At 72.1% G+C, this 81,972-nt stretch carries 74 protein-coding genes and 1 pseudogene; 44 read left to right on the top strand and 31 right to left on the bottom strand.

Going from position 1 to position 81,972, the window contains the following annotated elements:
- The 3 genes and pseudogenes from ACHFIV_RS18075 to ACHFIV_RS18065 all read left to right on the top strand — a co-directional run.
- Positions 1-320 (top strand): annotated as a pseudogene (locus ACHFIV_RS18075) (hypothetical protein); the annotation flags it as partial.
- Positions 321-440: 120 nt separating this feature from the next.
- Entirely contained in the window at positions 441-1,130 is a 690-nt protein-coding gene (locus ACHFIV_RS18070) for a class F sortase (RefSeq protein WP_398969679.1), read from the top strand.
- A gap of 246 nt (positions 1,131-1,376) precedes the next feature.
- Positions 1,377-5,867 (top strand): HEAT repeat domain-containing protein, encoded by a 4,491-nt coding sequence (locus ACHFIV_RS18065; RefSeq protein ID WP_398969676.1) that lies wholly within the window; start codon positions 1,377-1,379, stop codon positions 5,865-5,867.
- Between the two features lie 4 nt (positions 5,868-5,871).
- On the opposite strand, the gene ACHFIV_RS18060 is transcribed toward ACHFIV_RS18065, so the two are convergent.
- Entirely contained in the window at positions 5,872-6,537 is a 666-nt protein-coding gene (locus tag ACHFIV_RS18060; protein ID WP_398969673.1) for a DNA polymerase ligase N-terminal domain-containing protein, read from the bottom strand.
- Between the two features lie 36 nt (positions 6,538-6,573).
- Positions 6,574-7,101 (bottom strand): DUF4232 domain-containing protein, encoded by a 528-nt coding sequence (locus tag ACHFIV_RS18055; protein ID WP_398969671.1) that lies wholly within the window; start codon positions 7,099-7,101, stop codon positions 6,574-6,576.
- 190 nt (positions 7,102-7,291) lie between these two features.
- Here ACHFIV_RS18055 and ACHFIV_RS18050 point away from each other — a divergent pair, with 190 nt between their 5' ends.
- Positions 7,292-8,209, top strand: coding sequence for a glycoside hydrolase family 16 protein (locus ACHFIV_RS18050; protein WP_398969668.1), 918 nt, complete (start codon positions 7,292-7,294; stop codon positions 8,207-8,209).
- A gap of 56 nt (positions 8,210-8,265) precedes the next feature.
- Positions 8,266-9,258: an aldo/keto reductase gene (locus ACHFIV_RS18045; RefSeq protein ID WP_398969665.1), complete on the top strand. Its 993-nt coding sequence runs from the start codon at positions 8,266-8,268 to the stop codon at positions 9,256-9,258.
- A 10-nt stretch (positions 9,259-9,268) separates the two neighbouring features.
- On the opposite strand, the gene ACHFIV_RS18040 is transcribed toward ACHFIV_RS18045, so the two are convergent.
- The 3 genes from ACHFIV_RS18040 to ACHFIV_RS18030 form a co-directional block, all read right to left on the bottom strand.
- A complete protein-coding gene (locus tag ACHFIV_RS18040) occupies positions 9,269-10,441 on the bottom strand; it encodes a serine/threonine-protein kinase (protein WP_398969742.1) in 1,173 nt (390 codons plus the stop codon).
- 242 nt (positions 10,442-10,683) lie between these two features.
- The gene (locus ACHFIV_RS18035; protein ID WP_398969662.1) at positions 10,684-11,373 is read right to left on the bottom strand and encodes an HAD family hydrolase; all 690 of its coding nucleotides are present in this window, start codon (positions 11,371-11,373) and stop codon (positions 10,684-10,686) included.
- A 24-nt stretch (positions 11,374-11,397) separates the two neighbouring features.
- Positions 11,398-11,877, bottom strand: a complete 480-nt coding sequence (locus tag ACHFIV_RS18030) for an Lrp/AsnC family transcriptional regulator (RefSeq protein ID WP_398969659.1) — start codon at positions 11,875-11,877, stop codon at positions 11,398-11,400.
- 261 nt (positions 11,878-12,138) lie between these two features.
- On the opposite strand from ACHFIV_RS18030, the gene ACHFIV_RS18025 reads away from it, so the two are divergent.
- Positions 12,139-13,224 carry an amidinotransferase gene (locus ACHFIV_RS18025; RefSeq protein WP_398969656.1) on the top strand — a complete coding sequence of 362 codons (1,086 nt, stop codon included), beginning with the start codon at positions 12,139-12,141 and terminating at the stop codon, positions 13,222-13,224.
- A gap of 59 nt (positions 13,225-13,283) precedes the next feature.
- Here the strand turns inward: ACHFIV_RS18025 and ACHFIV_RS18020 are convergent, their stop codons facing one another.
- The 3 genes from ACHFIV_RS18020 to ACHFIV_RS18010 form a co-directional block, all read right to left on the bottom strand.
- Entirely contained in the window at positions 13,284-14,951 is a 1,668-nt protein-coding gene (locus tag ACHFIV_RS18020) for a hypothetical protein (protein ID WP_398969655.1), read from the bottom strand.
- 5 nt (positions 14,952-14,956) lie between these two features.
- A complete protein-coding gene (locus ACHFIV_RS18015; protein ID WP_398969652.1) occupies positions 14,957-16,783 on the bottom strand; it encodes a flavin-containing monooxygenase in 1,827 nt (608 codons plus the stop codon).
- A 431-nt stretch (positions 16,784-17,214) separates the two neighbouring features.
- Positions 17,215-17,982, bottom strand: coding sequence for an SDR family NAD(P)-dependent oxidoreductase (locus ACHFIV_RS18010; RefSeq protein WP_398969649.1), 768 nt, complete (start codon positions 17,980-17,982; stop codon positions 17,215-17,217).
- Between the two features lie 181 nt (positions 17,983-18,163).
- On the opposite strand from ACHFIV_RS18010, the gene ACHFIV_RS18005 reads away from it, so the two are divergent.
- Together ACHFIV_RS18005 and ACHFIV_RS18000 are read left to right on the top strand one after the other, a co-directional pair.
- Entirely contained in the window at positions 18,164-18,790 is a 627-nt protein-coding gene (locus ACHFIV_RS18005; protein WP_398969740.1) for an acyl-CoA-like ligand-binding transcription factor, read from the top strand.
- Between the two features lie 83 nt (positions 18,791-18,873).
- Entirely contained in the window at positions 18,874-19,329 is a 456-nt protein-coding gene (locus tag ACHFIV_RS18000) for a hypothetical protein (protein WP_398969646.1), read from the top strand.
- Between the two features lie 19 nt (positions 19,330-19,348).
- Here ACHFIV_RS18000 and ACHFIV_RS17995 read toward each other — a convergent pair whose 3' ends face one another.
- On the bottom strand, positions 19,349-20,188 hold the full coding sequence (locus ACHFIV_RS17995) for a TioE family transcriptional regulator (protein ID WP_398969644.1): 840 nt from the start codon (positions 20,186-20,188) through the stop codon (positions 19,349-19,351).
- 68 nt (positions 20,189-20,256) lie between these two features.
- Between ACHFIV_RS17995 and ACHFIV_RS17990 the strand changes: the two genes are divergently transcribed.
- The 5 genes from ACHFIV_RS17990 (at position 20,257) to ACHFIV_RS17970 (ending at position 26,781) form a co-directional block, all read left to right on the top strand.
- Positions 20,257-21,474, top strand: coding sequence for an erythromycin esterase family protein (locus ACHFIV_RS17990; protein ID WP_398969641.1), 1,218 nt, complete (start codon positions 20,257-20,259; stop codon positions 21,472-21,474).
- An 85-nt stretch (positions 21,475-21,559) separates the two neighbouring features.
- Positions 21,560-21,943 carry a VOC family protein gene (locus ACHFIV_RS17985; RefSeq protein WP_398969639.1) on the top strand — a complete coding sequence of 128 codons (384 nt, stop codon included), beginning with the start codon at positions 21,560-21,562 and terminating at the stop codon, positions 21,941-21,943.
- Between the two features lie 388 nt (positions 21,944-22,331).
- Positions 22,332-23,777 (top strand): Gfo/Idh/MocA family protein, encoded by a 1,446-nt coding sequence (locus tag ACHFIV_RS17980; protein WP_398969636.1) that lies wholly within the window; start codon positions 22,332-22,334, stop codon positions 23,775-23,777.
- A gap of 323 nt (positions 23,778-24,100) precedes the next feature.
- Positions 24,101-25,615 (top strand): FUSC family protein, encoded by a 1,515-nt coding sequence (locus ACHFIV_RS17975; RefSeq protein ID WP_398969633.1) that lies wholly within the window; start codon positions 24,101-24,103, stop codon positions 25,613-25,615.
- Positions 25,616-25,710: 95 nt separating this feature from the next.
- Positions 25,711-26,781, top strand: coding sequence for a lactonase family protein (locus ACHFIV_RS17970; protein WP_398969737.1), 1,071 nt, complete (start codon positions 25,711-25,713; stop codon positions 26,779-26,781).
- A gap of 110 nt (positions 26,782-26,891) precedes the next feature.
- On the opposite strand, the gene ACHFIV_RS17965 is transcribed toward ACHFIV_RS17970, so the two are convergent.
- Both ACHFIV_RS17965 and ACHFIV_RS17960 read right to left on the bottom strand, forming a co-directional pair.
- Entirely contained in the window at positions 26,892-27,815 is a 924-nt protein-coding gene (locus ACHFIV_RS17965; RefSeq protein ID WP_398969631.1) for a sirohydrochlorin chelatase, read from the bottom strand.
- Between the two features lie 140 nt (positions 27,816-27,955).
- The gene (locus ACHFIV_RS17960) at positions 27,956-28,948 is read right to left on the bottom strand and encodes an N-acetylglucosamine kinase (protein ID WP_398969628.1); all 993 of its coding nucleotides are present in this window, start codon (positions 28,946-28,948) and stop codon (positions 27,956-27,958) included.
- A 200-nt stretch (positions 28,949-29,148) separates the two neighbouring features.
- Here ACHFIV_RS17960 and ACHFIV_RS17955 point away from each other — a divergent pair, with 200 nt between their 5' ends.
- The 4 genes from ACHFIV_RS17955 (at position 29,149) to ACHFIV_RS17940 (ending at position 32,538) form a co-directional block, all read left to right on the top strand.
- Positions 29,149-29,826 (top strand): uracil-DNA glycosylase, encoded by a 678-nt coding sequence (locus tag ACHFIV_RS17955; protein ID WP_398969625.1) that lies wholly within the window; start codon positions 29,149-29,151, stop codon positions 29,824-29,826.
- Positions 29,827-29,960: 134 nt separating this feature from the next.
- Entirely contained in the window at positions 29,961-30,374 is a 414-nt protein-coding gene (locus ACHFIV_RS17950) for a hypothetical protein (RefSeq protein ID WP_398969622.1), read from the top strand.
- A gap of 237 nt (positions 30,375-30,611) precedes the next feature.
- A complete protein-coding gene (locus tag ACHFIV_RS17945) occupies positions 30,612-32,105 on the top strand; it encodes an APC family permease (protein ID WP_398969620.1) in 1,494 nt (497 codons plus the stop codon).
- A gap of 1 nt (position 32,106) precedes the next feature.
- Positions 32,107-32,538, top strand: a complete 432-nt coding sequence (locus ACHFIV_RS17940; protein ID WP_398969618.1) for a universal stress protein — start codon at positions 32,107-32,109, stop codon at positions 32,536-32,538.
- A gap of 156 nt (positions 32,539-32,694) precedes the next feature.
- Here ACHFIV_RS17940 and ACHFIV_RS17935 read toward each other — a convergent pair whose 3' ends face one another.
- Together ACHFIV_RS17935 and ACHFIV_RS17930 are read right to left on the bottom strand one after the other, a co-directional pair.
- A complete protein-coding gene (locus tag ACHFIV_RS17935; protein ID WP_398969615.1) occupies positions 32,695-33,780 on the bottom strand; it encodes a WD40/YVTN/BNR-like repeat-containing protein in 1,086 nt (361 codons plus the stop codon).
- 248 nt (positions 33,781-34,028) lie between these two features.
- Positions 34,029-35,087 carry a LacI family DNA-binding transcriptional regulator gene (locus tag ACHFIV_RS17930; protein WP_398969612.1) on the bottom strand — a complete coding sequence of 353 codons (1,059 nt, stop codon included), beginning with the start codon at positions 35,085-35,087 and terminating at the stop codon, positions 34,029-34,031.
- Between the two features lie 214 nt (positions 35,088-35,301).
- Between ACHFIV_RS17930 and ACHFIV_RS17925 the strand changes: the two genes are divergently transcribed.
- The 10 genes from ACHFIV_RS17925 (at position 35,302) to ACHFIV_RS17880 (ending at position 48,845) form a co-directional block, all read left to right on the top strand.
- Positions 35,302-36,546: an extracellular solute-binding protein gene (locus ACHFIV_RS17925; RefSeq protein WP_398969609.1), complete on the top strand. Its 1,245-nt coding sequence runs from the start codon at positions 35,302-35,304 to the stop codon at positions 36,544-36,546.
- Between the two features lie 2 nt (positions 36,547-36,548).
- Entirely contained in the window at positions 36,549-37,478 is a 930-nt protein-coding gene (locus tag ACHFIV_RS17920) for a carbohydrate ABC transporter permease (protein WP_398969606.1), read from the top strand.
- 4 nt (positions 37,479-37,482) lie between these two features.
- Positions 37,483-38,382 (top strand): carbohydrate ABC transporter permease, encoded by a 900-nt coding sequence (locus ACHFIV_RS17915; RefSeq protein ID WP_398969603.1) that lies wholly within the window; start codon positions 37,483-37,485, stop codon positions 38,380-38,382.
- Between the two features lie 52 nt (positions 38,383-38,434).
- On the top strand, positions 38,435-40,837 hold the full coding sequence (locus ACHFIV_RS17910; RefSeq protein WP_398969600.1) for a beta-xylosidase/alpha-l-arabinosidase: 2,403 nt from the start codon (positions 38,435-38,437) through the stop codon (positions 40,835-40,837).
- 142 nt (positions 40,838-40,979) lie between these two features.
- Positions 40,980-42,083, top strand: a complete 1,104-nt coding sequence (locus ACHFIV_RS17905; protein ID WP_398969597.1) for an endo-1,4-beta-xylanase — start codon at positions 40,980-40,982, stop codon at positions 42,081-42,083.
- 84 nt (positions 42,084-42,167) lie between these two features.
- Entirely contained in the window at positions 42,168-46,001 is a 3,834-nt protein-coding gene (locus ACHFIV_RS17900) for a glycosyl hydrolase 115 family protein (protein WP_398969594.1), read from the top strand.
- 26 nt (positions 46,002-46,027) lie between these two features.
- The gene (locus ACHFIV_RS17895) at positions 46,028-46,432 is read left to right on the top strand and encodes a hypothetical protein (RefSeq protein WP_398969591.1); all 405 of its coding nucleotides are present in this window, start codon (positions 46,028-46,030) and stop codon (positions 46,430-46,432) included.
- A gap of 137 nt (positions 46,433-46,569) precedes the next feature.
- On the top strand, positions 46,570-47,670 hold the full coding sequence (locus ACHFIV_RS17890; RefSeq protein ID WP_398969588.1) for an NADH:flavin oxidoreductase/NADH oxidase: 1,101 nt from the start codon (positions 46,570-46,572) through the stop codon (positions 47,668-47,670).
- A gap of 29 nt (positions 47,671-47,699) precedes the next feature.
- A complete protein-coding gene (locus tag ACHFIV_RS17885) occupies positions 47,700-48,446 on the top strand; it encodes a class I SAM-dependent methyltransferase (protein ID WP_398969585.1) in 747 nt (248 codons plus the stop codon).
- A gap of 21 nt (positions 48,447-48,467) precedes the next feature.
- On the top strand, positions 48,468-48,845 hold the full coding sequence (locus ACHFIV_RS17880) for an ArsR/SmtB family transcription factor (RefSeq protein WP_398969582.1): 378 nt from the start codon (positions 48,468-48,470) through the stop codon (positions 48,843-48,845).
- A gap of 15 nt (positions 48,846-48,860) precedes the next feature.
- Here the strand turns inward: ACHFIV_RS17880 and ACHFIV_RS17875 are convergent, their stop codons facing one another.
- Positions 48,861-50,237: an FAD-dependent oxidoreductase gene (locus ACHFIV_RS17875; protein WP_398969579.1), complete on the bottom strand. Its 1,377-nt coding sequence runs from the start codon at positions 50,235-50,237 to the stop codon at positions 48,861-48,863.
- A 90-nt stretch (positions 50,238-50,327) separates the two neighbouring features.
- Positions 50,328-50,981, bottom strand: coding sequence for a DUF305 domain-containing protein (locus tag ACHFIV_RS17870; RefSeq protein ID WP_398969576.1), 654 nt, complete (start codon positions 50,979-50,981; stop codon positions 50,328-50,330).
- Positions 50,982-51,162: 181 nt separating this feature from the next.
- Between ACHFIV_RS17870 and ACHFIV_RS17865 the strand changes: the two genes are divergently transcribed.
- Complete coding sequence (locus ACHFIV_RS17865) at positions 51,163-52,653, top strand: LVIVD repeat-containing protein (RefSeq protein WP_398969573.1); 1,491 nt, start codon at positions 51,163-51,165, stop codon at positions 52,651-52,653.
- A gap of 173 nt (positions 52,654-52,826) precedes the next feature.
- On the opposite strand, the gene ACHFIV_RS17860 is transcribed toward ACHFIV_RS17865, so the two are convergent.
- The 5 genes from ACHFIV_RS17860 to ACHFIV_RS17840 form a co-directional block, all read right to left on the bottom strand.
- Positions 52,827-53,006: a hypothetical protein gene (locus tag ACHFIV_RS17860; protein WP_398969570.1), complete on the bottom strand. Its 180-nt coding sequence runs from the start codon at positions 53,004-53,006 to the stop codon at positions 52,827-52,829.
- Positions 53,007-53,086: 80 nt separating this feature from the next.
- Positions 53,087-53,506, bottom strand: coding sequence for an HAD family hydrolase (locus ACHFIV_RS17855; RefSeq protein WP_398969568.1), 420 nt, complete (start codon positions 53,504-53,506; stop codon positions 53,087-53,089).
- Positions 53,507-53,604: 98 nt separating this feature from the next.
- Positions 53,605-54,300 carry a phosphatase PAP2 family protein gene (locus tag ACHFIV_RS17850; protein ID WP_398969565.1) on the bottom strand — a complete coding sequence of 232 codons (696 nt, stop codon included), beginning with the start codon at positions 54,298-54,300 and terminating at the stop codon, positions 53,605-53,607.
- Between the two features lie 34 nt (positions 54,301-54,334).
- Positions 54,335-55,270 (bottom strand): M56 family metallopeptidase, encoded by a 936-nt coding sequence (locus tag ACHFIV_RS17845; protein ID WP_398969563.1) that lies wholly within the window; start codon positions 55,268-55,270, stop codon positions 54,335-54,337.
- 87 nt (positions 55,271-55,357) lie between these two features.
- Positions 55,358-55,975, bottom strand: coding sequence for a DUF5134 domain-containing protein (locus tag ACHFIV_RS17840; RefSeq protein ID WP_398969560.1), 618 nt, complete (start codon positions 55,973-55,975; stop codon positions 55,358-55,360).
- Between the two features lie 180 nt (positions 55,976-56,155).
- Between ACHFIV_RS17840 and ACHFIV_RS17835 the strand changes: the two genes are divergently transcribed.
- On the top strand, positions 56,156-56,704 hold the full coding sequence (locus tag ACHFIV_RS17835; RefSeq protein WP_398969557.1) for a GNAT family N-acetyltransferase: 549 nt from the start codon (positions 56,156-56,158) through the stop codon (positions 56,702-56,704).
- A gap of 41 nt (positions 56,705-56,745) precedes the next feature.
- Here ACHFIV_RS17835 and ACHFIV_RS17830 read toward each other — a convergent pair whose 3' ends face one another.
- On the bottom strand, positions 56,746-57,396 hold the full coding sequence (locus ACHFIV_RS17830; protein WP_398969735.1) for a glycerophosphodiester phosphodiesterase: 651 nt from the start codon (positions 57,394-57,396) through the stop codon (positions 56,746-56,748).
- A gap of 281 nt (positions 57,397-57,677) precedes the next feature.
- Between ACHFIV_RS17830 and ACHFIV_RS17825 the strand changes: the two genes are divergently transcribed.
- The 4 genes from ACHFIV_RS17825 (at position 57,678) to ACHFIV_RS17810 (ending at position 61,597) form a co-directional block, all read left to right on the top strand.
- Entirely contained in the window at positions 57,678-59,075 is a 1,398-nt protein-coding gene (locus tag ACHFIV_RS17825; protein WP_398969554.1) for a DUF6421 family protein, read from the top strand.
- A 26-nt stretch (positions 59,076-59,101) separates the two neighbouring features.
- Positions 59,102-59,866, top strand: coding sequence for an SDR family NAD(P)-dependent oxidoreductase (locus ACHFIV_RS17820; protein WP_398969551.1), 765 nt, complete (start codon positions 59,102-59,104; stop codon positions 59,864-59,866).
- Positions 59,845-60,927: a threonine aldolase family protein gene (locus ACHFIV_RS17815; RefSeq protein WP_398969548.1), complete on the top strand. Its 1,083-nt coding sequence runs from the start codon at positions 59,845-59,847 to the stop codon at positions 60,925-60,927. Before ACHFIV_RS17820 ends, ACHFIV_RS17815 begins: the two co-directional genes overlap by 22 nt.
- A gap of 70 nt (positions 60,928-60,997) precedes the next feature.
- The gene (locus ACHFIV_RS17810; protein ID WP_398969546.1) at positions 60,998-61,597 is read left to right on the top strand and encodes a transglutaminase family protein; all 600 of its coding nucleotides are present in this window, start codon (positions 60,998-61,000) and stop codon (positions 61,595-61,597) included.
- Positions 61,598-61,764: 167 nt separating this feature from the next.
- On the opposite strand, the gene ACHFIV_RS17805 is transcribed toward ACHFIV_RS17810, so the two are convergent.
- Complete coding sequence (locus tag ACHFIV_RS17805; protein ID WP_205023815.1) at positions 61,765-62,487, bottom strand: lysophospholipid acyltransferase family protein; 723 nt, start codon at positions 62,485-62,487, stop codon at positions 61,765-61,767.
- 219 nt (positions 62,488-62,706) lie between these two features.
- On the opposite strand from ACHFIV_RS17805, the gene ACHFIV_RS17800 reads away from it, so the two are divergent.
- From ACHFIV_RS17800 to ACHFIV_RS17780, 5 genes are all read left to right on the top strand, one after another.
- On the top strand, positions 62,707-63,033 hold the full coding sequence (locus ACHFIV_RS17800; protein WP_398969543.1) for a TlpA family protein disulfide reductase: 327 nt from the start codon (positions 62,707-62,709) through the stop codon (positions 63,031-63,033).
- 196 nt (positions 63,034-63,229) lie between these two features.
- Complete coding sequence (locus ACHFIV_RS17795; protein ID WP_398969540.1) at positions 63,230-63,736, top strand: flavin reductase family protein; 507 nt, start codon at positions 63,230-63,232, stop codon at positions 63,734-63,736.
- A gap of 201 nt (positions 63,737-63,937) precedes the next feature.
- On the top strand, positions 63,938-64,723 hold the full coding sequence (locus ACHFIV_RS17790; RefSeq protein ID WP_398969538.1) for an electron transfer flavoprotein subunit beta/FixA family protein: 786 nt from the start codon (positions 63,938-63,940) through the stop codon (positions 64,721-64,723).
- A gap of 57 nt (positions 64,724-64,780) precedes the next feature.
- Entirely contained in the window at positions 64,781-65,743 is a 963-nt protein-coding gene (locus tag ACHFIV_RS17785) for an electron transfer flavoprotein subunit alpha/FixB family protein (protein ID WP_398969536.1), read from the top strand.
- 170 nt (positions 65,744-65,913) lie between these two features.
- On the top strand, positions 65,914-67,212 hold the full coding sequence (locus ACHFIV_RS17780) for a DUF6986 family protein (protein ID WP_398969533.1): 1,299 nt from the start codon (positions 65,914-65,916) through the stop codon (positions 67,210-67,212).
- Positions 67,213-67,215: 3 nt separating this feature from the next.
- On the opposite strand, the gene ACHFIV_RS17775 is transcribed toward ACHFIV_RS17780, so the two are convergent.
- Positions 67,216-68,244 (bottom strand): LacI family DNA-binding transcriptional regulator, encoded by a 1,029-nt coding sequence (locus ACHFIV_RS17775; RefSeq protein WP_398969530.1) that lies wholly within the window; start codon positions 68,242-68,244, stop codon positions 67,216-67,218.
- Positions 68,245-68,427: 183 nt separating this feature from the next.
- Between ACHFIV_RS17775 and ACHFIV_RS17770 the strand changes: the two genes are divergently transcribed.
- Both ACHFIV_RS17770 and ACHFIV_RS17765 read left to right on the top strand, forming a co-directional pair.
- Complete coding sequence (locus ACHFIV_RS17770; protein ID WP_398969527.1) at positions 68,428-69,396, top strand: ROK family protein; 969 nt, start codon at positions 68,428-68,430, stop codon at positions 69,394-69,396.
- A gap of 395 nt (positions 69,397-69,791) precedes the next feature.
- On the top strand, positions 69,792-70,835 hold the full coding sequence (locus tag ACHFIV_RS17765; protein ID WP_398969525.1) for an NUDIX domain-containing protein: 1,044 nt from the start codon (positions 69,792-69,794) through the stop codon (positions 70,833-70,835).
- Positions 70,836-70,981: 146 nt separating this feature from the next.
- Here ACHFIV_RS17765 and ACHFIV_RS17760 read toward each other — a convergent pair whose 3' ends face one another.
- Together ACHFIV_RS17760 and ACHFIV_RS17755 are read right to left on the bottom strand one after the other, a co-directional pair.
- On the bottom strand, positions 70,982-71,704 hold the full coding sequence (locus ACHFIV_RS17760) for an MBL fold metallo-hydrolase (protein ID WP_398969522.1): 723 nt from the start codon (positions 71,702-71,704) through the stop codon (positions 70,982-70,984).
- Positions 71,705-71,896: 192 nt separating this feature from the next.
- Entirely contained in the window at positions 71,897-73,261 is a 1,365-nt protein-coding gene (locus ACHFIV_RS17755; RefSeq protein ID WP_398969519.1) for a dipeptidase, read from the bottom strand.
- A gap of 195 nt (positions 73,262-73,456) precedes the next feature.
- On the opposite strand from ACHFIV_RS17755, the gene ACHFIV_RS17750 reads away from it, so the two are divergent.
- Complete coding sequence (locus ACHFIV_RS17750; RefSeq protein ID WP_398969517.1) at positions 73,457-74,722, top strand: geranylgeranyl reductase family protein; 1,266 nt, start codon at positions 73,457-73,459, stop codon at positions 74,720-74,722.
- Here ACHFIV_RS17750 and ACHFIV_RS17745 read toward each other — a convergent pair.
- A complete protein-coding gene (locus tag ACHFIV_RS17745; RefSeq protein WP_398969515.1) occupies positions 74,706-75,161 on the bottom strand; it encodes a nitroreductase family deazaflavin-dependent oxidoreductase in 456 nt (151 codons plus the stop codon). The genes ACHFIV_RS17750 and ACHFIV_RS17745 overlap by 17 nt on opposite strands.
- Positions 75,162-75,287: 126 nt before the next feature.
- On the opposite strand from ACHFIV_RS17745, the gene ACHFIV_RS17740 reads away from it, so the two are divergent.
- Positions 75,288-76,016, top strand: coding sequence for a TetR/AcrR family transcriptional regulator (locus tag ACHFIV_RS17740; RefSeq protein ID WP_398969512.1), 729 nt, complete (start codon positions 75,288-75,290; stop codon positions 76,014-76,016).
- 259 nt (positions 76,017-76,275) lie between these two features.
- Here ACHFIV_RS17740 and ACHFIV_RS17735 read toward each other — a convergent pair whose 3' ends face one another.
- Positions 76,276-76,572, bottom strand: a complete 297-nt coding sequence (locus ACHFIV_RS17735) for a DUF6332 family protein (RefSeq protein ID WP_398969509.1) — start codon at positions 76,570-76,572, stop codon at positions 76,276-76,278.
- Positions 76,573-76,698: 126 nt separating this feature from the next.
- On the opposite strand from ACHFIV_RS17735, the gene ACHFIV_RS17730 reads away from it, so the two are divergent.
- Positions 76,699-77,097, top strand: a complete 399-nt coding sequence (locus ACHFIV_RS17730; protein WP_398969507.1) for a MarR family transcriptional regulator — start codon at positions 76,699-76,701, stop codon at positions 77,095-77,097.
- Positions 77,098-77,259: 162 nt separating this feature from the next.
- Here ACHFIV_RS17730 and ACHFIV_RS17725 read toward each other — a convergent pair whose 3' ends face one another.
- From ACHFIV_RS17725 to ACHFIV_RS17715, 3 genes are all read right to left on the bottom strand, one after another.
- Positions 77,260-78,015: a maleylpyruvate isomerase family mycothiol-dependent enzyme gene (locus ACHFIV_RS17725; protein ID WP_398969504.1), complete on the bottom strand. Its 756-nt coding sequence runs from the start codon at positions 78,013-78,015 to the stop codon at positions 77,260-77,262.
- A gap of 24 nt (positions 78,016-78,039) precedes the next feature.
- Positions 78,040-78,405, bottom strand: coding sequence for an SCO4225 family membrane protein (locus ACHFIV_RS17720; RefSeq protein WP_398969502.1), 366 nt, complete (start codon positions 78,403-78,405; stop codon positions 78,040-78,042).
- Between the two features lie 80 nt (positions 78,406-78,485).
- Entirely contained in the window at positions 78,486-79,703 is a 1,218-nt protein-coding gene (locus tag ACHFIV_RS17715) for an MFS transporter (protein WP_398969499.1), read from the bottom strand.
- Between the two features lie 122 nt (positions 79,704-79,825).
- On the opposite strand from ACHFIV_RS17715, the gene ACHFIV_RS17710 reads away from it, so the two are divergent.
- Positions 79,826-81,040, top strand: coding sequence for an ROK family protein (locus ACHFIV_RS17710; protein ID WP_398969497.1), 1,215 nt, complete (start codon positions 79,826-79,828; stop codon positions 81,038-81,040).
- A gap of 353 nt (positions 81,041-81,393) precedes the next feature.
- On the opposite strand, the gene ACHFIV_RS17705 is transcribed toward ACHFIV_RS17710, so the two are convergent.
- Positions 81,394-81,915, bottom strand: a complete 522-nt coding sequence (locus ACHFIV_RS17705; RefSeq protein ID WP_398969494.1) for an ATP-binding protein — start codon at positions 81,913-81,915, stop codon at positions 81,394-81,396.
- Positions 81,916-81,972 lie beyond the last annotated feature (57 nt).

The raw sequence follows: 81,972 nt of genomic DNA, 5'->3' as shown, positions 1-81,972 counted from the left end.
GCAGCAACGACGACCGTGAGAAGCCGGACTCGTGGAAGCACGAGAAGCCCGAGGGCGGTGTGCACGCCGGTGGCGGTGCGCTGGCCGGTGTGTCGGCCGACGACTGGCAGAAGGACAAGGAGTCCGGTTCCGGCAGCGACACGGACAGCGGGAAGACCTGGAAGCACGAGAAGCCCGAGGGCGGCGTCCACACCGGTGGTGGAGCGATGGCGCTCTCCGGCAGCAGCCTGGCCGCCGGCTCGGCCCTGATGCTCGGAGGCATGGGCGTCGCCGCGTACAAGCTGCGCCGCCGCAACGCCTCGGGTGCCGCGGCCGCCTGACCGGCGTCCGCACCTCTGCGTGAGACCTGTCGTGGCCGCCGCCCCACCCCCGGGGCGGTGGCCACGCCGATTCCCCTGCTCATCCGCCCGTCCCTCTCGCACACGAAAGGCAGCATGCGCATGGCCGCCCCGCAGCCGTCCGACCCCGACCCCGCCTCCCCTGCTCTTGGCCGTTCCCTGCTGTGGCCCGTCGTGGCAGTGGGCCTGGGCTTCCTCCTCGTCTACAACTCCTTCGACGCGTCGGCGGGAGTCCCGTCCGCACCCGCCGTCGTGTCCTTGCCGGCGGCCTCCTCGCCCGCGTCCCCCGACACGCCGGCCTCGGCGTCCGCCGTGCCCCCGGGGCTGCCCCGGTCCGAACCCGAGCGCATCTCGATCAGGTCGATCGCGGTAGACGCCCCCTTCACGCCCCTGGCGGTCGGCCCCTCCGGGCAGCTGGAAGCGCCGCCCGCGAACGACGCGAATCTGGTCGGCTGGTTCAAGGACGGTGCCACCCCCGGGGAGCGTGGCACCTCGGTGGTCGCCGGGCACGTCGACACCAGAACCGGACCAGCCGTGTTCCTGCTGCTCAGGACGCTCAAGGCCGGCAACACGGTGGACATCACCCGTGAGGACGGCGCCGTCGCCACGTTCGAGGTCGATTCGGTCGAGACGTTCAGCAAGGCCGACTTCCCGAGCAAGCGGGTCTACTCCGACAACGGCACCGCCCAGCTCCGGCTGATCACGTGCGGTGGCGCCTACGACAAGAAGAAGAAGGACTACGAGGACAACGTGGTGGTGTTCGCCCACCTGGCCTCCGTCAGGAGCACCTGACACCCCCCGTCCCCCTTCCCGTTCCCGGCACCCGGACAGGGCTCCGCGTCCGTGCGCCCGGCCCGGTCGCGCCCGGCACGCGCGGACGCCGGGACCGCGCGCGGACGGTGGGCCGGCCCGGTGGATGGCGCCGGTAACCGGTGGCCGAGGTGTCCCGCACGCACCTAACATCCGACGGTGACCAGGACTCCCGCGGGCGCGCGGACACATGAGCGACACCTTCCGAGCCGTCAGGAACGGGATGTGTTGGCGGAGCTGCGCCCGGTCTCCGAGCTCGGGCCGCTCATCGGGCACGCGGACCGCCGTGAGAGGTACCGGGCGCTCACCCTTCTGCACGAGCGGGCGGCCGGGCCCGCTCTGCCGGCCGGCGAGGCGGCGGAGCTGGCGGGACTGCTGCCCCGGGACGTGCCGGCGTCGCCGGAGGAGTCGCTCCTCCTGGCCGGTCTCCACGCGCGCCTCGCGCTCCACCTCCCGCGCCGGAAGCTGCCCGCGTGGCGGAGGAAGGGGCTTCCCGAACGGGTGCGGATCGCCTGGCTGCGCGCCGAACTCCTCACCGACCCCTCGGCGCTGCGCGACGAGCGGTTCGGTGAGCCGCTGTACCAGGCTGTTCGTGGCGTGGACGCGGGGGACACGCACCGCCCGGACCGGCTCGTGGCCCAACTCCTGGCTACCCGCGACCGCGTCCTGTGCGCGGAGGCGGTCCGGCTGATCCGCCAGGGCCTGCACGCCGGCCTGCTGGCCCCCGGCCCCGCCCGGGCTCATCTGGCCGGGCTGCTCGGCGGGGACACGGACGGCACGGCGGCCGCGGCCGCGGCCCTGGCGGAACTGGCCGAACCCTGGGCGGTGGTGGACCCGCTGCCCGAGGCCTGCTTCGCCCCGTATCTCGACGCGGCCCGCGCGGCCCCGGTGGCGTCCTACGCGCTCACGGCCGCCGCCCGGCACGGGCACGGTTCCGTCCTGCCGCGGGCGGCCGCGGATCCCGCCGTGCCCCCGGCCGTCCGGCAGTCGGCCATGGAACTCCTCGGTGACCTGGCTGAACGCGGTGACATCGCTGCGGTCCTGGACATCGCCGCCCAGGACCCGCTGCTCCTCGGCGGCCCCGCGGTGAGCTGCCTGCAAGGGCTCCACAGGCGCGGCCACTTCCCCGACGCGTGCCATGCCCCGGCCGTCGTAGCTCTGGCGCTGGCCGATCACTCGATCGACGCCCGCACGGTCGCGACGGTCCTCTACACCTGCCGTCGGGCGGTGCTGGACGTGCTCGTCGACGCGCCGGCGGACGACCCGGGCTGGCCGCGCCGGCTCGCCCTGCTCGTCGCCCTGGCCGGACAGGGGACGGGAGACCTCCCGATCGGTGCGGCCGTCACCCGCCTGCTGCCCTCGGCGCGCGTCCCCGGACCGTTTCTCGAAGCGATCCGTGAGCTGCGCCATGAGGACGCCGAGGAGGCCGTGCTCGCCGTGCTGCCCGAAGCTCCGGAGGCGGCGCTCGAAACGCTCGAAGCCATCGGTGGTCACCGTACGGCCGCGACGCTGACCGAAGCGCTCGGGCCGGACGTGGGCGGCCGTAGGATCGCTCCCTTCCTCCGCCCGGTACGGCACCGGGCACTCGAGCTCCTGTGGCAGCTGAGCACCGACCCGGCCGTCCGGCGCCACCTGCTGGCACGCGTCGATCCCACCGCGCTGCCCCCGGTTGTCGCGGCCGGCCTCGGAGCCCCGGACGAGCGCGAACCGGCCCTGTTGGCCGCCGGCCCCGCGCCCCGCGATCCGGTCGCCGCGCTGTGTTCGCTCGCGGCCCACGGCAGCGCGGCCACCCTGCCCGCCGTCACCGCGCTGCTGCTGCGGGTCGTACGCGAGCTGGCGGAGTCCTGGGAGACGGTGGAGACGGGCCCGCGCCCGGAACCGGCCAGGGCCGCCGAACCCGTCGTCCCGCAGGAGATCGTCGACGCCGTACGGGGCCTCGGCGGCCGTCTGCACGAGCGGCGCAGGATCAGGCCGTCCTGTCTGCTCGGTGCCCGGGACGCCGGGGAGGCGGGTGACGCGCTGGTGGCCGGGGTCGTGCTGGACCTGCTGGACACGCCGGGCCTGCCGGCCCGTCAGCTGTCCATCCTGCTCGAACTCCTGCGGCGCGTACCCTGCGCGCGGGCCCGCCCCCGGGTGCACCGGTTGCTGCGCCACCGTGACCCCCATGTGCGCAAGCAGGTGATCGCGCTCCTGGCCGCCGGCGCGGCGGGCGAGGACGCCCAGGCCCTGTCGGCCACGCTGATCGCCCTGACCCGGGCCGACGACATCCAGACCGTACGGCAGGCGCTGCTGGCCCTCGGTCAGGCGGAGGCCCGGTGGGCCTGCCCGGCGATCACCGCACTCCTCGAGCACCCCACCATGAACATCAGGAAGACCGCCGCGTCGGCGCTGGTGCACGCCGGGACCCCGGCCGCCGTGCCCGGCCTCGTTCGCGCCCTCGGCCGCGCCGACAATCCGGGGCTGCGCACGGGGCTCGTCGCCGCACTGCGCGCGGTGCTGGGCGGCGCCTGCACGGCCACGGTCCTCGCAGCCGCCGGGAGCACACGGGACGACCGTGAGAGGACGCTGCTGCTGCGGGCACTCGACGGGGTGCTCGCCTCCCGCACGGTCCTCGCCCTGGCCGAACAGGGTTCCCCCGTGGTGCCGGACCTGCTCGTCGCGGTGGCGGACGGCCGGATCCGTCTCGGTGCGGGGAGCGCCGCCGATCTCGTCGAGTTGTGGGCCGTGCACGGGATCACGGTGGCCGGCTCGCCTCCGGGCGAGGGCGCGGAGTCCCGTGCCGCCGCACTCATCGACCACGGCTGGAGCACCCGGGCCGCCCTGCGTCTCGCCGACGCTCCGGACGCCCCGCCGGCACGGTGCCTGCGGGAGCTGCGGCCGATGCTCGCGGACTGGCTGCGCCTGGCCGGGGACGTGCGGGGGGCGGGCACCCGGGACCGGGTCCTGCGCACGGTCCTCCGGCTGTGCCCCGCGCGGTGGTCGCCCGACGAGCTGGCGACGTTCGCCGGTTCGGCGCAGGTGCTCGTGGCGGGTCTCGCGGGCGAACGGGAGAACCGGCCCGGACTCCTCGCCGTGCTCCACGCGGTGGCGCCCCGCCTCTCCGGCATCGAGCGCCTGGTGACCGCTGACGCCGTGCGCGCCATGTCGCCCCCCGAGCCCGTGTGGGCGCTGCGGCTCCTCCGTGCCTGCGACGCGGTGGTGGGCCGGGGCGATCTGGACCGGTCCCTGGCCGCGGCCCGCTTCGCCCCGGACATCCGGGAGGCCGAAACCACCGTCCTGCGCGAGGTGTTCGGCACACCGGCCGCCCTCACGGCCGAGGACGGGGCGGAGGCCTGGTGGTCCGCGCTGCGCGCGGCCCTCCGCACACGCTCCGCGCTGGAGGAGTTCCGCCGCGGTGACAGGCACCCGCCGGGCTCCCGGTACAGGCTCTCGGCCCTCATGGCTGTCTACCCCGATGCCGGCGACGACGGGGTGCGCTCCTTCCTCGTCGACTGGATGACCGTCCTCCAGCCCCTCGACGTGCCCCCGTGGACGCTCGCCGAGACAGCCGGTACGGCTCCGGAAGCCGTACGCGTCGACGACCTCGACCAGCCGCGTTCGGCCGCGCGGCGCATCCGGCTGCTGGAGATGCTGGACGGGCCCGACGCCACCCGCAGGGCCGACGCCGCCCGGCAGTTGCTGGGCTGGCCGGAGCCGGGGACGGCAGCCACGGTCCTCGACGCGTACCTGCGAGGACGCATTCCCCTGCCGTCCGGTGACCGCCTGGCCCGCGCGCTGGCCACCGTCGACCCGGCGGTGCTGAACGCCGGGGGCCTCGTGCACGCGAGGGTGGCCCGACTCGCCCGGCAGCTCCCGCCCCGGGACCTCGTCCCCCTGATCCCGCTGCTGCTCGGCTGGTGGGAGCACGGCTCCGCCGACCTCCGGACGGAAAGCGGCCACGCCCTGCGGGCGGCACCCGCGGATGTGCTGGCGGACCACCTCGGGACCCGCCTCGAGGCCGGGGCCTGGGGTCTCCTCGACCTGCTGGTGGGCCGGCGGCTGCTCGGGACGCCGGCCATGACACGGGTCCGGGACCGGCTGCGCGCGGAGGGGCGCGATGACCTGGCCGAGGGGATCCTCCTGGACGAGGGCCCGCCTCCGGGTCCCTGTACGCCGGACTCCACCGCGACGGACCGGCACCCGGCCCCGACCGCCGGGCCCGGCCACCGGCCGGAGCGCGCGGAACTGCTGCACCTGGCCCGCACGGGCGGCCCCGAGCAGATACGCAGGGCTCTCGCCCGGCTCGCGGAGGAGCACGGCGGCCGGGCCCCGGATCCCGACCCCGCCCTGAGCGAGGTCATCGCCGAACTGCTGAACCACCCCCTGCCCCGGGTCAGGCTGCGTGCCCACCGGACCTCGCGCGCCATGCTGGAACGGTCCGCCCACCTGCTCAACACCGTCGTCCTGCTGGACGACCCGCAGCCGGACATCAGCCGCTCGGCGATCAGGACGCTCTGCCGCGCCGGCTGGGAGCCCGCCCTTCCCACGCTGGTCGGCCTGCTCGACCACTCCCGTCCGGCCGTGCGCGCGGAAGCGGCCCAGGGGCTGCTGCTGATGGGAGCCAGCGCGGTCCCGGCTCTGCGGCACGCCGTCGCCCACGCCCGCCCCGACAGACGCCCGCGCTACGCGGGCCTTCTGGAGCGTCTCACCGGGACCGGCGGCGAGCCGCTCCGGCCGTGAGCCGTCAGCGGGCGCTCTCCCACTCCGCCACGGCGACCTGGTGCAAGGTGCGGCCGGTGCGTGCCGACCGGGCGTGGTACGGGTCGGGGGTGCCCGGCCGGTCGTGGACCGCCTGGCGGTCGTTCGCCTTGATCAGCAGCCAGGCCTCCGGCCCCCGGGTCCCGTCCTCGTCGTCGATCCGGAAGCGGGTGAGCGCGAACTCGCCGTGCAGTTTGGTGCCGTCGAGCCAGAACGTCGCGTGCCCGCGCTCCAGGGACTCGGCGAACGGGACGGGGTCGCCCGCGAGGTCGTGGCTGGTCGGGCGGTAGGTGCCCTGGTCCCAGACGATCACGGTGCCGCTGCCCTGCTCCTCACGCGGAATGACGCCCTCGAACTCGCGGTATTCCAGAGGGTGGTCGTCCGTCGGCACGGCCAGCCGCTTGTCGCTCGGATTGTCCGACGGGCCACGCGGCACGGCCCACGACTTCAGGACGCCGTCGACCTCGAGACGGAAATCGAAGTGCATACGCCTGGCGTCGTGGATCTGCACCACGAAACGCCGTGTGCTCTCGCTGTCCACGCCTGTTCCCTCCGCCGGGATGCGGTCGGACGATGCGCGCCTGCCCGGTCGGAGCCGCGCGCTCCGCACAGTCCATGTCTCCACTCTGCCGCGCACGGCCGCACGCCGCATGGCGGCGGCCGTGCGCGGCGGAGTGGAGAGGCCGGGTCAGCCGGCGTGGCGTTCGAGCGCCGCGTCGGCCGCCGCGCCCGAACGGTGCCACCAGGTGGTCACCGGCTCCCAGACGCGCATCCCGTCCGGTGCTCCGAGCGAGGCCGCGTCGAAGATCCGACCGCGGTGGCCGGGGTCAGCGGCGACCGTCAGCCGGTCCACCACGCGCAGTTCCGTGGCCGCGGGGTCCAGCGTGCGCACCGCGGCGTGGGCGGAACTCCCGGCCGGCAGGCGGTACGGGGCGCTCCCACCTTCGGGCACCGGCAGGGCGGGCCCGTCCAGGTCGCCGAAGACGACCGTCGGGACACGGTCGACGGCGCAGGCCTGGCGCCCGCGGTTGGTGACGCCGATCCGTACCGTCCCGGGCTGGTCCGAGGCCACGGCGGCGACTTCCAGGCTGGTTCCACGGCACGTGGGGAGAGGGGGCACGGCGGACGAGGAGGCCGACGCGGCACCTGCCGGAGCAAGCAGGGCGAAGGCGAGGGCGACAGCCAGGGGGAGGGCGGCTTCGGTACGGATGCGCATGGGTTGTCCGTTCCCCACGGCGGCGTCTTCCACCCGTACCCGCCCGGTCCGGACCAGATCCTTGACGGGTCTCGGAGGACTGCCTTAAATCAAGTGTTGAAAGATACGCCTGGGGCACACGAGACACGTGCTCACTTCTCGGCGTAGTTATGTCATGCGCATGACCGTCCCCCCACCACGGAATGATGTGATGACCGTGCCTTCCCCCCACCACACTCCGCGCCGCCCGTCGAGGCGGCGCCGCGCGACGCTGTACACCGCGCTCTCCCTGCTCTGCTGCTCCGTGGCCATGACCGCACTTCCCGCCGGAGCCTCGGCCGCGCCCGGCCCCCACACGGCTGCGTCCTCCACGGCTTCCCGGACGGCTGCGGTGGCCTTCGCCGACGAGTTCGACGGCCCCGCCGGTTCCGCCGTCGACGGCGGCAAATGGCTGACCGAGACCGGCGACAACGTCAACAACCACGAGCGGCAGTACTACACGGCGGGCAACAGCAACGCCGCCCTCGACGGCCAGGGCAACCTCGTCATCACCGCCCGCAAGGAGAACCCCGGCAACTACCAGTGCTGGTACGGGACCTGCGAGTACACCTCCTCCCGCCTCAACACCTCGGGCAAGTTCACCGCGACCTACGGGCACGTCGAGAGCAGGATGAAGATCCCGCGGGGGCAGGGCATATGGCCCGCGTTCTGGATGCTCGGCGCCGACATCGGCAGCGTCGGCTGGCCCAACAGCGGTGAGATCGACATCATGGAGAACGTCGGGTTCGAACCCGGCACCGTCCACGGGACCCTGCACGGCCCGGGTTACTCGGGGTCGGGCGGAATCGGCGCCGGCTACACCCTCCCGGGCGGGGCCGCGTTCGCCGACGACTTCCACACCTTCTCCGTGGACTGGGCCCCCGACTCCATCACCTGGTCCGTGGACGGCACCGTCTACCAGCGGAGGACACCGGCAGACCTCAACGGCAACGCCTGGGTGTTCGACAAGCCGTTCTTCCTCATCCTGAACCTCGCCGTCGGCGGCTACTGGCCCGGTGACCCGGACGGCAGCACCAGTTTCCCGCAGCAACTCGTCGTCGACTACGTCCGCGTGACCACCGGCGACTGAGGACGGGCGCGGGACCGCCGGCGCCACCCGCCGCCGGTCCCGCGTACCGACGTAGCATGATCCGTATGGAGCAGCGCACACTCGGCAGGACCGGCCGTCACGTATCGGTCGTAGGACAGGGCACCTGGCAGCTGGGCGGGGACTGGGGCGAGGTGAGGGAGGCCGACGCCTTCGACGTCCTCGACGCCGCGGTCGAGTCGGGAGTCACCTTCTTCGACACCGCCGACGTCTACGGCGACGGCCGCAGCGAACAGCTCATCGGCCGCTACCTGAAGGACCGACCGGACGCGGACGTCCTCGTAGCCACCAAGATGGGCCGCCGGGCGGAACAGGTCCCGGCGAACTACGTCCTGGACAACTTCCGCACCTGGAACGACCGCTCACGCGCCAACCTCGGCGTCGACACCCTGGACCTCGTGCAGCTGCACTGTCCGCCCACGGCCGTCTACTCCTCGGAAGCCGTGTACGACGCCCTCGACACGCTGGTCGCCGAGCAGCGGATTGCCGCCTACGCGGTGAGCGTCGAAACGTGCGCCGAGGCACTCACGGCCATCGCCAGGCCCGGCGTGGCCAGTGTCCAGATCATCCTCAACCCGTTCCGCCTCAAGCCGCTCGACGAGGTCCTCCCGGCCGCCGTCGAGGCAGGGGTCGGGATCATCGCGCGCGTCCCGCTCGCCTCCGGGCTGCTGTCCGGCCGGTACACCGCCGACACGGTCTTCGCCCCGGAGGACCACCGTACGTACAACCGCCACGGCGAGGCGTTCGACCAGGGCGAGACCTTCTCCGGCATCGACTACGCAACCGGCGTGGCCGCCGCCGCCGAGTTCGCACGGCTCGCTCCCGACGGGGCCACCCCCGCGCAGACGGCGCTGCGCTGGATCATCCAGCAGCCCGGCGTCACCAGCGTCATCCCGGGTGCGCGCTCGGTGGAGCAGGCCCGCGCCAACGCCTCGGCCGCCGGCCTTCCGGCACTTCCGCACACCACTCTGGACGCGGTGCGCGACCTCTACGACCGCCGGATCCGCGCGGAGGTGCACCCGCGCTGGTGAGCCCAGGCGCTCAGTCCTCCCCGTCGCCGTCCCGGGCGGAGCCCGCCGGCTCGGGCGTTCCGAGCCCGGCGGTCGGGGAGGGGCCGGGATCCGGGGTGTCCGCCGTGCTGGTGTCCGGAGCGAAGAGGATCGTGCCCAGGTACACCGCCGCCAGGAAGGCGACCGTCCCGGCCACGGCGCTCGCCACGCGCGGGCGCCGACGGATGGCCTCCCCGGTTCTGATCCGGCGCGTCGTGGCCGGTCCGGCCGCCGGTCTGGACGCGCGCGGCGCGGGAGCCGCCCGCCTGCGGCCGGTGGCCTGGGGCAGCCGGTACGTCGCGGCGCCACCGGCGGCGGGGGCCTTCGGCGCGGGAACCGGCGAGGGGGCGGCCGGGGCCACGCGCCTCGGGGCGGGGGCCGCGTGCTGCGGCAGTGGTTCGGGACGCCCGCGCCAGGCATCCGTACGGAACCAGTCGGACACCTGCTGCGCGCTCGGCCGGTCCTCGGGCTGCTTCGCCAGCAGGCCCAGCAGATACGAGTCGAAGGCGGGGGAGACGTCCACCCCACGCTGCCTGACCGGCACCGGAGGACTGTCCACGTGCTGGTAGAGCGTGGCGGTGGCGGTGTCCGAGCGGAACGGCGGCTGTCCGACCAGCAGTTGGTAGATGAGGCAGCCCAGCGAGTACATGTCCGACGCGGAGTCCGCCGTGCGGCCGAGAGCACGCTCGGGCGCCAGGTACAGGCTCGTGCCCACGATGTGGCCCGCCGTGGTCAGCGCCGTGGAGGGATCGTCGACGAACTGGGCGATACCGAAGTCCCCGATCTTCACGGACCCGTCCGCGTCGAGCATCAGGTTGCCGGGCTTGATGTCACGGTGGACGATGCCCTGCCGGTGCGCCGCGGCCAGTCCGGCGGCGGCCTGCTCGGCGATACGGGCGACCTGCTCGGGATGGACCGTCTCCTGAGCCGCCAGCAGATCACCGAGACTCCTGCCCTCGACCAGCTCCATCACCAGGTAGAAGCGGTCCTCCCAGGCGCCGAAGTCGAACACGGCCACCAGGTGGGGGTGGCTCAGCCGCGCCGCCGTCTGCGCCTCCAGGCGGAAGCGTGCGGTCGCCGAGGCGTCGGCCTGGTCCCCCAGCAGCAGTTTCACTGCCACGGCCCGCCCCAGCACCTCGTCCGTGGCGCGCCACACCTCGCCCATACCGCCACGGCCGATGGGGGATATCAGCCGGTACCGTCCAGCAACCAGCACCTTGTGCACACCAATCTCGCATTGTGGCCCGCTCCGACTGCCGCGGCGGCGACCTCGTCGGGCTCATCGCCTCTGTACGGTGCGTCGGGGTGCGCGGCATGATCAGGATATCCGCCCCCCGGACCTCCGCTCGCCCGGCCGGAGCCAGGGATGCGGAATCCGGCCAACCGGCGGTCCGTACCGGCCCGTCGTCACTCGGCGGCGAGCCAGTCGAGCACGGCCGCAGCGGTGAACTCCGCCTGGCCGCCCGGGAACAGGAGCTCGGCCGTCCCGAACGCGGCCCCGTCCCCGCTCGCTTCGGTGTCGGGAACCGCCACACACCGCATGCCCGCCGCGTGGGCCGCGCGGACACCCGGGACGGCGTCCTCCAGGACCACACAGGTGTCCGGCGCCACGCCGAGGCGCCCGGCCGCCTCCAGGAACACGTCGGGCTCCGGCTTCCCGTGCGCCACCTCCTCCGCGGACACGTACACAGGGAGGTAGGCGTCCAGCCCTGTGACGGCCAGCGTCGCCTCGATCGCCGCCCGGGACGAGCCCGACGCGACGGCCATGGGCACCCCCTCGTCGAACAGCCGCCGGACGAGGACGCGCATCTCGGGGAAGGCCGTGGTGGAAGCTCCGGCCAGTTCCAGGTAGAGGGCGTTCTTGCGCGCCAGCAGTTCGTCGACCGGCGCCTCGATCCCGTACTCCTCACGCAGGACGGTGAGCGTCTCGCGGGTACCGATCCCGATGAAGCGTGTGTGGTTCTCCCAGCTGAAGTCCCGCACGCCGTACCGGGCGAGGAGCCGGCGCCCCGCCTCGTAGTAGTTCGGCTCACTGTCGACGAGGGTGCCGTCGAGATCGAAGAGGACGGAGGGTGACGAGAGGCGCGGCGTCTTCATGGCCTCCAGCATGCCCGACGGTGCTCAGCCCGGGCCCGCTGCCCGCCCCACCGCTTCGACCAGCGGCAGGACCCGGTGCGCCACCCGCTCCCGGAGAGCCACCTCGGTCCGGGTCCGTACCACGCCGGGGAGCTGGATCAGCCGCTGGATGACGTCCTCCAGATGCCCGTTGTCGCGGGCCACGACACGGGTGAGGAGATCCCCGCCCCCCGTGGTCGAGAACGCCTCGATGATCTCCGGTACGGCCGCGAGCGCGTCACCGACCTCGTCCAGATGTCCCTGGGTGACCTCCAGGTGGACGAAGGCGAGCACCGGGTGGCCGAGGGCCGCGGGGGAGAGTACCGGGCCCGTGCCCGTGACCACGCCGTCCCGCTCCAGACGGTCCAGACGGGCCTGAAGGGTGCCGCGGGCCACGCCGAGGATGCGCGCGTACTCCCGCACGCTGGTGCGCGGCTGCTCGATGAGCAGCCGCAGGATGCGGGTGTCGAGGTCGTCCACCGCCATGTCCGGCTGCGCTCCTCCCGGCTCGGTGATCGGTCGCCCGACTGTACCCAGGGCACGACGACGGCGTGCACGGCACACGGCGTACGGCGTCCGAGCCGGCAGCGGCCGGTGAGGGGCCGTCGCGGCACCTGGCGGGCTCCTGCCGGGCCGCCCACCCCACGCCGTACGTCTCGTTTGACGGGACCGTGTGCGCGTGGTTGCTTTGAGTGGTGAGTGACAAGCGTCGGGTTACTGCCGTTCTGTGACCGAAAGCAGTGGAACATGGCTCTCGCCTCGCCGGTGAATTCACACAACGAGTGGGACCCACTGGAAGAGATCATCGTCGGGAGACTCGACGGTGCGGCCATCCCCTCCAGCCATCCGGTCGTGGCGTGCAACATCCCGCCCTGGGCGGCACGGCTGCAGGGCCTCGCTTCGGGCTTCAGCTACCCGCGCCTCCTGGTCGAGCGGGCGCAGACCGAACTCGACCAGTTCGTCGCCCTGCTCCAGTCCCTGGGTGTCACGGTCACGCGCCCGGACGCAGTCGACCACAGGCAGCGTTTCAGCACCCCCGACTGGCAGTCGCGCGGATTCTGCAACACCTGTCCCCGTGACAGCATGCTCGTCGTCGGCGACGAGATCATCGAGACCCCGATGGCCTGGCCGTGCCGGTACTTCGAGACCCACTCCTACCGCGCGCTCCTCAAGGACTACTTCCGGCGGGGGGCGCGTTGGACGGCGGCGCCGAAACCGCAGCTCACCGACGAGCTGTTCGACGCGGACTTCCGCGCCCCCGGCGCCGGTGAGCCGATGCGCTACATCCTCACCGAATTCGAGCCGGTGTTCGACGCGGCGGATTTCGTACGGGCGGGCCGCGACCTGTTCGTCACGCGCAGCAACGTCACCAACCTGATGGGCATCGACTGGCTGCGCCGCCACCTCGGGCCCGGCTATCGCATCCACCAGATCGAGAGCCGCTGCCGCACCCCCATGCACATCGACACGACGTTCCTCGTGCTCGCTCCGGGCAAGGTGCTGGTCAACCCCGAATACGTCGATGTCGACCACCTGCCCGAGGTGCTGAGATCGTGGGACATCCTGATCGCCCCCGAGCCCGACCCGATCGACGACCGCCTGCTCAGGATCACCTCGCTGTGCGGCAAATGGCTCAGCATGAACGTCCTCATGATCGACGAGAAGCGGGTGATCGCTGAACGGCGTCACACGGGCATGCTGCGCGCGCTGGAGAAGTGGGGGTTCGAACCCATCCCCTGTGACCTGTTGAACTACGCGCCGTTCGGAGGCTCGTTCCACTGCGCCACGCTCGACGTCCGCCGTCGCGGCACGCTCGAGTCGTATGTCGACTGACCGTGGCCGCTCCGCCGGTGCGCGCGTGCGCACCGGCGGAGCGGCCACGCCGTGCGCCGTCAGCGGGGTCCTGACGGGGTCAGCCGCAGGACGGTGCCCTCACCGTCGGCCGACAGGACGAGCGAACCGTCCGGTGCGGCCGCGATCCCGGCGAAACGGCGGGCGAGGCCGGGCAGGCCGTGGGTGAAGAGCGCGGGCTCCGCGCCCGGCGGGAGAGGGGCGGCGTGCGGTGAAGAGCCGACCGGGAGGTTCTCGGCCTCGATCCGGCTCGCCCCGGTGGTGAGGGACACCGCGTGGACCCTGCGCTTCCCGGTCTCCACCGTGTACAGCTCGTCACCCAGGACCGTCAGCCCCTGCGGTGCGTCGAGCCCGTCGGCGACGACGGCCGTCCCGCCGTCCTGTTCGAGCCTGAGCACCGTGCCCGCCCGCTCGTCGGTGACGTAACACCTCCCCGCTGTGTCGAAAGCGACGTCGACCGGGCGGTCCAGCCCCTCGGCGAGCACGCTGACGACGTCGTCCTGGCCGACCGCCAGCACCCGTCCGCCGCCCGTCTCGGCGACCACCAGCGATCCGGCCGGGCTCACGGCGATACCCATCGGCCGGTTCAGGCCTCCCACGCGGGTGCGCATCGACCCCTGTCCGGGATCGTAGGTCCGGATCTCCCCGAACTGTGAGGTGAGATGCAGGAGTCCGCCCTCCGCCGCGATGCCGTGGACGAACGGCGCCAGGACGTGGGTGACGGGCTCGCCCGCGTCCCCAGGCTTGGCGGCGTCGTCCCCACGGGGGACCGAGGGGCTCGCCACCCGGTAGTGGTCGGCGGCGTACACCGAGCCGCCCGGGCCGACCGCGACGCCGTAGGGGCCGTCGAAGCCCCGGGGCACGATCACCCGGGTCCGCCCGTCGGGATGCATCTCGGTGATGCCGCCGCTGGCGTAGCTGGACACGAACATCCGGTTCTCCGCGTCGAACGCCGCGTTGTCCAGGCCTGTCACGCCACTGGTGACCAGGGTCCTGGACCCGGTGCCGTGGAGGTCGACGCGGGTCACTCCGCCCTCCGGCCCGAGCGACAGGACGTGCAGCACACCGCCTCGGTCGAAGCGCACCGCGACCGGCCGGTCGACCTGGTCGGCGACCATCTCGGGCTCACCGCCGTCCGGAGGGACGCGCCAGACCTGCCCGCTCATCATGTGCGGGTAGTAGAGGTACCCGTCCGGCCCGCGCTGCATCGCGTTGCCCATGGCCAGCCCCTCGGCGAGCACGACCGGCTCACCGCCGTCCGGGAAGAGTTCCAGCAGCCGGCCGTCGGGCTTCATCTCGTTGACGAACAGCCGGTCACCGACGCAGGTGATGCCGTTGGGGTTCTTGACCTCCTCGCTGACCAGCGCGTACTCGCCCTGGACGCTGCGCCGCCAGACCCGGCCCGGCACCAGGTCGGCGATGTACATCGAGCCGTCCGCTCCGAACGCGAGGTCGTCCGGCGACCGGACAGGCCCGCCCGCCGGTACGACGACGTCGAGTTCGCCCGCCGCGAGGTCGACCGCGCTGATCCTGCCTCCCAGGAACTCGGCCACGTACAGCCGCCCGTCCGGGCCGAAAGCGATGCCGTTGGACCCCCAGAGCGGATTGGCCGGGTTGAGCCTCTCGGCGGTCCGGCGGCCGCTGACCGGCGGCCCGCCCCCGTCGTACCGGCTGGGACGGGCGGACGCCTGCTCGTCGTTCTCGCGCATGCCCGTCACTCCGCCTCGGCCAGGACATCGTTCATCCCGTCGCCCTCGCGCCAGGTCCTGAGCAGTTCGTGGAAGGCGACCGGCCCGTCCCCGAAGGACTCGCTGCGCGCACGCGGCCTGCCCTCGTTGTTGTAGTAGCCGGGGGTGCACTCGGCTTGGAAGGCGTGGAGGCCGGGTGCCTTCCGGCGGATCGTGGCCACCCACTCCTCCTGCGCCTCGACGGTGGGCTCGACGTGCCGGGCGCGGCGCTTGTACGACTCGGCGACCACGGCGGCGACGTGCGAGGCCTGCTCGTCGAGGATGTGGACGTAGTTGACGGCGCTGGCGTTCTGCAGCGGGCCGAGCTGGAAGAAGTTGGGGAAGCCGTGGCTGTAGAAGCCGTGGAGCGTCTTCGGGCCTGCGGCCCAGGACTCCAGGAGGGACACTCCGCCCCGCCCGTGGACAGGGAGCTTCCCGGACATCACGCCGGAGACGCCGACCTCGAACCCGGTCGCGAAGATGATGCAGTCCACCTCGTACTCGACGCCGCCGACCACCACGGCGTTGCCGGTGATGCGCTCGACACCGTGGCTGTCCGCGGTGTCGACGAGAGTGACGTCGGGGCGGTTGAAGGTCTGGAGGTAGTGGTCGCTGAACGTGGGCCGCTTGCACATGTAGCGGTACCAGGGCTTGAGCTTCTCGGCGGTGTCCCTGTCCTCCACGAGGGCGTCCACACGGGCGCGGATCTCGTTCATCTTCTGGAAGTCGGCGATCTCGTAAGCCCGTTCGCGTTCCTCGGCCGGGACATCGGCGTACGCGTCGGTCGGGATGAGCTTCTCCTGCAGGCGGGCCGTGCTCGTCCAGGCGTCGTCCACCAGGTCCTCGTCGACCGGGCGGCCGGTGACGACCTGGAGGAAGTTCTCCATCCGCCGCCGCTGCCACCCGGGCCGGAGGGACTTGGCCCATTCCGGATCCGTGGGCCGGTTGGCGCGGACGTCGACCGAGGAGGGGGTGCGCTGGAACACGTAGACGTGGGCCGCGTCGGCTGCGAGGTGCGGAACGACCTGGACGGCCGTGGCGCCGGTGCCGATGAGTGCCACGCGCTTGTCGGCGAGGCCCACCAGACCGCCGTGCTGATCGCCCCCGGTGTACGCGTAGTCCCAGCGGCTGGTGTGGAAGGTGTGGCCCTCGAAGCTCTCGATGCCCGGGATTCCGGGGAGCTTCGCCTGGCTGAGCGTCCCGCTGGACACCACCACGTAACGGGCCCGGATGCTGTCCCCGCGGTCCGTGGTGACCGTCCACTCCGACGCGTCGTCGTCCCAGCGCAGTTCGGTGACCACGGTCTGGAAGCAGGCGTCGCGGTAGAGGTCGAAGTGCCGTGCGATCGCCTGTGAGTGCTCGCGGATCTCCTCGCCCGGGGCGTACTTCCACTGGGGGACGTAGCCGACCTCTTCGAGCAGGGGCATGTAGGTGTAGGAGTCGATGTCGCAGTGGATGCCCGGGTACCGGTTCCAGTACCAGGTGCCCCCGAAGTCCCCGCCCTTCTCGATGACCCGGATCGACTCGACGCCCGCCTGACGCAGCCGGGCCGCGGCGAGGAGGCCGCCGAACCCGCCGCCGACGATCACCGCGTCGACCCGGTCGCTCAGGGGTTCCCGGGTGAAGTGCGGATCGGCGTGGGGGTCTGCGTCGTAGTAGCCGAACTCACCGGCGGCCCGCCGGTACTGGGCACTGCCGTCGGGCCGGATCCGCCGGTCACGCTCCGCGCGGTACTTCAGGCGCAACTCCTCGAGGTCGAAGCCCAGGTCGTGACCAGGGCCGGCGGGCGGAGGGGAGGTGTGGGGGGAGGGCATACGGGCCTCGTTCCTCTTGGGTGCGGGGAGCCGGTGCGTCGGCGTTCGCGCGGCGGTGGTGGAAGGGTTCGGGGCGTGCGGTGAGGATCCGTGCCGGCCGTGGGAGCACGGCTCGGAGAGGAGGGAAAGCGGCGTACCGGGCGGATGAGCCGGCCTCCCGCCGACCTCGAAGTGCATAGTACACATTGTGTGGTTGATGCACATTGGAGGCCTGAGGGGGGAGCGGACAATGGCCGGAAACGTCCGCCGTCCGTGCTGTCGCGGCCGTGCGCGCACGGCCGAAGGGGAAGGGGTCCACGTCTGTGCGAGTGTTCCGGTGGGCGGGCCGCGAGCGGCTGAAGGGGCGGCCTGTGGTCCTCGGACCGGCGGTGCGTGGGTTTTCGGTCAGGGGGTCACGCCTGCTCGCAGGCGCGCCCGCGGGGCCGGGGTACTCAGACCGCGGACCAGCCGTTGTCGACGGGAAGGATCGCCCCGTTGATGTTGCTCGCCGCGTCCGACGCGAGGAAGACGATCGCCGCCGCCTGTTCCTCCGCGCGGGAGGGTGACCCCACGGCGCCCATGTAGGGGGCGAGGGCCGCCGGTCCGTGGGCGCCCCGGTCGGCGTCGACCCGGATGTTGGTGACGGTGCCGCCGGGTGCGACGGCGTTGGAGCGGATGCCCTTGTCGCGGTACATGACCGCCAGCGACTTGGTCAGCCCCGCGATGCCGTGCTTGGACGCCGTGTACGCGGCGCCTGCGGCGCTGCCCCTCAGTGAGGCCTCGGAGGCGGTGAAGACGACGGCGCCCTTCCCCGCGTCGAGCATGTACGGCAGTACGGCGCGCGTGAGGCGGAACGGGGCCGTGAGGTTGATGCCGATGACGCGCTCCCACTCGTCGTCCCCGGTGTCGGCCGCCGCCGACATGCTGTCCATGACCCCGGCGTTGTTGACCAGGACGTCTATCCCGCCGAACTCCTCGGCCGCCGTGGCCGCGACCCGGTCGACGACGGCTTGCTCCCGCAGGTCCCCGATCACGGTCACCGCGGTCCCGCCCGCCTGCTCGACCTCCTCGGCGACGGCCCGGGCCGCCGTCCCGTCGACGTCGGCGATCAGGACGCCGGCGCCCTCCCGCGCGAACAGCAGGGCAGTGGCCCGGCCGATCCCTGATCCGCCGCCGGTGACGACGACGCCGCGGCCCGGGCCGCTGGTGGAAACGCTCACGTGATGCTCCTCGTGTCCGGTGACTGTGCCTGCACGCTACCTTTTCTGGCACAGTGCGCCAAGATGGCGACCCATGCCGGAAAAGGTGCCGATACGATGGGCGGAGCCGGAAGGAAGGTGGCCGAGAACCGTGGAACCCGTGCACGCCGCAGTGGCACAGGAGGCTGCCTCGGCCGCCGGAGTGACCGCGGCCGGGGGCGGGGCCCGGCTCGGCCGCCCTCCACTGACCGAGCGCCGCAAAGCCGCGACCCGGCTGGAGATCGCCCGAGAAGCCGTACGTCTCTTCACCGAGCGGGGCGTCGCCGCCACGACCGCCGACGACATCGCCGCCGCGGCGGGGATCTCGCAGCGGACCCTGTGGCGCTACACCTCGTCGAAGGAACTCTGCGTCAGCCCCCTCCTGACGTACGCGCTCGACTTCGTCACCGCACTGATGAGGGCCTGGCCACGGGACCGGCCGCTGGTGGAGGCCGTCGTCGGCGCGCCGTCCCCCCTCCCGGACCCGGCGGCCGACGCGGACGCGGAAGCGCTGCGCGGTCTGGTCCTCCTCACCCGTACCGAGCCCGGGCTGCGCGCCGTGTGGCTCCAGGTCCACCACGACGCGGAACTGGTCTTCGCCGAGGTCATCGCCGAGCGGACGGGCCGCGGGCCGGACGACCTCGAACCACGGGTACAGGCGACCGCCCTCAACGGCGCGCTGCGCGTCGCGGTCGAGCAGTGGGCGTCGGGCTCGGATCCGCGGCGGGCCTCACTGTCCCGCACCATCCACCGTGCGCTGGGCGTCGCCCGGTCCGGCCTGACCGACTGATCGGCGGCCGTCCGTCCGGGACCGGCACTCCGACGTGTCCGGTCGGGCGGCTCGTCGTTGACCAGGTCATGAATCTGCGGTCCATGTCGCTCGTGCTCGTCGCCGTGCTCAGCACGGCCGGCTGCGTCTCCGTCCAGGGCTCGGCGGGGCGGCCCGCGTCCGTAGCCTCCCCGCGTCCCGGCAACGCCCCCGCCGCGCAGGCGTCGACGGCACCCACCGCACCGCCGGCGGTCCATGACGCCCTGGGCAGGACCGAGGCGCGGCCGGAGGGGGCGAGCGGCAAGAAGCGGAAGAGCCAGGGCGAGAAGGTGCGCGCACCCGCCGGGGGCGCGGGCGTGGCCGCGCCCCCGGCTCGCCAGGACGCGGGGGACCGGCCTGGACGCGTGGCCCCCGCCCGTCCCGGGCCGCCCCGGCGCGTGGGAACGCCCCGCCGGGCCCAGCCACGGCCGACGTACGACATGCGCACCGTCTGCGCGAGAGGGCAGGGGGTCGCGTCCGCCGACATCGTCGACCTCTGCCGCACCACGTACGGGCGTTGAGCGCTGCTCCCGCCCGGGTTCAGGTGGCCCGGGAGGTCGCGGCGGCCGTGGGGGCCCGGCCCGCCCCGGCCGGTACGGCTCCCGGGTGGCCTCCCGGATCGGCGCCGCTCCCCGGCCCCCCGGTGCTGCTGCTGCGGACGCGCAGGTACGCGTCGAGCTCCGCGGCCCCGCTCAGCATCGCCCGCCCCCGGGTGGACAGCCGGCCTTGCCAGTCGCGCAACGCGACCTCCACAGGCTCCGGTCCGCCGGCCGCACGCACCTGGGCGATCAGCGGCGCGATCTGTTCCAGCAGGTAACCGCCGCGCCTGAGCTGGTGCGTCAACCGGGCGTCCCTCACGTCGGCTCCGTGGTAGACGCGGTACCCGGTGCGCCGATCGCGGAGCGGGCGTACCAGCCCGGCGCGCTCCCACGCGCGCAGGGTCGCGGGCCGGACTCCCAGGCTGCCGGCCAGCTGCCCGATGAACATGCCGCCGGGGGAGGGCACCTCGGCCGGCTCAGGTGCCGTGACGGGCTCGAGGCCACGGAGTGCGTTCTCCACCGCCTGGAGGGTCCGCCGGTCGTCGAGCAGCTGGGCGTGGCTCTCGTCGATGTGGCGGAGCGCGGCGTCGACCGATCCCTCGTTCACGGCCCGCATGACCGACGCCGCCGCCCGGTGGCCGTGGCCGGGGACAAGGGCGAGGAACGCGCCGAGGGCCATGGCGTGCAGCGAGGTGTACGTGCGGTAGCCGTGAGGGGTGCGGTCGGCGGCCGGAAGGATGCCGGCCCCCTCGTAGTTCCTGACCGCTTGCGTGGACAGACCGTGCGCGCGCGCCAGGTCCACCGGTCTGAGCCGATCACCGGATTGAAGGTTTCGCCCCATGAGGCCGACCATATCGCGGGCGAATCGAGAAAAGTTCACACCGTGTGTTCAACGATAGCGTTCAACGCATGATTTCCGACATCGAATCCGCGGCCCACACCGTCGAGGCAGCCGCCCTCATGAGGCTCCTGCCGACGCGGCCCCGGCTGCTCGCCCTGGGAGAGCCCACGCACGGCGAGGACGCTCTGCTCGACCTGCGCAACGAACTCTTCCGGCAGCTCGTCGAGCAGGACGGCTACCGGACGATCGCGATCGAGAGCGACTGCCTGAGGGGTCTGGTCGTGGACGACCACATCGCATCGGGCGCCGGCACGCTCGACGAGGTCATGGAAAACGGGTTCAGCCACGGCTGGGGCGCGTCCCCGGCCAATCGTGAGCTCGTGGGATGGATGCGCGCGTACAACGACGGCCGGCCAGCCTCCGAGCGGCTTCGCTTCGCAGGGTTCGACGGCCCGATGGAGATCACCGCCGCCGAGAGCCCCCGACAGGCCCTCGCCGCACTCCACGGCTATCTCGCGGCCCGGATCGGGGCCGAACTGCTGCCCTGCACCGCCGAAACGCTCGACCGGCTGCTCGGCACCGACGACCGGTGGACCGAACCCGCCGCGATGCTGGACCCGGCCCGGTCGGTGGGGCGGTCGGCCGAGGCCGGCCGGCTTCGGCTGCTCGCCGACGACATGGCCGCCCTGCTCGACGCGCAGGCGCCGCACCTGATCGAGGAGTCCTCGCCCGACGAGTGGGACCGGGCCCGGCTGTACGGGCGCACCGCGACCGGCCTGCTGCGCTACCACCACTGGATGGCCGACGCCTCACCGGCGCGCATGACCCGGCTGGTGGCTCTGCGGGACCAGATGATGGCCCGCAGCCTTCTCGCTGCCGCGGCCCGGGGTCCGGTGTTCGTCCACGCCCACAACTCCCATCTCCAGCGGGAGAAGAGCTCCATGCGGATGGGTGGCGACCTGCTGGAGTGGTGGAGCGCCGGAGCGCTGGTGAGCGCACGGCTCGGCGCGGAGTACGCCTTCGTGGCCACGGCCGTCGGCACGATCCGGCACCGGGGAGTGGACACTCCGTCCCCGGACACCGTCGAGGGACTCCTGTACGGGCTCCCGGCGGACCGCTGTGTCATCGACCCCCAGCGCCTGGCCGCCGCCCTCGGCGGTATGCGGCCCGCGGCGCGCGTGTCCCCCTGGTTCGGTTACTCGGCGTTCGATCCGGCCCACCTGGCGGACAGTGACGGGATCGTCTTCGTCAAGGACCTTCCGGAGCGCGGACGGAAGCACGGCTGAACCGGGTCCGTGTCACCCGATGGCCACGCGACGGGCCCCGGCGTCGCCCCCGGCGCGGCTCCGGAGGCCCGCGTACACTGCCGCCATGGCATGCCGCATCAGCGAGCTGGTCATCGACGCCGCCGACCCCGAGCGGCTCGCCGCGTTCTGGAGCGAGGTCCTCGGCTACGTCGAACTCGGCCGTGAGGACGACGGAAGCATCGAGATCGGGCCGCCCGACGTCGGCTTCGGCGGCCCGCAGCCCACCCTCGTCCTCAGCGCGGGCGGCAGCCCCCGGGCAGGGAAGCTGCCCCTGCACATCGACGTCAACGCCACCGACCGCGACCAGGACGCGGAGCTGGAACGCCTGCTCGCTCTCGGCGCCGAGCCCGCCGACGTCGGCCAGACCGGCGGCGAGAGCTGGTACGTCCTTGCCGACCCCGAAGGCAACGAGTTCTGCCTCCTTCGCACCCGGCTCAAGCCGCTCTGAACGTCGGTGGCGGGCCTCGGGCCGTAGGAGGGTGCCTTCCGCCTCTCCGTGACCGCCGCTCACGGGCCGGTCTCGCGCCCCGGCTCCTTCGCCCCGAGTGCCGCCCGCGCCGCCGGTGCCGGCCGCTCACGCCGGCCGCTCCCCCTCGCCGTGAAGCCCATGCCCGGCGGGGAGCCGGCCCCGGCCGCCCTCTCCGTCCCCGGGCGCACACCGGGAGCGGAAACCGGCCGTCCCCGCAACGCCGAGCCGGGGTGCGCACTTCCGCCCGCTGGATGCTTGATTTTGTTCGTAACGCGGTTCTTTCGAGCATCTATTGACACGTGCATGGCGCCACGGCCAGAGTCGTCCCCGCCAGTGCTGCCGGTCACGCATCGAGGAGTGTCTCGCCATGCCCGAAATCCCCGCCGTCCCGCGCCGCTTGCTACTCGGAGGAACGCTGGCCACAGGAGCCGTCGTGGCCGGTCTCGGATCGGCCGCCGGCGCGGCGGCGGCCACGTCGTCGTCGGCGGAGACGGCCGCCGCCGCGGTCCCGGGCCGCCGTCCCGGCCAGAAGTCGATGATCAACGTGCCGTTCGAGCCGTACAGGACCGTCCGGGTCGGCGTGATCGGACTCGGCAACCGGGGCTCGGGCATGACCACGGGCTGGTCGGCCGTCCCCGGTTGCGTGGTCACGGCCGTCTGCGACATCCGTACCGACCGCGCCGAGCGTACGGCTGACGGCCTGGTGGCCGACGGCAAGCCCCGCCCGGCGGTGTACGGCGGATCGGCGGACGCGTACGCCAGGATGCTGCGACGCGACGACATCGACCTCGTCTACGTCGCCACTCCCTGGGAGTTCCACTACGAACAGGGCAAGGCCGCGCTCCTGTCCGGGAAGCACGCCGTCGTGGAACTCCCCGTCGCCACCGAGCTGCGCGAGCTGTGGGACCTCGTGGACACCTCGGAGCGCACGCGCAGGAACCTGATGCTGTCGGAGAACTGCAGCTACGGCCGCAACGAGCTGGCCATGCTGAGGATGGCGCACGAGGGCCTGTTCGGTGAGCTCACCAACGGTCACGGCGGCTACCTCCACGACCTGCGTGAGCTGCTCTTCTCCGACACGTACTACACCGACGCGTGGCGCCGGCGCTGGCACACCCGGAGCACCGCCTCCTTCTACGCCATGCACGGCCTCGCGCCGATCGCCGCCGCCATGGACATCAACCGCGGCGACCGCATGACGACCCTGAAGGCCACCGCGACCGCGCCGAAGGGTCTCGCCGACTACCGGGAGCGCTTCGTGCCCAGGTCGCACCCCTCGTGGCGCGAGACGTACGTCAACGGTGACCTGGTGAGCTGCGCGATCGAGACGGCCAAGGGCAGGACCATCAGGGCCGAGCACGACGTCAGTTCACCCCGCCCGTACAGCCGCATCAACACGCTCGCGGGCAGCCGGGGCATCTTCGAGGACTACGCGGGTACGTCGGCGACCGGCGGGCGGATCTACGTCGAGCCGGACCACAGCGGTCACTCGTGGCGGGACTTCGACGCCTACCGCAAGGAGTTCGACCACTGGCTGTGGAAGAAGATCGGGGACGACGCGGAGAACAACGGCGGTCACGGGGGCATGGACTACGTCCTCCAGTGGCGCACGGTGCAGCTGATGCGTGCGGGGCTGGTGCCGGACATCGACGTGTACGACTCGGCCTCCTGGTGCGCTCCGGTTCCTCTGAGTGTCATGTCTCTGGCAAACAAGGGCCGTCCGGTCGCCTTCCCGGACTTCACCCGGGGCAGCTGGGTCAACCTCCGCTCCGGCCTCGACTCGCGTAGTACGGAGATGCCGCCGGTCTCCTGATCCCACCGCGACGCCCCGGTCGCCCGAGCGGAAGGGCGGCCGGGGCTCAGCCGCCTCAGGGGGAGGCGCGCCCTCGGGCAGCCGATGCCTCGAAGGGGCCGCCCGGGGCCCGCCCCTCTGCGATCCTCCGCGATCCTCGGCGATCCGGGCGGAAAGCCCGGCCAATGGCCGATCGGTGGTACGTGATGTGGAGGAATCGCTGGGCCAATGGCTCAGTCCGTCCGGCCGCTGTTGAGCCAGCAGCCGAGAGCGTGGTCTGATGTACGCGTCGATGGCGCTGCGGATTCCGTGGCGCCCTTTTTCATGAGAAGGGGCGGGAAGCTGTGCTGAAGAGGGCGTTCATGGCACCGGATCCGGGGCGGCTGCGGCTGCGCCACGCGACCAGGGCCGTCCTCGGGATCGGGCTGGCCGTCGTGGTCTGCGGCCTGGCCGGGCACTCACTCGTCGGTGCCATCACCGGCGGACTCGCGGCCCTGCTGGCCCTCTTCACGGTGACCGACCCCACCGTGCGCGGGCAGGCGGTCACGACGGCGCTCCTGCCGGCGGCCGGACTTCCCGTCCTCGCCCTCGCCGCAGTGCTGCACGACCTGCCGGTGGCGCGTGACCTGGCCTTCCTCGCGGTCATGGGTGTGGGCGTCTACGCCCGGCGCTGGGGGCCGCGCGGTCACTCGCTCGGGGTCTTCGCGTTCATGGCCTTCTTCATCACCCAGTTCCTCCACGCCTTGCCGGAACAGCTTCCGGAGCTCTACTCCGCCGTCCTGCTCTCGCTGCTCGTCTCCTCGGCCGTCCGCTTCGGTCTCTGGTGCTACGAGCGAGGGCGGCCCGTCGCCGCAGCCGTCGCGCCGGCCGCCGGACGGGGGCTGGCCCGGGCGACCACACGCCAGGCGGTCCAGGCGACGGTGGGCGGAGCACTCGCCCTGCTGGCGGGACAGTTCCTCTCGGGCGAGCGCTGGTACTGGGCCGTGGGGGCCACCTGGTGGGTCTTCGTCAATACGGCGTCCCGTGGCGAGACGCTGGTCCGCGGCTTCCGCCGCGTCCTGGGAACGCTCGCGGGCATCCCCGTCGGTCTGGCCGTCATCGCGCCGCTGCACGGTGCGACGCTGCCCTCCGCCGCCCTCGTGGCCCTCGGTGTCTTCGGCATCTTCTACACCGCCGCCGTCTCCTACACCTGGATGATGTTCTCGGTGACGGTCCTGGCGGGAACTCTCTACGGGCTGCTCGGCGTCCTCGACCCCGCCCTCCTGGGGCTGCGCCTCGTGGAGACCGGCGTCGGGGCACTCGGCGCGATGGTGGCGGTGCTCCTCGTGCTGCCGGTCACCACCCACGCCACCACCGACGCCTGGATCCAGCGAGCCCTGCGCTGCGTGCACGCCTGCACCGCGGAGGCCGCCGCACGGCTCGCGGGCTCGGCGACCGCCGACCCCGGCCCCCGCGTCGCCGAACTGGAGGCACTCCTCGGACGGGTACGCCTGTCCCTCGGCCCGCTCGTCCATCCGCTGAGCCCGTTCCGCGCCCGTAAGGCACGCGCCGCTCAGGTGCTGGCGCTCCTCGACGTGTGCGCACGCGAGGTGCGCGGTCTGGCGTCGGTCGCGGCGGACCCGGAGGCGTCCCACGACGCCCGGCTGGCCGCCGCCTGCTGGCGCGTGGAAGCCTCGGTGGAGGCCCTGACGGCGCCCGTGCGAAGGCAGGGTCCCGCGACGGCCTCCGCTGTCGGCGCGCTGCCGCCCGCAGGTGTCGTCGAACCTGCGCTGGCCCACCTGCACAGCCTGGAGAGGGCGCTCGCCGAACTCGCCGCGCCGCTGCACAGCTCCCCTCGCGCTCCGCTGATCGGCGCCTGACCCGGCCACCGCGCCCCGTTCTGGTCCGGACCGGAAAACGCTGCCTGCTACCGTCGGCCGGGAAGATCGTGACGGACGTGAAGAGGGGCAGCGTGATGGGCGCCGACAGCGCACAGCGGGCATTCATAGGGTCGTTCACCTCGGCGGGAGGCCGCGGCATCAGCGTCGCCGCTGTCGACCGGGACACCGGGGCACTGTCCGTGCTCGACTCCACGGACGTCGTGACCGATCCGTCCTTCCTCGCGGTGGGCCATGCTCCGGCGGCGGGCGGGACCGTGCTGTACGCGGTCAGTGAGACCTCCGACGGCGCCGCGGCGGCATTCGGCATCGACGACGACGGCACGCCGAGGCTGATCGGGGAGGCCCGGCCGGTCGACGGGAGCAGTCCCACCCATCTGGCGCTCACGGCGGGTCATCTGCTCACGGCCAACTACGGCTCCGGCAGCGTCACCGCGCTGCCCCTGCGCGACGACGCCTCGCCCGGCCCGGCGTCCGGCGTGCTGCGGCACGAGGGCCGTGGTCCTGACGACGACCGCCAGACCGGCCCGCACGCGCACCAGGTGCTGGCCGATCCGACCGGCAGCTGGGTGCTGAGCGTGGACCTCGGTACGGATTCCGTGCGTGTCTGCGCCCTCGACCCCGGGACCGGCTCCCTGCGCCTGCACGCCGAGACGGCACTGCGACCGGGAGCAGGGCCGCGTCATCTGGCCTTTCACCCGTCCGGGGGACACGTATACGTCCTGAACGAGCTGGAGCCGACAGTCACGGTGTGCCGTTGGGACGCGGCCGAGGGCACCCTCGAACCGCTGGGGGAGACGCAGGTGCTGCCGCAGGACCACGACGAGGGTGAGGGCGTGCGCACGTATCCGTCGGAGGTCGTGGTCTCGCGCGACGGCCGGTTCCTGTGGACCGCCAATCGCGGGCACGACAGCATCTCGGTGCTCACCTTGGACGAGACGGCGGAGAAGCCCGTCCTGGTGGCCGCCGTGGGCTGCGGCGGGCGCTGGCCGCGCGATCTCACCCTCGACCCCACCGGACAGTGGCTGTACGTCGCCAACGAGCACTCCGGGAACGTCAGCTGGTTCGCGGTGGACGCGGAGACCGGCATCCCGGCGCACGCGGGCTCCATCGAGGTCCCGGCCGCCTCCTGCGTCGTCTTCGCCTGACGCCCTGTCCCGTCGGCGACGCGTCCGCGCGAGGGACGAGGGGCGCGCCCGGCGCGGACCGGAGAGGACCGGTCCGCGCCGGGGCCGTACGGCCGGCGGGAGGGCGCCGATCAGTGCACCTGGGCGCCCTGGGGCGTCGCGGGGGTGATGCCCAGCGTCGTCGCGTACAGCGAGAGGACCAGCTTGCCGATGGCCGGGTACGCCCCGAGCGGCTCGGCGGTCGCGCAGCCGGCCTCCTTGGCGGCGGCGTCCAGCAGTCCCGCGTCGATCTCCGGGCCCACCAGGTACGGCGCGAGCGCGAGCTGCGCGGAGCCGGAGTTCTGCAGCTGCGCCGCGATCGAGGCGACCGAGCCCTCCACGTCCAGTGCGGCGGCCATCACCGGCACGGCGAGACGGGCGGCCAGCAGCATGCCGGTGATCCCGGCGGCCTGCACGGCTTCCTCGCCCCCGACCGTCGCGAGCACGATGCCGTCGGCCGCGGTCGCCACGGTGAACAGCCTCGCGCGGTCGGCGCGCGCCAGACCCGCCTCCGAGAGACGCACGTGCAGCGCCTCGGCGAGCAGCGGGTGCGGACCCAGTACGTCGGTCAGCTCGGCCTGTGTGCCGCTGTCCATGACGGCCTGCCGTATGCGCCGGATCAGGGCGCTGTCGGGCCCCGCGAGCAGCGGCACCACGACGGCCGACGGCCCCGTGGGCTCGGCGACCTCGCGGCCCGCGGCGATGGCCTGCTCGTAACGCGCGGTGCGTTCGACGGCGGCATGGGTGAGGACGGAGGCGAGTGCGGGAAATTCGGTGTCGTCGCCGTCGAGGTAGCCGATGCGGGCGTTCAGACCGGGCAACTCGGAACGGGCGATGCTGATCACTTCCTCGGCCAGGCTGCGCGAGGCCGGGGAAGGGGTACCGGGAACGGCAAGAACGAGCGCGGCAGCGCCCTCAGGTGCGACCACGGGCTCCGGGCGGCGGTGCCGTCCGGACTGGCGAGGTCGCGGCATTCGTACAGGCAGGCCGGAAGCGGGCCCAGTGGGGGTGCTCATGGCGCCGCATGCTACTGGTTTTGGGTGCCCCTCCGTTCGGGGAGGGGGCGGCCGGACGTCATCTGTCCATTTATGTCTGTTGAGTGGCATAGCTGAGTGACTGACCCGCTCTGTACCGGACGGCCGACCGCTCGGATCGTCTAGGTTACTCCCGGTATGAAGAGCAGGGCCGGGTGGGGTGGCAGCCGCAGTCCCGGGCCCGCGAGGGCCCGTGCGATCTTCAGCGCACCGTGCAGCGGGTCGCCTTCCGCCGGGACCACACGCGCCTGCGGGACCTGTCGGGCGAGTTCTCCGCGCAGCGGCTCCAGAAGAGGCTCGCCCATGCGGAACAGCCCGCCGGTCAGAGCGACCTCGCAGCCGTCGCGGCCGGGGGCGCGGGGGCACACCGCGGCCGCCGCTTCGGCGATGTGCGCCGCCGCCTCCCGGAGGATCCCTGCCGCGATCCCGTCTCCGGCGGCGCAGGCCGCGACCTCGGGGGCGAACGAAGCGAGCAGTGCGGGACGGTCCGTACGCGGATAGAGCAGGCCCGGAAGACCGGTGGCCGGCCCGAAGAGCGCCTCCAGCCGGGCCAGCAGTGCCGGCGAACCACCGCGCCGCCCGTCGTGCGCCCGCATCGCGGCATCGAGCCCCGCCCGGCCGATCCAGGCACCGCCCCCGCTGTCACCCAGCAGATGCCCCCAGCCGTCCGCCCTGCGCCAGGCCATGAGATCGGTGCCGAGCGCGATCATGCCCGTACCGCCCGCGACGACCGCGCCGGGCCGCTGTCCCAGCGCCCCGGCGTACGCGGTCACCGCGTCGGCGGCCAGCGCCACCCTCCGTACACCCAGCGCGCCTTCGAGGGCGTCCGGCAGCTGAGCGCGCAACTGTCCGCCGAGGGTCGCCATTCCCGCGGCACCGATCGCCGCAGCGGTGACGGCCGCCCCGGGGCCCGCCCGCCCCAGCAGTCGGCGGGCGGTGGGAAGGAGCTGCTCCAGCAGATGGCCGGCGTCGATGCCGTCCGTGCCCGTCCGTACGGGTTCGGCGCAGAGGGCGGTGTACGGCGGGTGCTCCTCACCCACCGGGCCGAGCGCCACACGCAGCCCCGAACCGCCGGAGTCCACGGCGAGGGCGAAATCCCCGGGTGCGGGGTTCACCTGAGCGGACCGGTGGCCGGGAGACCGGTCCGCCCGGTCATCGGGAGCCACCGGCACCGCTGTCTGCGGACGAACGCCTGCGCGACCTCATGGACGGACTCCGGGGGTGGAGGACTGACGACGAGCGGCACCCTACCGCCCGGCCCGGGGCCGTGGGGAGCGCGTGATCATCCGACCGATAGGCCGGTAGAGTGACGGCTGTGGCAGCGCGACCGTTGAGTGAACTTGTGGAGCCCGGCTGGGCCGAGGTGCTGGCGCCGGTGGCCGACCGGATCGCGGCGATGGGGGACTTCCTCCGTGCCGAGATCGGCGCCGGGCGCACGTATGTGCCGGCGGGGCAGAACGTGCTCCGCGCCTTCCAGCAGCCCTTCGACGACGTGCGCGTCCTGATAGTGGGTCAGGATCCGTACCCCACACCCGGTATGGCCATCGGTCTCAGTTTCGCGGTGGCACCCGACGTACGGCGACTGCCGGGCAGCCTGGAGAACATCTTCAGGGAACTGCACAGCGATCTGGGTCTTCCCAGGCCCTCCAACGGAGACCTGACGCCCTGGACGCGGCAGGGTGTGCTGCTCCTCAACCGCGCCCTCACGACAGCACCCGGCAAACCCGCCGCCCACCGCGGCAAGGGCTGGGAGGAAGTGACCGAGCAGGCCATCCGCGCCCTGGCCGCCCGGGGCAAACCGATGGTCTCCGTGCTGTGGGGGCGCGACGCCCGCAATGTGCGGCCGCTCCTCGGCGCACTGCCCGCGGTCGAATCCGCTCATCCCTCACCGATGTCGGCGGACCGCGGCTTCTTCGGCTCGCGGCCCTTCAGCCGCACCAACGAGTATCTGGTGAACGCGGGGGAGCAACCGGTGAACTGGCGTCTGCCGTGAGCGGGTCCGCGGGCCCGCTCACGGCGGGCCGTGCGCCTGCGGCGCGGCCGACGGGCGGGCGACGTCCTGCTACGGAATGACAACAGCCGTGCGGAACGCCGCCGTCCGGCCTCGGTGACGGTGATGCTCATGGCATGAAGCGCATCATTCGTACCGCCGTCCTCATCGCTGCCGGAGCGGTCACCCTGCTCACGGGCTGCACCGCCGATGACGGAACGGATGAGAGCCGTGCCCCCGCCACGGCCGGCCCCACCGCCACGACCACGCTCGCGCCCGGTGCCGCCGCGCGGGTGGCGGAGCGCTACCGGGCCGGGGGCGGGGACCAGAGGGTGTACGGCATCCGGAGGAGTGCCGGGCCCGGCGGTGTCCCCCTGCTCGTCGTGTGGACACGCGACCCGGACGAGAGCGCCCGGACCTTCGACGAACTGAAGGACTCGGTCACCGGTTTCCTCCGAAGCGAGGAGGGACTGTCGCTGGACAAGGGCTATCTGCTCGACGTCTTCGGCCCGGACGGTTCGCTCCAGCACCGGCTGGACGCCCGTCCGTAGCCTCACACGGCGGACGTCCCGGCCCCGGACAGCCCCGTGCCGAGGCCGTGCCACCGCGACCGTCCCCCGACGTGCTGACCGTTGCGTGCCACCTGGGCCAGGCGCGAGCGGCTACGTGGGGTGAGGCGTCCCTGTTCACCCGGAACCCTCGCCGGACGTGCGCCCCCGGGAGTACGTCCATAGCATCGGACCGACGTATTCCGCCTACTCCTCTAGCCTGTGACCGGAGCGAGGGACATGACAGCGGACCCCGCCGGGCCGGCACCCACCGCACGTCTGAAGCCGAACGCGATCGGCTTCGTCGACGCGCTGGTCATCGGACTGAACGCCACGTCACCGGCCTACTCGGTGGCCGCCGTCATCGGCCCGATCGTCGCCCTGGTCGGCGTCTACGCGCCGGGTGCGCTCTTCGCCTCCTTCGTACCGATGCTGCTCATCGCCTCGGCCTTCTACTATCTGAACAAGGCCGACCAGGACTGCGGGACGACGTTCTCCTGGGTGACCCGCGCGCTGGGCCCGTGGACCGGATGGCTCGGGGGATGGGCCATCGCGATGACCGGTGTGCTCGTGGTCGGGTCGCTCGCGGACGTCGCCGTCAGTTTCGGTCTGCTGGCCGTGGGACTCGACAGCTGGGCCGAGAACGCGTTCGTACGCCAACTGCTCACCGTGCTCCTGATCATCGTGATGACAGCGGTGTGCGTCATCGGTACCGAGCTGTCGGCCAGGGTGCAGAACGTGCTGATCCTGGCGCAGGTCGCGTTCCTCATCGTCTTCGTGGTCGTGGCGCTCTACCGCGTCTACGCGGGAACGACCTCCTTCGACTCCGTCGAACCCTCGGCGGAGTGGCTCAACCCCTTCGGAGCGGGCGGCGCGGCGCTCACGGGTGGGCTGCTGCTCGGCGTCTTCATCTACTGGGGCTGGGAATCCGCCGTCAACCTCACCGAGGAGGTCGAGGACTCGGCGACCGCCCCCGGGAAAGCGGGTGTGTGGTCGACCGTCATCCTCTTGGTGACCTACCTGTCCGTCGGCTTCGCGGTCGTCGCGTTCGCCGGGACGGAATACCTGGCCGACAACGCCGAGGAGGAAGAGTTCGTCTTCGCGCTGCTCGCCGGCGAGGTGATGGGGGGCTGGGACTGGGTCGTCCTGCTCGCCGTCGCGACCTCCGCGCTCGCCTCGACGCAGACCACCATCATTCCCGCGTCGCGCACAGCGTTGTCGATGGCCCGCCGCCAGGCCCTGCCCGCCCACTTCGCACGCATCCACCCACGGTTCCGTACCCCCGACGTGAGCACGTGGTGGGTGGCTGCCATCGCCATCGCCTGGTACCTCGTGGTCAACCGGATCAGTGAGAACGCGCTCTTCGACTCGCTGACGGCACTCTCCTTGCTGATCGCCTTCTACTACGCGCTCACGGGAGTGGCCTGCGCGGTCTACTACCGCCGCCACCTCACCGAGAGCACGCGCAACCTCCTCCTGATCGGAATCGGACCGCTGGTCGGAGCCGGACTGCTGACCTGGCTGCTCGTCCGGTCGGTCATCGACATGGCGGACCCGGCGAACTCCTACAGCGGGACCTCGTGGTTCGGACTCGGCCCGCCGCTCGTCATCGGCATCTGCATCGTCCTCGCCGGAGTGGTGATCATGGTGGCACTGCGACTTGGCCGGTCGCCCTTCTGGGCGGAGCGCCGCGGTGTGGTCGACCCCCGCCTCGTCCACGGCAAGGAGCGCTGAGATGTCCGTGGTCCTCGGATACGACGAGTCGCCCGGTGCCGCACGCGCCCTGCGGGCGGCGGTCGAGGTGGCCGCCGCCTTCGGCGAGCGGCTCGTCCTGGTCTACGGGGCGGCACCGCCCGGCCCCACCGGCGAGGAGTACCGCGCCCACTACGAGGCCATCCGCCAAGCCGGGCGCACGGGGCTGGAACACGCGGTCGCCGCGGCCGAGGAGGCCGGCGTACCGGCCGTCGTCGAGGTCATCGACCTGAGTCCGGCGCAGGCGCTGATCGAGGCCGCCGCACGGCACGCGGCGAGAGTCATCGTCGTGGGCAGCTGGGGCGAGAGTCCGATGCGCGGGGCACTGCTCGGCTCCACCCCGCACAAGCTCCTGCACCTGTCGACCGTCCCGGTGCTCTGTGTACCGACCGAGGCGGAGCCGGCCGAAGGCTGAGCCGGCCGGGGGGTGCCCCGGCGGGCACCCCGCCCGCACCGCAGCGGGTCGCCCGCCGGCAGTGCCGGTGCCCGCCCGGCGCGTGTCCGGGGCCCGGCGGACCGCCGGGGAGGCGCACGCGCCGGCCGCCGGTCCACCGGATGACGGCCCGAGCGGTCAGCCGAGAACCGCCGCCCTCACGCACAACACGTCGGGCAGGTGCGAGAGCAGCTGCTGCCAGCTGTCACCGTCGTCCGCACTCGCGTACACCTCGCCGTTGCGATTGCCGAAGTAGATGCCTGCCGGGTCGGCGTCGTCCGTGCAGAGCGCGTCACGCAGCACCGTGCCGTAGTGGTCGCCGTCCGGAAGGCCCTGGGTGAGAGGCTCCCAGGTCTCTCCCGCGTCCTGCGTCCGGAACACCCGGCATCGGCGCCCGGCGGGGACGCGGTCCGCGTCGGCGTTGATCGGGAACACGTAGAACGTGTCGGCGCGATGCGGGTGCGCGGCGGCGGCGAAACCGAAGTCGGAGGGCAGGCCCGCGCCGATGTCCTTCCAGTTCCCCCCGGAGTCGTCACTGCGGAACACTCCCCAGTGGTTCTGCAGATAGAGCCGGTCGGGGTCGGCCGCGTCCCGGGTCACCTTGTGCACGCACTGGCCGAACTCAGGATCCGGGTCCGGCAGGAAGACGGCGGAGACGCCCTTGTTGGACGGTGTCCACCGCTCGCCGCCGTCCTCGGTGCGGAACACTCCCGCGGTGGACACGGCGACGGTCACCGCGCCGGCGTCCCTCGGGTCGGTCAGGATGGTGTGCAGCCCTTCCCCACCCCCGCCGGGAACCCATGCGGACCGGGTCGGGTGCTCCCACAGCGGGCGGACCAGCTCGAACGACTCGCCGCGGTCGTCCGACCGGAACAGCGCCGCGGGTTCGGTGCCCGCGTACACCACGCCAGGGGCCTCGGGGCCGGCGGGATGCAGCTGCCACACCCTCTCCAACGACGCCTCCGTGAACTGCGGGAACCGCACGGCCGGCTGCTTCGGCTCCACCCAGGTCGCACCCAGGTCGTCGGAGTGGAAGACGGACGGGCCCCAGTGCGCGCTGTCGCCTCCGACCAGCAGCCGGGGCGTGTCCCCACGGGAGTCGATCCCGATCGAGTAGATCGCCTGGGCGTTGAAATGAGGATCGCCGAACTCCCACGAGCCGCCGTGTCTGCGGCCGATGAAGAGTCCTTTGCGCGTGCCCACGGTGAGCAGAACATCGGTCATGAGAGGACCTCCCGAAACGCCGTTGTGCCGGATGAGGCCAGTCTGCACCCGGGCACTGACACCGGCGGGGAAATGCGGTGTCGGCCCAGGTCGCAGCGGTCGCGGCAGGCCGGAGCGGCAGCCCGGGGCCGGAGCCGGGCCGGCGTCCGTGAGGGGAGACGGCACGAACGCTCACCGCGCCGGGCCTCCCCGAACCCACCGAGGCGCCCGGGCACCCGGCACGGCCGGCAGTGGGGCACGAGCCCTTCTCAGCTCGCCGGCGGAGCCGTGCTGCTGCGGACCACCAGGCTCGTGGCCAGGTCGACCCGGGTCGTCGCGGGCTGCCTGCCGCGTCCCAGGTCCAGGACGAGACGGGCAGCGGTCTCGGCCATCTCTATCAGGGGCTGGCGCACCGTGGTGAGCGGCGGCCCGATCCAGCGGGTGAGGGGCAGGTCGTCGAAGCCCACCACGCTGAGGTCCTCGGGAATCCGCAGCCCCAGCTCGCGCGCGGCCTCGTAGACGCCGAGGGCCTGCAGGTCGTTCCCGGCGAAGATTGCCGTGGGCGGTTCTGGCAGGCGCAGCAGTTCCAGGGCCGCGGTGTAGCCGTCCTCGTGGTTGAACTCGCCCTCGCGGACCAGCTCGGGGTCCATCGGCACACCGGAGGTCTCCAGGGCGGCTCGGTAGCCGTCAAGGCGGGCGCGGCTGCACATCATGCGCGTGGGCCCGCCGATGACGCCGATCCGCCGGTGGCCCAGACCCGTCAGATGGCGGGTCGCAGCCAGGCCGCCCTGCCAGTTGGCCGCCCCCACCGAGGGGATGTCGTCCCCGGGGTCGCCCGCCGGATCGACGACGACGAACGGGATGGAGCGGCTGGTCAGTTGGGCGCGCTGCGCCGCGTCGAGGTCGGAGAGCACCAGGATCACTCCGGCCGGGCGGCGCGCCAGCACGCCGTCCACCCAGGTCTGGCCGGGGGTGAGCCGGCCGGCGCTCTCCGAGAGGACCAGGCTCAGCCCCTCCTCCCTCGCGACGTTCTCGACCCCCCGGACGACCTCCATCGCCCAGGCGCTGTCCAGCTCGTGGAAGACCAGGTCGATCAGCTGGGACTGCTGGGAGGCGCCGCGCCTGCGGCGGTAACCGTGCTTCAGCAGCAGCTCCTCCACCCTCGTGCGCGTACCGGGGGCGACGTCGGCGCGGCCGTTCAGCACTTTCGAAACTGTCGGAGCCGAGACTCCGGCCGCTCGGGCGATCTCTGCCAGCGTGGCGGTGCTCTCCGACGACTCGTCGGCGGACGCCTTCTCCTGTTGGGGCTGGACCTTTGCAGGGCTCATGCATGAATCGTAGCTCCCTCGCCGTCCCGCATACGCGTCCGGGCGAGGTTCGTAAATCCTTGCTCCCGCCCTCTTGACTGGCCCGAAACGCGACCGTACGGTTCCGGCAACATTCGAAAGGCAAGCCGAAACATTCGACAGAGGTGCGGTCATGCGGTCGGGGATATTCGCTCAGGGCACACGTACGACGAGATGGGCCGCAGCAGGTGCGGCGATGGCCATGGCGGGGCTGCTGGCCGGCTGCGGATCCGGAGGCGGTGGCAGTGACAGCGGAACCATCACCGCCTATGTCTACGGCGACGACGCCGTCAAGGTTCAGCAGGCCGCGGTCGACACGTTCAACAAGACCTCGAAGGTCAAGGTGAAGCTGGTGTCGGTGCCCGGCACCGACTACGTGAACAAGCTGCGCAGCGCCATGGGTTCGCCCAGCGCTCCGGACGTCTTCTTCAACTGGGGCGGCGGCTCCATCAAGCCGTACGTCGACTCCAAGGACCTGGTCGACCTGACGTCCACGGTCAAGAACGACGCGACCCTCAAGGACGGCTTCCTCCCCTCGGTGATGACGGCCGGCAGCCTCGAGGGGAAGATCTACGGGGTGCCGATGCGCGGCATGCAGCCCGTGATGCTCTTCTACAACAAGACGCTGTTCGCCGAGCACAAGATCGAGCCGCCGAAGACCTGGGAAGACCTCCAGGCCGCCATCAAGACCTTCAAGGCCGCCGGCATCACCCCCTTCGCGCTCGGCGGCGCCGACAAGTGGCCCGAGCTGATGTGGATGGAGTACCTGCTGGACCGGATCGGCGGCCCCGAGGTCTTCAAGAAGATCCAGGACGGCGACACCGCGGGCTGGGGCGACCCCGCCGTGCTCAAGACGGCCCAGACCGTCAAGGAGCTGATCGACGACGGAGCCTTCGGCAAGAACTTCAACTCGGTCGACTACGGCAACGGCGGCGCGCCGACCCTGCTCAACAAGGGCAAGGCTGCGATGCACCTCATGGGCTCGTGGGAGTACTCGACGCAGCTCGGCAAGGCCCCCGAGTTCGCCGAGAAGCACCTCGGCTGGACGGGCTTCCCGACGGTCGCCGGCGGCGTCGGTGACCCGGCCAACGTGGTGGGCAACCCCACCAACTACTGGTCGGTCAACGCCCGGACCAAGCACAAGGAGGCCGCCATCGACTTCCTGAAGGCGATGGCCTCCAAGAGCTACGCACAGGCCCTCGTCGACAACGGCGACGTCCCCACCACGTCCAACGCCGCAGCCATGCTGAGCGGTTCACCCAACCCGGAGTTCGCCACCGACCAGTACGAAATGGTGCAGAAGGCCCCGAGCTTCACCCTCTCGTGGGACCAGGCACTCGAAGCCCAGTACGCCACCCCGCTGCTCACGGAGATCAGCAAGCTGTTCGCCGGCAAGACCACTCCTGAGCAGTTCGTCGCAGCAATGAAGGCCGCAAAGTAACGATGTCCCACCACACTCCGGTCGCGAAGAGGCACGGAGACAGGAAGGCGGCCGTCGGAAACGTCGGCCGCCCCCCGGTCGCCTGGGCGGTCCCCGGCATCCTCTTCTTCGCCGTCTTCGCGATCGTCCCCCTGGCGATCGCCGTCTACCTCTCCTTCTGTGAATGGGACGGGCTCGACTCCCCGACCCTGACCGGCCTGGACAACTGGTCCAGGCTCTTCAAGGACTCGGAGTTCGGCCAGGCCGCCTGGCTCAGCCTCCTGCTCACCACGATCAGCTGGGTCTTCCAGACCCCGGTGGCACTGCTGCTGGGTGTCTGGGCGGCCGGGCGGCAGCGCAGCCGCGCGTTCCTGTCGGCGATCTTCTTCATCCCGCTGCTGCTCTCCACCACCGCGATCGCGATGCTCTTCCACGCCCTGCTGGACCCCAACTTCGGTGTCATCCAGACGATCGGGCCCTGGCTCGGCATCGATCCCAACGTCATGGGCTCGTCCACCGGCGCCCTGCTGGTGGTGGCCTTCGTCGGCGGCTGGCAGTTCATGCCCTTCCACACACTGATCTACCAGGGCGGTGCCCGGCAGATCCCGGAGGTCCTCTACCAGGCCGCCTCCATCGACGGCGCGGGCATGCTGCGGCAGTTCTTCCACATCACCCTGCCGCAGCTGCGGCACACGATGACGACCTCGTCGGTCCTGATGATCGTCGGCTCGCTGACGTACTTCGACACCGTGCTCATCATGACCAAGGGCGGTCCCGGAACGGACACGACGATCCTGCCCTACCTGATGTACCGCACCGGTTTCCAGACGTACGACCTCGGCTACGCGGCCGCCATCGCCACCGCACTCGTCGTCGTGGCCACCAGTATCTCGCTGATCATGGTCCGCCTCAGTGGCTTCGGGTCCATGCGGTCAACCCGGGAAGGTATGTGACGAGATGTCGACCGACACCCGCCCCGCTGCCCCGCAGCACCGCGCGGCACCCGCTCCACCGCGTCCCGGCCGTACGGCCCGCCGGCGCAGGCCCCTGGGCAACCCGGTGGCCGGCATCGGCTCGCTGATCTGGCTCCTCATCGTCCTGGTCCCGCTCTACACGCTGGTCTCCGCCTCGCTGATGCGCCAGGACGAGGCGCTGAACGGGGACCCGCTGGCCGTCCCCACGGACCCCACACTCGACAACTACAACACCGTGCTGGACAGCGGGTTCCTCACGCTGATCGGGAACACCGCCATCGTCGCCGTGGCCACGGTCGCCCTCGTGCTGGTGCTCTCCGTGCCGGTGGCGTACGTGGCGGTACGCACCCGCAGCCGCCTCTCGTCACTCGCCTTCCGTACCTTCCTGCTCGGCGTGGCGATACCGGCGCAGGCGGTGATCGTCCCCCTCTACCTGATGATCGGCAAGATGGGGCTGTACGACACCCTCTGGGCGATCATCCTGCCGACCGCCGCCTTCGCCATGCCCGTCGCCGTCCTCGTCCTCAGCGGGACGATGCGCGACGTCTCGGAGGAGATGTACGAGGCGATGTCCCTCGACGGCGCCTCGCCCATCCGCATGCTGTGGCAGCTGGCGGTGCCGCTGTCCAGGGCCGGGATCAGCACGGTGGCGATCTTCTCCGCCCTGCAGGCGTGGAACGGCTTCCTCTTCCCGCTGATCCTGACCCAGTCGGAGGAACAGCGGGTACTGACGCTGGGGCTGTTCAACTTCATGAGCCAGTTCGGAGTGAACATCCCCGCGGTACTGGCAGCGATCGTCCTCTCCGTCATACCCATCTTCGCCGTGTACCTCGTGGCCCGGCGGGCGCTGATCAACGGACTGATGGGGGTGGGCGGCAAATAGCACACCGACGCCGCCCCGGACCACCGCACTCATGAGAGGAACCCCTGCCCCCATGGCAATCCACCCTGCTCCGCAGGCCCGCCAGGCCGACCCGCCCCACCCCGTCGACGGCCCGTGGCGCGACCCTTCGCTCAGCCCCGAGGTGAGGGTGGCCGACCTGGCGGCCCGGATGACGCTCGAGGAGAAGACCGCCCAGCTGTACGGGATCTGGGTGGGCGCCGACGCGGAGGGCGACGGAGTCGCACCGCACCAGAACGACATGGTCGACCCGGTCGACTTCGAGGACATCACCACGCGCGGACTGGGCCAGCTCACCCGGCCGTTCGGCACCGCGCCGGTCGATCCGGGCGTCGGCGCGGTCTCGCTGGCGACGGCCCAGGCCAGGATCGCCGAGGCGAGCCGGTTCGGGATTCCGGCGCTCGCCCACGAGGAGTGCCTGGCCGGCTTCACCGCCTGGGGGGCGACCGCCTATCCGGTGCCGCTCGCCTGGGGCGCGGCCTGGGACCCCGAGCTGGTCGCCGAGATGGCGCACCGGATAGGCAGCGACATGCGGTCCGTCGGTGTCCACCAGGGTCTCGCCCCGGTCCTGGACGTGGTGCGGGACCTTCGCTGGGGCCGTGTCGAGGAGACCATCGGCGAGGACCCCTACCTGGTCGCGACCATCGGCACGGCATACGTCCGGGGGCTGGAGTCCTCCGGCATCGTCGCCACGCTCAAGCACTTCGCGGGCTACTCCGCGTCGGCCGGCGCCCGCAACCTCGCACCGGTCCGGGCCGGTGCCCGGGAGATGGCCGACGTGATCCTGCCGCCGTTCGAGATGGCGGTCCGTGAGGGCGGGGCCCGCTCGGTGATGCACTCGTACGCCGAGATCGACGGTGTCCCGACCGCCGCGGACCCGGAGCTGCTCACCGAACTCCTCAGGGACACCTGGGGATTCACCGGCACGGTCGTCGCCGACTACTTCGGCATCGGCTTCCTGGAGACCCTGCACAGGGTGGCGGCGGGCCGCGGGGACGCCGCCCGCCTCGCCCTCACGGCGGGTGTGGACGTGGAGCTGCCCACCGTGCGCAGCTACGGCGACGCGCTCGTGGCCGCCGTCCGCGACGGACTCGTCGCCGAGGAACTGGTGGACCGCGCCCTCCGCCGCGTGCTGCTGCAGAAGTGCGAGCTCGGTCTGCTCGACCCGGACCGGCAGGCCCTGCCCGCCGTACTCACGGGGACGGACCCCGAGCAGGCGCGCGGCACGGTGGACCTCGATCCGCCGCGGAACCGGGCCCTGGCCCGGCTGCTCGCCGAGCGGTCCTGTGTCCTGCTGGCCAATCCAGAGGCCGCGCTCCCCCTGAGCGGTACGGGACGGATCGCGGTCGTGGGACCCCGCGCCGACGACCCGCTGGCCATGCTCGGCTGCTACTCCTTCCCGAGTCACGTCGGGGTCCAGCACCCCGAGGCGCCGATGGGCATCGCCGTGCCGACACTGCTGGAGTCGCTGCGCGAGGAGTTCCCCCACGCCGCGATCGACCACGCGCAGGGCTGCGACGTGGACGGTACGGACGCCGCCGGGATCGAGGAGGCCGCCCGCCTGGCCTCAGGGGCGGAGGTCTGTGTCGCCGTCCTGGGCGACCGGGCCGGGCTGTTCGGCCGGGGCACCTCCGGCGAGGGCTGCGACGCGGCGGACCTGGCTCTGCCCGGACTCCAGGGAGAGCTCCTGGACGCGCTGCTCGCGACCGGCACCCCGGTCGTCCTGGTGCTGCTGACGGGACGCGCGTACGCGCTCGGCGGGCGGGCGGACCGGCTGGCCGGCTGTGTGCAGGCGTTCTTCCCCGGAGAGGAGGGCGGTCCGGCGCTCGCCGGGGTGCTCTCGGGGCGGGTCAACCCCTCCGGACGCCTGCCCCTCGGCGTGCCCGGCGAACCCGGCGGCCAGCCGTGGACCTATCTGCAGCCGCCGCTGGGCCGGGCCAACGGGGTCAGCAACCTGGACCCGACCCCCCTCTACCCCTTCGGCCACGGACTGTCCTACACCTCGTTCGCCTGGGAGGCCGGTGCCGAGGTGCCGGCCGAGCTCTCCACCGACCAGGAGACCGACCTCTCGGTCACGGTCCGCAACACCGGCGACCGCGAGGGGGCCGAAGTGGTCCAGCTCTACGTCCACGACCCGGTCGCCCAGACCACACGCCCCGAGGCGCGGCTGATCGGCTACGCCCGGGTGCCGCTCGCCGCGGGGGAGTCCCGGAGGGTCAGTTTCCGGTTCCATCCGGACCTGGTGTCGTTCACGGGCGTCGGCGGGCACCGGATCGTCGAGCCCGGCGACCTGGAGCTGCGTTTCGCCACCTCCAGCGACCCGGACGACGTCAAGCACGCCGTACGGCTGCGTCTCACCGGTCCCCAGCGCACCGTCGATCACCGGCGCCGTCTCGTCTGCGCCACGTCGGTGGACTCGCTGATCGCACAGAAGTGACGTGCGGGGGCGTCAGCCCCCGCACACCTGCCCCGCCCCGCACCCCATGGGGTGCGGGGCGGATCCGAAAGTTTCGACGGTCACTCCGGCGCGCCCGGCCGACGGTCAGCCGGCCACGCGCCCCTTCGGAAAGGTACCTGTCATGCTCAAGGCAACTCGATCGATCGCGGTCGGCTCCGCGGCCGCCGTGCTCCTGGTCTCCGCCTTCACCCTCTCCAGCGCTTCCGCCGCCACCGACGACACCGGCCGGCACGGCGGACCGGGCCACAGTGCGAACCGGCAGACGCTCGGCGCCCTCGGCCAGAAGGCCGGACTGCGCATCGGGACGGCCGTGAACGCCACCGCCCTGACCGAGGACGCCCCCTACCGGGCCAAGGTCGCGGGAGAGTTCTCCTCCGTCACCGCGGAGAACGCCATGAAGTGGGAAGCGGTCGAGCCGCAGCGCGGCACGTACGACTGGGCCGCCGCCGACGAACTCGTCGACTTCGCCGAGGAGAACAGGCAGCTGGTCCGCGGGCACACGCTGGTATGGCACAGCCAGCTGCCCGCCTGGCTCAACGACGGCGACTTCACCGCCGAGGAGCTGAGGGACATTCTGCGCCGGCACATCACGGAGCAGGTCACGCACTTCAAGGGCGAGATCTGGCAGTGGGACGTCGTGAACGAGGCCTTCAACGAGGACGGCACGCTCAGGGACAGCATCTGGCTCCGGAAGCTCGGCCCCGGCTACATCGCGGACGCCTTCCGCTGGGCCCACCGGGCAGACCCCAAGGCCCGCCTGTTCATCAACGACTACAACATCGAAGGCGTCAACGCGAAGAGCACGGCCCTGTACGAGCTGGTCACACAGCTGCGCAAGCAGCGTGTGCCGGTCCACGGCGTTGGCATCCAGGGCCACCTGGGCGTCCAGTACAGCGCACCGCACGACATCGCCGACAACATGCTGCGCTTCGACCGTCTCGGCCTGGAGACCGCGATCACCGAGGCCGACGTCCGCATCCCCATGCCGGCCGACAGCACCGAGCTGGAGGCGCAGGCGGAGGGCTACGGCGTCCTGCTGCGCGGCTGTCTCCTCACCCCTGGCTGCAACGACTTCACGGTGTGGGGCTTCACCGACACCTACTCCTGGGTCCCGGACACCTTCCCCGGCCAGGGCGCGGCCAACATCTTCGACGAGAGCTACGCGCCCAAGCCCGCCTACAGCACCCTGCGCCAGACCCTGGCGCTCGCCGCGGGCAGGCGCTGACTTCCGTCGCCACCCCCGGTGCGGAAGAGGTGAGGGAATGACGGCGGACCTCCGGACCGTCACCGGAGTGCGCATCACTCCGCGATGGCCGGGGCCGCGCGCGAGACGCCCGTGCCGCTCGCCACCGACACGCGCGTCGTCGCCTTCGGCCACCTGGCGCCCGCCGTCGAGCGCGCTGCGGTCCAGGTCGTGCCGTCGGACCACCACCACCGGGGCGGCCCGCACCGATCCAGGCTCCTTTCCGGAATCTGCGACAGCTTCGGCATGGGGCTGTCGACGCACTCCGACGCGCACCCGGGCGTCAGCCTCGCGGCGGTGACCCACCTGGCGGCCGCCACGCCGAACCTCGCCTACGCGTGCGACACCCGCCGGCCGTGGAAGACCGAGGGGATCGTGGTCCCCGGCGCGCTCACCTTCGCCGACGGTGCGGTGCGGGTTCCCCGCGGCCCCGGGCCCGGGGCCGAACTGGACCGGGACGCCCTCGCCGCCTGCACGAGCAGTACATCGCGCGTGCGGGCGGCGCAACCGGGACGACACCGGCCACATGAAGCGGATCGATCCCTCCTCCGAGAAGAAGCCCCACTGGTGACGACCGGAGCGGGCCGGAACCCCACCGGCCGTCCCGGTCACGAACGCACACCGAGGACAGAGACCGCAGGGCCGGTCCCCGGCCACTGCCAGGGGCTCACGCCCGTCCCATGTGACATGTGTCTGAACAGATGGAGCGACATGGACAAGCACACCAGCCGCAGGTCGGTCCTCGGGGCCGGTCTCGGGATCACGGCACTGGCGGCGACGCCTCTCGGATCGCTGACGGGGCTGGCGGGAGGGGCCGCCGCCGCGCAGGCAGGCCCAGGAGGCCCCCCGGCGGCCCGGCCCACCGATCCCGGCGCCTACATCTCCTTCAGCTCCCGGCCCGGCGCCTTCCCTCTCGTCAGGGCCGGCCGGGCGGCTCCGATCGTGGTCAGCGACAAGGACCACGACGGAGTCGTCCGGGTGGCCGGTGACCTCCAGGCCGACATCGAACGCGTCACCGGCGTCCGCCCCCCGCTCGCCCGGAACTCGGCACCCCCCGGCCGCGCGATCGTCCTGATCGGCACCATCGGCCGCAGTCCGCTGATCGACGGCCTGATCGCCGCCGGCCGGCTCGAGGTCACGGACGTCGAGGGAAGGTGGGAGACCAGCCTGCAGACCGTGGTCGAGGACCCGCTGCCCGGCGTCGACCGCGCCTTCGTCATCGCCGGCAGCGACCAGCGCGGCACGATATTCGGCGCGTACGACGTCTCCCGGGGCATCGGTGTCTCGCCCTGGTACTGGTGGGACGACGTCGCCCCCGTCCACCGCGACGCGCTGTACGTCCTGCCCGGCCGGCACAGCCAGGGCACCCCCGCCGTGAAGTACCGCGGGTTCTTCGTCAACGACGAGAACCCGGCGCTCGGCACCTGGGCGCCCGCCTTCTTCGGTCCCGGCAAGGCACCCGGCTTCGAGGGCGGGTTCAACGCCGCCTTCTACTCCAGGATCTTCGAGGTGATGCTGCGCCTCAAGGCGAACTACCTCTGGCCGGCGGTCTGGGGGCGTGCGTTCGCCGAGGACGACCCGGAGAACCACGCCACCGCGAAGGCGTACGGCGTGGTCATGGGCACCTCGCACGAGGCGCCCATGATGCGGGGCATCGAGGAGTGGAACAGGCACGCCGTCCCCGCGGTGCGCGACAGCGCGGGAAACATCACCGAACCGGGCCACGACCCCTACGGCGGTACAGGTGAGTGGTCCTTCCGCCGCAACGCCGACGCGATCAAGGCGTACTGGCGCGAGGGCATCCGCCGCATGGCGGACGAGGAGTTCGAGGGAGTCGTCACCCTCGGCATGCGCGGCAACGGCGACGTCAGCCTGCCCGACGGTGACGGCATCGAGCTGATGACCGAGATCATCGCCACCCAGCGCGAGATCCTGGCCGACGAACTGGGTGCCGCGGACGGCGTCCCGCAGGTGTGGACCCTCTACAAGGAGGTCCAGCACTACTGGGACCGGGGACTGCGCGTGCCGGACGACATCACCGTCGTGCTCACCGACGACAACTGGGCCAACGTGCGCAAACTGCCGGACCTGGACAAGGACGCCCGGAGCGGCGGGTACGGCCTCTACTACCACTTCGACTACGTCGGGGTGGGACGGAACTACAAGTGGGTCGACACCGCCTCCCTCCCCAACCTGTGGGACCAGCTCCACCAGAGCGCGGCCTACGGCAACCATGGGCTGTGGGTCACCAACGTGGGCGACCTCAAGGGCAACGAACTGCCCACCCAGTTCTTCCTGGAGTACGCCTGGGATCCGGGCCGCTGGCCCCTGGAGGCACTCGCGGAGTGGGAGGAGCGCTACGCCGCGCAGAACTTCGGCGAGCGGCAGGCCGGGGACGTCGCCGAAGTCCTGCGGACGTACGCGCGGCTGCAGTCCCGCCGCAAGCCCGAGCTGCTCAACCGGAAGATCACCCTCGACCCGGCCAAGGATCCGGCCACGGACTCCTCGGCGGTCGTCTACGACGACCGGGCCACACCCTTCAGCATCGTCGACTACCGCGAGCTGGAGCGGGTCACCGAGGACTGGCAGCGCCTGGACGCCGCCGCGGAACGGGTCAGGCGGCGCCTGCCCGCGTCCGCCCAGGACGCCTGGTACGAGCTCGTCGGCTACGCGGTCCGGGCCACGGCCAACCTGTACGCCCTGCGGGAGGCGGAGTTCACCAACCTGCACTACGCGCCCCAGGGCCGCGCCCTGACCAACCAGCTCGCGGCCACCGCTGAGGCGGCACTGGCCGAGGACTTCGCCCTGGCGCGGCGCTTCAACACCGAGATCGCCGGCGGCAAGTGGAAGGGCTTCCAGACACAGCCGCACATCGGGTACGGCGATGTGGACCGCTACGGGCCCAACGCCCCCTGGCAGCAGCCGGAGCTGGACAACGTGGCGATCGCGGACGAGATCTTCCCGGCGGTGCGGCGCATCGAACTCCCGCGCGAGGCCGACATGGGCGTGGCCGTCGACGGCTCGTCCGGCTGGTGGCCGGCGTCCGGCGAGGGCGGAGCCGAGGCCGTCCTGCCGGTGTTCAGTCCGTACCAGAGCCAGCCCGCGCAGTATGTCGAGGTGTTCAACCGGGGGACCGAGCCCTTCGACTTCCGGATCCGTACGGGCGCCTCCTGGCTGGTCGCCGACCGGACGCGCGGGCGGGTGGAGGCCCAGACCCGGGTCACCTTCCGCGTCGACTGGTCCCGCGCGCCGAAGGGCGTCACCGAAGTGCCCGTCACCGTCTCGGGTCCCGGGGGCAGCCAGGTCGTGGTCACGGCCGTGGTCGACCGCCCGCGCCCGGACCGGGCGGAGCTCAGGGGTTTCGTCGAGGCCAACGGATACGTCTCCATCGAGGCCGACCACTTCCACCGGGCGGTCGGCCGGGACGGCATCACCTGGCGGCGTGTCCCTGACATCGGCCGCACCGGATCGGGCATGGAGCCCTTCCCGGTCACGGCGGCGCGGCAGACACCGGGGGGCCGGGGGCCCAGGCTGGAGTACCGGGTGAGCCTGTTCACCACCGGGCCGGTCACCGTCTGGGCATATCTGTCGCCCCGGAACAACGCCCTGGCGACCGACGGGCTGACGTATGCCGTCTCCTTCGACGACGACGAGCCGCAGACCGTCGACATCACCGAGGTCACGGGGGCCGACGACGGCACCATGAACACCCAGTGGGCCCGTAACACCTCCGACAACGTCAACCGCACCGCCACCGTGCACCGGATCGGCCGGGCGGGCGCGCACGTGCTCAGATTCTGGATGGTCGACCCCACCGTGGTACTCCAGAACCTCGTGGTGGACACCGGCGGTCTCAAGCCCAGCTATCTGGGCCCGCCGGAGAGTCTCCGGCTGAGCTGACCGGAGCGGGACGAGGAGGCGGCAGGATGGGTACCGAGATCCGGGACACCGAGGGGCGCGGCGCGACGCTAAAGGTGACCCCGGGGACCGCCGAAGGGCCCCTCCGGGTCGGGCTCCGGGTCGAGGGGGCATCGGTACACGCCTCCTGGTCCTGCTCCCCGGCCGCGGCCAGGGAGCTGGCCGCGGCCCTCGTCGCAGCGGCCGCCGAAGCCGAGAACGCGCGATCGGCGGAGCCCGTCACGGTCAAGGCGCGCGAGCTGCTGCGCGGTGACGTGCGGGACGGGGACCGCCTCATGACGGTGGAGGCCGTCAGGACGGACGGGGCGAACGTCCAGGTCACCTGGACATCGGGCGGCGGGCGCAGCTGGAGCCAGGTGTACGAGGCGGACGCCGGCATCCCCCTGAGGCGCAGGCTGCGGCCCGGGACATGAGGGAGCCGTGCGCGTGGGTCGTATTTCGACGATCGCCGTAGTACGGTGATTTTCGTAGTACGGTGAACGTCGTATGAAGCGACGGCCCGGCGTGCCCGGGCCGTCACACCGCCCGCCCCGAGGAACCGGAGTCCCCTGTGAGTGCGCTGTTCGAGCCCTACGCCCTGCGGTCGCTGACCATCCCCAACCGTGTCTGGATGGCCCCGATGTGCCAGTACAGCGCGGAAGTGTCCGGACCCGGAGCGGGCACGGCCAACGACTGGCACTTCGCCCACTACGGCGCCCGCGCGGTCGGCGGGACCGGCCTCGTGCTCGTCGAGGCCACCGCGGTCAGCCCGGAGGGCCGGATCAGCCCCGCGGACCTCGGCATCTGGAACGACCGGCAGGCGGAGGCGTTCCGCCGGATCACCGGCTTCCTGACCGGGCAGGGGACCGTCCCGGGAATCCAGCTCGCGCACGCCGGGCGTAAGGCGTCGACCGACCGCCCGTGGCGCGGCGGGGCTCCCATCGGCACCGGTGACCCCGAGGGGTGGCAGCCGGTCGCCCCCAGTCCCCTCGCGTACGACGAGTCCCACACGGTGCCCGCCGAGCTGAGCGCCGAGGAGATCCAGCAGGTGGTGCGGCAGTTCGCCGACGCCGCCCGCCGGGCACTCGACGCGGGCTTCCGGGTCGCCGAGATCCACGGAGCGCACGGCTATCTGATCGGACAGTTCCTCTCGCCCCACAGCAACCACCGCACCGATGCCTACGGCGGCTCCTTCGAGAACCGCACACGCTTCGCACGGGAGGTGGTGGACGCCGTGCGCGCCGTGTGGCCCGAGGAGCTCCCGCTGTTCTTCCGCATCTCGGCCACCGACTGGCTGACCGAGAACGCGGACGACCCGCGCGAGGGCTGGACCGGCGACGACACCGTCCGCTTCGCACGTGAGCTGCTCGCACACGGCGTCGACCTGCTGGACGTCTCGACCGGCGGACTGGCGCCGAAGGCGCGCATTCCCGCGGAGCCCGGTTACCAGGTGCCCTTCGCCCGGCGGGTGCGCGACGAGACGGGCCTTCCCGTGGCCGCCGTGGGGCTGATCACCGACCCCGTGCAGGCGGAGAAGATCCTGTCCGACGGCAGCGCGGACGCCGTCCTGCTCGGCCGGGAACTGCTGCGCGACCCCTACTTCGCCCGGAAGGCCTCACGCGAGCTCGGGGGTGACGTCCGGACGCCCGAACAGTACGCCCGGGCGGTGTGACGCCGCCTCTGTCGGTAACCTGAGCCGCGATGTCCACTCCCCAGGGCCCCACGCTGCGCGAACTGGCCGTCCAGGCGCTCTCCTCGACGATGCGCGGATACGACCTGCTCGCCCCGAAGTTCGACCGGACGCCCTACCGGACCCCGGACCGGGTGCTGGAAGCCGTCGCCGGAGCCGTGCGGCCCATGGGGCCGTTCGACCGCGGCCTCGACGTCTGCTGTGGCACTGGGGCGGGAGCAGGGGTCCTGCGCGGGCTGTGCCGGGACCGGGTCACCGGCGTCGACTTCAGCGCCGGCATGCTCGACGTCGCCCGTGCCGCGCACCCCGCGGACGGCGGCGGCCCGGCGGTGGACTGGGTCAGGGCGGACGCCCGGGCGCTGCCGTTCGCCCCGGTCTTCGACCTGGCCCTCAGCTTCGGGGCGTTCGGCCATTTCCTGCCGGGGGAACGCCCGCGGCTGTTCGACCAGGTGCACGCGTCACTGCGGCCGGGGGGCCTCTTCGTCTTCCCGGTGGGGGCTCCGCCCGCAGTGGGCTCCCGGGCGTACTGGTCGCTGCTCGGATTCGATCTGGCCATGCGCGCGCGCAACGCGCTGTGGCGTCCGCCCTTCGTCATGTACTACCGCACCTTCCCGCTCGCCGGTGTGGTGGACGACCTCGTGGGCACCGGGTTCACCGTGCGGCTGCTGCCGATGGAGGAGTTCGGCCGGAGGCGGGACGGCAGCCCCCGCGTCCGGCTCGTGGTGGCGGCCCGTGGACGACGCGCGGACCGTGGATAAAACTACGACGATCCTCGTACAATGCAGTTCCCTGTACGAAGTGGAGCCACCGTGACGACGACCGCCGCTCGCGTGCTCGCCCACCCCTCGCGCGACGAGATCCGCGTGGAGGGCGTGCTCCATGCGCTCTCCGACCCGATCAGGCTCCGCATCGTGCGCCAACTGGCCGGCGCGAGCGACGAGCAGGCCTGCTCCCGCTTCGACCTCCCGGTGTCGAAATCCACCACCACGCACCACTTCAGGGTGCTCCGCGAGAACGGCGTGATCACCCAGTTCTACCGCGGCACGGCCAAGCTGAGCTGCGTACGGGCGGATGATCTGGACGCCCTCTTCCCCGGCCTGCTCGACAGTGTGCTCGGGGCGGTGGAGCGGCAGGCCGAGCGCCTCGGCCAGGGCTGACGTCCCCTCGGCACGCTACCGGGGGCCGTCCCCGGCCGCGTCGAGCAGGCCGGCCCAGTCGGAGATCTTGACCGGTCCGCGTCCGAGTGAGCGGCCGAGCGCCGACTCCGCACGTTCGATGGACAGCCAGCCGTCCCATGCCACCGGCCGCAGTCCCTGTTCCCGCAGGGCACCCAGCGGATCGGCGGACACCTCCCGGCCGGTGAGCAGCGGGGCGTCCTCGATCAGCGAGGCGACCGTCTCCTTCGCGCACGACCTGTTCGACCCGATCACCCCGGTGGGGCCGCGCTTGATCCACCCGGCGACGTACTCCCCGGGCGACGCGGCCCCGTCCCTGATCACCCTGCCCGCCAGATGCGGCACGATCCCCTGGACCGGGTCGAAGGGCAGGCCGGGCAGAGGCGTCCCCCGGTATCCCACGGCCCGCAGGACGAGCTGTGCCTCGATGTCCTCGAAGGCCCCGGTGTCCCGTACGCCTCCGGCACCGTCCGGGGCCGTACGCGCGAACCGCACCCCGCCGACCCGCCCGTTCCGCTCGAGCACCTCGGCCGGACGCAGGAAGAACCGAAGCCGGACGCGGCGTTCCGGGCCGTGGCCGACGGGCGGCGGCACGGCCGCCCACCCCCGCAGCACCTCCAGGTTCCGCCGGACCACGGCGGGCAGGGGCGGCGCGGGGCCGTCCGCAGCCGCGTACGCCGGGTCGAGGGCCAGTTCCGCGCCGTCGACGACGATCCGTGCCCGGGGGAGCGCACCGAGCTCCCGCAGTTCCTTGGTGGTGAACCTGGCCTGCGAGGGGCCGCGCCTGCCGACGACGTGCACCTCACGGATCCGGCTCGTGGCGAGCGCTTCCAGCGCTGCCCTGGGTACGTCCGTGCCGCGCAGCTCCGCCGCGCTCCGGGCGAGGATCCGGGCCACGTCGACCGCCACGTTGCCGACCCCGATCACCACGGCCGAACGTACGGCCGAGAGCGGGAAGCCGTCCCCGGGCGCGTCCGGGTGTGCGCTGTACCAGGAGACGAACTCGGTGGCCGGGAAACTCCCGGGAAGTCCCTCGCCGGGGACGGCGAGCGGCCGGTCGGACGCCGCGCCGACGCAGTAGACCACGGCGTGGTAGAGCTCCTTCAGCCGGGCGGGCGCGACTCCGCCGGCGCCGCCCACCTCGGCATGACCGACGAAGGTGATCCGTTCGTCCTCCAGGACCGCCCGGAGACTGCCCTGGAGGGACTTGATCTTCTCGTGATCGGGTGCCACGCCGTAGCGGACCAGCCCGTACGGTGCCGGCAGCCGGTCCAGGACGTGCACCCGCACATCCGGTACCCGCGACTGCTGCAACAGGGCCTGGGCCGTGTAGACCCCGCTCGGTCCCGAACCGACCACGGCGACTCGGAGCACGGCGCACCTCCTCCGGCAGGATCCCCTCCAGCATGGCACCGCGGACGGTGGGCGGGGGAGAGGCACGCGGGCCCCGCGTCACGGCGGCCCTCAGGTCATCAGGCCGCGCATCCGGTCGATCTCCACGGTCTGCTGGGCGACCACGTCGTTGGCCATCTCCTCCACCAGCACGTTGTTGCCGTCCGCCAGAGCCTCGGTCGCCATGGTGACCGCGCCCTGGTGATGCGTGATCATCAGCTCGAGGAAGAGCCGGTCGAAGGCCTTGCCCTTCGCGGCACGCAGCCGGCCGATCTGCTCGTCGGTCGCCATCCCGGGCATCGCGGAGTGGTCGTGCGCCTCCTTGCGATCGTCCCCGCCGTTGTTCTTCAGCCAGCCCTCCATGGCACCGATCTCCGGCTTCTGGGCTGCCGATATGCGCTTCGCGAGCCGTTCGACAGATGTGGAGGACCCACGTCCGGGGACCAGGGCGGTGAGCACGAGGGCTTGCTCGTGATGCTCGATCATCATGCGCGCGTAGCGGAAGTCGGCCGAGTTGGGGGAGTCGTCACGGGCGGCCTTCGCCGCTTCCTCGGCCGACAGCGTCCTGGCCGGTTCGCCGGGCCTGCCGGGCGCCACGACCGAAGGGCCCTGGTCCGCCCCGGCTTTCGCGCCGTCGCCGTCGTCGCACCCTCCCGACACGATGACGACGGCCGCCAGGGCCGTCGCCAGAACGGCTGCGCGTGCGCGTGGGGTCCGACGGGGCATCAACACGGCCACCTCCAGTGCCACATGAGTGTGTTGCAGACCGTCCTAACACCTTCCGACGGCCGGTGATCAAAAACTTTTATTACGTCTCTGTTGCCATCTGTTGGTGTGTACATGCGAGGGACCATACTGCCGGGGTCCATGAACCGTTCCTCGACGAACGGATACAAGGGAGGACGCAGTGACCTCGTTGCACACCACCAGCGTGCGGCGTAGACGTCTGGGCGTGGCGGCAGCCGCAGCCGGGCTCGTCGCCACGCTGTTCACGGCCGGACCCGCGGCCGCGACACCCGACCCCGGCGACACCGCCACCACCCGCAGCGGTGTTTCCGTGAGTGAACAGGCCGAAGCCAGGGCCGCCATCGAGAGCGGTGAGATACCCGGCGTGGACGAGATCGTCCACAGCGCCAACATCGAACACCTCACGAACGTGCCCAAGGACGCGCTCCAGGGCCTCAACACGGACCTCGCCTTCCAGGGCAGCTACGCCTACGCCGGGAACTACGACGGCTTCCGCATCTTCGACATCCGCAACCCGAGGAAGCCGAGGACCGTCGCGCAGGTCCTGTGCCCCGGCTCCCAGAACGACATCTCGGTCTCGGGGAACCTGCTCTTCCTGTCGACCGACTCCTCGCGCAGCGACGACTCCTGTGCCAGCACCACCCAGCCGGCCACGGAGAAGTCCTCCTGGGAGGGCATGAAGGTCTTCGACATCAGCGACAAGCGCAACCCGAAGTACGTCGCAGCTGTCGAGACCGCGTGCGGCTCGCACACCCACACGATCGTTCCGGAGCGCAGGAACGTCTACGTCTACGTCTCGTCGTACGCGCCGAACGAGGCGTTCCCGGACTGCCGGCCGCCGCACGACGGAATCTCCGTCATCAAGGTGCCGCGCGGCGCTCCCGAGGACTCCCGGATCGTGAACTTCCCTGTTCTCTTCCCGGACGGCGGCAACCCGGGCGCGCCGGCCAACCCGGGCGTCTCGAAGACCACCGGATGCCACGACATCACCGTCCTGCCGTCGAAGGACCTGGCAGCCGGGGCGTGCATGGGTGACGGTCTGCTGTTCTCCATCAAGGATCCGGAGAACCCGAGGATCATCGACCGGGTCCAGGACAACGTGAACTTCGCGTTCTGGCACTCGGCGACCTTCAACCAGGACGCCGACAAGGTGGTATTCACCGACGAGCTCGGCGGCGGCGGAGCGGCCACCTGCAACGACGAGATCGGCCCGAACCGCGGGGCCGACGGCATCTACGACATCACCGGCCGGGGCGACCACCGCAAGCTGGTCTTCCGCAGCTACTTCAAGATCGACCGCCCGCAGGCCGACACCGAGGTCTGTGTCGCGCACAACGGCTCGATCATCCCGGTCAAGGGCAAGGACCTGATGGTCCAGGCCTGGTACCAGGGAGGGGTCTCCGTGTGGGACTTCACCAACTCCTCGAAGCCGGAGGAGATCGCCTACTTCGAGCGCGGCCCGGTCTCCACGGACGCGGTCACCACGGCCGGCCCGTGGTCGGCGTACTACTACAACGGCTACATCTACTCCAACGACATCGACAAGGGCTTCGACGTGCTGAAGCTCGACGACCGGCGGACCGACCCGGCGAAGAAGGTGCGGCTGCCCGGGCTCAACGTGCAGACGCAGCCGGACTACTTCGACCGCTGATCCACAAGCTCGCCACCCACGAGCACACGTGCCCTGCCAGGCGGCTTCCGCCCGGCGGGGCACGTTTATCTCATTGACCACCGGGCGGTGCGGGGACATGCTGTACCCCTGATTCCGGCGATGCGGGGGATCGCCGGAATCAGGTCCGGGGCCGGGGACCGCGGCCCCACCGCTCAGGCGGCCGGCCGCACGCTCGTACCGGCGGCAGCGGCCCACTCCACCAGCAGGCGCTGGTACTCCGTCTCGTCGTCCGGGGACAGCAGCCCGCCCGAGCGCTGCCACAGGGTGCGGATCTCTTCGTTGACCACGGAGGCGGGGCGCACGGCGGCGGACGGGTTCGGATACGGGGACATGTCCACCAAACTAAACCCCCGCCGGGCCTTCGGACCCCCTTCGGGGCAGGGATATCCCTCACACCTCCTACCGGAATCCTTCACGCGCGGTGCGTACGTATGCCCTCCGTGGCGCGTTCCGGCAGTCGGAGCACCCGCAGTCCGTCCGGACGTTCCGGGACGGGCAGCGGGTCGACGAACAGGACCTCACAGCCCAGGGCGCCCGCACCGGCGTCCGCGTGGCGGTCGTCACCGACCATGAGCACATCCGAGGGATCGCGCCCCAGCAGGGCGCACGCCACGCCGAACAGGCGCGGACCGGCTTCTGGATGCCGTGTTCGAAGGAGAGCGCGTAGGCGTCGACCAGATCGTCCAGGCCGTGCGCGGAAGACGGGGCGCAGGTCCCACCCGATGTTGCTCACGACACCGACCGCGATGCCGTGGTGGCGCAGCTCGCGCAGCGCCTCCGCGGCATCGGGGTACGGCTGCCGGGCCGGGCATCGAGAGCGGCGCGCAGCCACGCGCCGACGGACTCGACCCGGAAGAGGGTCCCTGAGAGAAGTCGAAGAGAACACCCGTGGTCCGGATGCAGCCGGTCGTCGCGGCCCCGGGCGCCGGCCTACAAGGGCGTCTCCGCGTCGCCGGGCGGTCGCCCGGCACGGCGGCGGTATCCGGTGTAACCGGCGATGGAGAGCCCCGTCACGGCCCCTCCCAGAGCCACCCCGCCCGCCACGTCACTCAGCCAGTGCACGCCCAGGTAGACACGGGTGAAGGCCACACCGGCCACCGAGACCACACCGAGCGCCAGCGAGCCCCACCACAGGGACGGCTGGGCGCCGTGCAGACGCAGCACCCACAGGAGCAGCCCGCAGGTCACCGCCGCGGTCATGACGTGCCCCGAGGGGAAGGCCGCGTAGTGCGCCGAGTCCACCGGGTCGAGCCAGCGGGGGCGCTCCCTGCCCACGGCGGCCTTGAGCCCCTGCTGCACGAGCGTGCCGAACAGACTGGTCGCGGCGACCCATCCGGCGAGCAGACGTGAGCCGCGCCACCAGAGGGCGACCACGACGACGGCGGTCAGGACGCGCATCGTCCAGGGATCCCACACCCAGTCCGTCAGCACCCGGTTGGCGTGGACCATGCCCGGTTCGGCCACCGCTCTGCGGTGCAGGGCCTCGGCCACCGTCACGTCCAGCGACATCAGGGGCGGCCAGGCCACCGCCACCAGCACGATGAGCACGAGGGACAGCGAGGCGCAGACGATGCCGGTGATCAGGAAGGAGGCCCGGCCGCGCGGAGAGGGGGGAGGGGAGTGCATGGGGTCGATCCTCGTTCACGACCGGGGCGGGAAGCTATCCCAGGGCGCTGAGTCCCGGCACGAAGGCCACCAGGAGGGGCACGACGGGAACGAGCGCCGCGGCGGCGGTCAGCCTCAGCCGACGGCCCGCGGTCAGCCGCTCCACCGGCGTGAGCAACCGGTTGACCCTCAGCGGCACATGGGCCCCGGAAGCCGGTGACGGGCCGAACACGCCACGGTCCTCGTTGAGTCCGACCAGGGCGAGCGCGATCGTGAGGCGTCCGAAGCGCCGTGACGCCACGTCGTCCGCGGCCAGTTCGACGAGGCGGTGCATCTCGTCGCGGAAGGCGGCGAACACCGGGACCTGGGGAAAACCGGTCGCCAGCGCCCCCGAGCAGTGCAGGAGCCAGTCGTGGCGTGCCTGCGCGTGTCCCTGCTCGTGGGCCAGCACGGCGTCGAGCTGGCGCCCCTTCAGGCGCCCGAGGGCCGCCGTGGTGATGACCAGTTGGGGGGCCGCCCCCGGAAGCCACCAGGCATCGGGCCGCTCGCCCTCCAGCACCACGAGACGCCCGCTACCGGGTTCCTCGCCCGGCATCAACGGGGAGCGGACCAGCAGTTCGGTGCGCCGCCGCCTGCGGCGGGCGCGCGCCCGGTGGACCTCCCGCACGAGCATGGCGCCGGTCCACACACCCCCGAGTGCCAGCAGCACCGCGATCACCGCCGACCACGGCCCGTACGCGCCCAGGGCGTACGCCTCGACCACCGCGTGCGGCGCGGGCGCGAAGACGTGGCCGCGGACCGCCTGCCAGGCGGCGGCCGCGCTGAAGGTCATGGAGAGCCCGAACGACAGGAGCACGCCCGCGACCACGCACTGCCAGACCCAGAGGGCCACGACCGGTTCACGCTCCGCCCAGCGGGCCCTCGCCATCAGGCCCGGGGCCACGAGGGCGGCCAGCGTGCCGAGCATCAGCAGAGCGAGGGAGACCACCATGGGCGTCACCCTATGAGTGCCGCCACACCCACGGGTATGGCCGCGAGCGCCAAGTGACGTACGACACCGTGTGCGGGCCCCGTCGTCTCACAGGGTGAGCAGCATGGCGAACATCGCCGTCCCCATCGCCAGTCTGCAGGCCAGGGCGAGCTCGGGCCGGGCGCCCCAGGCCGGGCCCGTGGCGCCGCCGCCACCCGTGCCACCGGCCGGCGCGCCGAGGGGCGCGGGAACCGGTATGAGCCGTCCCGCCGAGCGCAGGACGTACAGCGCGTAGTAGACGAGCAGAGCTCCCGTCAGCAGGGGAACGCCTCCGACGCCTCCACCGGATCCGGACGAGCCCGCTCCGTGGCCCAGGTGGCCACCCCCTGCGGCGTGGGCCGCCCCCGGCCCCATGGCCACGGCCATGTAGACCATGGCCAGCGAACCGACCAGATGATGCAGATGATGGCCGCCGCCCCCGGCGTACGCGAGTGCGTGGAGTGAGGCGGCGCCGAACACCACCGCGTGTACCACCCACATCCATCCCGGGAGTGCGAGCAGGGCCGTGGGCACGGCCATCGCGGCCATCCCGAAGCCCATCAGCGCCTCGGCCCGCGCCGATCCGCGTTCTCGTTTCGTGCCGTTGCGGGTCCGCAGGAGGCAGTAAGCCCCCGTGGCCCCGCAAAGGACCATGAGCAGCCAGCCGGACAGCGCCGGTCCGTGCACAGTGCATCTCCCCCTACGGCCGATCGCTCCGGTTCCGTCCCATCGATGCCCCGTCCCGAGTGCTCCTACCGGGGCGCATTGGGGTACTGGGGGAGCGCGCCCGGGGCCTGCGGGGGGCGGTCGCCACCGGGTTAGTCTCGGGACGGCACAGACGGCAGACACCCACCGGAGAAGAGCCACATGGACACAGCACCGGCCACGGCACAGGCAGAACTGACCTTCCGCGACGCGACCCAGGACGATGTGCCGGTATTGGTGCGACTCGTCGAGTCCGCCTACCGGGGTGATGCGAGCCGGGCCGGATGGACCACCGAGGCGGACATCCTCCAGGGGCAGCGCACCGACGCCGACGGGGTGCGCGAGGTGCTCGCCCAGCCCTCGGGCCGGGTCCTCGTGGCGGAGAGGGACGGCGAGCCGGTCGCCTGCTGTCAGCTCGAACACCGGGGGAGGGCCGCGTACTTCGGGATGTTCGCGGTCAGGCCCGAGTTGCAGGGCGCGGGACTCGGCAAGGTGATCATCGCCGAGGCGGAGCGCACGGCACGCGAGGGCTGGGGCGTCGCCGAGATGCACATGACGGTGATATCGGTCCGCGAGGAACTGATCGCCTGGTACGAGCGCCGGGGCTACCGCCGTACGGGAGAGCTGACGCCCTTCCCGTACGGCGACGAGCGCTTCGGCATACCGCAGCGTGACGACCTCGCGTTCGAACTGCTGGTCAAGGAGCTGTAGAGCGGGCCCACGGAAGGGCGCGCAGGGCCCGGCGGGACGCCTCAGGCGGTGAACCGCCCCGCGCGCCGGATCTCCGGGTAGTCGGTCGTCGCGCCGTCCAGCCCCAGCGCGCGGACGAGACGCAGGTGGTCCTGGGTGTTGACCACCCAGCCGATCACCCGCAGGCCTTCCGCGTGTGCCTGCTCGACCACCTCAAGGGTGAGGCGGCGGATGTTCAGCGCGAGCGTCGCCGCGCCCACCGCCTTCGCCCGGTCGACCACATCGCCCTCCCACCGGCTGGCGATCAGCACCGTCCGCACGCCCGGGACGAGCTGTGCGATCTCCGCGACCGCCGCGTCGTGGAACGAGGACACCTCGACGCGGCCGGCCAGGTCGCGTCGCAGCATCACCTCGGCCAGCGCCCTCGCGGCGGCCACGTCCTTGATCTCGGCCTGGACGGGCGAGCCGATCAGGTCGAGCACCTCCTCGAGGACGGGCACACGCTCGCCGAGCCCGGCGTCGAGCAGGCGGAGCTCCGCGAGCGTCTTCTCCGCGATCAGCCCCCGCCCGTCCGTCGTGCGGTCCACGGCGGCGTCGTGCATGACGGCGAGCGCGCCGTCCTTGCTCAGGTGGAGGTCCAGTTCGACGGCGTCCATGCCGGCCTGCTCCGCGCGCGCGAACGAGCGCAGCGTGTTCTCCGGCTCGACACCCATGACCCCGCGATGACCGATGGTGAGAAAAGACAAGGCACTCCCGCTTCCGTCCGTCGTGGTCGCCTCCGAGCGCGGCTCCTACCCACAGGGAACCAGTTCGCGCGTGCAGGGCGGCCTCTGCCCTGCCAGTCCGGTGGAAGAAGTTGTCCTGCGGATGTGTGACAGGAAAAATAACGGTGACCATGAGGAGGGGCAGGATAATCTTCTGTCCTCCACTTGTCCGAAGGAGCCGCGCATGGATACGGTTGCTTGACGCGAGGTTCTCCCGTGAAGGAAGTGCAATGACGGAAATTCTTGAGCATGACGCCGCTACCGGCGAGATAGCTGCCGCCCGGCGAGTCGTGGAGCACCCGGCCTGGCCCGCGCTCAAGAGTGCCGTGGAAGAGCTCCGCCCCTGGCAGTCCAAGGACGGCTCCATCGACTTCACAGCTGACGGCGCCCCCTCCGCGGAGGCGGCCGGAGCCGTCGTCGAGCGCGTGATCGCGGCGGTCGAGCAGCTCTCACCGCTGCTCCCGCACGACGACGCCTACCACCGCGCGCTCGTGGCCGACCTGCGCCGCTGGGCCGCTGACGGCTTCGGCGTCCCGGACTTCCTGGACTCCCTGCTCGCCTTCCAGCCCGCCAGGGACCGTGAGGACGGCCTCCAGCACCTGGTCGTGTTCGCGATGTACACGCAGAACGGCAATCCGGACCGCAATCTCGAAGCGGTCGTGCTGCGGATGGTCTGGCCCGAGTGGCTCGCCGACCTGGAAGCCACGCGGTACGACAACCCGCTGTTCTGCGGTATCACCTTCGAGGACTTCACCTCGGGCTACGACACCAACTCCGCCGTTCTCTTCCCTGAGACCATCGCCGTGCGCGAGGCACCCGAGCGCTTCAGCTGGGGCGGCATCTTCTGCGACCGGGAGGCCGCCCGCTTCCGCCGCGTGACCGAGGCGTCCGTCGGGCTGCTCGGCCTCGAGCTGCCCGAGGACATCCGCGAGATGCTCGGTGACCAGAAGCGCTGCGAGCAGGCCTTCGTCCTCTGGGACATGGTCCACGACCGCACCCACAGCCATGGTGACCTGCCGTTCGACCCCTTCATGATCAAACAGCGCCAGCCGTTCTGGATGTACGGACTCGAGGAGCTGCGCTGCGACCTCACCGCCTTCCGGGAGGCCGTGAAGCTCGAAGCCGACGGCTTCGGCCAGGGCCGCGACGTCCAGTTCGCCGTGCTCTTCGACCGGATGTTCCGCTTTCCCGTCACCGGTGAGCGCGTGCGCAACTACGACGGTCTCGGCGGCCAGCTGCTCTTCGCCTACCTCCACAAGCACGACGTGGTCCGCTGGACCGACAACACGCTCAAGATCGACTGGGCTCGTGCGCCGCAGGTCACCAACGAGCTCTGCGCGGAGATCGAGAAGCTGTACCGCGACGGCATCGACCGCCCCAAGCTCGTGCACTGGTTCGCGGCGTACGACCTGGTCGCGACCTATCTCGCTCCCCACCCCGGATCCCGCTGGGCCAAGGGCCCGGACGCCCTGGACCTGACGCAGCCGCCCCGCAAGCTCGTCGACGACGTGCTTCCGGACGAGTTTCCCCTGAGCATGTTCTATGAGGCGCTCTCGAAGAAGCTCAAGCATGTGATCGCCTCCACCAAGGGGATCACCGCGGCGGACGCCGGGCGGGCAGCTGCGTGAGCGCGGGATCTGAGGAGGCTGTGGCGATGAACGGAACAGGTCAGGGCGGAAACGGTGTGCTCGACGGCGCGGTGATCGCGGTGGCCGGAGCGGCGGGGCCCGCGGGCCGGGCCACCTTGCTCCGGCTCGCCGAGGCGGGGGCGACCGTGGTCGCCTCGGACGCCAACCCCGAGCGGCTGGTGGAAGCGGTCGACGCCGCGCGCTACGCACACGGAGGAGCGACGGTCACCGGTGACACGGTCGACCTCCTCGATCCGGGAGCCGCGCGGGAGTGGGCCCTGAAGACGGAGAAGGAGTTCGGGCACGTCGACGGCCTGGTCCACCTGGTCGGGGGCTGGCGCGGCGGCGCCGGATTCGCGGACAGCAGCCTCGCCGACTGGGACCACCTCGAGAAGCTGCTGATCCGGACCGTCCAGTCCACCTCGCTCGCCTTCAACGAGGTCCTCCAGCGCAGCGACCGGGGCCGTTACGTGCTCGTCAGCGCGGCAGGAGCCAGCAGCCCCACCGCCGGCAACGCGGCCTACGCCGCGTCCAAGGCGGCGGCCGAGGCCTGGACGCTCGCCCTGGCCGACGCCTTCCGCAAGGCGGGGGGTGACGCGGGTCCGAGGTCGGCTGCTGCGATCCTTGTCGTCAAGGCACTGGTGCACGACGCGATGCGCGCCGAGCGCCCCAGTGCGAAGTTCGCGGGCTTCACGGACGTCACGGAGCTGGCCGATGCCATCGCCGGGGTCTGGGACAAGCCCGCCGGAGAAGTGAACGGAAAGCGTCTGTGGCTGACCCCGCAACCGTAAGGACCGATGCGCGACGTCATCACGATCCGCAGGTACGCGGTTTCGCCAGTGACAACTACGCCGGCGCGCACCCGGAGGTTCTCGCGGCCCTCGCCCTCGCCAACGGCGGCCATCAGGTCGCGTACGGCGAGGACGACTACACCGGCCACCTCCAACGGGTCATGCACAGCCACTTCGGCCCCACCGCCGAGGCCTTCCCGGTGTTCAACGGCACCGGGGCCAACGTCGTCGCACTCCAGGCCCTCACCGACCGCTGGGGCGCGGTGATCTGCGCCGAGTCCGCCCACATCAACGTGGACGAGTGCGGGGCTCCCGAGCGGGTGGGCGGGTTGAAGCTGCTCACCGTCCCGACCCCGGACGGCAAGCTCACGCCGGAACTCATCGACCGCGAGGCGTACGGCTGGGAGGACGAGCACCGGGCCATGCCGCAGGTCGTCTCGATCACCCAGAACACCGAGCTCGGTACCGTCTACACCCCCGACGAGATCCGCGCCATCTGTGACCACGCACACGGGCGGGGCATGAAAGTGCACCTCGACGGTGCGCGGATAGCCAACGCGGCCGCGTCGCTGGACGTACCGATGCGTACGTTCACCAACACGGTCGGCGTCGACGTCCTCTCCTTCGGCGGCACCAAGAACGGTGCCCTCTTCGGTGAGGCCGTCGTCGTCCTGGACCCGGACTCCGTCAGGGCCATGAAGCACCTGCGCAAGCTGTCGATGCAGCTCGCCTCGAAGATGCGCTTCGTCTCGGTCCAGCTCGAAGCGCTCCTCGCCAGGGACCTCTGGCTGCGCAACGCACGGCACGCCAACGCGATGGCCCAACGGCTCGCGGAGGGGGTCCGGGCGGTGGACGGCGTGGAGATCCTTTATCCGGTCCAGGCCAATGCCGTCTTCGCCCGGCTGCCGCACGAGGTGACCGAGCGGCTGCAGAAGCGGTTCCGCTTCTACTTCTGGGACGAGAAGGCCGGCGACGTCCGCTGGATGTGCGCCTTCGACACCCGCGAGGAGGACGTCGACGCCTTCCTGCTGGCGCTCAAGGAGGAGATGGCCAGGCGCTAGAGAGGCATAACTATGCGGTCGACCGGAAATGCATTGCTTCGGGTCGACCGCGCAGTTACGCTCCGCAGGCATGAAGCTGATCCAGCATGCGCCCGACATCTCCGCCTATCTCGCGGATGACGAGGTGATCGATCACCGCCACCCGCTCGTGAGGGAGACGGCCGGAGGGCTCGGTGCGGCCCGTCTGGACGCATATGCATACGCCTCCGCTGCCTTCGCGTTCGTGCGTGACACCATCCCCCACTCGATGGACGTGGGGGACCCCCGGGTCACCTGGCGCGCGTCGGACGTCCTGGCGGCCCGCACCGGAATCTGCTACGCCAAGTCGCACGCCCTGACCGCTCTCCTGAGGGCCGGTGGCGTCCCCGCAGGCCTCTGCTACCAGCGGCTCACCGGCGGGGACGGTACGGGCTTCGTCATCCACGGCCTCGTCGCGGTGCGGCTCGCCGGGTGGGAGCGCTGGGTACGGCAGGATCCGCGCGGAAACGTGGGCGGCATCGACGCCCGATTCTCGGCGGACACGGAACGGCTGGCCTGCGTCGCACGTCCGGATCGCGGTGAACTGGACTACCCGGTGGTCTACGACGCACCGCACCCGACGCCTCTCCACGCACTGAGGGGCTCGCGCGACGGCGCGGAACTGAGCCGGAACCTTCCGTCGGCGCTCTGAGAGCGAGCGTCACGCCCGAATCCGGCGAGGGGGCCCAGCTCCGCGCAGCCCGACGGCGCGGTCCGGATGCCGACCGCGCGGCTCCGGGCCGCGCCCCGCACGAGGACCCGCCCGGGCTGCGGACCGCCCTCCGCGCCCGAGCGGCGCTTCCTCCGCCGGGCGGCGGATCAGCCGAGCTCGCGCGCCTCCGCGGGCGTCGGGGCCGTGCCGCCGAGGTGCGCGGGAACCCACCAGGTGTCGGCCGCGTCCTTGGGGCGCACCGGATAGGCGCGCTGCGCGGCCTCGAGGAGTTCCTGGACGCGTTCACGCAGGCGGCGGGTGATCGCCCCGGCGTACTGGTCGGCGGGGGCCTCCACGGCCTCGCCCACGCGGATCGTGATCGGGGTGTGGCTGCGCCGGAAGTTGCGAGGGCGCCCCTTGGTCCACAGGCGCTGGGTCCCCCACAGAGCCATCGGGATCAGCGGTACGCCGGCCTCCTGGGCCAGTCGCGCGGCGCCGGACTTGAAGCTCTTCAGGGTGAAGGACTGCGAAATGGTCGCCTCGGGGAAGACGCCGACGATCTCGCCCGCGCGCAGTGACGCGAGCGCGTGCGCGTAGGCGTCCTCGCCCTGGTTGCGGTCCACGGGGATGTGCTTCATGCCGCGCATCAGGGGCCCCGACACCTTGTGCCGGAACACCGACTCCTTCGCCATGAACCGGACGAGCCGCTTCTGGGGAAGGGCCCCGAGTCCGGTGAAGATGAAGTCCAGATAACTGATGTGGTTGCTGACCAGAACCGCGCCACCGGTCTTCGGGATGTGCTCCGAACCCTGGGTGTCGATCTTCAGGTCGAGCGCCTTGAACAGCGTGCGAGCGGCGCCGATGACCGGCCGATAGACGAGTTCTGCCATCTGGATGAAGACCCTTCTTCAATGCCTGGGGAGGGTTCTCCCGGCGGAAGTTACGCAGCCGTAGGTTTTCGGCATTGTGGCGATCGTGCCCCATGCGCGACGCCGTGGCCAGCCCCAAAGGGCTCGAGGCGAGAGATTCTCGTCACGTGAATCGTCGGGGAATGTAATGCGGCCGCGCGGTGCTGACCCTTTGCGCGGAGCTCCGAGAGGGAGGGTGGGATGGATTCGAAGCCGGACGCCGGTGTGCTGGACGCGGCCCGACTCGGCGCGGAGCTGGGGGACCGGGCCACTCTCGTGCAGTTCTCCACCGCGTTCTGCCAGCCGTGCCGCGCCACCAGGCGCACCCTCTCGGAGGTGGCGGGCATGGTCGAGGGCGTCGCCCACGTCGAGATCGACGCGGAGGCGCATCTCGCGCTCGTGCGCTCCCTCGGTGTCACCCGGACCCCCACGGTCCTGGTGCTCGACGCGACGGGCCGCATCGTCCGCCGGGCGGCGGGCATGCCGCGCACGGCGGACGTCGTGGCGGCACTGGGCCAGGTGTTGTGACGGTCCGTGACGCATCTCCCACATGACGGGACACGCTTGACTGTGTACACCACGGATCGCCACGCTGGCGCCATGCCGTCACACGTCCTTCTCTTCGGCCGGGTCCGCATCGACCTCGTGCGCCACGCGGGCGCGCGCTGTCCGGGTGCCTGAGACAGTCACCCACTCCCAACGCCTACTCGCATAAGGACTCTCCATGACGGCCTCGCCCGGTCTCGGCACTCCCGCGACGGCTGCCCCCGGACTTCTCCGCTCCGTCTTCCGGCAGCACGCCGCCGGAGTCGCCGTGATCACCGCCTCCGGGCCCGGGCCGGTCGGCTTCACCGCGACCTCGCTCAACTCCGTCGCGGCCGAGCCGCCGCTCATCTCCTTCGGGGTGGGGACCTCCTCCTCCAGCTGGCCGGTGCTCGCGGAGGCGCAGCACGTGGGGGTGCACATACTCGGCGAAGGGCAGCAGGAGCTCGCCGCGACCTTCGCGCGGAGCGGTGCCGACCGGTTCGGTCCGTCCACCGACTGGTGCAGGGGTCCCGAGGGAGTGCCGCTGCTCGGGGGAGTGGTGGCATGGCTCGTCTGCCGGGTTGCCGCCCGGATCCCGGCGGGGGACCACCGCATCGTGATCGCCGAGGTCGTGGCCGGGGACCCCTCGGAGGGCGGCCGGCCACTGGTCTACCACCAGGGCCGCTTCACGGCTCTGCGAGACTGAGGGCGAGCAAGGCGGCGGGGGAGCGGGGGCCGTTGGCTACGTCACAGTTCCAAGCGCTTGCTTATGGGTAACGTACTGGGTGTACTGGCGAGTAATATTCCACCGGAAGCCGGGTCGCCCCGACCGGAAACCGCCCGATAAGGCGCCTATGCTGCGTGCAACAAGGCAGCCCAGAAATGACGATGCAGTAGGAGAGCCGGCGTGAGCTTGAGGATCGTTGTCTGTGTGAAGTACGTGCCCGACGCCACCGGCGACCGGCATTTCGCCGATGACCTGACCCTGGACCGTGACGACGTCGACGGTCTGCTGTCGGAGCTCGACGAGTACGCGGTCGAGCAGGCGCTGCAGATCGCCGACGAGGCGGACGACGCGGAGATCACCGTGCTCACGGTGGGTCCCGAGGACGCCAAGGACGCGCTGCGCAAGGCGCTGTCGATGGGCGCCGACAAGGCGGTCCACGTCGAGGACGACGACCTGCACGGCACCGACGTCATCGGCACCTCCCTGGTGCTGGCCAAGGCCGTGGAGAAGACCGGTTACGACCTGGTCATCTGCGGCATGGCGTCGACGGACGGCACCATGGGCGTGCTCCCGGCGCTGCTCGCCGAGCGGCTCGGCGTCCCGCAGGTCACCCTGCTCTCCGAGGTCTCGGTCGACGGCGGCACCGTGAAGGGCCGTCGCGACGGCGACGCCGCGAGCGAGCAGCTCGAGGCGTCCCTGCCGGCCGTGGTCTCGGTGACCGACCAGTCGGGCGAGGCCCGCTACCCGTCGTTCAAGGGCATCATGGCGGCCAAGAAGAAGCCGGTTCAGTCCCTGGACCTGGAGGACCTGGAGATCGAGGCGGACGAGGTCGGCCTGGGCGGCTCCTGGACCGCGGTCGACTCCGCGGCGGAGCGTCCCGCTCGCACGGCGGGCACGATCGTCAAGGACGAGGGCGAGGGCGGCAAGCAGCTGGCCGAGTTCCTCGCGGGCCAGAAGTTCATCTGAGCCCCGACCGTCCCCATCGCCGCCCCGCCTCTTTCGCACGCAGGAGATTGAAGTCCCATGGCTGAAGTTCTCGTCTATGTCGACCACGTGGACGGTGCCGTCCGCAAGCCCACCCTGGAGCTGTTGACGCTCGCCCGCCGCATCGGCGAGCCGGTCGCGCTCGCCCTCGGCAACGGTGCCGCCGACACCGCCGCCGCGCTGGCCGAGCACGGCGCGGTCAAGGTCCTGACCGCCGACGCCCCCGAGTTCGCCGACTACCTCGTCGTACCCAAGGTGGACGCGCTCCAGGCCGCGTACGACGCCGTGTCCCCGGCCGCCGTGCTGCTGCCCTCCTCGGCCGAGGCCAAGGAGATCGCGGCCCGCCTCGCGCTGCGCATCGGCTCCGGCATCATCACCGACGCCGTCGACCTGGAGGCCGGTGACTCGGGCCCGGTCGCCACGCAGTCCGCGTTCGCCGCCTCGTACACCACCAAGTCCCGCGTCTCCAAGGGCACTCCGGTCATCACGGTCAAGCCGAACTCGGCCGCCGTCGAGGCCGCCCCGGCCGCGGGTGCCGTCGAGGCCCTCACGGTCTCCTTCTCCGCCACGGCCACCGGCACCAAGGTCCTCTCGCGCACCCCGCGTGAGTCGACCGGCCGCCCCGAGCTGACCGAGGCCGCGATCGTCGTCTCCGGCGGACGCGGCGTCAACGGCGCGGAGAACTTCGCGATCATCGAGGCGCTCGCCGACTCCCTCGGTGCGGCCGTCGGTGCCTCCCGTGCCGCCGTCGACGCCGGCTGGTACCCGCACACCAACCAGGTCGGCCAGACCGGTAAGTCGGTCTCCCCGCAGCTGTACATCGCCTCGGGCATCTCCGGCGCGATCCAGCACCGGGCCGGCATGCAGACCTCGAAGACCATCGTCGCGGTCAACAAGGACGCCGAGGCCCCGATCTTCGACCTCGTCGACTACGGCGTCGTCGGCGACCTGTTCAACGTCGTCCCGCAGCTCACCGACGAGGTCAAGACCCGCAAGGGCTGACTTCTGCCGGATTTCCGCCCGTACGACGGCCCGGGGCCGCGTGGTGTTCGCACCGCGCGGCCCCGGGCCGTTTCCGGTCACCATTGACGCAGAACCGGGAGGCTTATAACTTCACTATGCGGATGAAACATTCCGGGAAGCGGAAATGGCGAACACTGGAGGGTACGGTCATGGGTCAGCAGGAGAAGGTGGCGACGAGCCTCGCCGGCGCGGTCGGTGAGGAGATCAGTGCCTCCCTCACGTCGGTGGACGCCGAACTCGCCCGCCGCTACCCGGGGGACCCCGGCACGCGCCAGCCCGTCCACACCGTCTACGTACCCGCCGACACCTTCACCTCCACCACTCTGCGCACCTGGGGCGACCAGGCGCTGTCCGCCCTCGACGAGCACGCTCCCGACGCGGCCGCGCTCGCCGCGGTCCTGGGAATCCCGGAAGGACTCGCGGAGCCCGTCCACGAGCGCGTACGGGCCAAGCTCGAGCGCGAGCCGGTCGAGGACCTGCGCATCGACTTCGAGGACGGTTACGGGCCGCGCCCCGACGCCGAGGAGGACGAGGCCGCCGTCCGCGCGGCCCGCCTGGTCGCCGAGGCGTACGGCGACGGCACCGCGGCCCCCTACATGGGCATCCGGATGAAGTGCATGGAAGCCGCCGTGCGCGACCGGGGCATCCGCACCACGGACATCTTCCTCACCGGCCTGATGCGGGCCGGAGGACTCCCCGAGGGGCTCGTGCTGACCCTGCCCAAGGTGACGTACCCGAAACAGGTCACCGCCTTCGTGCGACTGCTGGAGGCCTTCGAGGAGACACACGGTCTGCCTTCGGGCCGCCTCGGGTTCGAGATCCAGATCGAGACCAGCCAGTCCATCCTGGCGGCGGACGGCACCGCCGCCGTGGCCCGCATGATCGACGCCGCCCGGGGCCGGGCGACCGGTCTGCACTACGGGACGTTCGACTACAGCGCATGCGTCGGCGTCAGCCCCGCCTACCAGGCCGGCGACCATCCCGCCGCCGACCACGCCAAGGCCGTCATGCAGGTGGCCGCCGCGGGGACCGGCGTGCGCGTCTGCGACGGATCCACGAACGTGCTCCCGGTCGGCCCGGCGCAGCAGGTCCACGACGCCTGGCGCCTCCACTACGGGCTCACCCGCCGCGCTCTGGCGCGTGCCTACTACCAGGGCTGGGACATGCACCCGGGCCACCTGCCCACGCGCTACGCCGCCGTCTACACCTTCTACCGCGAGGGGCTCGGCCAGGCCGCGTCCCGGCTCGCCGCCTACGTGGCCAAGGCGGGCGGGGACGTCATGGACGAGCCCGCCACCGCCAAGGCGCTCAGCGGCTATCTCCTGCGCGGCATCGACTGCGGCGCCCTGGACGCCGATGAGGTCACCGGCCTCACCGGCCTGGCGCGTGCCGACCTCGACGCCTTCGCCTCGCCCCGCCGCGGCGGGCTGACCGTGACCGCGCCGTAGCGGTCAGGCGGGAGGGAGCTCCCCCGAGCCGCGCGGAATGAGCCGGGTCGGGAGCTCCACCCTGGCGGGAGGGTGGGCGGCGCCGTCGAGGCGGCGGAACAGATGCTCCGCCGCGGTACGGCCGACGGCCGCGGCGTCCTGCGAGATCACCGTGATGCCCAGCAGGTCGGCCAGCTCGATGTCGTCGAAACCGACCAGGGCGATCCGGCGGTCGCACTCGGCGAGGACCCGGACGGCGGTGACCGTCACCCGGTTGTTGCCCGCGAAGAGCGCGGTCACGGGCTCCGGGCCGGCCAGCATGGCCTCGGCCGCCGCCCGGACCCGGGCAGGGTCGGTCGGACCGAGGGACACCCATGAGTCCTCGACCTCGATCCCGGCGTCGGCGAGCGCCGCGTGGTAGCCGCGCAGTCGTTCCGTCGCGGTGTGGATGCGCGGCTGGTCGCCGATGAACCCGATCCTGCGGTGACCGTGGGCGACGAGGTGTGCGACGCCCGCGTGCGCCCCGCCGAAGCTGTCGGACAGCACCATGTCCGCGTCGACCCGCCCCGCGGGGCGGTCAACGAACACGGTGGCGATCCCCGCCTTCATCTCGGGCTCCAGGTAGCGGTGGTCGTCGCCGGCGGGGATCACGATGAGTCCGTCCACCCGGCGGGCGCAGAGCGCCAGGACGAGTTCCTGCTCGCGTTCCGGGTCCTCGGCGCTCGAGCCGTTGATCAGCAACGCGCCGTGGGCCCGGGCCACTTCCTCCACCGCCCGGCTCAGCGGTCCGTAGAAGGGGTCCGCGAGGTCCTCCAGTACCAGGCCGATCGACGCGGTGCGTCCCTTGCGGAGCACTCGCGCGCTGTCGTTCCGGCGGAAGCCGAGGGCCTCGATGGCCTCCTGGACGCGGCGTTCGGTGTCGGGGGTGACGCCGGGTTCGCCGTTCACCACGCGTGAGACCGTCTTGAGCCCCACTCCGGCACGGGCTGCCACGTCCTTCATGGTCGGCCTGTTGCCGTAGCGGGACTCGGAATGGCGGGCGGTCTCGGCCACGGTGCGCTGTCCTGACGTCGGGAACGTGTGATTCCGGCCCTCACCGGCGGTGCCGGGGAACGGCTGGATGCTGTGGCGTCGAGCATAGGCCCTGGACAACGTTGTCAAGAGAATGGAGACTGGGTGGACCATCCGACTGAAGTCGCAGGTCCTGCCCCTCACCCCTCCGGAGAGTCCACACCGATGCATACCGACCTCGTCGCCGCGCTCGACATCGGCGGTACCAAGATCGCCGGGGCGTTGGTGGACGGCGGCGGATCCCTTGTCGCACGGGCGCAGCGCCCCACGCCGGCCCAGGACGGTGCCGAGGCAGTGATGGGTGCGGTGAGCGCCGTACTGGCGGAGCTGACGGCCTCCCCCCTGTGGCACCGGGCGCGAGCGGTCGGCATCGGCAGCGCGGGGCCCGTGGACGCGTCGGCCGGCACCGTCAGTCCTGTGAACGTCCCCGGCTGGCGCGACTTCCCCCTGGTGGACCGGGTGGCAGCCGTGACCGGCGGGCTGCCGGTCACGCTCGTCGGTGACGGGGTCGCGATGACGGCGGCCGAGCACTGGCTGGGCGCCGCGCGGGGTTACGACAACGCGCTGTGCCTGGTCGTGTCCACCGGCGTCGGCGGCGGCCTCGTACTCGACGGAAAGCTGCACCCCGGTCCCTCGGGCAACGCCGGTCACATCGGGCACATCAGCGTCGATCTGGACGGTGACCCCTGCCCGTGCGGCGCGCGCGGCTGCGTGGAACGTCTCGCGAGCGGGCCGAACATCGCCCGGCGGGCGCTGGAGAACGGATGGCGTCCCGGCCCGGACGGCGATGTGACGGCTGCCGCGGTGGCCGCCGCCGCGCGCGCCGGTGACCCGGTGGCGTCCGCCTCCTTCGAACGGGCCGCCCAGGCACTCGCCGCCGGGATCGCCGCCACCGCCACGCTGACCGACATCGACATCGCCGTGATCGGAGGGGGAGTGGCAGGGGCGGGCGAGGTGCTCCTCGCGCCGTTGCGCAGGTCCCTGCGCGACTACGCCACGCTCTCCTTCGTCAAGGACCTCACGGTGGCCTCCGCGGTGATGGGCACCGACGCGGGCCTGGTCGGCGCGGCAGCCGCGGCTTTCACGGTCCGTGCCGCGGCCTCGAACGGGGCACGGGCCGTGGCCGCGCCGTAGGCGGTCCCCCTGTTCCCGGGACGGCGGCCCTGATCCGTCGGCTGTTGGGGGACGACCACCAGGTAGGCGTCCGCCTCCAGGTCCATCACGACCTCGGCGGCCATGCCCTCGCCGCGGCGGGCCGCCGCGAACTCCTCGGCGGGCCAGCTGCCCCGTGGCCCTCCTGCGGGAAACTGCTCAAGTACCGTGCGGCGCACCGCGCACCTCCTCGTCGGTCCCAGTGGCTGCCTGCTCCAACGACGCCAGGCAGCCCCTGGTCACGGCGGTGCGGCCACCCGGACCCCACGAGGTGGGGCGCCCCGGCGGCGGCGTCGGCACAACCGCGTGACCCCCGGGGGGTTTCCGGAGCGGGGTGATGCGGGCAAGCCACAGGGGGCTACGGAAGAGGGGGACCCGTGATCGTCTGGATCAACGGTGCGTTCAGTGCGGGCAAGACCAGCGCCGCGTGCGAACTGATCGATCTGATCCCGAACAGCACCTTCTACGACCCCGAACTGACGGGCGGAGGACTGCGCCGGCTGCTGCCCCAGAAGAAGCTCGCCGAGGTGACCGACTTCCAGGACCTGCCGATATGGCGGCGCCTGGTCGTCGATACGGCAGCCGCGCTCCTTGCGGAACTCTCCGGGGTGCTGGTGGTGCCGATGACACTGCTGAGGCAGGACTACCGCGACGAGATCTTCGGCGGACTCGCCGCGCGGCGCATACCCGTGCGCCATGTACTGCTCGCGCCCGAGGAAACGATCCTGCGTCAGCGGATCGCCGAGCGCGAGGAACGCGCCGACGACCCGGAGCACAGCGAACGGATCCGGCAGTGGGCCTACCAGCACATCGAGCCCTACCGGGCGGCGCTCGGGTGGATCACCGCGGACGCCCACACGATCGACACCAGCACCCTCACCCCGTACGAGACGGCCGAGCGGATCGCCGAGGCGCTGCGCACCGGCGCGGCCGGGGACTGCGGGATAGTCCAGACCCCCGAGCCGCGTGCGGAGACCGTCGCGTCGGGGGTGCTGCTCTTCGACGAGCAGGACCGGGTGCTGCTCGTCGACCCCACCTACAAACCCGGATGGGAGTTCCCCGGCGGTGTCGTGGAACCGGGGGAGGCCCCGGCGCAGGCGGGTGTGCGGGAGGTCGCCGAGGAACTCGGGCTGCGCCTGGACACGGTGCCGGACCTCCTGGTGATCGACTGGGAGGCGCCGAAACCGCCCGCGTACGGGGGGCTGCGCTTCCTGTTCGACGGCGGTCGTCTGAGCGGCGACGCGGCGGCGAGACTGCTGCTGCCGGGTTCGGAACTGCGCGGCTGGCGGTTCGTCACCGAGGAGGAGGCGGCCGGCATGCTCCCGCCGACCCGCTTCGAGCGGCTCCGCTGGGCGCTGCGCGCCCGCGAGCGGTCCACCGTGCTGAATCTGGAGGCCGGGGTGCCCGTGGGCGGCCGCTGACTGCCCGGTGGCCGCCGAGGGCTGTGCCCTTCGCCCGGTCCGCCCGCTTTCACACCCCGCCACGTCCTGGTGGCAGCGCCTGGACACGACACGTGCCCCGCGCACGCGTGCCCGTCGACACGCGGACGCGGGAGCCCGCGCCCGGGTCAACGAGGCAGGGAACGACCGCCGCCGGTACCCCGGGGAATCCCTCCGCGCTCCGGTGCACCGGCCGATCGCGCGTCGATGGTGAGCGGATCACCGTGGCCGAAGCAGGCGAGCGCGGGGCCGAGGGCGGCCAGCCGCCGGAAGGACGCCTCCGCCTGCGCGTGATCGGTGTTGAACACTCCCAGCATCACCCCGCCCACCCCGGCCACGGCGTCCCCGGTGAACAGCACGTCGTGACGGGGGAGGTGCAGGCCGAGGGAACCGGGTGTGTGTCCGGGGACGTGCACGACCCGGGCGCCGCCTCCGAACGGAAGCTCGTCGCCGTCCGCCAGCTCGCGGTCCACCCGGGTGGGCGGCGCCTCGGGGACCGTTCGAGTACGGGCGTACAGGGGGCGTTCCCAGTCGTGCAGGACGGGAGCGGGCACGGGCTCCTCGCCCCGGACGGCCGGGGCGTCCAGCCGGTGCGCCAGGATCTCGGCGCCGTGTCTGTCCGCGAGCTCCTGCGCGGCACCGTAGTGGTCGTCGTGGCCGTGGGTGATGACGATCCGCCGGATCCGCGCCGGGTCGTCACCGAGCCGGCGCACGCCGTCCTCGATGGCCGCCGCCGCGTGCCGATCGCCAGCGTCGACCAGGGTCAGGTCCGTGCCGTCACGCCAGAGGTAGGCCTGGCCGACGGGGAAACGGAACATGTGCAGCTGGGGGAGTACCTCGACACATTCCATGCGCCGAACGTACGGAACGACGGAGCGCCGCCGCCCGGGAATCTGCTGTGGGCGACTTCGCCCAGCGCGTACCCAGGTCCCCGCCCGGCCGGCCTGGGACCGGGCGGGGCCGTCGACGCGTCCGGTGTGAGACCCCTGCGCCGGCGGCGGGCACCGGCGCCCGGTGTCCGCCGCCTTTGGCCGTGCGGCTCCTCAGCCCTTCTTGGAGTCCGCGTAGTTCCGCAGGAACAGTGCCTCGGCCACGGACAGCCGCTCGAGCTCCTCGGGGGACACGCTCTCGTTCACCGCGTGGATCTGGGCCTCGGGCTCGCTCAGCCCGATGAGCAGGATCTCCGCCTGCGGGTACAGCGCGGCCAGGGTGTTGCACAGAGGGATGGAGCCGCCCATGCCGGAGGTCTGCATCTCCTCACCCGGGTAGGCGAGCCGCATGGCCTCGGCCATCGACGTGTAGGCGGGGCTGGTGGTGTCCGCCCGGAACGGCTGCCCCTGGCCCACCTGTTCGACGGTCACCCGCGCGCCCCAGGGAGTGTGCGACTCGAGGTGCGCGGTCAGCAGCCTGGTCGCCTCGGCCGCGTCCTGGCCCGGCGGCACCCGAAGACTGATCTGTGCCCGGGCGCTCGCCTGCAACGACGGGGTGGCGCCGACCACAGGCGGGCAGTCGATGCCGATGACCGTGACCGCGGGCCGGGCCCAGATGCGGTCGGCGACCGTGCCCGTGCCGATGAGGCCCACGCCGTCGAGCACCCTGGCGTCCGCGCGGAACTCGCCCTCCGGGTACTGCAGCCCTCCCCACTGCGCGTCGGTGGTGAGTCCGTCGACCGTCGTCGTGCCGTCCTCGGCCCGCAGGGACGCCAGGAGCTGGATCATCGCGGCCAGCGCGTCCGGGGCCGCACCGCCGAACTGCCCCGAGTGCAGGTTTCCTTCCAGGGTGTCCAGCTGCACCCGCAGCATGGTCATGCCCCGGAGCGTGGCGGTGACGGTGGGGAGTCCGACACGGAAGTTCCCGGTGTCACCGATGACGATCGTGTCGGCGGCCAGCAGCTCCGGGTGCGCCTCGGCGTACTGTTCGAGGCCGCCCGTACCCTGCTCCTCCGAACCCTCCGCGATCACCTTGACGGAGACGGGGACGCCTCCGTTCGCCTTGAGGGCGCGCAGCGCGAGGAGGTGCATGATGAAGCCGCCCTTGCAGTCCGCGGCCCCCCGGCCGAACCAGCGGCCGTCCCGCTCGGTCAGCTCGAAGGGCGGGGAGATCCAGGCGGACTCGTCCAGTGGCGGCTGCACGTCGTAGTGCGCGTAGAGCAGCACCGTGGGCGCCCCTGCCGGGCCGGGGAGGTAGCCGTACACCGACTGGGTCCCGTCGGGGGTGTCGAGCAGGGCGACGTCCTGGAAGCCCTCGGCACGCAGTGCGTCGGCGACCCAGCCGGCCGCGGCCTCGCACTCGCTCCTGGGGAACTGCGCGGGGTCCGCGACCGACCGGAAGGCCACCAGCTCGGCGAGCTCCGCCTTCGCACGGGGCATCAACGAGGCGACGGTCTCTGAGATCGGACGGGCGGTCATGGGCACGCTCCTCGTGGGTGCGACGTTAGGACTAGGGCGCGGGTGTGTACGCGGCCGGGTGCGACGCCGTGGACGCGGCGTTGCGTGTACAACGAATTCATGGCTGATCCTCCCACAGCGGAGTTCGGCCGCGACGCGCCGTAGGATGCCGTGAGCAGCTGGGGCCACTGGTCGGATCGGGAGCAGAAGCACATCGTGAGCAGCGAGAACGCAGACGCCGGACGTGAGCCGGATGAGTCGTCGTCGGTACCGCGGGAGTCCTCGGTATGGGACGTCGTCGTGGTCGGCGCGGGGCCGGCCGGAGCTTCCGCGGCGTATGCGGCAGCCGTCGCAGGCCGACGGGTGCTGTTGCTGGAGAAGGCGGAGATCCCCCGCTACAAGACGTGCGGCGGCGGAATCATCGGGTTCTCGCGGGATTCCCTGCCGCCCGGATTCGAACTGCCCCTGAAGGACCGGATCCACGCGGTCACCTTCTCGCTCAACGGGAAGCTCTCGCGCACCCGTAGGTCCAAGCGCATGCTCTTCGGGCTGATCAACCGGCCGGAGTTCGACGCCGGGCTGGTGGAGGAGGCCCAGAAGGCGGGCGCCGAGCTGCGCACGGGTGCGGCGGTGACGCGGGTGGAGCAGCACGGCACCGCTGTGCCCGACCGGCGTACGGTCGCCGTGGTGCTGGCCGGCGGCGAGACGGTCCTCGCCCGGGCTGTGGTGGGAGCGGACGGCAGCGCCGGCCGCATAGGGGCTCATGTCGGCGTGAAGCTCGACCAGGTGGACCTCGGACTCGAGGCCGAGATCCCCGTGCCCGAGACGGTCGCCGAGGACTGGGCGGGGCGGGTGCTCATCGACTGGGGGCCGATGCCCGGGAGTTACGGCTGGGTGTTCCCCAAGGGCGACACGCTGACCGTCGGTGTCATCTCGGCCCGCGGTGACGGTGCCGGGACCAAGCGCTATCTGGAGGACTTCGTCGGCCGGCTGGGTCTCGCCGGCTTCGAGCCGACCATCTCCTCCGGGCATCTGACCCGGTGCCGCAGTGACGACTCGCCGCTGTCCCGTGGGCGCGTCGTGGTCTGCGGCGACGCGGCGGGGCTGCTGGAACCCTGGACCAGGGAGGGCATCTCCTTCGCTCTGCGGTCCGGGCGGCTCGCGGGCGAGTGGGCGGTGCGGATCGCGGAGTCGCACGACGCGGTCGACGCCCGGCGCCAGGCGCTCAACTACGCGTTCGCGATCAAGGCGGGGCTGGGTGTGGAGATGAGCGTCGGACGTCGCATGCTGAAGCTGTTCGAGCGACGCCCCGGGCTCCTGCACGCGGTCCTGACGGGCTTTCGGCCCGCCTGGAACGCCTTCGCGGGTGTCACCCGTGGGACGACGTCGCTGGCCGAGCTGGTCCGTTCGCATCCGCTGGCCCAGCGGGCGCTGCACGCGATGGACCGCCGGGCACCGGAGCAGGTCAGCTCTCGACCGTGATCCGGAAGACCGGGTGGTCGGGGCATGCGGCGAGGAGCTCGGCATCGGCCGACTTCGCGGTGACGCCCTTGAAGTACTGGTTGACCTCCCAGCCCCAGCGCTCCAGGTAGGCGCGGACGATCCGCAGCTTCTGCTCGTCGTCCGCGATCTCCACGGCGGTGAAGGCGCGGACTCTCCGGCCCACCTTCAGCTCTCCGCCTCCGGCCGCGCGCATGTTGCGCACCCACTGGGAGTGGCCGCGGGCGGAGACCAGGTACTGGGCGCCTTCGTACTGGTGGGGATTCACGGGGATGCGCTGCATCCTGCCGCTCTTGCGGCCCCGCACCGACAGTTCGGCGGAGCCGAGGAGGCTCACGCCGTGGCGCGCGAGCCAGCCGACGACGGTGTTCAGCCTCTGTGCGAAGGCGTTGGCCTGGAGGTAGTAGGGCTGCTGCGACACGGTGACTCCTACCCTTGTGAGAGCGGTGCTCTCGCTTGAGATCAGTGTGCACGAGAGCGGCACTCCAAAGCAAGAGCACCGCTCTCATCGCAGTGCGCCGCTCCGGACGCGTGGCAGACTGATGCCATGAGCACCATTCGAGGAGCCAGGGAACGCGCCCGCGTCGAGGTCACCGCCGCCATCAAGGACGAGGCCAGGAAGCAGCTCGCCGCAGAGGGAGCCGCGAAGCTCTCCCTCCGCGCCGTCGCACGCGAACTGGGCATGGTGTCCTCCGCGCTCTACCGCTACTTCCCGAGCCGCGACGACCTGCTGACCGCGCTCATCGTCGACGCCTACGACGCGGTGGGCGAAGCGGCGGAGGCGGCCCGCGCGCAGGCCGGTGGGCCGGCGGGCGCCCATCACGCCCGCTGGGTGGCGGTCGCCTGCGCCGTCCGGGACTGGGCTCTCGCCCACCCCCACGAGTACGCGCTGATCTACGGCTCGCCCGTCCCCGGTTACACCGCCCCGCGGGACACCGTGGGTCCCGCCTCCCGGGTGGGCCAGGTGTTCATCGGCCTGGTGCGCGACGCCCACCTCACCGAAGGGCTCGCCGTCCCGCCGCTGGCCGCCGGGCTGCGCCCCGAGGCCGCGCGTATGGCGGCCGACCTGGCCGCCGATCTCCCGCCGGCTGTCGTGGTGGCTCTGGTCTCCGCGTGGGCGCAGCTCTTCGGACTGGTCTCCTTCGAGCTCTTCGGCCAGTTCAACCGGGTCGTCGAGGCGCGCGAACAGTTCTTCCGGCACGCCGTGGGGGAACTCGGGCGCTCCGTGGGACTGCTGGGCGGCCGGTCCACCGGCCCCGGCCGCCCGGGCGCCTGACGCCCGGGCGGACCGCCCCCGCCCCGGCCGGGGGTAGCAGCCCGGCTGGCGCGGTCCGCGGACACACGCGCCCCGGTCCCGACGCCCGCTGCGAACGGCGGCCGGCGCGGACGGCGCGGAGCCGGAACGGACGGTGGTGCGCTTTCGGCGCCGGGTACCGGGTCCCGGTGCTACGCCCGGGTACTGCGCGGGGAGCTGGCGGGGCCACCACGCCCGGCCGGCGTGCGGGCGGAGAACGCGCTCAACTCGTCCTGCTCGCCTACTGGTCGGGGTTCGTGCGCCCCGGCCGGCTCGGCCGAACGGGTGCCGGACGCCGTGCCCCGGCGGTACTCGGGAACCGCCACAGCACGTGGACGACCCGTACGCCGAACACCAGTGCCCCGAGGACGGTCCCGGCCCGGAACAGCGCGCTCTCGACGCCGTCCGCCAGGTCGAGGAGCAGCGCGGGGAGCAGCACTCCGGCGAACGTGATCGCGCCCACCAGGACTCCGCTGACCAAGGCGTAGCCGGTCTCGACGGTCATCGCGTCCCGCTCCGCCTGCGTACGTCGCGTCATGTCCGCAGTGTCACAGGGCCGCTGAACGGCGGCAAGCACGCCTTGCGCGTGTGCGCCCCGAATCGTCGGTGCGCGTGCGGACAGTGCGTATGCCTGACCGGATCGGTCCTCTGCTAGCGTGCGGCCATGGCACCGGAGAGGACCGAGCAGACGCTCGTCGGCGAGTGGCGCGAGATGCTCGCGCTGCACGCCAGGACTCTGGGCGAGCTCGACCGCGCCCTGGACGCGCACGGTCTGGGAGCCAGCGACTTCGAGGTCCTGGACGTCCTCGCGGAGGCCGCGGAGGGCGGAGCCGCCTGCCTCCGCGTCCAGGAGATCGCTTCCCGGGTCCATCTCAGCCAGAGTGCGCTGTCACGGCTCGTGGCGCGGCTGGAGAGGGACGGGCTCGTGCGCCGCGCGATGTGCGACGAGGACCGGCGGGGCGTACGTGTCGAGCTGACGGACGCCGGCCGGGTGCGCCACGCTGAGGTCAGGCCCGTTCAGCGGGCGGTACTCTCCAGGATGCTGAACCGCACGGAATGTTGAACTGCACGGAATGCTGAACCGCACCGGACGCTGAACCACGCCGAGGTCGGAACCGCTGCGCAGGGGGCCCGGGCGGCGCTTCGGCCACACACCCGGACGTCGCCCCTGGCAAGGCAGGCGTCCGGGCCGGGCCGCACCCCGTATGTCCCGCTCAGGGTCGGCTCAGGACCAGACGACCGCGGAGTTCTCCGCCCACAGCCCGGCGATCTCCCGGTCGCCCGACAGGTCGACGGACGAGAGCGGCAGGCGGTTCCACAGCACCAGGTAGAGCTCCTCGGCCGTGCCGCTCAGCGTGCAGTCGGCGGGCGTGTCCAGGGCGGCGGCCCCGCGCACGGTGAGCGGCGGGGCGTCCGACAGCCGCAGGGTCCACACCGCGCTCGTGTCCACGGCCCGCACCCGCAGTGTGCGCGGGCTGTCCGTGCGTACCCGGCTCTTGGCGCGGGCGTGGAAACCGGCCAGCAGTTCGTCGATGCCGTCCGCCGCGTGCGGCGCCGCCACCGGCGTCCGGGTGCCGCCCCGCGCGGACTCGGCGTCCACCCGGTGGATCCTGGTCTCGTGCGCCTGCCGACGTGCCCAGAAGGCGAGCGCCGACGACGGCGCGGGAAAGACGGTCCAGCACTCCAGGCCGGCGGGCGCGGCCCGGAGGGCGTCGACCAGCAGGCCGTGGCCCTCGGAGAACCGGTCGAACAGCGCGTCGCCGTCAAGATCCGGCTCCGCGCTCGCCGGGCGGTACGTCCGGTGCCCCTCGACGACGAACGCGGTCGCCCAGCGGTGCACCATGCCCGTGTGCCTCACGAGATCGCGGATCCGCCATCCCGGGCAGGTCGGGACAAGGGCTTCCGGCCCCGCCTCGCGGGCGGCGGAGGCGAGCGCGCGGCCTTCGGCGTCAAGGGCTGTCAGATACTCCGATATCTCCACGCCCGCGATTGTGTCAGAGCCGCGTCAAGCACCCCGCGGACGCGGCGACCGGCCCCGGCGCGGGCCGCTGAGCAGCCGGGAGAACCAGCCCAGCGCGCATGCCTGCACGAGTACCGAGACGACCAGCGCGGCATGGAGGAACCAGGCGGGGCCTCCGGCGTCCGCACCGGCCATCGAGCCGCCGACGAGGAAGACGACCACGGTCGGCGCGGCCAGCAGGAACAGCCACACGCCGGAGAGCGAGGCGTCGTCGTGGGACACGAAGAGCGTGTCCACGGCCACGAGGACGGCGACGGCCAGGACGAGGCCCAGGTAGATGCGCGAAGCCGCGTTGCCGAAGGTCAGTCGTACGAGGGTGCGCAGCTGCTTGCCCGTCACCTGGTGGCCCATGTCCGCTCCCCGTGGATGGCTGGTGCCCCCCATCGTGCGCCGGAAGAGCCGCAGGCGCCTGAGTAGGGCTACTCAACCGCTCAGGTGTTCGTCGCGTTGCGGGCTGCCCAGCCCAGGGCCGCCGCCGTGGCGGCGAGCAGTGTCACCGTGGTGAGGGCCACCGGGAGGGAGGACCAGTCGGCCAGGAAGCCGATCACGGGTGGTCCCAGGAGCATGCCGCCGTAGCCGAGGGTCGACGCGGCGGCCACGCCGCCGGGGCCGGCCAGCGCGCCCGCCCGGCCGACCGCCACGGGGAATATGTTGGCCAGTCCCAGACCGGTCACCGCGAAGCCCAGCAGCGCCGGCCAGACCGCCGGAGCGAGTGCGCCGAGCAGCATGCCCGCCGCCGCAGTCGATCCGCCCGCCACCAGCGTGCGGGTCTGCCCGAACCGTTCGAGGAGGGCGGTCCCGGTGAGCCTGCCGATGCCCATCGTCAGCGCGAACAAGGAGTATCCGGCGGCTGCGAGGCCCGGAGCGGCCCCCAGGTCCTGGGTGAGGTGCAGTGCGCCCCACTCGGCCAGCGCGCCTTCGCCGTAGGCCGTGCAGAGGGCGATGACACCGAACAGGATCACGACCCGGCGCCTGGGGACGTCCGTCACGTTCGGCTGCTCCGTGGCGTGAGGCACCGGCTCCGGCTCCGGGGCGGCCCGGCCGCGCAGGAGGACCGGCGCGGTCACCGCGGTGACGAGCAGTCCGATGCCCATCAGGGCGAAGAGGTGTGCCGTGGGTGAGAGGCCGCCGGCGACCAGTCCGCCGAGCCCCGCGCCCGCCATGCCGCCGAAACTGAACGCGGCGTGGAAGCTCGGCATCACGGGGCGGCGCAACGAGGCGATCAGATCGACTGCCGCGCTGTTCATGGACACGTTCAGGCCGCCGTACGCGGCGCCGAAGAGCAGGAGTACCAGACCGAGGGTGAGCACCGAATCCGTCTGCGCCGGCAGGGCGATGCTCAGTGACAGGAGCACGGCGCAGACCACGGTGACCGCATGGCTTCCGTGACGCCGGCAGAGTCTCCCGGTGAGCGTCATCGTGATCACGGCACCCGCGGAGACGCCGAGCAGGGCGAGTCCGAGCGTGGAGGCGGTCGCCCCCGTCTGCTGCTTGATGGCCGGGATGCGGACCACCCAGCCGGCGAACAGGAAGCCGTCGAGGGCGAAGAACACGGTCAGGGCGGTACGGAGGCGGGCCGACGAGAGCGGGGCGGGGTCTCCGCCCGGTCCCCCCGGCTGGGCCGTCCGCAGTTTGTTTACTTGCGGCACAAAGTGCAGAATAGGGGGGCGCCGACGGCGTACGCAAGGCCGCTGACCCGGTGGCCGGCCGGTGGACGCCGTGGGGCGCGACAGCGTCGGCAACTGCTCCGGACCATGGGAGACTCGCCCCCATGAACGGCAAGTCGACCACCACGCGGACGAAGCTGGAGAGGGGCCGCGGCGCGCTCGGGCCCGCCCTGGAGCTCGTGCACACAGGACGCGCCCCCACCCGCGCCGTGCTCACCTCCGAACTCGGGGTCACCCGCGCCACCGCGGGCGCGGTCGCCGCGGAGCTCGAGGCGCTCGGGCTCATCAAGGTCGACTCCAGCCCTGGTTCAGCCGCCGGTTCGCAGGGCCGCCCCTCCCATCGGCTGTCCGTCCGGGACCGAGGGCCCGTGGTCCTCGCCGCCCAGGTGCACTCCGACGGGTTCCGCGCCGCGCTCGTGGGGCTCGGGGGCAGGATCGTGGCCACCGCGCCCGGCTGCGTCGCCGTGATGGCCGATCCCGCCCAGGTCCTCGGCGAGGTCGTCGAGGCCGGGGCCCGCCTGCTGCGCGAGAGCGGGCTGCGCTGTGTCGGTGCCGGGCTCGCCGTGCCGTCCGCGGTGGCGGAACCCGAGGGAACGGCACTCAACCCCCTTCACATCGCCTGGCCGGCCGGGGCGCCGGTCCGGGACATCTTCTCCGCCCGCGTACGTGCCGCGGGCATCGACGGCCCCGCGTTCACCGGTAACGACGTCAACCTCACCGCCCTCGCCGAGCACCGGCACGGCGCCGGGCGCGGTGCCCAGCACCTGCTCTGCGTCGCCACCGGCCACCGTGGCGTGGGCGGCGCCCTCGTCCTGGACGGCCGTCTGCACAGCGGGAGTTCGGGACTGGCCCTGGAGGTGGGGCACCTCACCGTGAACCCCGAGGGCCGCCCGTGCCATTGCGGCGGCAGAGGCTGCCTCGACGTCGAGACCGACCCCCTCGCCTTCCTCGTCGCGGCCCGCCGGGAGCCCGGTCCCGAGGAGTCGTTGCTCAAACAGTCCGGCGACCTGTTGCGCACGGAATACGGTGACCGCGATGTGCGGGCCGCGGCGGAGGAACTGATCGACCGGCTCGGTCTCGGCCTCGCCGGGCTGGTCAACATCCTCAACCCGGACCGGATCATCCTGGGCGGGCTGCACCGGGACCTTCTGGAGGCCGACCCCGAGAGGCTGCGGGCCGTGGTGGCCGACCGCAGCCTGTGGGGACGCAGCGGCAGCGTGCCGATCCTGGCCTGCACACTGGACCACAACAGCCTGGTGGGCGCGGCCGAACTGGCCTGGCAGCCCGTACTCGACGATCCGCTGGCCGCCCTGGCCTGACCGTGCGGCGAGCGACCCGTCCGGTGGCCGGGCCGGAGGCGCGGAGCCCACGAGCCCGCCGCGTCACGCGCAAGCCGGTCGCCCCGCCACGTGGCCGCCGCACGGTGCCCGCCGGGGCGGGCCGGTGGGCGAGCACGCGCCGATCGACCTGCTGGGCCGGCGGTTCACCGCGGGCGAGATCGACGAGGACGAGTACGGGCGGAGGCTCTCCGCGCTGGACGAGCCCCACGGCCGCTACGGCGAGCACAGCCCTCATGACCGCGAGAGGCGGGTGGGACCGGGCGTGGGACGGAGCGCGTCGATCGCGAACGGACCGACGCGCTCCCCGTGCACGGTGCGGAATCCCGTCCCGGTCAGCCGACGACGGCTGACCGGCCCCGCTTCCGCGCCGCGGTGGGCTCCATGAGCCCGGTGGAGGCCGAGGCGAACGGGCCGTCGGTCGTCGACCCGTACACCGGGAGCGGCGGCAGGGCGGTGAAGGACGGCGCGGGCAGGGTGAACCAGATGACTTTCCCCGTGTCGTCGCTCGGTCGTACCCCCCAGCTCTCGCTGACCGCGGCGATCAACGCCAGCCCGCGCCCGGAGGTGGCGGACGCATCGGCGTCGCACATGGTCGGCAGCCGGGGGTCGTGGTCGTGGACGGACACCGTCAGCCGGTCGAGCAGCAGCTCTATCTCGACGGTGCATGATTTGTCCGGCTGTGCGTGCCGGTGGACGTTGGTCAGCAGTTCGGTGACACCGAGCGCTGCATGGTCGATCAGAGGATCGAGATGCCAGTAGCGCAGTTGCGCCGAAATGATTCTGCGGACCTGACCGATCCGCGACGGCAGGGCCTGGAGCTCCACCGCGCAGTGCCTGCTTGGCTCGCTGATCACGGCTGCGACTCCCCGAAGAGGTCCGGAAGAAGACGAAGGAACGGATCCAGCAGATGG

Origin of the sequence: Streptomyces sp. ALB3, assembly GCF_044385685.1 — a bacterium.
In the GTDB taxonomy this organism is placed as follows: Bacteria; Actinomycetota; Actinomycetes; order Streptomycetales; family Streptomycetaceae; genus Streptomyces.
This window is presented reverse-complemented; position numbering and strand designations above follow the sequence as displayed.

Excerpts from the sequence above, each read along its gene's own strand:
- ACHFIV_RS17970 (WP_398969737.1), top strand. The coding sequence starts at position 25,711 with ATGGGCGCCGACAGCGCACAGCGGGCATTCATAGGGTCGTTCACCTCG.
- ACHFIV_RS17795 (WP_398969540.1), top strand. The coding sequence starts at position 63,230 with ATGACGGCCTCGCCCGGTCTCGGCACTCCCGCGACGGCTGCCCCCGGA.
- ACHFIV_RS17800 (WP_398969543.1), top strand. The coding sequence starts at position 62,707 with ATGGATTCGAAGCCGGACGCCGGTGTGCTGGACGCGGCCCGACTCGGC.
- ACHFIV_RS17895 (WP_398969591.1), top strand. The coding sequence starts at position 46,028 with ATGGGTACCGAGATCCGGGACACCGAGGGGCGCGGCGCGACGCTAAAG.
- ACHFIV_RS17850 (WP_398969565.1), bottom strand. The coding sequence starts at position 54,300 with ATGCACTCCCCTCCCCCCTCTCCGCGCGGCCGGGCCTCCTTCCTGATC.
- ACHFIV_RS17825 (WP_398969554.1), top strand. The coding sequence starts at position 57,678 with ATGACGGAAATTCTTGAGCATGACGCCGCTACCGGCGAGATAGCTGCC.
- ACHFIV_RS17845 (WP_398969563.1), bottom strand. The coding sequence starts at position 55,270 with ATGGTGGTCTCCCTCGCTCTGCTGATGCTCGGCACGCTGGCCGCCCTC.
- ACHFIV_RS18025 (WP_398969656.1), top strand. The coding sequence starts at position 12,139 with ATGGCTCTCGCCTCGCCGGTGAATTCACACAACGAGTGGGACCCACTG.
- ACHFIV_RS17785 (WP_398969536.1), top strand. The coding sequence starts at position 64,781 with ATGGCTGAAGTTCTCGTCTATGTCGACCACGTGGACGGTGCCGTCCGC.
- ACHFIV_RS18060 (WP_398969673.1), bottom strand. The coding sequence starts at position 6,537 with ATGCGGCGTGCGGCCGTGCGCGGCAGAGTGGAGACATGGACTGTGCGG.
- ACHFIV_RS17985 (WP_398969639.1), top strand. The coding sequence starts at position 21,560 with ATGGCATGCCGCATCAGCGAGCTGGTCATCGACGCCGCCGACCCCGAG.
- ACHFIV_RS17900 (WP_398969594.1), top strand. The coding sequence starts at position 42,168 with ATGGCCGGGGCCGCGCGCGAGACGCCCGTGCCGCTCGCCACCGACACG.
- ACHFIV_RS17770 (WP_398969527.1), top strand. The coding sequence starts at position 68,428 with ATGCATACCGACCTCGTCGCCGCGCTCGACATCGGCGGTACCAAGATC.
- ACHFIV_RS18055 (WP_398969671.1), bottom strand. The coding sequence starts at position 7,101 with ATGCGCATCCGTACCGAAGCCGCCCTCCCCCTGGCTGTCGCCCTCGCC.
- ACHFIV_RS17950 (WP_398969622.1), top strand. The coding sequence starts at position 29,961 with ATGAAGCGCATCATTCGTACCGCCGTCCTCATCGCTGCCGGAGCGGTC.
- ACHFIV_RS17880 (WP_398969582.1), top strand. The coding sequence starts at position 48,468 with ATGCAGTTCCCTGTACGAAGTGGAGCCACCGTGACGACGACCGCCGCT.
- ACHFIV_RS17730 (WP_398969507.1), top strand. The coding sequence starts at position 76,699 with ATGGCACCGGAGAGGACCGAGCAGACGCTCGTCGGCGAGTGGCGCGAG.
- ACHFIV_RS18070 (WP_398969679.1), top strand. The coding sequence starts at position 441 with ATGGCCGCCCCGCAGCCGTCCGACCCCGACCCCGCCTCCCCTGCTCTT.
- ACHFIV_RS17920 (WP_398969606.1), top strand. The coding sequence starts at position 36,549 with ATGTCCCACCACACTCCGGTCGCGAAGAGGCACGGAGACAGGAAGGCG.
- ACHFIV_RS17965 (WP_398969631.1), bottom strand. The coding sequence starts at position 27,815 with ATGAGCACCCCCACTGGGCCCGCTTCCGGCCTGCCTGTACGAATGCCG.
- ACHFIV_RS18050 (WP_398969668.1), top strand. The coding sequence starts at position 7,292 with ATGACCGTGCCTTCCCCCCACCACACTCCGCGCCGCCCGTCGAGGCGG.
- ACHFIV_RS18040 (WP_398969742.1), bottom strand. The coding sequence starts at position 10,441 with ATGGGCGAGGTGTGGCGCGCCACGGACGAGGTGCTGGGGCGGGCCGTG.
- ACHFIV_RS17820 (WP_398969551.1), top strand. The coding sequence starts at position 59,102 with ATGAACGGAACAGGTCAGGGCGGAAACGGTGTGCTCGACGGCGCGGTG.
- ACHFIV_RS17995 (WP_398969644.1), bottom strand. The coding sequence starts at position 20,188 with ATGGGGCGAAACCTTCAATCCGGTGATCGGCTCAGACCGGTGGACCTG.
- ACHFIV_RS17710 (WP_398969497.1), top strand. The coding sequence starts at position 79,826 with ATGAACGGCAAGTCGACCACCACGCGGACGAAGCTGGAGAGGGGCCGC.
- ACHFIV_RS17870 (WP_398969576.1), bottom strand. The coding sequence starts at position 50,981 with ATGCCCCGTCGGACCCCACGCGCACGCGCAGCCGTTCTGGCGACGGCC.
- ACHFIV_RS17805 (WP_205023815.1), bottom strand. The coding sequence starts at position 62,487 with ATGGCAGAACTCGTCTATCGGCCGGTCATCGGCGCCGCTCGCACGCTG.
- ACHFIV_RS17935 (WP_398969615.1), bottom strand. The coding sequence starts at position 33,780 with ATGACCGATGTTCTGCTCACCGTGGGCACGCGCAAAGGACTCTTCATC.
- ACHFIV_RS18015 (WP_398969652.1), bottom strand. The coding sequence starts at position 16,783 with ATGCCCTCCCCCCACACCTCCCCTCCGCCCGCCGGCCCTGGTCACGAC.
- ACHFIV_RS18035 (WP_398969662.1), bottom strand. The coding sequence starts at position 11,373 with ATGAAGACGCCGCGCCTCTCGTCACCCTCCGTCCTCTTCGATCTCGAC.
- ACHFIV_RS17905 (WP_398969597.1), top strand. The coding sequence starts at position 40,980 with ATGCTCAAGGCAACTCGATCGATCGCGGTCGGCTCCGCGGCCGCCGTG.
- ACHFIV_RS17885 (WP_398969585.1), top strand. The coding sequence starts at position 47,700 with ATGTCCACTCCCCAGGGCCCCACGCTGCGCGAACTGGCCGTCCAGGCG.
- ACHFIV_RS17720 (WP_398969502.1), bottom strand. The coding sequence starts at position 78,405 with ATGGGCCACCAGGTGACGGGCAAGCAGCTGCGCACCCTCGTACGACTG.
- ACHFIV_RS18045 (WP_398969665.1), top strand. The coding sequence starts at position 8,266 with ATGATCCGTATGGAGCAGCGCACACTCGGCAGGACCGGCCGTCACGTA.
- ACHFIV_RS17760 (WP_398969522.1), bottom strand. The coding sequence starts at position 71,704 with ATGGAATGTGTCGAGGTACTCCCCCAGCTGCACATGTTCCGTTTCCCC.
- ACHFIV_RS17910 (WP_398969600.1), top strand. The coding sequence starts at position 38,435 with ATGGCAATCCACCCTGCTCCGCAGGCCCGCCAGGCCGACCCGCCCCAC.
- ACHFIV_RS18020 (WP_398969655.1), bottom strand. The coding sequence starts at position 14,951 with ATGCGCGAGAACGACGAGCAGGCGTCCGCCCGTCCCAGCCGGTACGAC.
- ACHFIV_RS17990 (WP_398969641.1), top strand. The coding sequence starts at position 20,257 with ATGATTTCCGACATCGAATCCGCGGCCCACACCGTCGAGGCAGCCGCC.
- ACHFIV_RS18030 (WP_398969659.1), bottom strand. The coding sequence starts at position 11,877 with ATGGCGGTGGACGACCTCGACACCCGCATCCTGCGGCTGCTCATCGAG.
- ACHFIV_RS17860 (WP_398969570.1), bottom strand. The coding sequence starts at position 53,006 with ATGTCCCCGTATCCGAACCCGTCCGCCGCCGTGCGCCCCGCCTCCGTG.
- ACHFIV_RS17925 (WP_398969609.1), top strand. The coding sequence starts at position 35,302 with ATGGCCATGGCGGGGCTGCTGGCCGGCTGCGGATCCGGAGGCGGTGGC.
- ACHFIV_RS17830 (WP_398969735.1), bottom strand. The coding sequence starts at position 57,396 with ATGGGTGTCGAGCCGGAGAACACGCTGCGCTCGTTCGCGCGCGCGGAG.
- ACHFIV_RS17810 (WP_398969546.1), top strand. The coding sequence starts at position 60,998 with ATGAAGCTGATCCAGCATGCGCCCGACATCTCCGCCTATCTCGCGGAT.
- ACHFIV_RS17835 (WP_398969557.1), top strand. The coding sequence starts at position 56,156 with ATGGACACAGCACCGGCCACGGCACAGGCAGAACTGACCTTCCGCGAC.
- ACHFIV_RS17740 (WP_398969512.1), top strand. The coding sequence starts at position 75,288 with ATGAGCACCATTCGAGGAGCCAGGGAACGCGCCCGCGTCGAGGTCACC.
- ACHFIV_RS17915 (WP_398969603.1), top strand. The coding sequence starts at position 37,483 with ATGTCGACCGACACCCGCCCCGCTGCCCCGCAGCACCGCGCGGCACCC.
- ACHFIV_RS17930 (WP_398969612.1), bottom strand. The coding sequence starts at position 35,087 with ATGAGCCCTGCAAAGGTCCAGCCCCAACAGGAGAAGGCGTCCGCCGAC.
- ACHFIV_RS17735 (WP_398969509.1), bottom strand. The coding sequence starts at position 76,572 with ATGACGCGACGTACGCAGGCGGAGCGGGACGCGATGACCGTCGAGACC.
- ACHFIV_RS17945 (WP_398969620.1), top strand. The coding sequence starts at position 30,612 with ATGACAGCGGACCCCGCCGGGCCGGCACCCACCGCACGTCTGAAGCCG.
- ACHFIV_RS17780 (WP_398969533.1), top strand. The coding sequence starts at position 65,914 with ATGGGTCAGCAGGAGAAGGTGGCGACGAGCCTCGCCGGCGCGGTCGGT.
- ACHFIV_RS18000 (WP_398969646.1), top strand. The coding sequence starts at position 18,874 with ATGTCGCTCGTGCTCGTCGCCGTGCTCAGCACGGCCGGCTGCGTCTCC.
- ACHFIV_RS17755 (WP_398969519.1), bottom strand. The coding sequence starts at position 73,261 with ATGACCGCCCGTCCGATCTCAGAGACCGTCGCCTCGTTGATGCCCCGT.
- ACHFIV_RS17940 (WP_398969618.1), top strand. The coding sequence starts at position 32,107 with ATGTCCGTGGTCCTCGGATACGACGAGTCGCCCGGTGCCGCACGCGCC.
- ACHFIV_RS17980 (WP_398969636.1), top strand. The coding sequence starts at position 22,332 with ATGCCCGAAATCCCCGCCGTCCCGCGCCGCTTGCTACTCGGAGGAACG.